General features: G+C 68.2%; 98 protein-coding genes and 3 pseudogenes (1 of these 101 running past the window's edge). 28 read left to right on the top strand and 73 right to left on the bottom strand.

Annotation, left to right across the window (positions count from 1 at the left end):
* Both ABZU76_RS07385 and ABZU76_RS07390 read right to left on the bottom strand, forming a co-directional pair.
* A pseudogene (locus tag ABZU76_RS07385) lies at window positions 1-575 on the bottom strand (type VII secretion protein EccC); the annotation flags it as partial.
* A gap of 363 nt (window positions 576-938) precedes the next feature.
* Entirely contained in the window at window positions 939-1,319 is a 381-nt protein-coding gene (locus tag ABZU76_RS07390; protein ID WP_354866030.1) for a helix-turn-helix domain-containing protein, read from the bottom strand.
* Between the two features lie 75 nt (window positions 1,320-1,394).
* On the opposite strand from ABZU76_RS07390, the gene ABZU76_RS07395 reads away from it, so the two are divergent.
* Window positions 1,395-2,321: an NADP-dependent oxidoreductase gene (locus ABZU76_RS07395; RefSeq protein ID WP_354866032.1), complete on the top strand. Its 927-nt coding sequence runs from the start codon at window positions 1,395-1,397 to the stop codon at window positions 2,319-2,321.
* A gap of 310 nt (window positions 2,322-2,631) precedes the next feature.
* Window positions 2,632-3,240, top strand: a complete 609-nt coding sequence (locus ABZU76_RS07400) for a Tn3 family transposase (protein WP_354866034.1) — start codon at window positions 2,632-2,634, stop codon at window positions 3,238-3,240.
* A 230-nt stretch (window positions 3,241-3,470) separates the two neighbouring features.
* Here ABZU76_RS07400 and ABZU76_RS07405 read toward each other — a convergent pair whose 3' ends face one another.
* Window positions 3,471-4,079 (bottom strand): XRE family transcriptional regulator, encoded by a 609-nt coding sequence (locus ABZU76_RS07405; protein ID WP_354866036.1) that lies wholly within the window; start codon window positions 4,077-4,079, stop codon window positions 3,471-3,473.
* Window positions 4,080-4,283: 204 nt separating this feature from the next.
* On the opposite strand from ABZU76_RS07405, the gene ABZU76_RS07410 reads away from it, so the two are divergent.
* From ABZU76_RS07410 to ABZU76_RS07425, 4 genes are read left to right on the top strand one after another with little or no spacing between them, the layout of a single operon-like run.
* Window positions 4,284-5,648: an MFS transporter gene (locus ABZU76_RS07410; protein ID WP_354866038.1), complete on the top strand. Its 1,365-nt coding sequence runs from the start codon at window positions 4,284-4,286 to the stop codon at window positions 5,646-5,648.
* A 29-nt stretch (window positions 5,649-5,677) separates the two neighbouring features.
* Window positions 5,678-6,103 carry a methyltransferase domain-containing protein gene (locus ABZU76_RS07415; protein WP_354866040.1) on the top strand — a complete coding sequence of 142 codons (426 nt, stop codon included), beginning with the start codon at window positions 5,678-5,680 and terminating at the stop codon, window positions 6,101-6,103.
* Window positions 6,100-6,315, top strand: coding sequence for a hypothetical protein (locus tag ABZU76_RS07420; RefSeq protein WP_354866042.1), 216 nt, complete (start codon window positions 6,100-6,102; stop codon window positions 6,313-6,315). The genes ABZU76_RS07415 and ABZU76_RS07420 overlap by 4 nt, the downstream gene beginning before the upstream one ends.
* A 32-nt stretch (window positions 6,316-6,347) precedes the next feature.
* Window positions 6,348-7,085, top strand: coding sequence for an SDR family oxidoreductase (locus ABZU76_RS07425; protein WP_354866044.1), 738 nt, complete (start codon window positions 6,348-6,350; stop codon window positions 7,083-7,085).
* A gap of 380 nt (window positions 7,086-7,465) precedes the next feature.
* On the opposite strand, the gene ABZU76_RS07430 is transcribed toward ABZU76_RS07425, so the two are convergent.
* A complete protein-coding gene (locus ABZU76_RS07430) occupies window positions 7,466-7,873 on the bottom strand; it encodes a MarR family transcriptional regulator (protein WP_354866046.1) in 408 nt (135 codons plus the stop codon).
* Window positions 7,874-7,981: 108 nt separating this feature from the next.
* Here ABZU76_RS07430 and ABZU76_RS07435 point away from each other — a divergent pair, with 108 nt between their 5' ends.
* Window positions 7,982-8,896 (top strand): alpha/beta hydrolase, encoded by a 915-nt coding sequence (locus ABZU76_RS07435; RefSeq protein WP_354866049.1) that lies wholly within the window; start codon window positions 7,982-7,984, stop codon window positions 8,894-8,896.
* Between the two features lie 717 nt (window positions 8,897-9,613).
* On the opposite strand, the gene ABZU76_RS07440 is transcribed toward ABZU76_RS07435, so the two are convergent.
* The 3 genes from ABZU76_RS07440 to ABZU76_RS07450 all read right to left on the bottom strand — a co-directional run bounded on the left by ABZU76_RS07440 (window position 9,614) and on the right by ABZU76_RS07450 (window position 11,468).
* On the bottom strand, window positions 9,614-10,228 hold the full coding sequence (locus ABZU76_RS07440; protein WP_354866051.1) for a TetR/AcrR family transcriptional regulator: 615 nt from the start codon (window positions 10,226-10,228) through the stop codon (window positions 9,614-9,616).
* Complete coding sequence (locus ABZU76_RS07445) at window positions 10,228-11,076, bottom strand: oxidoreductase (RefSeq protein WP_354866053.1); 849 nt, start codon at window positions 11,074-11,076, stop codon at window positions 10,228-10,230. The genes ABZU76_RS07440 and ABZU76_RS07445 overlap by 1 nt, the downstream gene beginning before the upstream one ends.
* 263 nt (window positions 11,077-11,339) lie before the next feature.
* A complete protein-coding gene (locus ABZU76_RS07450; RefSeq protein ID WP_354866055.1) occupies window positions 11,340-11,468 on the bottom strand; it encodes a hypothetical protein in 129 nt (42 codons plus the stop codon).
* 826 nt (window positions 11,469-12,294) lie between these two features.
* Here ABZU76_RS07450 and ABZU76_RS07455 point away from each other — a divergent pair.
* Window positions 12,295-12,876, top strand: coding sequence for a helix-turn-helix domain-containing protein (locus ABZU76_RS07455; protein ID WP_354866057.1), 582 nt, complete (start codon window positions 12,295-12,297; stop codon window positions 12,874-12,876).
* Between the two features lie 376 nt (window positions 12,877-13,252).
* On the opposite strand, the gene ABZU76_RS07460 is transcribed toward ABZU76_RS07455, so the two are convergent.
* Window positions 13,253-13,504, bottom strand: coding sequence for a hypothetical protein (locus ABZU76_RS07460; RefSeq protein ID WP_354866059.1), 252 nt, complete (start codon window positions 13,502-13,504; stop codon window positions 13,253-13,255).
* On the opposite strand from ABZU76_RS07460, the gene ABZU76_RS07465 reads away from it, so the two are divergent.
* Window positions 13,489-14,016 (top strand): tryptophan synthase subunit alpha, encoded by a 528-nt coding sequence (locus ABZU76_RS07465; protein WP_354866061.1) that lies wholly within the window; start codon window positions 13,489-13,491, stop codon window positions 14,014-14,016. The genes ABZU76_RS07460 and ABZU76_RS07465 overlap by 16 nt on opposite strands.
* Before the next feature lie 186 nt (window positions 14,017-14,202).
* On the opposite strand, the gene ABZU76_RS07470 is transcribed toward ABZU76_RS07465, so the two are convergent.
* A complete protein-coding gene (locus ABZU76_RS07470; RefSeq protein ID WP_354866063.1) occupies window positions 14,203-14,916 on the bottom strand; it encodes an SDR family oxidoreductase in 714 nt (237 codons plus the stop codon).
* Window positions 14,917-15,048: 132 nt separating this feature from the next.
* On the opposite strand from ABZU76_RS07470, the gene ABZU76_RS07475 reads away from it, so the two are divergent.
* Window positions 15,049-15,420 (top strand): MerR family transcriptional regulator, encoded by a 372-nt coding sequence (locus ABZU76_RS07475; RefSeq protein ID WP_354866065.1) that lies wholly within the window; start codon window positions 15,049-15,051, stop codon window positions 15,418-15,420.
* A 322-nt stretch (window positions 15,421-15,742) separates the two neighbouring features.
* Here ABZU76_RS07475 and ABZU76_RS07480 read toward each other — a convergent pair whose 3' ends face one another.
* The 4 genes from ABZU76_RS07480 to ABZU76_RS07495 all read right to left on the bottom strand — a co-directional run bounded on the left by ABZU76_RS07480 (window position 15,743) and on the right by ABZU76_RS07495 (window position 23,132).
* A complete protein-coding gene (locus ABZU76_RS07480) occupies window positions 15,743-15,922 on the bottom strand; it encodes a transposase (RefSeq protein ID WP_354866068.1) in 180 nt (59 codons plus the stop codon).
* 119 nt (window positions 15,923-16,041) lie between these two features.
* Complete coding sequence (locus ABZU76_RS07485; RefSeq protein ID WP_354866070.1) at window positions 16,042-17,040, bottom strand: NAD-dependent epimerase/dehydratase family protein; 999 nt, start codon at window positions 17,038-17,040, stop codon at window positions 16,042-16,044.
* 94 nt (window positions 17,041-17,134) lie between these two features.
* Window positions 17,135-21,877 (bottom strand): DUF6531 domain-containing protein, encoded by a 4,743-nt coding sequence (locus ABZU76_RS07490; RefSeq protein WP_354866072.1) that lies wholly within the window; start codon window positions 21,875-21,877, stop codon window positions 17,135-17,137.
* Window positions 21,878-21,983: 106 nt separating this feature from the next.
* Window positions 21,984-23,132, bottom strand: a complete 1,149-nt coding sequence (locus tag ABZU76_RS07495) for an acyl-CoA dehydrogenase family protein (protein ID WP_354866074.1) — start codon at window positions 23,130-23,132, stop codon at window positions 21,984-21,986.
* A gap of 530 nt (window positions 23,133-23,662) precedes the next feature.
* Between ABZU76_RS07495 and ABZU76_RS07500 the strand changes: the two genes are divergently transcribed.
* Entirely contained in the window at window positions 23,663-24,304 is a 642-nt protein-coding gene (locus ABZU76_RS07500) for a chorismate mutase (RefSeq protein WP_354866076.1), read from the top strand.
* A gap of 611 nt (window positions 24,305-24,915) precedes the next feature.
* Here ABZU76_RS07500 and ABZU76_RS07505 read toward each other — a convergent pair.
* The 3 genes from ABZU76_RS07505 to ABZU76_RS07515 all read right to left on the bottom strand — a co-directional run bounded on the left by ABZU76_RS07505 (window position 24,916) and on the right by ABZU76_RS07515 (window position 27,341).
* Entirely contained in the window at window positions 24,916-25,737 is an 822-nt protein-coding gene (locus tag ABZU76_RS07505) for an alpha/beta hydrolase (protein WP_354866078.1), read from the bottom strand.
* A 237-nt stretch (window positions 25,738-25,974) separates the two neighbouring features.
* Entirely contained in the window at window positions 25,975-26,286 is a 312-nt protein-coding gene (locus ABZU76_RS07510; protein WP_354866080.1) for a hypothetical protein, read from the bottom strand.
* 107 nt (window positions 26,287-26,393) lie between these two features.
* Window positions 26,394-27,341 carry an alpha/beta fold hydrolase gene (locus tag ABZU76_RS07515; protein ID WP_354866082.1) on the bottom strand — a complete coding sequence of 316 codons (948 nt, stop codon included), beginning with the start codon at window positions 27,339-27,341 and terminating at the stop codon, window positions 26,394-26,396.
* A 91-nt stretch (window positions 27,342-27,432) separates the two neighbouring features.
* Between ABZU76_RS07515 and ABZU76_RS07520 the strand changes: the two genes are divergently transcribed.
* Window positions 27,433-28,005, top strand: a complete 573-nt coding sequence (locus tag ABZU76_RS07520; protein WP_354866084.1) for a helix-turn-helix domain-containing protein — start codon at window positions 27,433-27,435, stop codon at window positions 28,003-28,005.
* Between the two features lie 622 nt (window positions 28,006-28,627).
* Here the strand turns inward: ABZU76_RS07520 and ABZU76_RS07525 are convergent.
* From ABZU76_RS07525 to ABZU76_RS07595, 15 genes are all read right to left on the bottom strand, one after another.
* Entirely contained in the window at window positions 28,628-30,952 is a 2,325-nt protein-coding gene (locus ABZU76_RS07525; protein WP_354866086.1) for a hydantoinase B/oxoprolinase family protein, read from the bottom strand.
* Between the two features lie 11 nt (window positions 30,953-30,963).
* Window positions 30,964-33,066, bottom strand: coding sequence for a hydantoinase/oxoprolinase family protein (locus ABZU76_RS07530; protein WP_354866088.1), 2,103 nt, complete (start codon window positions 33,064-33,066; stop codon window positions 30,964-30,966).
* A 21-nt stretch (window positions 33,067-33,087) separates the two neighbouring features.
* Complete coding sequence (locus ABZU76_RS07535; RefSeq protein ID WP_354866090.1) at window positions 33,088-34,719, bottom strand: FAD-dependent monooxygenase; 1,632 nt, start codon at window positions 34,717-34,719, stop codon at window positions 33,088-33,090.
* Window positions 34,716-35,510: an alpha/beta hydrolase gene (locus tag ABZU76_RS07540; protein WP_354866092.1), complete on the bottom strand. Its 795-nt coding sequence runs from the start codon at window positions 35,508-35,510 to the stop codon at window positions 34,716-34,718. The genes ABZU76_RS07535 and ABZU76_RS07540 overlap by 4 nt, the downstream gene beginning before the upstream one ends.
* An 83-nt stretch (window positions 35,511-35,593) precedes the next feature.
* Window positions 35,594-36,220, bottom strand: coding sequence for a cysteine hydrolase (locus ABZU76_RS07545; RefSeq protein WP_354866094.1), 627 nt, complete (start codon window positions 36,218-36,220; stop codon window positions 35,594-35,596).
* A 46-nt stretch (window positions 36,221-36,266) separates the two neighbouring features.
* Window positions 36,267-37,556 (bottom strand): MFS transporter, encoded by a 1,290-nt coding sequence (locus tag ABZU76_RS07550; protein WP_354866096.1) that lies wholly within the window; start codon window positions 37,554-37,556, stop codon window positions 36,267-36,269.
* A 1,501-nt stretch (window positions 37,557-39,057) separates the two neighbouring features.
* Window positions 39,058-39,822 carry a 3-hydroxybutyrate dehydrogenase gene (locus ABZU76_RS07555; protein WP_354866098.1) on the bottom strand — a complete coding sequence of 255 codons (765 nt, stop codon included), beginning with the start codon at window positions 39,820-39,822 and terminating at the stop codon, window positions 39,058-39,060.
* A complete protein-coding gene (locus tag ABZU76_RS07560) occupies window positions 39,819-40,688 on the bottom strand; it encodes a VOC family protein (RefSeq protein ID WP_354866100.1) in 870 nt (289 codons plus the stop codon). The genes ABZU76_RS07555 and ABZU76_RS07560 overlap by 4 nt, the downstream gene beginning before the upstream one ends.
* 5 nt (window positions 40,689-40,693) lie before the next feature.
* Window positions 40,694-41,509 (bottom strand): alpha/beta hydrolase, encoded by an 816-nt coding sequence (locus ABZU76_RS07565; protein ID WP_354866103.1) that lies wholly within the window; start codon window positions 41,507-41,509, stop codon window positions 40,694-40,696.
* Window positions 41,510-41,895: 386 nt separating this feature from the next.
* A complete protein-coding gene (locus tag ABZU76_RS07570; protein ID WP_354866105.1) occupies window positions 41,896-42,222 on the bottom strand; it encodes a hypothetical protein in 327 nt (108 codons plus the stop codon).
* Window positions 42,219-42,581 (bottom strand): hypothetical protein, encoded by a 363-nt coding sequence (locus ABZU76_RS07575; RefSeq protein WP_354866107.1) that lies wholly within the window; start codon window positions 42,579-42,581, stop codon window positions 42,219-42,221. Before ABZU76_RS07575 ends, ABZU76_RS07570 begins: the two co-directional genes overlap by 4 nt.
* A 352-nt stretch (window positions 42,582-42,933) precedes the next feature.
* Window positions 42,934-43,413: a MarR family transcriptional regulator gene (locus tag ABZU76_RS07580; RefSeq protein WP_354866109.1), complete on the bottom strand. Its 480-nt coding sequence runs from the start codon at window positions 43,411-43,413 to the stop codon at window positions 42,934-42,936.
* On the bottom strand, window positions 43,410-43,646 hold the full coding sequence (locus ABZU76_RS07585; RefSeq protein WP_354866111.1) for a hypothetical protein: 237 nt from the start codon (window positions 43,644-43,646) through the stop codon (window positions 43,410-43,412). The genes ABZU76_RS07580 and ABZU76_RS07585 overlap by 4 nt, the downstream gene beginning before the upstream one ends.
* An 86-nt stretch (window positions 43,647-43,732) precedes the next feature.
* The gene (locus tag ABZU76_RS07590) at window positions 43,733-45,172 is read right to left on the bottom strand and encodes an NAD(P)/FAD-dependent oxidoreductase (protein ID WP_354866113.1); all 1,440 of its coding nucleotides are present in this window, start codon (window positions 45,170-45,172) and stop codon (window positions 43,733-43,735) included.
* A gap of 1 nt (window position 45,173) precedes the next feature.
* A complete protein-coding gene (locus ABZU76_RS07595; RefSeq protein WP_354866115.1) occupies window positions 45,174-45,731 on the bottom strand; it encodes a hypothetical protein in 558 nt (185 codons plus the stop codon).
* A 1,025-nt stretch (window positions 45,732-46,756) separates the two neighbouring features.
* Here ABZU76_RS07595 and ABZU76_RS07600 point away from each other — a divergent pair.
* A complete protein-coding gene (locus ABZU76_RS07600) occupies window positions 46,757-48,145 on the top strand; it encodes an FAD-binding oxidoreductase (RefSeq protein WP_354866117.1) in 1,389 nt (462 codons plus the stop codon).
* Between the two features lie 333 nt (window positions 48,146-48,478).
* Here the strand turns inward: ABZU76_RS07600 and ABZU76_RS07605 are convergent, their stop codons facing one another.
* Together ABZU76_RS07605 and ABZU76_RS07610 are read right to left on the bottom strand one after the other, a co-directional pair.
* Window positions 48,479-49,123, bottom strand: coding sequence for a TetR/AcrR family transcriptional regulator (locus ABZU76_RS07605; RefSeq protein ID WP_354866119.1), 645 nt, complete (start codon window positions 49,121-49,123; stop codon window positions 48,479-48,481).
* Between the two features lie 653 nt (window positions 49,124-49,776).
* Window positions 49,777-50,205, bottom strand: a complete 429-nt coding sequence (locus ABZU76_RS07610) for an organic hydroperoxide resistance protein (protein ID WP_354866121.1) — start codon at window positions 50,203-50,205, stop codon at window positions 49,777-49,779.
* Between the two features lie 610 nt (window positions 50,206-50,815).
* On the opposite strand from ABZU76_RS07610, the gene ABZU76_RS07615 reads away from it, so the two are divergent.
* The gene (locus ABZU76_RS07615; RefSeq protein ID WP_354866123.1) at window positions 50,816-51,211 is read left to right on the top strand and encodes a hypothetical protein; all 396 of its coding nucleotides are present in this window, start codon (window positions 50,816-50,818) and stop codon (window positions 51,209-51,211) included.
* Here the strand turns inward: ABZU76_RS07615 and ABZU76_RS07620 are convergent.
* The gene (locus ABZU76_RS07620) at window positions 51,198-51,956 is read right to left on the bottom strand and encodes an IclR family transcriptional regulator (RefSeq protein ID WP_354866125.1); all 759 of its coding nucleotides are present in this window, start codon (window positions 51,954-51,956) and stop codon (window positions 51,198-51,200) included. The genes ABZU76_RS07615 and ABZU76_RS07620 overlap by 14 nt on opposite strands.
* Window positions 51,957-52,031: 75 nt before the next feature.
* On the opposite strand from ABZU76_RS07620, the gene ABZU76_RS07625 reads away from it, so the two are divergent.
* Genes ABZU76_RS07625 through dmpG form a run of 3 tightly spaced genes read left to right on the top strand, consistent with a single transcriptional unit; the run spans window position 52,032 to window position 54,777 of the window.
* Window positions 52,032-52,826 carry a fumarylacetoacetate hydrolase family protein gene (locus tag ABZU76_RS07625; protein WP_354866127.1) on the top strand — a complete coding sequence of 265 codons (795 nt, stop codon included), beginning with the start codon at window positions 52,032-52,034 and terminating at the stop codon, window positions 52,824-52,826.
* On the top strand, window positions 52,823-53,767 hold the full coding sequence (locus ABZU76_RS07630; RefSeq protein ID WP_354866129.1) for an acetaldehyde dehydrogenase (acetylating): 945 nt from the start codon (window positions 52,823-52,825) through the stop codon (window positions 53,765-53,767). The genes ABZU76_RS07625 and ABZU76_RS07630 overlap by 4 nt, the downstream gene beginning before the upstream one ends.
* Window positions 53,764-54,777 carry a 4-hydroxy-2-oxovalerate aldolase gene (gene dmpG / locus ABZU76_RS07635; protein WP_354866131.1) on the top strand — a complete coding sequence of 338 codons (1,014 nt, stop codon included), beginning with the start codon at window positions 53,764-53,766 and terminating at the stop codon, window positions 54,775-54,777. Before ABZU76_RS07630 ends, dmpG begins: the two co-directional genes overlap by 4 nt.
* Window positions 54,778-54,797: 20 nt before the next feature.
* Here the strand turns inward: dmpG and ABZU76_RS07640 are convergent, their stop codons facing one another.
* Window positions 54,798-54,947, bottom strand: a complete 150-nt coding sequence (locus ABZU76_RS07640; RefSeq protein WP_354866785.1) for a VOC family protein — start codon at window positions 54,945-54,947, stop codon at window positions 54,798-54,800.
* A gap of 17 nt (window positions 54,948-54,964) precedes the next feature.
* On the opposite strand from ABZU76_RS07640, the gene ABZU76_RS07645 reads away from it, so the two are divergent.
* Window positions 54,965-55,675 (top strand): alpha/beta hydrolase, encoded by a 711-nt coding sequence (locus ABZU76_RS07645; RefSeq protein WP_354866133.1) that lies wholly within the window; start codon window positions 54,965-54,967, stop codon window positions 55,673-55,675.
* A gap of 201 nt (window positions 55,676-55,876) precedes the next feature.
* On the opposite strand, the gene ABZU76_RS07650 is transcribed toward ABZU76_RS07645, so the two are convergent.
* Together ABZU76_RS07650 and ABZU76_RS07655 are read right to left on the bottom strand one after the other, a co-directional pair.
* A complete protein-coding gene (locus ABZU76_RS07650; protein ID WP_354866135.1) occupies window positions 55,877-56,368 on the bottom strand; it encodes a VOC family protein in 492 nt (163 codons plus the stop codon).
* Window positions 56,369-56,413: 45 nt separating this feature from the next.
* Window positions 56,414-57,472, bottom strand: coding sequence for an aldo/keto reductase (locus ABZU76_RS07655; RefSeq protein WP_354866137.1), 1,059 nt, complete (start codon window positions 57,470-57,472; stop codon window positions 56,414-56,416).
* 72 nt (window positions 57,473-57,544) lie between these two features.
* Here ABZU76_RS07655 and ABZU76_RS07660 point away from each other — a divergent pair, with 72 nt between their 5' ends.
* Both ABZU76_RS07660 and ABZU76_RS07665 read left to right on the top strand, forming a co-directional pair.
* Complete coding sequence (locus tag ABZU76_RS07660) at window positions 57,545-58,081, top strand: TetR family transcriptional regulator (protein ID WP_354866139.1); 537 nt, start codon at window positions 57,545-57,547, stop codon at window positions 58,079-58,081.
* 577 nt (window positions 58,082-58,658) lie between these two features.
* Entirely contained in the window at window positions 58,659-59,003 is a 345-nt protein-coding gene (locus tag ABZU76_RS07665; RefSeq protein WP_354866141.1) for a maleylpyruvate isomerase N-terminal domain-containing protein, read from the top strand.
* A gap of 537 nt (window positions 59,004-59,540) precedes the next feature.
* Here ABZU76_RS07665 and ABZU76_RS07670 read toward each other — a convergent pair.
* From ABZU76_RS07670 to ABZU76_RS07680, 3 genes are all read right to left on the bottom strand, one after another.
* Window positions 59,541-60,431: an SAM-dependent methyltransferase gene (locus ABZU76_RS07670; RefSeq protein ID WP_354866143.1), complete on the bottom strand. Its 891-nt coding sequence runs from the start codon at window positions 60,429-60,431 to the stop codon at window positions 59,541-59,543.
* Window positions 60,432-61,273: 842 nt separating this feature from the next.
* Window positions 61,274-61,675, bottom strand: coding sequence for a hypothetical protein (locus ABZU76_RS07675; protein ID WP_354866145.1), 402 nt, complete (start codon window positions 61,673-61,675; stop codon window positions 61,274-61,276).
* A gap of 30 nt (window positions 61,676-61,705) precedes the next feature.
* A complete protein-coding gene (locus ABZU76_RS07680) occupies window positions 61,706-62,125 on the bottom strand; it encodes a MarR family transcriptional regulator (protein WP_354866147.1) in 420 nt (139 codons plus the stop codon).
* A gap of 112 nt (window positions 62,126-62,237) precedes the next feature.
* Between ABZU76_RS07680 and ABZU76_RS07685 the strand changes: the two genes are divergently transcribed.
* Entirely contained in the window at window positions 62,238-63,047 is an 810-nt protein-coding gene (locus tag ABZU76_RS07685) for an alpha/beta hydrolase (RefSeq protein WP_354866149.1), read from the top strand.
* A 47-nt stretch (window positions 63,048-63,094) separates the two neighbouring features.
* On the opposite strand, the gene ABZU76_RS07690 is transcribed toward ABZU76_RS07685, so the two are convergent.
* From ABZU76_RS07690 to ABZU76_RS07715, 6 genes are all read right to left on the bottom strand, one after another.
* Window positions 63,095-63,301, bottom strand: coding sequence for a hypothetical protein (locus ABZU76_RS07690; RefSeq protein WP_354866151.1), 207 nt, complete (start codon window positions 63,299-63,301; stop codon window positions 63,095-63,097).
* A gap of 154 nt (window positions 63,302-63,455) precedes the next feature.
* The gene (locus ABZU76_RS07695; protein WP_354866153.1) at window positions 63,456-64,094 is read right to left on the bottom strand and encodes a DUF3558 domain-containing protein; all 639 of its coding nucleotides are present in this window, start codon (window positions 64,092-64,094) and stop codon (window positions 63,456-63,458) included.
* Entirely contained in the window at window positions 64,061-64,609 is a 549-nt protein-coding gene (locus ABZU76_RS07700; protein ID WP_354866155.1) for a hypothetical protein, read from the bottom strand. The genes ABZU76_RS07695 and ABZU76_RS07700 overlap by 34 nt, the downstream gene beginning before the upstream one ends.
* Window positions 64,610-64,790: 181 nt before the next feature.
* On the bottom strand, window positions 64,791-65,156 hold the full coding sequence (locus ABZU76_RS07705; RefSeq protein WP_354866157.1) for a hypothetical protein: 366 nt from the start codon (window positions 65,154-65,156) through the stop codon (window positions 64,791-64,793).
* Window positions 65,153-65,458 carry a hypothetical protein gene (locus tag ABZU76_RS07710; RefSeq protein WP_354866159.1) on the bottom strand — a complete coding sequence of 102 codons (306 nt, stop codon included), beginning with the start codon at window positions 65,456-65,458 and terminating at the stop codon, window positions 65,153-65,155. Before ABZU76_RS07710 ends, ABZU76_RS07705 begins: the two co-directional genes overlap by 4 nt.
* Entirely contained in the window at window positions 65,455-65,889 is a 435-nt protein-coding gene (locus ABZU76_RS07715; RefSeq protein WP_354866161.1) for a YbaB/EbfC family nucleoid-associated protein, read from the bottom strand. Before ABZU76_RS07715 ends, ABZU76_RS07710 begins: the two co-directional genes overlap by 4 nt.
* A 460-nt stretch (window positions 65,890-66,349) precedes the next feature.
* Here ABZU76_RS07715 and ABZU76_RS07720 point away from each other — a divergent pair, with 460 nt between their 5' ends.
* From ABZU76_RS07720 to ABZU76_RS07730, 3 genes are all read left to right on the top strand, one after another.
* Entirely contained in the window at window positions 66,350-66,574 is a 225-nt protein-coding gene (locus tag ABZU76_RS07720) for a hypothetical protein (protein WP_354866163.1), read from the top strand.
* 713 nt (window positions 66,575-67,287) lie between these two features.
* Window positions 67,288-68,304: an alpha/beta fold hydrolase gene (locus ABZU76_RS07725; protein ID WP_354866165.1), complete on the top strand. Its 1,017-nt coding sequence runs from the start codon at window positions 67,288-67,290 to the stop codon at window positions 68,302-68,304.
* Window positions 68,305-68,374: 70 nt separating this feature from the next.
* On the top strand, window positions 68,375-69,079 hold the full coding sequence (locus ABZU76_RS07730) for an acetate uptake transporter (protein ID WP_354866167.1): 705 nt from the start codon (window positions 68,375-68,377) through the stop codon (window positions 69,077-69,079).
* On the opposite strand, the gene ABZU76_RS07735 is transcribed toward ABZU76_RS07730, so the two are convergent.
* Window positions 69,021-69,527 (bottom strand): LysR substrate-binding domain-containing protein, encoded by a 507-nt coding sequence (locus ABZU76_RS07735; protein WP_354866787.1) that lies wholly within the window; start codon window positions 69,525-69,527, stop codon window positions 69,021-69,023. The genes ABZU76_RS07730 and ABZU76_RS07735 overlap by 59 nt on opposite strands.
* On the opposite strand from ABZU76_RS07735, the gene ABZU76_RS07740 reads away from it, so the two are divergent.
* Window positions 69,526-70,086, top strand: a complete 561-nt coding sequence (locus ABZU76_RS07740) for a dihydrofolate reductase family protein (protein ID WP_354866169.1) — start codon at window positions 69,526-69,528, stop codon at window positions 70,084-70,086. The two genes, ABZU76_RS07735 and ABZU76_RS07740, sit on opposite strands and share 2 nt — an antisense overlap.
* A gap of 5 nt (window positions 70,087-70,091) precedes the next feature.
* Entirely contained in the window at window positions 70,092-71,093 is a 1,002-nt protein-coding gene (locus ABZU76_RS07745) for an RNA polymerase subunit sigma-70 (protein ID WP_354866171.1), read from the top strand.
* Here ABZU76_RS07745 and ABZU76_RS07750 read toward each other — a convergent pair.
* Window positions 71,069-71,995: an AraC family transcriptional regulator gene (locus ABZU76_RS07750; RefSeq protein ID WP_354866173.1), complete on the bottom strand. Its 927-nt coding sequence runs from the start codon at window positions 71,993-71,995 to the stop codon at window positions 71,069-71,071. The genes ABZU76_RS07745 and ABZU76_RS07750 overlap by 25 nt on opposite strands.
* On the opposite strand from ABZU76_RS07750, the gene ABZU76_RS07755 reads away from it, so the two are divergent.
* Window positions 71,924-72,988, top strand: a complete 1,065-nt coding sequence (locus tag ABZU76_RS07755) for an NAD(P)H-binding protein (RefSeq protein WP_354866175.1) — start codon at window positions 71,924-71,926, stop codon at window positions 72,986-72,988. The genes ABZU76_RS07750 and ABZU76_RS07755 overlap by 72 nt on opposite strands.
* A 363-nt stretch (window positions 72,989-73,351) precedes the next feature.
* On the opposite strand, the pseudogene ABZU76_RS07760 reads toward ABZU76_RS07755, so the two are convergent.
* The 24 genes and pseudogenes from ABZU76_RS07760 to ABZU76_RS07875 form a co-directional block, all read right to left on the bottom strand.
* Window positions 73,352-73,579: pseudogene (locus ABZU76_RS07760) on the bottom strand (suppressor of fused domain protein); the annotation flags it as partial.
* A 428-nt stretch (window positions 73,580-74,007) separates the two neighbouring features.
* Window positions 74,008-74,793 (bottom strand): recombinase family protein, encoded by a 786-nt coding sequence (locus tag ABZU76_RS07765; RefSeq protein WP_354866789.1) that lies wholly within the window; start codon window positions 74,791-74,793, stop codon window positions 74,008-74,010.
* A gap of 76 nt (window positions 74,794-74,869) precedes the next feature.
* Window positions 74,870-75,841 carry a TauD/TfdA family dioxygenase gene (locus tag ABZU76_RS07770; RefSeq protein WP_354866177.1) on the bottom strand — a complete coding sequence of 324 codons (972 nt, stop codon included), beginning with the start codon at window positions 75,839-75,841 and terminating at the stop codon, window positions 74,870-74,872.
* Window positions 75,842-75,908: 67 nt separating this feature from the next.
* Window positions 75,909-78,365 (bottom strand): AAA family ATPase, encoded by a 2,457-nt coding sequence (locus tag ABZU76_RS07775; RefSeq protein ID WP_354866179.1) that lies wholly within the window; start codon window positions 78,363-78,365, stop codon window positions 75,909-75,911.
* 392 nt (window positions 78,366-78,757) lie between these two features.
* On the bottom strand, window positions 78,758-78,949 hold the full coding sequence (locus tag ABZU76_RS07780) for an MbtH family NRPS accessory protein (protein ID WP_354866181.1): 192 nt from the start codon (window positions 78,947-78,949) through the stop codon (window positions 78,758-78,760).
* A gap of 9 nt (window positions 78,950-78,958) precedes the next feature.
* Complete coding sequence (locus ABZU76_RS07785) at window positions 78,959-79,723, bottom strand: thioesterase domain-containing protein (RefSeq protein ID WP_354866183.1); 765 nt, start codon at window positions 79,721-79,723, stop codon at window positions 78,959-78,961.
* A gap of 19 nt (window positions 79,724-79,742) precedes the next feature.
* Complete coding sequence (locus ABZU76_RS07790; RefSeq protein WP_354866185.1) at window positions 79,743-81,011, bottom strand: cytochrome P450; 1,269 nt, start codon at window positions 81,009-81,011, stop codon at window positions 79,743-79,745.
* Between the two features lie 21 nt (window positions 81,012-81,032).
* Window positions 81,033-83,324 carry a non-ribosomal peptide synthetase gene (locus ABZU76_RS07795; RefSeq protein WP_354866187.1) on the bottom strand — a complete coding sequence of 764 codons (2,292 nt, stop codon included), beginning with the start codon at window positions 83,322-83,324 and terminating at the stop codon, window positions 81,033-81,035.
* Window positions 83,321-84,736: a condensation domain-containing protein gene (locus ABZU76_RS07800; protein WP_354866189.1), complete on the bottom strand. Its 1,416-nt coding sequence runs from the start codon at window positions 84,734-84,736 to the stop codon at window positions 83,321-83,323. Before ABZU76_RS07800 ends, ABZU76_RS07795 begins: the two co-directional genes overlap by 4 nt.
* A gap of 11 nt (window positions 84,737-84,747) precedes the next feature.
* The gene (locus ABZU76_RS07805) at window positions 84,748-87,588 is read right to left on the bottom strand and encodes a condensation domain-containing protein (protein ID WP_354866192.1); all 2,841 of its coding nucleotides are present in this window, start codon (window positions 87,586-87,588) and stop codon (window positions 84,748-84,750) included.
* 1 nt (window position 87,589) lies between these two features.
* On the bottom strand, window positions 87,590-92,089 hold the full coding sequence (locus ABZU76_RS07810) for a condensation domain-containing protein (protein ID WP_354866194.1): 4,500 nt from the start codon (window positions 92,087-92,089) through the stop codon (window positions 87,590-87,592).
* Between the two features lie 49 nt (window positions 92,090-92,138).
* Window positions 92,139-92,930 carry an alpha/beta fold hydrolase gene (locus ABZU76_RS07815; RefSeq protein ID WP_354866196.1) on the bottom strand — a complete coding sequence of 264 codons (792 nt, stop codon included), beginning with the start codon at window positions 92,928-92,930 and terminating at the stop codon, window positions 92,139-92,141.
* A 160-nt stretch (window positions 92,931-93,090) separates the two neighbouring features.
* A complete protein-coding gene (locus ABZU76_RS07820; protein WP_354866198.1) occupies window positions 93,091-95,655 on the bottom strand; it encodes a penicillin acylase family protein in 2,565 nt (854 codons plus the stop codon).
* Window positions 95,655-96,926, bottom strand: coding sequence for an MFS transporter (locus ABZU76_RS07825; RefSeq protein WP_354866200.1), 1,272 nt, complete (start codon window positions 96,924-96,926; stop codon window positions 95,655-95,657). The genes ABZU76_RS07820 and ABZU76_RS07825 overlap by 1 nt, the downstream gene beginning before the upstream one ends.
* Before the next feature lie 157 nt (window positions 96,927-97,083).
* Window positions 97,084-97,764: a hypothetical protein gene (locus tag ABZU76_RS07830; protein WP_354866202.1), complete on the bottom strand. Its 681-nt coding sequence runs from the start codon at window positions 97,762-97,764 to the stop codon at window positions 97,084-97,086.
* 67 nt (window positions 97,765-97,831) lie between these two features.
* Complete coding sequence (locus tag ABZU76_RS07835) at window positions 97,832-99,037, bottom strand: amino acid adenylation domain-containing protein (protein ID WP_354866205.1); 1,206 nt, start codon at window positions 99,035-99,037, stop codon at window positions 97,832-97,834.
* Window positions 99,034-101,910: a type I polyketide synthase gene (locus ABZU76_RS07840; protein ID WP_354866207.1), complete on the bottom strand. Its 2,877-nt coding sequence runs from the start codon at window positions 101,908-101,910 to the stop codon at window positions 99,034-99,036. The genes ABZU76_RS07835 and ABZU76_RS07840 overlap by 4 nt, the downstream gene beginning before the upstream one ends.
* 11 nt (window positions 101,911-101,921) lie before the next feature.
* The gene (locus tag ABZU76_RS07845) at window positions 101,922-102,146 is read right to left on the bottom strand and encodes a hypothetical protein (protein WP_354866209.1); all 225 of its coding nucleotides are present in this window, start codon (window positions 102,144-102,146) and stop codon (window positions 101,922-101,924) included.
* A gap of 42 nt (window positions 102,147-102,188) precedes the next feature.
* A complete protein-coding gene (locus ABZU76_RS07850; protein WP_354866211.1) occupies window positions 102,189-103,946 on the bottom strand; it encodes a non-ribosomal peptide synthetase in 1,758 nt (585 codons plus the stop codon).
* Window positions 103,943-104,740, bottom strand: a complete 798-nt coding sequence (locus ABZU76_RS07855; RefSeq protein WP_354866213.1) for a hypothetical protein — start codon at window positions 104,738-104,740, stop codon at window positions 103,943-103,945. The genes ABZU76_RS07850 and ABZU76_RS07855 overlap by 4 nt, the downstream gene beginning before the upstream one ends.
* Complete coding sequence (locus ABZU76_RS07860; protein ID WP_354866215.1) at window positions 104,737-104,937, bottom strand: ferredoxin; 201 nt, start codon at window positions 104,935-104,937, stop codon at window positions 104,737-104,739. The genes ABZU76_RS07855 and ABZU76_RS07860 overlap by 4 nt, the downstream gene beginning before the upstream one ends.
* A 36-nt stretch (window positions 104,938-104,973) precedes the next feature.
* On the bottom strand, window positions 104,974-105,501 hold the full coding sequence (locus tag ABZU76_RS07865) for a DinB family protein (RefSeq protein WP_354866217.1): 528 nt from the start codon (window positions 105,499-105,501) through the stop codon (window positions 104,974-104,976).
* Window positions 105,498-108,791, bottom strand: a complete 3,294-nt coding sequence (locus ABZU76_RS07870) for an amino acid adenylation domain-containing protein (RefSeq protein ID WP_354866219.1) — start codon at window positions 108,789-108,791, stop codon at window positions 105,498-105,500. The genes ABZU76_RS07865 and ABZU76_RS07870 overlap by 4 nt, the downstream gene beginning before the upstream one ends.
* 50 nt (window positions 108,792-108,841) lie before the next feature.
* Window positions 108,842-114,043, bottom strand: a complete 5,202-nt coding sequence (locus ABZU76_RS07875) for an amino acid adenylation domain-containing protein (protein WP_354866221.1) — start codon at window positions 114,041-114,043, stop codon at window positions 108,842-108,844.
* A 229-nt stretch (window positions 114,044-114,272) separates the two neighbouring features.
* Between ABZU76_RS07875 and ABZU76_RS07880 the strand changes: the two genes are divergently transcribed.
* Entirely contained in the window at window positions 114,273-114,995 is a 723-nt protein-coding gene (locus ABZU76_RS07880) for a hypothetical protein (protein WP_354866803.1), read from the top strand.
* A 42-nt stretch (window positions 114,996-115,037) separates the two neighbouring features.
* Here the strand turns inward: ABZU76_RS07880 and ABZU76_RS07885 are convergent.
* A pseudogene (locus tag ABZU76_RS07885) lies at window positions 115,038-115,343 on the bottom strand (transposase family protein) (its annotated part continues 479 nt past the right edge of the window); the annotation flags it as partial.

Genomic DNA, 115,343 nt, shown 5'->3' on the forward strand with positions numbered 1-115,343 from the left:
CGCAGCGCCAGGGTCGCGATCGGCTCCAACTCGTCGACCGGGCCGGTCTGCGGCGGCACCAGCCGCGTGGCGAGGCGATGCGAGCTACGCCCGACACGCAAATGCAGGAAATCCTGATCGTTCTGCCGACGCTCCCACATACGGCGACTCGCCGCCAGCGACCACAACGACTGCGGATCCGGATGCACCCACTCCAGCGCGGCACGCTGATCGACCATCGCCTCACGGGCCCGGTCACGCATCTGACCCAGGTACCGCAGATAGTCCTTGCGGTCCTCATCCATCTCGGCCTTCTTCTGGCCACCGCCCCGGCCACCACCGCCGGCGACCATTCCCACAGTGCCGAGGAGGGTCGTGGCACCCACAGTGATCGTCAACGGGTTCCCGCCACCGGCCGTGAACGAGAAGACCAGCAAACCCAGCGATGCGAAGACCATGACGACCGGTAGCACCTTCAAGACGATGTTCCCTGGAATTACCCGGGGTACTTCGGATGGGGGCTCGAGGTGCACCTCGCCACCCGGCGGGCGCGGCACCGGCAGCCGCGGCGGCCTCTTGAACTGAATCGTGCTCACCGAACGGAATCCTTCAACTCAAATTTCTCGGGGTGGCGGGAGCGGACGACCGGGCTCACCGCGTCACTGGGGGATGAAGCGAGGACCCTTCGGTGACACGCCCGATCACCGAGTGCCCAGACCACATGCAGAGGCCCGGTCGCTCTCGTCGACCACGTACGAAGCCGACACGCCGAGCGGGGCGAGCGCTGCTAATCCGAAAGCCCGCGAGGCGACACGGAAACGGACACAGGGAACACGGACTCTCCCATGTATAGAGCGTTCAGTACACGGATACGCTAGCGGGACGACCGGCAGGCGTCAATACTGAACGTTCTATCTATCTTGCGAACCGGACGTCGCCGGGGCCTTAGCGGCGAGGAGTCAGCCGTGATGGGCGATCGGCTCGGAACCGGCGTCGAGCGCGTCGAGGACCGCGTCGCCGTTCGCCCTCGCCCACTCGGTCAGTACGTGGATCGGATCGATCAGCGTCGCCCCGAGAGGAGTGAGCTCGTACTCGACGCGGGGCGGCATCTCGGCGTAGGCGTGGCGGCGGACGAGTCCGTGCGACTCGAGCCGGCGGAGCGTCTGAGTCAGCATCTTGCGGGAGATGCCACCGATCAGCTCGATCAGCTCACCATGGCGCACCGGGCCCTTGCTGAGGCCGGCGAGCACGACCACCGTCCACTTGTCGGCGATCAGCTCGACCGCCAGACGCGCCGGGCAGTCCGCCAGAAAGAGCTCACCGCCACCGAAACCGCTCATGGAGCCAACGGTACCTGCCGGTACCCAACGGAAACATAGCCTGGATTCACTTCCCCTCCACAAGCCAGGAGAGTCATGCGAATCATCACCCAGCAGGAGCTCGGCGGCCCCGAGGTGCTCACTATTGTGGACGCGCCCGAGCCCCGGTCCCTTCCGACCGAGGTCCTCGTCCGGGTCAAGGCGATCGGGCTGAACCCGCTCGAACCGCGGCTGCGCGCCGGCGAATTCCCACTGCTCGGCCGCCCGCCGTTCATTCTCGGCTGGGACATCAGTGGTGTGGTCGAACAGGCGCAGACATGGCGATTCAGGCCCGGCGACGAGGTGTTCGGGATGCCGTTGTTCCCGCGGGCGGCCAACGCGTACGCCGAGATCGTGTCGGCGCCGGCATTGCACCTGGTGCGCAAGCCGGCGTCGCTCTCACACGTCGAGGCGTCGGCGTTGCCAGTCGTCGGGCTGACGGCGTGGCAGGGCCTCGTCGACCTCGGCGGCGTGACCGCGGACGACCGCGTCCTGGTCCACGGCGGTGGCGGTGGGGTCGGCCACGTCGCGATCCAGATCGCGAAATCGCTCGGTGCGCACGTGGTCGCAACCGCCAGCGAGACCAAGCGGGAGTTCGTCGAGGGGCTTGGCGCCGACGAGGTGATCGACTACACGGCGGTCGACTTCACCGAGGCGGTCCGCGACATCGACGTCGTCTTCGACACGCTCGGCGGCGACATTCCCAAGCGCTCGCTCGAAGTGCTCCGCCCAGGCGGTCACCTGGTGACTGCGGTCGCCGAGGACGATACGGAGCTCGCCGCCAGGTTCGAGGCGGCTGGCATGCACTTCAGCGGTATCGCGGTCGACCCCGATCCGGTCGCCCTGCGAGGTCTCGTCGGACTGGTAGAACAGGGCAAGCTCCGGGTCCATGTGCAGGAGACCTTTCCGTTCGAACGCATCGCCGACGCACACCGGCTACTCGAGAGCGGTCACCTCCAGGGCAAACTCGTCCTCACCGTCTGATCCCGTCGTGGGGCCTCGGGTGGACGAGGCCCCACCACCAGCCAACCCGCCGTGCTTGGATCAACGGTGAGCTGTGCGTGCCGTTACGCGATAGCGCCCAGGTGTCTCGCCGACGAGATCGGTGAAGGCCTCGATCAAGCTGCGTGGGTCCGCCCTGCGGCACAGTTCGGCCAGTGTCGCAGGATTTGCTGGATCTGCGCGCAGCAGACGAACATCGATCTTGCCGTAGGAGCAACTACCGTGCACCTGGAAAGGTGGCACCCCGGTAATCCGGTTCGCAGGCGCCATCCAAGCGCCTGCCTCGATTGAAGTGACCAGCACCTCCGAAGTGGCATACCCGAGCTATCCGAAGTCATGGAAATGCGCGGCGACGTCCTCACCGTGGACCATGCGCGCACATGCCCGCGAATCGTCAGTCGAGAACACTGGCTCCGGTATCAGTTTGGTCATCGACATTCTCTGTAGCCGGTCAGGACGGTCCCGCGAAATCCCCTGCGATTACGTGCTACGTGGCGCGCAGCAGGGTGTCCACAATAAATTGAGGTTCGGCCGCGAGGCGATCGGGCGCAACGACCCGGACTACCAGAAAAAGATCATCAAGTTCAACGAGCTGGTCGCGAACTGCGTAATCTACTCCAACACCTGCGACATCACCGCCGCGGCGAACGCCCTCGCCGGTGACGGGCACCCGATCAACACCGATGATCTGGCCACAGTCTCCCCGTACATCAGCCACACCATCCGCCGGTTTGGGGACTGGGTGGTCGACCTGTCCCCGCCGAAGGCGGTGCCGGTCATCACGCCGGATCTGGTGTCTGGAGCGCTGTTCCCCGGCGACATCACCCTGGGCGCGGCCGTGCCCACGACCACTGCGCCGCGCCGGGCACGGCTGCATGCCACCTCGAAGAAGGGTTTCTGATGACCTCGCTGGGTTCGCTATGCCGTGCCGGCCGAAGCGCCGGTGACCCGACTCGATCTGCATCCGCGGGTGCTGTTCGCTCCGCGTGCCTGACCGCGAGATCGTTGTATTGCCGGCAACAAGGCCGGCGGCCCCTCCCAGGGCTGCGCCTTCCGTGTCCCTGCCGCCGCCGGAGACGACGACTAACACGCTCGGATGAGGCCACGTCCGGTAGGGGCAGCGGGTGTGTCTCACTCGGTAGCTGTTGCGGTGCCCTTGGGCCGTACCGTCCGGGCCCGAAGGTGTGCGCGCTCTCCCTGGCGGCCCAGGAGGCTGAGGATTTCGACGGGATTCTCGTCGGCGTTACCGAACCAGTGGGGGGCGCGGGTATCGAATTCGGCAGCTTCGCCGGGACCCATGACTAGGTCGTTGTCGCCGAGGACCAGGCGCAGGCGCCCGTCGAGGACGTAGATCCACTCGTAGCCCTCGTGGCTGGACTGCTCAGGCTCGGGTGAGCGCATCCTGGGCGAGATGATCAATTTGTAGGCTTGCAGGCTTCCTGCCCGCCGGGTCAGGGGCAGCATGGTCATGCCGTGGCGGGTGACGGGTTTGAGGTGCAGGCGGGGGTCGCCGGTCTGCGGCGCCCCGATGAGTTCGCTGATGTCCACGCGCAGCTCGCGGGCCAGGGGGAGAAGGAGTTCCAGGGTCGGGCGGCGCTGACCTGTTTCCAGGCGCGACAGCGTACTCAGGGAAATTCCGGTGGCCTGCGCCAGGGAGGTAAGCGACAGGTTGCGCTGCGAGCGCAGTCCCTTCAGGCGGGGGCCAACGGCCGCCATCGTCGACTCGGTCTCATCATCCATGCCCCAATCTTGCCACTGCAGCAAGGATCTTTGCGTTTCGGATTGGGTGGGCTGACTGTTTCAGCAGACGCCCCGAATGGGGCGATGACGCGGGACAGGAGATGTGCAATGACCCGAGGCAGCTCGCCCACCGCCTTGGCGGGTGGGTCCGACACCGCGCCGACGCCGGCGGTGGGTGCGATGGTGAACATTCGGCGCGGTCCGGTGGCGCTGGCCGTGGTGATCCTGGTGCTGACGCAGCTGATGTTCGTCGTGGACACCTCGATCGTGAACGTGGCCCTGCCCGACATGGGACGCGAACTGGGCTTCTCCAGTGGCAGCCTGTCCTGGGTCGTCACGGCCTACTCGCTGACCTTCGGTGGGCTGATTCTGCTCAGCGGCAAGGTCGGCTCCATGATCGGCCCCCGTCACGCCCTCATCCTCGGAGTGGCGGTCTTCGTGCTTTCCTCGATCGCCGGAGGTTTTGCCACGTCGGCGGGATTCCTGGTGGCCGCGCGCGCCCTTCAAGGCGTGGGGGCTGCTGTGGCTGCGCCCAGCGTGATGGTGCTGCTCGTCGGCATCACCGCCCCCGGCCCGCAGCGCTCGCGCGCGATGGCGACGTTCGTTTTCGCCGTCGGCGCCGGCGCGGCAGTGGGTCTGCTCGCGGGTGGGGTGCTGACGCAGACGCTGGGATGGGAGTGGGTGATGTTCGTCAACGCCCCGATCGGTGTCCTGGTCCTGTTCGGCGCTGTGCGCAACTTGCCCGAGATGGAGCGCCGGCGCACCTCGCTGGACGTCGGCGGTGCCGCTGCCTCGATTCTGGCGATGGTGGCTTTGGTCTTCGCTTTCACCTCGGCCGCCGACCGGGGCTGGGCCAGCTTCTCGGTGCTGGGCGCGTTCACCGTCGCCGTGGTGTCCCTGGTGGTGCTGATCGTGTGTGAGCGTAGGCATCCGCACCCGGTGATGCCGCTGGCGTTCTTCTCCACCCTGCGCAGCGCGGGCCCGCTGTTGTCCATGTTGGTCATCCCGGCCGGTCAGGTCGGTTTCCTGTTCTTCACCACGCTGCTGACCCGGCAGGTTCTCGAGTTCACCCCGATCCAGACCGGCCTCGCGCTGGTGCCCTTCACCCTCGGGCTGCTCGCCACCAACCAGCTCACTCCGCGGCTGCTGCCGCGCTTGGGCGAACGCGTCATCGGCATCGCTGGTCTGTCCGGCCTGGTGCTGGGCATCGCGTGGATGGCCCTGATGGCCGCCGATGCCGGCCCGGACACCTCGATCGTCACCGTGCTTCTGCCGTCGGTTCTGCTCGGCGCGGGCGCGGGCGCGACCTTCGCACCGGTCACCGCCGTCACCATGCACCAGGCCCCCGCCGAGCACATCGGCGCTGCCGCCAGCCTCAATCAGGGATTGCAGCAGCTCGGCGGTGGAATGGGCCTGGCCATTCTCACCAGCGTTTTGGCCGCCACCGGCGGCCTGGACCACGGCCTGGGCGCGACCCTGCTGGCGACCGCGGCCTTCCCGCTTGCCGGCCTGATCCTCTTCGGCCTGTGGGCGCGCCGTATCCCCGCCGCCGCCACGGCTTCCGCATGATCACCCCTACCGCCCGAAGGAGCTTCCTGATGACCAAGCACGACCCGCGTTTCAGTGCCGCCTTCTGGGATCAGTGCTACAGCGGCACCGGCCAGGTGTGGATCGGTGAGCCGAACCCCGCGCTCGTCAAGGAGGTCTCGTCCCTTCCGCCCGGGACGGTGCTGGATGCGGGATGCGGTGAGGGCGCGGACACCATCGGGCCGGCCGGGCAGGGCTGGCAGGTCACCGCCGTCGACTTCTCCACCCAGGCCCTGCACCGGGCGGCCGAGCACACCTCCCGCCCACCTGGCCGGACGCGTGACCTGGCAGCACGCAGACATCCGCGGCTGGCAGCCCGACGAACGCCCCCTCCACGATCTGGTCACCGCGTCCTTCAGCCACTTCTCCCAACCGGTACGGGGTTCGGTCTTCGCAGCCCTCACTGCCCGAGTCGCCCGCCGACGGACATCTGGTGATCGTCGGCCACCACCCCAGCGACCTCGACACCGCGGTGCCCCGCCCGCCCGAGCCCGGCCTGTTCTACACCGCCGCCGACCTCGCCGCCGAGCTCCCCGTACGCGAGTGGACGGTTCTGACCCGAGCCGCGCACCCGCGCGCCACCACCACGCCCGACGGCACACCGGTGACCATCCACGACACCGTCCTCACCGGCCAGCGCACCCGCTGAACACCCCGCACCACCAACAAGGAAGCACGATCATGAGCAAGGACCTCGCCCAGCAGACCGCCCTGATCACCGGTGCCACCGCAGGCATCGGCCGCGCCACCGCCCTGGCATTAGCCGCACGCGGCACCGATATCATCGTCCACGGTCGTAACAAGGAACGCGCCGCCGACACTCTCCGGCAAATCGAGGCCCTGGGCGCCACCGCCCGCTTCGAACCCGCCGACCTGTCCGACCCCGCGGAGGTGAACGCACTCGCCGAACGCACCGGCGACGTCGACATCCTGATCAACAACGCGGGCATCTTCCACTTCGCCCGCACCGCCGACACCGACCCGGCCACCTTCGACGCCCACATCGCCATCAACCTTCGCGCCCCCTACCTCCTCGTCCAGGCCCTCGCCCCCGGCATGACACAACGCGGATACGGCGCCATCATCAATATCAGCAGCGGCGCCGCTGCCACCCCCGGCCACGGCAGCGGCATCTACGGCGCCACCAAAGCCGGCCTCGAATCCCTCACCCGTGTCTGGGCCGCCGAATACGGCCCCGACGGCGTCCGCGTCAACGCCGTCGCCGTAGGCCCCACCCGCACCGAAGGCACCGCTGGCTACGGTGACGCCTTCGAATCCGCCGGACAGAACGTCGCCCTCAAGCGTCTCGCCAACCCCGACGAGATCGCCGGCGCCGTCGCCTTCATGGCATCCCCGGACGCCAGCTACGTCAACGGCGCCACCCTCAGCGCCATGGGCGGCCATCCCGCCCTCGGCTAGGTACAGAACTCTCACCAATGACCAGTTGTGAGAATTCTGTACCCAGCCGACCCGGACCGAGGATCCCAGGCCGCGATTCGCACAACACCTCGCAGAACTACCCTCGGTTTTGACAGAGTTCTGCGCGAATGTCGGCGTGCAATTCGGACCCGACGACGCCGCCACCGTCGAACGCCACCCCTGCCCGCAATGCGACGTCCCCGCCGGCAGCGCCTGCCACACCCGCGCCGGGAAAACCGCCGCGAAGTACCACACCGCGCGCTTCATCCTCGTGCCCGCGTTGCGCGACAACCGCACCGTGCCCGTTCCGGCCGACCGCGGACCGGGCAAGAAGGGGACGCAGATCCCCCAGGTCGCCCCGGCCGCATCGGTGGGCCGCACTACTCGAGCATCTCGAGGAGGATGCGTTGCAGCTCGGTGCGGTCACGGGGCGCGATCTTCGCCAGCCTGCGATCGAACTCCGTCGCAAGCGCGGCGAGCGCGCGGTCGCGCGCCGCCTCGCCCTCGGCGGTCAGGACGAGCCGGTGGCGGCGCAGGTCGGCGTCGTCGATCTCACGCCGCATGAACCCCTTCGCGACGAGGTTGCGCACATAGACCGTCACGCTCGCCTTCGGGATCACCAGAGCCGCGGCCAGCTCGGCCGGGTACGGCGACTCCGGCACCTCGGCGAGGACGAAGAACTCCTTTGTCTCCAGCCCGAGCGAGGCCAGCTCAGCGCTGCAGGCGTCCAGCACCACGGTCAGCAGACGGTGGTTCAGCGTCCAGAGCTGGGCGGCGTCAACCGACATCCGAGCCCTCCTCCATCTGATACAGTTTGGAACTAGTTCAGAAGTGTACTAACTATCACTGTGAACTTACTCTGTTTCACACAAACCATAGGCGAAAGGTTTCACCAGGTGCTCCACCACATCCCGATCCCCCGCGGGCCGATCGAGCTCGCGGCAGACCTCTACCTGCCCGACGACAACAACGGGGTCGCGCCACTGCGCGCCGTGGTGGTCTCCACCCCCGGCAGCAGCGTGAAGGAACAGATCGGCGCGAACTACGCCTCCCGCCTCGCCGCCCGGGGCATCGCAGCACTTGTCTTCGACCCCGCCCACCAGGGGCAGAGCGGCGGTGAGCCCCGCGACCTCGAAGACCCCTACCGCCGCGGCGAAGACATCTCGTACGCGATCGACGCACTCAACGTGGTCCCCGGCATCGACCCCGAACGCATCGGCGTCCTCGGCATCTGCGCCGGCGGCGGCTACGCCGTGCACACCGCCCGCACGGACCACCGCATCAAGGCGGTCGGCACCGTCGTCCCGGGCAACATGGGCACGTCGTTCCGCAGCTTCCAGCCGGACAGCCCGGCGGCCGCGCTCGACACCATGGCCGCCGCGCGCACCGAGGAGAATCGCACCGGTGAGCTGGCCCGCTCGAACTGGCTGCCCGACACCTTGGAAGACGCCGCAGCCGCCGGACTGACCGATATCGACACCACGCAGGCAATCACGTTCTACCGCACCGAGCGGGGTGGCAACGAGCACTCGACGAACCGGCGCCTGGCGCGCAGCGACTCGCTGCTGCTGGGCTACGACGCGTTCCACTTGGTCGATGAGCTGATGACCCAGCCTCTGCAAGTCATCCTCGCCGGACGCATCGGCAACACCGGCTCCTACGAGAGCGGGATGAAGCTCTGGGAACTGGCCCCCAACCCAGTCGATCTCATGGTGATCGACGACGCCGGCCACTACGAGATGTACGACGTAGTCGAGTACGTCGACGCCGCCGTCGACCGGCTCGCTGCCTTCTACTCGGACAACCTGTAAGCGCGACATCATCGAAGAAGATCGGGACGCCGTTGGCCCAGTCCGGCGTATCCGGCGCGGAGCCCGTGGCCGGCCAGTACCTCGGCGAGCTGGAACGGGTTCGCCGGCGCCACGATCCGAGTTGTCAATCCGACCACAATTTGGCGGACCCCGGGCGATACGCAACCGTTGCCACGCAAGCCGGATAGCCGCGGCTGTGGTCGGATCAGTACGTACGGCACAGGATGACCCGCGGGTAACGGCGGGCGCGTCGCGCCCTGTCCATCGACGCGTAACCACTCGGGTCGTTGCGCAACACCCGCGACACGAGGCTCGGACGAACGCCTGACCAAGGGCGACGCCACCACCCAGCGCGCTCGACCCGACCGCGGGTGCCAGTCCGCCAACCCCTTCGACATCACGTGTGGCGGCCACGGGCTCCGCGTCCGGTGCCCGCAACCCGACACTGACGAAGGCCGCACGCGTCGCGAACTCTGTTCGTCAGGGACGTCATTCCTCGCCGGGTTGTCCGTCATCGCCGAGCAGACAGCTGAAGTGGCCCAGTCGGGTCGGGAGTGGGCCTGCTCGTCAAACACTGCGGTGATCATCGCCCATCCTCAGGCGAGGCGGCCGAAGGATGTTCGTACCGCGCGGAATTGCCGTTCGTGAAAGGCGCATGGGCGGTGAGGCTCGGACCCTGGGATCAAGTCTCGCGCCCCACCGTCCACACGGGATGCGTCAGGCTGTCAGACCGGCACTGATCAGCCAGATGTACTCGCAGGTCGAAGATGCGTTGTGCAACGTCTCGCGGGAGCCTTGTGAGGCGTGGTAGAAGGTCCGCTCGATCATCCAGCAGAGGGCGCGGGCCATCGCTGAGGCTTGGTCCGGTTCAGTGCCGGCCCGAACGCCGGCTCGTTCCAGGACGGCAGTGATGGCGTTGATGAACAAGTCGGCTGTATGGGTCCACAGCCGACCGATCTCCGGCACGGTCAGCGACAGGTCGATGGCCGTCCGCATGACCAGGCCGTGCTCGTTCCACAGGTCGACTGTGCGCTGCATGGCTACCGCGATCGCTTGTCGCGGCTCTTCGCTCTCCGCGGTCACCCGCGATCGTTCCCACAGATGCTCAACGGTCCGGGCGACGAGTGCCGTGACGACTTCTTGCTTGGAGCCGAAGTAGAAGTACAGCGCACCGCGGGTGATGCCGGCGCCCTGGGCGATGTCCCCCACGGATATGGCGTCGTAGCCCTTGTGCGCCAGCAAAGCTTCACAGGTGTCCAGGATGGCCCTCTCACGTGCGTCGCCCTTTCGTTCGGTGGCGCGCCGGCTCCGTACGGGGTGATGGCCGGGCATCAGAGCTGAGCTCCCTCCGCGAAGTCGGTCGTGCGGGACAAGGTCTCCCACACGCGGATGTCCTCGTCCACAGCTGTGCGCGCGGCGGTGACCAGCCGCAGCGCGTCCGAGCCCAGGAGGAGGTGGGCCGGCGGCTGGACGACCGACGTGATGTGAACGACCGCTTCCCCGGCCTTGGCTGGATTGCCCAGCTGGGTCCCGCTCGCCTTCTGCCGCGCTGCGCGGATGGGGGTGAACAACTCGTCGTAGTCGTCGATCGACTGCGAGGTGCGGGTCATGGATCGGCCGGCCCAGTCGGTGCGGAAGGAGCCGGGCGCGATCGCCGTCACGTGGATCCCGAACTGTGCAACCTCCTTGTGCAGCGCCTCGAGGACGCCTTCGAGGGCGAACTTGCTGCCGCAGTACGCAGACATGCCGGGCACGGCCATGAGTCCGCCCATGGAAGTGACGGCCATCAGGTGCCCACGGCGGCGCCGGCGCATGTGCGGCAGTGCCGCCTGCAGGGTGGCCATGGTCCCGAACACGTTCACCTCGAACTGCCGCCGCACCTCTGCCAACGGGGTTTCTTCGAAAGTGCCCTCCAGGCCGTAGCCGGCGTTGGCGATGACCACGTCCAACGGTCCGACGTTCTGCTCCACCTCAGCGACCACGCTCGAGACGGCGTCGCCGTCGGTCACATCCAGGATGCGGCCGTGAGCGCGCCCCGGTTCGAGCTCCACGAAGGCCCGCAGGTCCCGCTCAGCGCGCACCGTGCCGACGACGGTGTGCCCGGCCGCTAGGGCGGCTTCGGCAAAGGCACGTCCGAGACCCGTGCTGACGCCGCTAACAAGCCAGTTCCGCTTCTCCACTGGTCCTCCAGGAAGGTCTCGCTAGGAGCTGACTGCCCCTCGCCAAAAAGTCTACACCCTGTCGATTTTTATCGTCACCGTGTTTATTCTGCCGCGTTTGGCGGCCTGCCCTGGACTGCCTGATCGCCGACTCCAAACGGCGGCCTTCCGACGAATTGACCATCATCTAGCGCTCAGCGGTCGCCCCGAATGCCGTGATCACATTGACGGACAACGAATCAGGTGGCCTATGCCTACGAGAACTCGGCGGCACACGCGGCCGCCTACGGGGCTTCGCCTTCGGTGAGCCGCTCAGCCAGCGCGGCGCGGATGCCGTCGACCGCGGAGCGGCCGAGGACGACGCGGCGCGGAGCGGGGGGCCGCTCGACGCTGTCGATCATTGCCGCAGCCATGCGCGCGGAGGTCACCCGGTGACTGAAGGCCGGCTTTCCGGAGGCCACGCACCTTCGCCGCGGCAGTCCCGTCGCAGACCCCCCAGCGAAGCGCCGAACTGCAGTCCACTCTGGAAGCCGGTGGGCGCGCCGCCCGGTTCGACGCGCGTGACACCGATCCCGAAGCCAGCCACTTCCTTCACTAGCACTTCGGTGGACCCCACTTGCTCGCTTCTACAGCGACGCGCCGGGTGCCGACCGATTCCGTTATCCAGCCCCTCATCCGGAGTTACCCCACGAGTGCCGCGGACATGGCCCGCAGTCGCCCTGCCGATCGGAACCCGAGAAGATCGACGACCAACGCGAACGCAAGTTCATCCCGCGCTCAAGCTCACGGAGCGCACGGACTGGCCCCCGCCCCGCGCGAGCACCCTCCAGATGCGCACCGAACGCCGCTCTCGGACTGCGTGCCGGGCACCAGGAAGCGGCGAACCCGCACACGGCCCGCAGCCACCATGGCAATCTCCGACCGACGCCGGGACATTGCGCCGAGAACCAGGAGATCGAGGTGTGCACGCCGAAGAACGCCAGCGGAACGGATCTTTCGGGCGCGATGATCGACTCGGCGGCCTTCACCGGCGCCGAACAGATCCCTGACACACCGGGATCAGCCTGCGTGGCGCCGGTGATCACGACGCCGCGGGTGAGCGCGCGGGATGCCTTGGCGTTCGCCTGCCGTAGAGAACGTTCTGTCTTGGGTCGCTCATCTTGACGCTCGGAGTCGAGTCTTGTCAAGACCGAACGTTCTACCTGTAGTATAACCTTCAACGAGAAAGCAGGTGATCAGGTGTCCGAGGCGCGCTCTCGACTGCTCGGCACAGCGAGCAGGCTGTTCTACATGGAAGGGCTGCACGCGGTCGGCATTGACCGGATCGTGGCTGAAGCGAACGTGACGCGGGCCACGTTGTATCGGCACTTCCCGAGCAAAGACGATCTCGTCGTCGCGTACCTGACCGGGTCGGATGAACAGATCCGCGCGCAGGTCGAGGGAGCGCGCTCTGCCGGACGCTCGCCGGCCGACGTCGTCCGGGCTGTCGGCGAAACGATCACCGACGGCATCCGGTCCGACGGGTTTCGCGGATGCGCGTTCCTCAATGCCGCGGCAGAGTACCCCTCCAGCGCGCACGCGGTGCACCAAGCTGTGCTCAACCACCGGCAGTGGTTCCTGGACACCGTCACAGAACTGCTGGCCGCTACTGGCGAGTCCGCACCCGAACCTGCTGCCAGGCATTTCGTCATGTTGAGGGACGGCGCAATGGTTGCGGGGTGTCTCTCCGATCCAGAGCCGATCTGCGAGACGTTCCGGCTCGGCGTCGACGGGCTTCTGAAGTACCGTGATGCCTCCGTCCTGAAGCCGGCCAAGCTGTAAGCCGGCTGAACCTCCGACATCGCTGGTAGGTGTCTTTGACTCGGGCCGTGGTGCCCGCTTCTTGCCCGAGCTCGCGCCCTTGCCTTCTCCCGACGCAACGACCCTTTCCGGCCGTTGTTGCCCGCGCGCACCGGGAACGCGACGGGTAGCCACCACACCTGGGGTCGATCCCGTGATCGGTGTTTTCGGCGGTTCGGTCAGCCGGTTTTCGGCTCGGTAGGGAAATGTCCGCGCGCAGATCGCCCGACGGTAGCGGGCGTTCAGTAATTCAACCGCGTTCGTCGATCAGATCATGCGCCGGATTTCGACATCTTAGTCCAGGAACGGTACAAAATCTTCCCACGCGTTGCGCCACAGTCGAATCATCGAGGTCTTCTCAATGGGGAAGATAGCTGTGTTCGAAATGGGTGAGCACGAGTGCGGGCTGGATGATGTGGCCGATCTTGCTGGGGCTGATGGTGACGTGCTCCAGGCCTCGCCAGCGGCCGGTGAACAGCGCCAATCCGCGTTCTCCGACAGCGCGCAGAGCGAGCAACAGGGCTTCGAAGGCGCGGTTGTCGGTCGAGACGCGTGCGCCCGCCAGCGGGTTGTTTGATCGGGGTGTGCACGCCGATGCCGGCGCCCTCATATGTCGTACTGGAATCCGGTGGCCCGCTACAGCATCGAGCGGTTCGCCGGCGAGCGGCCGCGGCCGACGGCGCGGGGTGCGTGCTGCCGGATCTGCCGGTGGCCGAGTCCGCCTCGTGGCGCCGGCACGCCGCGGAGCACGAGCTGGCCACCGTGTTCGTGGTCGCGCCGAGTAGCACAGACGCGCAACTGGCTGAAACCGCCGCGGCCGGAACCGGAATCATCTACGCCTCCGCGCTGATGGTCGTCACGGGGGTGCGCGATCGGGTGGACGAGGCCGCCGCCGTCCTGACACGCCGACTCCGCACGGTCACCGGGCCGCCGGTCTGCGTCCGCATGGGTGTAGCGGACGCGAGCCAAGCCGCCGAGGTTGTCTGCTTCGCCGACGGTGTGATCGTCGGATCGACTCTGGTCGGAATGCTTCTCGCCGCGCGCGACCGGGGCGAGGGCGCGGCGGCGATCGAGCAGCTCACCGCACAGCTCGCGGCCGCGGTGCGAGCCCGCACCCCTTGAGTGGGTGCCGGGCTCGCACCACTGTCGCGCGGGCCCGGCAACCCGGGTTGCGTTGACGGAGAAGTGAGAACTGTGCTGCGTTGCGTTCGCATCGCGGGGTGAGGCGACGGCAGTCAGTGCACCGGACACGGCGAGGTCGATCACGCGAGGCAACATAGTGCCTTCTCGTCGGTTGGCGGGGTTCGGTCAACCTGCATCCGCCGAGGTGGGCAGCGTTCCGAGCAGAGCGGAGAGCGTCGCCTTGACGATGCGGCTCGGCTCGTCGACCAGCACCTCGGCGCTGCCAGCCCGGACGCCGTCGAGGCTGGCGCGGGCCACCTCCGCCGGGTCGATCTTCGGCACGTCGCGTCCGGCCATGATGTCGGTGTCCGCGGCGCCGAGGTGCACCCCCTGGACCAGGGTTCCCTGGCCTGCCAGCTCCGCGCGCACGCCATTGGTCATGTTCCACTCCGCAGCCTTGGCCGCGGAGTAGGACCCGGTTCCCTCGTTGGCGAACCAGGAAAGCACCGACATGACGTTGATGATCGCGCCGCCGTCGTTGGCGGCGAGCACAGGCGCGAACGCGCGGATCACTCTCAGGGTGCCGAAGAAGTGCGTCTCCATGTCCAGCCGGATCTCGTCGAGTTCCCCGGTGACAAGGTCGGCGCCGGTTGTGATGCCGGCGTTGTTGACGACCAACGCGACATCCGTTGCCACGGCCGCTGCCTCGGCGATCGACTTCTCGTCGAGCAGATCCAGGTGCAGCGGCGTCACCCGCGGGTCCGAGGTGTCAATCAAACCGGGACGCCGGGCCGTCGCGTAGACCTTCGCCACTCCCCGAGTCAGCAGTTCGTTGACGTACTGTAGCCCGATCCCGCGGTTGGCTCCCGTGACCAGGGCCGTGGTGCCGGTGATGTCCATGACTGTACCCTTTCGCTGGCTGGTGCGCCGACCTCCGCCAGGGTAAAAGTTGACGTTGACGTTAAGTACAAGGTTCCCGACTGGTGACCTGAGTCATAATTCCGGTCGAGAAACGGAACGACAGGAGTTGCCGTGCGCATCGGAGAGCTCGCCGCGCGAGCTGACGTCAGTACACGCGCCGTGCGCTACTACGAGGAGCAGGGCTTGCTGCAGTCTGAGCGCACGGCGGGCGGCCAGCGCGTATTTCCCGACTCCGCGGAAGACCGTCTCAGGCTCATCCAAGAGCTCTACACTGCAGGGCTGAGCAGCCGGGTCATCGCGTCCTTCCTGCCCTGTATCGACACCGGTGTCGTCCCGCCCGAAACGCTGGAACAGCTGACCGGCGAACGCGGGCGCATCACACAGCGAATCACGCAGCTACGTGAGACGGGCCGCAGACTGGATACGCTGATCGGAATCTGCAGAAACTCGGACCCGCAAAACTGCCGGTCGTCGCTGGACTGAGAGTCCGGTCGCGGGGCGGCAGACTTAAGTACTGAAACGACACTTCGCTATATCTTGGCTGGGCGTGTCGGTTAGGGGATTTCTCGTAACCGGTGTTGTGGTTGGTGGGCCTGGTGTTGTCGATCAGTCGATCGGCCTGGCCACCGGTGAGCAGTACTCGCATCGGCCCGTCGACGGCGAGATGCATCTTGGTGCTCAGTCCGCCGCAGGAGCGTCCGAGCGCTTCTCCTCCGACGGTGACGGCATCGATCGTGGTGGTGCAGCCCCTGTTTCCAGGCGCCAGCAGCGTACTGGTGCGCCCGGACCACCGAGGAAGCCACGTTCAGGACCCATTCCACCGTTCGGGCAGGTTGCGCCACGGCGCACCAGTGCGCAGCTTCCGCAGGTTCGCATTGATCACCTGCCGGTGATCCCGCCACCGCCGCCCCCGCCCCGACACTGGAGGCAGCAGCGGCTCAATCCGTGCCAACGCCCAATCCGTTACCTCACCCCGACCCACCACGGCCCAAGATCAGACCAGACCCTCAGCTAAATCAATTACAGCGGTCCGGCCCAGGAGCCCCCTCCCCCAGTGGTCAAGCCGAATCGCCACGTCGGAAGTCACCGACTAACTGCACGAGCTCAACCGAGGTGTGTTGAAGTCATTTCCCTGAGTCCCTGCGCCAGGTCCACACAAGGGGTGTAGCCGAGGTCGCGTCGCGCGGCTGTGATGTCATAGGTGCGGTCATGGCCCAAGAACGCGACCAGCCAGTTGGTCAACGTCGGCGGTTTGGGCCGGCGCAGCAACCGGGCGCCACTGTCGAGCATGGCCGCGAGGGGTGCGGCGACCGCGAGTGGGACACTGCGCGCTCGGCTTACGTCGACCCCCTGAGTAGCCAAGAGCGAGGTCATGAAGTCTCGTATCGACATCGGAGTGGCGTCGGTGACGTAGTAGATGCCACCAGACCGACCTCGAGTCAGCGCGAGATCGGCGGCCGCAGCCAGGTTGCCGACGTGGATGAAGTCCATAACGTGGCGACCTCGATCAATCCACTTCCATCCGCCGACTCGCGCGAGGTCGGCCATCTCCGTCGCCGTCGTCATCCCGGGGCCCCAGATGAACGGCGGGCGCAGCACCACGGTGTCCATCGTGGGCGTATCCGCGGACAACAGGGCCTGCTCGGTGGCGAGCTTGACGCGGCTGTAGGCGATGTTAGGGCGGCCGTTATCGGTGTCTTCGTCCACCACCGCTGCGCGCTGGCTGCCGGTCGAGACACTGGCCGCGCTGACCAACACGAATCTCCCGACGTCGGCCGCGGCGGCCGCCTCGTGCAGCGCCACCGCGGGCGCGAAATTGTCGCGTTGAAAACCCGCGTCGGGGCCCCAGAACTCCATCCGGGCCGCCGCGTGAATGACAGCATCGCATCCAGCCAGGACAGATATCCACTCGGGCGGTGCAGTGCCGGATGCCAAGTCGGCCAGATCGCCCGTCACCACATCGCCGCCGGCGGCCATAATCAGCTCAGCAGCACGGTCGGAACGCGCCAATCCCAGCACCGCATACCCCTCGCCGGTGAGACGGCGCACCAAGTGCTGACCGACGAACCCACTGCCGCCCGTCACGAAGATCTTGATGTCCAACCCCTATCGCATCGAACAACTTGAAGCCAGAAATATCAGGTCTGGCGGCCAGCAGTCCCGGACCGGTTTGCCCGGAGGTGGCGGCAGTGCGCGATCAGCGGATTTCCTTGTTCCAGATGACGACTGGCAGAGCATCCGGGTAGTCGACGTCATGGGCCCAGACCTTGGTGACATTCGGGTTGTGTCGGAGAATGGGGAACTCGTCCATGTCGAGGACGTTTTCCGTCCTGCGTCCGGAAATCAGGTCGCCATGGCCGGGCCAGCCGGTGGTCTTGCCGGGTGTGTTCGGCAAGGCGACGTGGACCTCGCCTTCGGCCCCGCGCGCGAGTGCCTTGGAAGCGTCGGTCCACACCTTCCCGGCGTTCGGGTTGTTGTCGGTGAACCCCGGCATCTCGATCTTGTTGTCGGCCAGGATGCCTTCGAGCGTGTTTCCGCCGTGTTTCTTGGCCATCGCCCCGGCCGGGTTCTCGATCGATCCGAGGTATTTCTGCGGGTTGATCGCGTCGGCGTCTTTGACGTGGCCGCCCGACCAGAACCAGCTCTTGTCCTTGCCGGGCGCCATCAGCTCGTCCCATTTCTTGGCGAACTTCGCGTACTGCTCATCGGTCATGTCCGCCGGGCGGACCTTGCCGTCCTTGCCGCGGAAGTCGGCCAGAGTGTCCGGTTTCTTCCCTGGCGGGTCGAGTTTCCCGGCATCATCGCCACCGGCGGGACGCTCCGGTGGCTGAGGTGCGCCGGTCTTACCACAAGGGCTCACCAGTCCGAGTGGGTCGCCTTGGAGGACCGGCTGGGCGACGTAGCCGACGGGATCGGGTGCGGCGGTGAGTCCGAGTGGATCCTGGCTCAGATAGCGTCCGGTTCGCGGGTCGTAGTAGCGGTAGACGTTGTAATGCAGGCCGGTCTCGTCGTCGCGGTACTGGCCGGGGAAGGCCAGCGGCATCGGCGCGGTGCCCGTCGTGGTCGGCAGCAGCTCACCCCAGAAGCCCATGCGCGCCTGCCAGTCGACGGTCCCGCCTTCGCCGATGAGCTCCGTCGGCGTGCCGGCCGGCGAGGTGACAGCGGTGTGGAACCGCAAACCGTACCGAGGGCCACTCTGTTCGATTTGGGCGACGGGCTTGCTGTCCCCGGGATGGCGCTCCCAGGTGAGTACGCGCGATGTTCCGTCGTCGTTCAGCTCGATCTGCTCGACGAGGTCGGTACCGTTCCAAACGAACCAGGTCTCGGCGGTCCGCTTGGGTTCGCCGTGGTCGTCGAGTACCCATCGCCGCTTGGCGAACCGCCGGCCGAGCGGGTCGTAAAGGTAGGTCCAGAAGCTGTCGTCGGGGGCGACAACAGCGATCATCCTGTCCAGTTCGTCCCAGACGAACCGCCATTCCTCCGGACCGGTGGGGGTGCTTTGTACCCGGCTGGTCACCCGGCCCTGCGGATCATGCAGGTACTGCGTCCCGGCGGCCACCAGGAGGGTGTTGTCACGGTAGACGCGCAGCCCTGCTGATGACGCTGTTACGGCAGAGGCGAGCGTACCTGTCGCGTCGTAGGCGAACCATTCGACGCCCTCGGGGGCGTGCACCTCGCTGACGCGGCCGGCCTGGTCGAACCCGAACCGGATTGGCAGCGCGTCGTCGATCGCGGCGAGCCGGCCATCGGGGGTATAGGTGTAGGTGCGTCGGCCCAGACCTGTGATCACCTGTTCGGCGAGCCGGTCTTCGGCGTCGAAGGCCTGCCGAAGAACTACCGTGCCGTCGACGGCGCGGCCGGTCTCACGGCCGGCTTCGTCGTGTTCGAACGAGATCTCGTGGCCCGCGGCGCGCAAGGACACGGGAACGCCACGGACGTCGTAGTGCCACTCAGTGTCCACACCGGACACAGTGGTGCGGTGGAGGCTGGTAACGTCGTAGTGCCAGTGCACCCCGACCCCGTTGACGGTTTCCTCGAGCACGCGCCCGCGTTCGTCGCGCACGATGTTCAGGACTGAGTCCGCGTTGACCGCGTACGTGAGCCGTCCCAGCTCGTCATAGGCATAGCCCGTGACTCCGGTGGCCGTGCGGCGCTCGATGACGTTGCCGAGCAGGTCGTAGTGGTATTCGGTGACTTCGCCCAGGCCGTTGGTCATTCGTCGCAGCTGTCCGGCCTCGTCGTAAGCGTAGGTCATCCGGCGGCCGTCGTAGTCGACTTCCTCGATGATCCTGCCGGCGGGATCGTAGGTGTAGCGCCAGGTCAGACCCTGCGGGCTGGTCACCGCGACCAGCCGGAGTTCGTGATCGTAGCTGTAGCCGGTGCGTGCACCGGAGGGATCGAACTCTTCGGTGAGCAGACCGAACGGGCCGTACTTCCGCCGGGTCGTCCGGCCGGCCGCATCGCGGTGCTCGACGACGTGTCCTTCCGCGTCGTACTGCCACCCTTCCCGGTCACCGTGGGGACCGATCCGCCAGGCCCGGCGTCCCTCGGCTGTCCAGCCCAGCCGGATCTCCCCGCCGGACGCGGTGTGTACGAGGCGCGGGCGGCCGAACGGATCGCGGTCTCCGGGGCGCGCCGACGCAGTGATCACCGGCTCGTCGCTGAGTGTGTCGGCCGGACCTTCGACGCGCAGCCGGGTGGAGACGCCAGGCAGATCAGCATACGGATCGGACGCCGAGATCACGGCGCGTGCCTTTGCTTCATCGACACCGGACTCCAGCACCACTTCGCCACTCGCGGTGGACGTGAGCCGCACGACGGACCCGTCCGGGCGAGTCACCGTCGTCAGTGCGCCGTCCTCGTAACCGTAGGACGTCAACCGCCCCAGTTCGTCGACCTGAGCCAGCAGCTCGTCGTAGCGGCTCCACGAGTACCGGCGCGTGTGCCCGAGCGGGTCGGTCCGCTCAACCAGCTGGCCGGTTTCGTTCAACCGGTACGTCCAACTGTGGCCCAGCGCATCGGTGTGCCGTGTGGTCCGGGCGGTGGTGTCGTAGGTGAACGTGCCGTTGAGGTACCGGTCGGCGCCGACGCTGCGAACGCAGCGGCCGTCGGCGTCGTAGACGTAGCGATACCAGGTGCCGGTGCGGTCCTGCCAGCCGACGATCCGCTCGTCCACGTTGTAGTCGAGGGTCGTCTGGTGGCCGGCGAAGTCCGCGATCTGGGTCAGCTGGCCCAGCCTGTTGTAGCCGAAGCGGACGACCGGCGCGGCACCGGGCACACCGAGAGCGACGATGCGGTCGATGCCGGCTGCGATGTGGATCTCGGTGCCGTCGTCCCGGCGCAGCAGCCACGGTGCGCCCGTCGGGGAGTGTTCGATCGTGGTCCGGGATCCGTCCTGCTCGATCATCGTCAGCGGCAACACCCGCCGCCCGCCGCCAGGGACCTCCGCGAAGACCAAATCGCGTGATCCCGCCGACAGCCGGTAGCCCTGGGGGGTCCACCGCAGGGGATGGCGCGGTCCCTCCAACGGCAGCACCGCGGCGCCGTCGCCGGGCAGCGGATACACGAGAACCATGCCGTCCTCGGCGTAGTACTGGATCTGCTCGGGTCGCAGTTCCAGGCGCTGGTCCAGGGTCGACGCCCAAGACCGGCCGAACCAGCGGCCCGCGCGGTACGACGACAGGTGTGTGCGGGACAGCACCAGGTCGCCGGCCTCGCCCGGCAGCGTGAGGTCCACCTGGGTCATCACCACTTCGCCGGTGGCGATGTCCACAGGGTCGGAGACGCAGACCTTCTTGTCCGAGGGGACCACGCGGTCGCGGGGGTTGTCCTTCGGAGGAGAAGAAGTGGATTTGGTGGTTGCGTCGGGCGTGGGCGGAATATCGGCCCTGGGCGGTGCCGACTCGGTCATCGGTGGTGGTGTGCCGGTCTTCGCCGGGGCCGGCTCGTCGGCCTTCGGAGGAGTGGTGTGATCCGCATTCGGCGTGTTGGCCGAAGAGGTCGTCGTCGAGTCGTCATTCGGGGCGTTGGCCGAAGAGGCCGTCGTCGAGTCGTCGCCCTTAGCCGCCTGTGGAGCCTGGTCTGCAGACAGGCTGGTGGCGTCGTCCCCGCGCGGAGGGATCTTCGTTGGCGGTACTTTCGGGGACACGTCTATGGGTTGGGATTTGGCCGGCGGCGAGATCTTGCCGCCCTTGAGACCCTTCAACGCCTTGGCCGAGTCTTCGAAGAGCGTTCCCGCCTTCTTCAGCAAGGGCATCAGCGCATGGAGCGCTTTCACCAGCCGGGTCGTGAAGTCCGCGATCTTCGAGGCCGTCTTCGCCACCGCCTCGACGACCTGCGGAACCACCCAAGCCAGCCCGATGCCGAGGGTGAACAACACCTGCAGGGCCCAGCTGATCAGGTGGCCGATCAGCTCCGAGATGATGTCGTGCACCAGCGTCCGGACCGCGGCGACGACCTCGCCGGCGGTCTGGACCCCGGCTGACGCGCCTTCACAGGCTTTCTGGGTGCTCTCCAACAGCGCCGCGATGTCTTGAGCCCGTTGCCGGTAGGAGTCGCTCGCGGGTCCGGTCCACGAGCCGAGGTCCACCTTCACCGCGTCCTGCAGGTCCTGGCCGACGTTGCCCAGTTCGGTCGCGACGTTTCGCCACGTCTCCGACTGAGCCTGGATTTGGTCAGCATTGCCGGTCAGACCGTCGAGTGCCTCCCTGAGTGGGCCCACGTGCTCCAGCAGCCACCCGACCCCCGCGGCGAGGATCGCGCCGAACGGATCCATCGCCGCCGACAGCGCGTCGAGTGCCGTCCCGACCGCACCCAGGGCGACGGACGCCCAATCACCGCTTTCGATGGCTGATTTCAGGTCGTTCGCCGATTCCAGCAGCGAGATTCCCGAGTACGCCGTGGTCGAGTCCTGGGTCGGCGCGATCAAAGGATTGTTCATCAGGTGAGAGTGTCCCCTCTGCACAGTACCTGGATGTGCTTCAGTCCGGCTCGAGTGAAACCCCCAACGCGGCGATCTTGCCTCTTTTCGCCGCACATCCTTCCGCTCAGACGGGCAGAATCGGCTTTCCCGCCCCGGTCGCCAGGAGTCCGTGGTTCTCGATCATGAGGTAGGGCGTGAACTGGACGTGCCGGGCGCCGACGTTGAGGTCTCGCCAAAACCGCTGCAACGGGCTTTCGAGGGAAAAACCGCTGGATCCTTGCAAATCCATAAGCAGGTCGACGGCTCGCAGGAACTGCCGCAGAATGGAGACCAACTCCATCCGCAACGCCGACCGCTGGATGTCGGGACTCTTTTCGGCCGACAGCTTCTCCTGGATTCGCTCCGCCAGGTGGATCAGCCGGTCGTGACCGCTGTTCACCATGTGCTCAGCCTCGGCGAAAAAGTGCCGAGCCGACGGTGACGCGGCGAGGTCCTTGTACTGCGTCATCGGCGGTTTACGCTTTCCGAGAACCGCTTGCACCGCATCCAGCGCGCCGAGCGCCGCGCCGGCCAGAGATGCCGCGATCACAGCCCCCGCTGCGACGAGACTGAGCGGCTCGCCGAGGGTAAGATCGGGTGCGCCATCGGGGCCGAGCGGCAGCTCGAGCACTCGTGCCGCAGGAATAAAAACACCATCGGCGACGAGCGTGTGGCTGCCCGTGCCCCGCATTCCGGCCACTCGCCACGTCCGTTCCACGTTCAGCTCGGACACCGGCACAAGCACGCCCGCCACACGGGGAAAGCCATCTACCGCGTCGAGCGCTACTCCCAGAATCGCCCAATCGGCATCCTCGGCTCCCGAGGCATAGGACCAGCGTCCGGCGATCTTGACCCCACCGGGAACCTCGGCGGCCTCGCCTGGCACCCCGACAATGCACAATCGCACATCGGGATCTGCGTATAGCTCAGCAAGGACCTCTTCGGACATCAGCGTCGAGAAATGGTTCTTCGCTTCCGCTGAGACCGCCGCGACCCACGCCGACGACGGGCAGCCTCGCCCCAACTCGGAGAGCACGCGCACCGTGGTGACCAGATTCGCACCCAGTCCGCCGAACTCGCGTGGAGTGGTCAGCGCGAAAGCACCGGCCTCCCGCAACGCCTCGATACTTTCCGGGGAAATACGACACTGCTCCTCGGCAGCAGCCGCATGCATGGCCAGCACCGGCACCGCCGCACGCGCTTTCGCCACCAGGGCTTCGGCCGTTTCCGGCACGCTTCGACTTGACTCCACCGTGCGATCTCCTTCTCCAGGACTGCGTTGCTGCGCCAAGCGACTTCATGTTCAAGTGAGCCGCGAGGTCGCACCGACCGATCGCGCACCGCACCGAGCCTGAAACGCTAGGCAGCACATCCGCGAGCAGCCAACCGGCCGACCGCAAGAGACGCCAGACTCGATATGGAACGATCGATACACGGTCAACCTAGCGACGACCCACCCGAGCGTCAAGACAGAACGTTCTATGCCGGATAGCCGCCCGCTGCCTATCCGCGGTCCACCCCACGCCGCCCGGCGAGACCGTCTACAGCTTCTGGTCGTCCAGCCTGAGGCACCGCCGCGAAGTACTTGGCCCACAAGATCCATGGCCGGGAGGGCGTTGATAGAGTGAGCGCTACATATAGCAGCTCGCACCCAACGCTCACCTAGCGGACGACACAGGTCACCCCCGCAACGAGACGTTGCGCACGTGGCCTGGCGACCTCAAACGGCGCAGTGCGAGCAACGTCGGAAGGTGAGGCGAACCGTTGATTTCGAAAAGTACCGTCGCACGCTGCGTCGCGGTCACCACGTTGATCGTGGGTGCAACGGCAGCGACCGTACCTCAGGCTCTGGCCGCCGACGAACCGATGAATGCTGAAGTCTCGAACACCGCGGTCGAGGCGGGCAAGTCACTGGGCAGGCTCGGGCCGTTAGCTGATCTGGTCATCACGCGGCTCAAAGTCAGCGACGACGTGGCGGCGTCCAAGTTCGGGACCGACTCGCCGATCGACGACCCTGCACGGGAACAGCAGGTACTCGAGCAGGTGCGAAAGCAGGCCAGCGCACTCGGGCTCGATCCGATCTCCACAACGGCGTTCTTCCAGGACCAGATCACCGCGAGCAAGGTCGTGCAGAAGGGATTGTTCGCGCGCTGGGCCGCGCACCCCGACGAAGCACCGACAACCCGTCCAGACCTCGGGCAGATCCGGACCAAGCTGGACCAGCTGACCACGGACTTGCTGTCCGAGCTCAAAACCACGGTGCCGTTGCGCAACAAGCGCATCACGTGCACCATCGAACTGGTTGTCGCTGCAGGCTCGGGCGCGGTATTCGACAACCTGGACACCCTCCATCGACAGGCACTCAACGTCGCAGTGCACTCTGCGTGCACGAACCTGGTCGGCTGACCGGTCGAGGCTCTGCGCTCGATTCCACTCCTGCACGCCTGGTGGGCAACGAAGTCCAGGCAGGCGTGCAGGGCGCGCCGGTCGGCGCCGTCACACAAGTCCACCTCGCCGGCCTCGTCCGGACGTCGAGCACGGTGGCGACCAAGCTCAGCTCGTAAAGTCGTCGAGCTGCCCGCCATTCCTGTCAGCGCCGAAGACTCCCGTGGGATCCTGCATTGCGGGCCTTGGACGTCGAACTGGTAAGGGCGCTGCGTATCGGGGAGGCGATGCGGAATTCGGTCTGCTCAAACGGTACGGCCAGACGTAATGTCGGGAAACGACGCAGCAGAGCGGACAATGGCTCATCGGGGATCCGATCGCCTTCGACGGAAGCGGCGAATCGGCCTGTCGTCAAAGATGCTGTCATGAGCTGCCATTCCGGCTGAACGGTCTGGTCAGGTCGGTTCCGGGCTACTGCTCGAAGACGGGTTCGACGATGGTGGCTGAGCTAGCGGCACACCCCGTCCTTGGTCGTGAGGCGCACTGCTGGAAGACCTCAGAGCCGATGTCGTCATCGCGGCCAAGGCGGGTGTATCGGGCCGTGGCCGCTTTCGGTATCAGGCTCGAAGCTTCTACGCGCAGCGCGCGAGGTGGGCGCGGACGTGTTGCAGCCAATCGCCGGGCCGCTCGACGTGGAGGCTGTGGCTTGAGCCGGGGCCTTCGACGAGGACGAACTCTGCGCTCGGGATCGCGTCGGCAACCGTACGGGACTGCCGGGGCGGGGTGAGGATGTCCTGCGCACCGACCAAGACGGTCGTCGGTCGGTCGATCCTGGGCAACCGGTCGAGAGTGTCGTGGGCCAGGTCCGCGTCCCATTGTTGGACAACCGCTCGGATCTGCTCCTCGGTCTGGGGAAACAGGGGCTGCACGCGCACAATGAGCTGGTCGAACTCCGGGCTGTCGAGGAGCTCCGGTGAGAACGCCACGCCGAGTGCGGCGATCCCTCCCGCCAGATCGCCGTGCTGCCAAGGGGATCGCAGTGCCGTGATGAGACAGCGCTGGAACCCTTCGCCACGAGCCCAGGTTCCGTAGAGAACTAGCGATGCCACCAGGTCGGGGCGGGCGAGCGCCAGCTCCTGGGCCACGGCGCTGCCCAGCGACCACCCGACCACGTGCACCGGGCCGGTGCCGAGTCCATCGAGCAGCGCGATGGCGTCTGCGGCAAGGGATGCCATCGACACCGGCTCCGTGTACGGGGAGGACCCGCCCATGCCGCGGTGGTCGTACGCGATGACGCGGCGATCGACCGCGAGACCGTCGATGATCGCCGGCGTCCAGTGGCCGACCGATGCGCTCGTACCAGTCACAAGCAGGACCGGCTCGCCCGGCAGGTGGGCGTCGCCATGAATGTCGTAGTTCAGGTCTACGTCGTCGCCGAGGCTGTGGATGGGCATTCGGTACACCTTTCATCAGGAATGTTCATCTGGTTGTCCGGCTCGCAAAGGCCACCAGGCCCTAGCTATTTTGTGGGTGCGGCGGGCTGGGCGATGATGATCCGCCATTTCGAACGTTCGCCTCGGTTCGATTCCCGATACGCGCGCTCGCACCGTCGCTGTCCGGTGGCAACCGTGACGGCGACGGTGCTCCGATCGCGGGGACTGGCCGTCGGGCTGGCTCATGTGCGAGCGGAATCACCAGGTCCGCAACGGCCGCTTGCCACGGATCCCCTGCAGGGCAGTCGCCGGCTTATGCCCAGAACCGTCCCGAGGCACGGTCTGGATGGAGACCTCTCGCGGAGAGCCGGTGTCAAGGAGGTCGAAGGCGTCGTGGGTGAGATCAACGGCGCGACGGGCGAGTGCCACCCGGGCGCCGAGGCGCTGCAGGCCATGGAGGACATGCAGGTGGCGGGCGTGGTCCAACAGAGCGGGCTGCGCGACCGGCCAGATCTCTCCCTTGATCGAGCACTTGAGCGAAAGCAGCACATCGCCTTCGTTCGGTGCCACCCCTGTGCAATCAGGCGATGCCGTACCAGCGGGCGTCACCTATGGTGGCGAGCCACATCTACGGCTCCCGAAATTGGCGCCGACGCGTTGCCACGACCGGCTACCGGCTACTTGGAGGTGACCGTCGCCAGTGCCGCGCAGTGCTCGGACAGAGCGCGCGTGGCGGCCTGCCAGGCCGTAGCATCGCCGCCCAGTGCGGAGTACAGGTACGCCCACGTCATTCGCTGGGTGATCGCGAGTCGCTCCGGGTCTTCGTCGTCGGTCTCCTTGAGGTCGTAACCCATGATCCCGCCGAGGAAGTGCTTGCCGCCGGTGAGAGTCAGGAGCGCGTCAGCTCCCGCTCCGCGCGTGTACGGATCGGCGTGCCAGGCGGGTCCGCGGGAAGTCAGGTCAGGGCTGCTGTCCTGATCTCCGCAGACCACCAGCGTCCTCGTTGTCAGAGAAGAAAAGTCGAGGTCCAGCTCGGGGTAGCGCTCCAGCACAGCAGGGAGCAGGCCGTCGCCGTTGCCGACGGGTGCCAGCAGTACACCCGCCTTGATCCGCGGGGCGAGCATGCTCGGCTCTCCGCGCAAGCTTGCTCCCATCAGCAGGCCGGCCGTTTGCCCTCCGGCAGAATGCCCCATCACCGCGATCCGGTCGCTGTCGAGCCGTCCGGCGATGCGCGCCTGCTCCTCGATGTCCCCGAGGCGATCGAGAATGAGCGTCATGTCGTCGATGCGCGAGCGCCAGAACATCGAGTGGCCCGGCGCCGAGGGATCCAGGCCGAGGCCGCCGATCTTGGAGCTCAGGTGAGTGGGCTGGATCACCGCAAACCCGTGTGCTGCATAGAAGTCGGCCAGCGGACTGTAGCCGTCCTTCGAAGCCAGGTACCGCGACTCTCCCCCGCCGTGCGAGAGCAGGATGACCGGCAGCCGCTCATCGCCGGCCGCGACCGTCAGGCGCAGCTCGAGGGGCAGCGGACGGTCGGCGGTCCGCAGCGTTACGGGGTTGTACGAGACGGCCGGCGTCTCCGGGCCGACGGGGATGCGCGTGGCGAGATCGATGAACTTGTTCATGGGGGCGGCTTCCTTGGACTATAGTAAGTGGAGTCCGATTCCACTTACTATAGGGAATCAGATTCCACTTAGCAAGCAGGGAGCGAGACCGATGAGTACAAGATCGCCGCGCGCTGACGCGCAGCGCAACATCGATGCGCTGCTGACAGCTGCTCGGACCATGTTCGCCCGCGACGGCGTCGACGCGCATGTCAAAGCCATCGCCGAGGAAGCCAGAGTAGGCGTCGCGACGCTGTACCGCCACTTCCCCAAACGCTCGGACCTCGTGCTGGCAGTATTGAGCCACGAGGTCAGCGAGTGCATCGCGACCGCGACGGCGCTCTCGAACACGTATCCGCCACGAACAGCGATGACGAAGTGGGTGGACCGGTACACGGAGTTCGTCGCCACCAAGCGCGGGCTGGCGGCAGCACTCCATTCGGGCGACCCCACATTCGAAGGCTTGGGTACTCGCCTGCTCCGTCAACTGGAACCGGCACTTGCCGGACTCCTCGACGCGGCAAGGGAGACCGGCGAAATCCGCTCCGACGTCTCGGCCGACGATCTGCTCCGCGCAGTGGCCCGCCTTTGCGTCCCGGGCCCGGGACGCAAAGGTGAGGCGTTCAGCCGGCGGATGGTCGGTCTGCTGCTCGACGGCCTCAGCCACCAGCACGAGGAAGCCTGACGGAGACGTGCCCCATCAGGCCTGGCCGCCGCGGTCACCACCAGGGCCACGCGGCCGCGGGAACTACGGCCCCACCGACAGGACATCACCGTGGAGAGTGTGTCCCCAATGACGGGTAGCGCCTTCCCCACTCGCTGACGGAGTTCGGTCAACGTGCATCCGCCGGGTCGATCTTCGGCACGTCGCATCCGGCCGTGATGCAGGTCTCCGCGTCGCCGAAATGCCCCCTGCACCAAGGGTTCCCTGCCCACCTAACACTTGGCCGCGAAAAAGCGCACCGGCGCGCACACGCGGCATCCCCCCGAACAGCTCCAGGGTGCACGTCCGAAATGTCGATCAGACCAGGACGGCGGGCAGTTGGTTTTGTCTGCCTGATGTGGGTACTGGCCCACTTTTCGTGACGAAGCCGATCCTTGGGCCTATAGGCCGATGTTGTTCTGTTGTGCGGCCGTGAGGAGTGCTTCTCGCTACTGTCGGGAACACGACCAAGGACTTCCTCGGTGCTCGAACCGATCACCGTGATCCGTTCGCCGGAGGCGGGTGGCACCCAGCCGCCACCGATGAACAGCGAATCATGGTGTGAGGACACGCCTTCTCCTTCGGTCGGATCAACGGCCGGCTGTCAAGCCCAGGATCGGTAGTCGTCTTCGGGCAGCGGGTGGTCGACGGGGACGACCCGGGAGTGGGCAGCCGTCAGGCAGCCCGGGCAGTACAGCTGCCGGAAAACCACCTCGGCGTCGACGTACTCCGAGGGGTCGTGCCAGATGTGCGGACCTGCTTCGGCTGGGAACGAGTCGCGACGAGCCAGCCCGGCGACGAATCCGTTACCCGCCAGCGGACCGATCCGCGTGCTGCAGTGAACGCACACGACGGTCCCCCCGTCCGGTGAATCCACGACGCCGAGGTTGTCGTCGAGTCGACGGACCTCCGCCAAGTTCGGCGCGCCGATCGGCGTCAGCTGCGTGCCGGAAACACCGGCACCGGACGCCCTTCGACGCCGAAGCTTGTCGCGAGTCTCATCGGTCGCGGTCACGTCCACCTCGCCGTCGTACCGGAGCACGACGCCGTAGACGGCGCGGGCGGCGTCCGCCGAGACCCGGGCCTGCCGCACGTCGTCACGCACGTTCTCGGCAAGCCGGAGCAGCGGGTCGCCGTAGCCACCGCCCGACTGCCAGTGGAGGTAGAGCGCGTCACCAGGGCCGAGGTCCGACTCACCTTCGCAGGGCAGTACCTCGATGTCCCCGCCCAGCTCGCCCAGGTGGGCGGGGATGGTGACCGCCTGGGCGAGCTGGGGTTCGTTGACTCCGCGCACGACCAGGTCGAGCTGGGAATTGCCCGGGTAACCTCCGGCCAGTCCGACGTTCTGGTTCACGACCTTGCCGGTTCCGGAGACGACCAACGACATCGTCCCCTTCTGGTCCGGGTGCTGGACGTAGCACACGGAGCCGCTCATCCCACCGCGCTGCCGGCCCGGCCCACCCGAGTCGATCTGCTCGCGGCGCCACACTGCCACGAGTGGGTAGAGGTACTCGGTCATCTCGACGTCCGGTGCCCGCGCGGCGGGGATGATGAGCCGACCACCGGTGTCGACGCCGTCGTGGTACACCTGGGCGCCGTAGCCACCGGCCATGACGTCGAAAACGGGTGAGACGAAGCCCTTGCTCCCGCCACCACGGACGTCCACTCCGGACACCACACACAGGTCGGTGGTGCCGTTGCAGATCGATTGCACGTCGCTGCGGTGGTCGGGTTCGGCGTCCAGCATCTTGGCGAGAACCTCGGCGACGAGGTTGCCCGATCCCCACGCCGGCCCGAACGGTCCCTTCCCGACCGCAGCCGGAAAAGACGCGTTGGTGATGGTGTCCTCATCGGTGATGATCTCGAAGCAGCGCATGAGGCCCCCTGCGGCCCACGGGATGTCACCCGCCAGCAAAGGCAACATCGTGAAGACGATCCCCGCGCGCAGCCCCGGATAGGGACAGTTGATGACGCCGGTCTGCTCAGCGGTGCCGCGGAAGTCGAAGACGAGCCGGTCGGCCTCCTTGGTCATCGCTACCTTGATCTGGTGCAGACCGCGGTCACCGGTCTGCGACTGCTCCTGGTACCCCACCGCGGTCCAGGTTCCGTCGGGCAAGGTCTCGAGCTTGGCCCGCAGCCGGCGCTCGGCATCGTCCATCATCCGGCGCATGACGATCTTGACGGTGTCGGCGCCGTACTTGGTGATGAGCCGCAGGATCTGCTCGGCCGCATTCTTGTTGGCGGCGATCTTGGCCCGCAGATCGAGACCCACCAGATGCGGGAGCCGCGACCGGCGGACCCAGGCGTCGGCGACATCGCGCTGCAGCACTCCACCGCGGACCACTTTCAAGGGTGGCGTCGGAACTGCCTCGCCGAACACGTCCCGCGCTGACGGGCTGAACGAACCCGGCTGCGGTCCGCCCAGATCGACTTGGTGGGCGATGGCGGTCGTCCAGCCGAACAGCTTGCCGTCGTGGAAGATCGGCGCCAGGATCGCCGCGTCGTTCTGGTGCAGCCCGCCGCCGATCCACGGGTCGTTGCACAGGAACATATCGCCCTCGGCGATGCCGGGGTTGTCGCTGCGGTTGCGCAGGGTCCACACGATGGCGAGATCCATGGAGCCGATCAGGCCGATGTTGTAGCTGCCGACCTGGACCTGCTCACCGAGCTCGTCGCAGATGGAGAAGTTGAAGTCGTTGGACTCGGTGACCACGTGCGATCCCGACATCCGCCGCAGCGTCTCACCCATCTCCTGGGTGATCGCCCAGAGCCGATGCCGCACGACCTCGTAGGTCAAGGCGTCGACGTGACCGGCCTGCTCGTCGTCCACCTGGTGCAGCGGGAGCTCGGGTGAGATCTGCCGCAGCAACTCCTCACGGGGAACGGGCCGGCTGGTGAACTCGTCCGCCCCGGGGATCCTGGATTTCATCGAAGCTGTCCTCACTGGTAGCTCAACACGAGATTGCCGAGGCGGTCGACGCGACCGGTGACGCCGGCGGGCACGACGACCACTGTGGTCGGCACGTCGACGATCGCGGGCCCGACGATCTCGTGCCCGGCGCGCAGTCGCGCGTAGTCGTAGACGGGAGTCGGCACAAAGCCGATCTGCGAGTCGAGGCAGACGGGGCGTTCCCCGAGGAGTGCCTCGGCGGGCCCGGGGCCCTCGGCTCGCAGTACCTCCGGCAAGTGCACCGGGAAGCCGAGGCTCGCCTGAGCCCGGGCGCGGTAGGTGATCGCTTGGACTCCGGCCTCGCGGTAGCCGGCGCCGCTGCCGTTGATGCGCTCGTACTGCTCCTCGAATCTTTCGAGGATCTCGTCGCCGGTACGCTCGGTGAACCCGGCTTCCGGAACAGCGGTCGCGAGCTCGGTGACCTGCATCGAATACCGCAGGTCGACCTCCCGCTGCAGGGTCACGTCGTGGAACTTCACCTTCTGCCGATCGAGTGCACGCTGCAGGTCAGCCTCGAGCCGGGAGTAGTGGGTTTCGAGCACCGTGTGGTCGACCGGGAACGAAGACGGATCGGAGAGCTCCGCGCTGAGCACGACGTCCGAGGCCGCGAGCCCGTACGCCGAAAATGCCGAGGCGACAGGACCGAGCGGCACGACGACCTCGCTCACACCCAGGTCCTGGCAGTAGCCGGCGCAGTGGGCGGGGCCGGCACCGCCGAAGGCGTATGCGACGAAATCGCGCGGATCGTAACCGGCCTGCACCACGGCCCGGCGCAGAAGATCTCCGGCCTGTGCGTTCTGCACCTCGTGGATGGCGATGGCCGCTTCCTCGACCGTGAGGCCGAGAGGTTTGGCCACGTGCTCGTGGATCGCTTCACGCGCCAGGTCCAACCGCAACGGTTTCCGGCCACCGAGCAACCCGCGCTCGCTCAGGATTCCGAGAACCAGGTTGGCGTCGGTGTTCGTGGGCCGTGTACCGCCATTGCCGTAGCAAGCAGGACCGGGCACAGCCTCGGCACTCTGCGGGCCGAGCCGCAAGTTGCCGCCGGCGTCCACCGACGCCAGAGCTCCACCACCCGAGCCGATGGTGTGCACCCGGACGGTCGCCGCGTTGATCGGGAACTGGTTCACGATGGACCCCGGCGCCATGACCGGCTCGCCATCGACGATCAGCCCGGCAAGGAACGTCGTGCCGCCGACGTCGGTGGTGATGACGTTGCGGTGCCCGAGTTGCTCGGCCAGGCGCTTGCCGCCGATGACGCCGCCCGACAGGACCGAACCGACCGTGGTGATGGCGTGCTCAGGCGCCCGGTCGGCGGTGATCGTGCCGCCCTCGCTCTGCATCACGAGCAGCGGTCCTTTGAGCCCACCCTCTTCCAGCTGCTTCTGCAGCGGAACCAGGTAGGTGCGCAACCGTGGCCCGACCTGGGCGTTCATGATCGTCGTGGAGGTTCGTGCGAACTCGCGGATGCGTGGACTGACCTCCGACGAGAGCGTGACGTACATGTCCGGGGCGATCTCGCGGATCAGTTCGCGGATGCGCCGCTCGTGGGCCCCGTTCTTGAACGACCACAGCAGGCAGACGGCGATCGCCTCGACCCCTTGGCTCACCAGGGATCGCGCGACCCGGCGGACTTCGTCCTCGTCCAGCGGAACCAAGACTTTGCCGGCGTAGTCCATCCGCTCCGTCACTTCGAGCGCACGGTACTTCGGGATCAGCGGCTCGGGCTTGCGCTGGCGCAGGGTGTCCTGAATTTCGTGGGCCGACCGGCCGAGAGTGCGACCCTCCGCGTTCATGATGTAGATCGCGTCCCGATGGCCCTTGGTGGCGATGAGCCCCACATCGGCCACCGAGCCCTGGACGAGGGCGTTGATCGACGCGGTCGTGCCGTGGGCGATGTAGTCCGTCTGCGCGAGCAGGTCGCCGATACCGATGCCGAGCTCACCAGCGAGGTCTTCGATCGCGCGCATGACGCCGACTTCGCGGTTCGGCGGAGTCGTCGGTGTCTTGGCCGACACGATCCGGCCGGCCCCGTCAGAGGCGACAGCGTCGGTGAACGTGCCGCCCACATCGATGCCCAGTGCGTATGGCATGTTGCGTTCTCCTGGTGATCTTTACCGCTGGCGGGCGGCGACGCGCCCGGTGACTGTCTGCAGGAGCTCCTCGGGACGAGCGTCCGCACCGCCCATCCAGGCGACGTGCTGGTCCGGTCGGACGAGCAGGAGCGAGGCCGGATAGCGGTCAGGCCACCGGTCGGGCAGATCGGCCACGGTCAGGGGAATCCTGAGCGATCGGGCCGCGTCGGCCCAGGGCGCCGCGTCGACGCCGGGGTCTGTCCGCACCAGCGTGAAGTCGGGCCCGAGCACGTCGAGCACCGACCGGCCGTCGTCGAGCCAGACGTGGGGCAGCCGGAACCCGGGCTGCGCTCGTTCCCGGAAGCCGCCCATGGTGATGGCAGCCTGGTCTTCGCCGCCGATGACGAGGGGCGACCCCGCGTAGTGGTAGCCGAAGCTGAAGCCGTCGGGCGAGTATCGGCGCGGCTCCGTGGCAGCGAGCCGTTCGGCGAACTCGGTGCGTGCGCGCTCACCGTCCGGGCCCGTCAGGTGGATGTCGGGCGGGACGTCCGCGAATGATGTGCGTGCCTGTGCTCCCACCGCGCCGGCGAACTGCTCCCCCACGGGCTTGCGCTCGAGCTCGTAGGCGGTCAGCAGGTCCGGCGGCGCCCACCCGTGGTGGACCGCCGCGAGCATCCAGCCCAGCGTCGCCGCGTCCTGGATGCCGGCGTTCATGCCGAACCCGCCGACCGGGATCCAGATGTGCGCGGCGTCTCCGGCGAGGAACACCCGGCCGTGGCCGTACCGCTTGGCGACCAGCCGGCGGCCCGTCCAGCGCACCACGCCGAGCACCTCGTGCTCGACGGGGCCGCCCACGGCTTCCCGCAAGAGTTGCTCAGGATCCTCTTTCTCCGTGTCGTGGTCGGGTGGGAACGCGACGTGGTTGAGCCACAGCGAATCCCCGTCGATGGCGATCAGCGAAGCGATCCGATCGCCGTACGTCCAGTACGTCCACGCGCGGTCCCGTGAGGCCAGCCGGCCCAGCTCCGGCGAGCGGACGAAGGTCGACACGAACTGCTGGATCGCGTCGACACCCTCGTACCGGATACCGAGCTGGCGGCGGACGGCGCTGTGGGCGCCGTCGCAGCCGACCACAAAGGCGCAGCGCAACGTGCGACGAGTCCCCCCGGTCTCCACGACCGCCTCGACGTGGTCGTCGTGCTGCAACAGCTCGACCAGCCTGGCGCCGCGTTCGAGGGTCAGCCCGGGAAGACCGTTCGCGTGCCGCTCCAGGATCGGTTCCAGGTAGAGCTGCGAGATCCGGTGCTGAGGTTCCGGCGTCGGCCAGCCTTGCCGGCCCGCACCGGCGAGCACTTCGTGGGAGGACGGCAGGTCGATGCGGAAGATCTCCTCACCACGCATGGTCGTCCGGTACTGGATCGACGTGGGGTAGTCCTCGGGTAGCCCAGCTCGCCGAACGTCGTCAGCGAGCCCGAGCCGCCGGAAGATCTCCATCGACCGGGCGGACGTGGTGTTGCAGCGCGGGTTGACGCCTCGCTCTTCGGTTGCCTCGACGACCCGACACGGCACACCGCGCCGCGCGAGGTCGATCGCCAGGGTCAGGCCGGCGGGCCCGGCGCCGACGATCAGGACGTCGACTCGGTCTTCGCAACTGCTGTGTTGCTCGGTCATGCGCTCAGGAACTCCCCGATCAGGCTGCAGAACTCATCCGGCCGGTCGACGTGGATCCAGTGCCCGGCCCCCGCCACCACGTTGAGTCGGCCCTGCGGCAAACGCGCGACCAGCCGCTGAGAGACCTCGACCGGAGAGACCCGGTCGCACTCCCCGTGCAGGGCGAGAACCGGGTTGGGGATCTTCGCCGGGTCGGCGGGCGCGGGCCCGTCGGCGACGTCGGCGAACATCGACCGGAAAGCTGCCTCGGCGCCCGGACGCAGGGCCTGCTCCAGCCTGTGGCCGGCGAGGTCGTCGAGGAGCTCAGGATGCGCGTGCTCGTCCGCGACCAGCCGAGCCAAGGCGGCCCGCATGGACTCCTTCGTCGGCTGGTCGTAGAACGGAACCGTGCGCGGCAGCGGCCCGGTTCCCGCGCCGCCCATGAGAACCGCTCGCCCGATTCGCTCGGGCGCCTCGGCCAAGAGAGCCAGTGCCGCGGCTCCGCCCGCGGCCGAGTTTCCCACGAGGTCGACGCGGTCCAGGCCGTGGCGATCGATCAGATCGAGGACCTGCCCAGCGCGGGCCCTCGCCCAAGCGGCCGGGCCGCGGAGCGCGCCGGATCCCGCGCCGCCGGCCGAGAGCTGGGTGCCGAAGCCGAGCAGGTCGGGGGCAAGGCACCGGAACTCAGACGAAAACCGGGAATACACCGCTGCCCAGTTGCTCCCGGCGTCGACACCGGGACCACCGCCGTGGAGCAGCACAAGAGCAGCGCTCCCGCCTGAGTGCGCAACATCCTCCGATGTGGCCGACACCTACCGCCTCCTTCTGGGTCGTGCATGGCGATCGCCGCTCCCCGCGGCGAGTGAAAGTTCAGCTGAACACGTTCATCGCCGCTTCACGGCAGTCGAGACAGGAACTCGTCGGTCTCGATCAGCTGGGACGAAGTCAGCGACATCACGCGCAGCGCGGCGAGGTGCATTTCCGCCGCGGGCATCACGCCGGCCCCCAGGTCCGGATAGTCGCACGACGCACAGGCGTCCGCAATCACCAGCGAACGGAATCCGCGTTCCAACGCGCCGCGGGCCGTACCCAGAACACAGCATTCGGTCGTCATCCCAGTGAGGACAACGGTCTCCACGCCGAGTCCACGAAGGATCATCTCCAAGTCTGTGGCATAGAACGAGTTGTAACGGTGCTTCTTGATCACCGGCTCTCCGGCCTGTGGCGAGAGCTCGGGGTAGATGTCCGCCCCGGGGCCGCCGTCGATCAGCGCTTCCCCTGCCGCCACCGGCGGGTACAGATCGCGGTGAACGCCCATGTCGGCGCCACCGGGCCGGTGAACGTGCGCGGCGTAGATGACTGCCATCCCCCGACTGCGTGCCGCCTCGAGGACTTTTTGGATGGCGGGAATCACGCGCCGGCCTTCCGGGAATTCCAGCGGCGCGCCTTCCTCCACGAAATCGTTCTGCATGTCGATGACAAGCACCGCAGTGCGGTCGACGTCGATCAGGGAACTGGTCACTTGAGCCTCCCGAAACTCGGGCTGCCGGATTTGCGGACTCGACAGCTCATGCTTCAGCCGCCGCACTCTTCACAACACCAGGTTCGGCGGCTGAACTCCCCGCGTCGCGTGACACGCGCCCGAACCGGGCGAGGAGAATCGTGGCGAGGGCACCGATCACGCCTGGTATCGCGAAGATCCGGAACATCGACCCCGGTGCCCAGCCGGCTTCCAGCAGCACACCGGCGAGCAACGGCGCGAGGACGGCACCGAGTCGGCTCACGGCGACTGCCAAGCCGAGAGCCGTCGCCCGGGCTTCGGCTGGATAGGTGGTCGGGACGATGACGGTGATACCCGAGACCGTGCCGTTGAGGAAGAGCCCGACGAGAACTGCCACGACCAGCGCACTGGCCAGGGTTCCGAGCGACACGGAAAAGAGGATGAGGGCCAGTGCCCCCATGGCGAAATAGGCTGCGGTAAGCCGGCTGGCCCGAACTCGAGACACCAGCAGCGCCAACAACACCGCGCCCGTCACACCACCGAGACTGAACAGCAGGCCACCACTGATGCCCTGCTGGTTGGACATGCCCGCTTGCAGCAACAGGCTGGGCGTCCACGAACTCGCGAAGTAGAACATCAACTGCGCCGCGGTGAAGGCGACCCAGACCAGCACCGTCCGAACGGCATTGCTCCCCCGGAACAACGATTCGAGGGCAACTTTGCGCGACGCCGACGCCGACGCCGCGGCAGGCAGCTCCTCGACCGCGGGACGGCCCATCGACACGAGTATCCGGTTGAACCTGGCCAACGCCTCACGGGGCCGGCGCGCGACGAGGTAGTCCATCGACTCGGGCAGGAAGCGCAGCCCGACCACGAACAGGATCGCCGTGGCAACGCATCCGAGCACGAAGACCGATCGCCAGCCGAACGAACCCAGCAGAATGCTGGAAGCAACGCCAGCTATGACGGAACCCAGGCCGTACCCCGTCGTGATCAACGCGACAACCAGCCCCCTGCGGCGAGTGTTCGCGTACTCGGAGGTGAGCACCGGCAAGCTGGCCGCCATCGCCCCCACTGCCGCACCGGTCACCAGCCGGCACACGAGCAGCTGACTGAAGTCCTGAGAAACAGACGCGGCGAGCATGCCCAGCGAAGCCAGCGCGAGACACCCGACAGTGAGGCGACGCCTCCCGAAGCGGTCGGCGAGCGGGGCCAGGAAAAGCGCTCCGAAAGCCATCCCGGCCAGGCCGCCGCTGAGCAGCACTCCCACCGCCGACGGGGACAGGTGCCACTCCCGGGTGATCGTCGGTCCGACGAAGGAGGTCACCAGGAGGTCGAACCCGTCGATGAGGTTCATCACGAGGCAAAGCACGACGGCCCTGACTTGAACGCGGCTCATCGGTGAGTTCTTGACCTGTTCGAGAACGTTCACGGGAAACCTCGCTCCATTGCGACGGTCGACTGAGCACCAGGACTGCTCTCGACTGCGCGGAGAGCAGTCGGTGCACGGCGGCAGGCGTCTGTATGTAGCGTTCACTCTACAACGCGCTCGGCGCCTTGGCTACCGGGTTCGGCGCGCTACCGATCGGTCACCGAGAACGAGTCATGCCGAGGGCGAGACCCCGCCGACCGCGGGGAGTGGGTGGCTGTCAAGAGCTTCAGGCATCACGATGGGCCTTCTTCGCAGCGTGACCAAGGCGAAGCGTGGAACCCGGAAAGGTGTCTCGCGCAGGGCGCACCGGGCAATGTCAGCGAGCGTGACGCCTACCCGGCCGGCTCGCCGAATGAACGACGTCCAGGAAAAGGTCGAACCACTCCACTGAGGACAGCTGCGACCGCCACGCCGGGCCCCGCGAAAGCGAAACGAACGAAGTGCAAGCGTCGCAACAACGACGCCGTCGGCGCCTACCGCGGTGTTCACAGCCTCTCCCCCGAGTTCGGCCTGGACGAGCCGGCTCACCGCCTCACCGCGACTCCTCGACCGCGCAGGCGACGGCACCTGACGGGCCCGCCACGACCGCGCGCGAAGCGCCAGCCGTCACGCCGAAGTACTGCGGCGCGGGGTGCTCGCCAGCAGACGCAGCGCACCGGTCGCGCTTGTCGACCAAGGACGACGCCAACACACCGAGTGGGGCGAGCGCCAATATCCCGTATGCGAGCACAGTGGCACGGAGACGGGCGCGAGCGGGCACGAGATCTCCTGGCAGGTAGGGCGTTCGGTCCACCGTCACGCTAGCCACTGGCCACCGCCGCGTCAATACCGAACGTTCTATCTTGAGGAAGTGAGGTGGGCCCATCAGCGTCATGAGGGCTTCCGCGATCCGTCAACCTCCACACCCACGGCAACTGCAGGAGTGCAGCCGCTGCGCGCACGGCCGACCAGTACACGCAGAGCAGCCTGCAGGCCCGTCTGACCACCCTGGCCGTCACGAGGGAACCAGGACCGCCGGGCGGACCTCGTGGGCAAGGATGAGTGCCCCGTCGAATTCCAGGCGGATCTTGACCCGGTACTGAACCTCTCGAAGAACCCCTGTGCGCAGTGCGCGTCGCCCACTGCGACGAGCTGCGAACGGAGTTTCTGGGTGGCCAGTTCTTGCGGCTGAAGTGCAGCCTGGGTTACGAGGACGCGGCTAGGATCCACAACGCCGCATGTCGCCGGCTCGACGCAAGATGACGAGGTGGACAAGTCGTGGCAGTCCTCGTCGTCCTCCGGGCAACTCGCGCTGCCGCGCGCCGTCACGGATTGCCACGTGGTCACACCGCCCTGTTCGGCGAGAATCCCGAGAGCGGCGTTCGAGATCGGTGTCGCCCAACGGAATCCGGGAAGGTCGGGTGTTGCCTCCGTTGGTCAAACGTTCTCACGACGCGCTCCAACCCCCATCGAGGGTCAGCTCGGTACCGGTGACGGACCCCGCCTCCGTCGAGCACAAGTACGCCACCGCGCCGGCGACCTCATCGGGCTCGATCAGGCGCTTCACCGCCGATCGTGCCAACAGTACTTCGGAGAGCACTTCGTCCTTGCTCAACCCGTGCACCTCGGCTTGGTCCGCCAGCTGGTTCTCGACCAACGGAGTGCGTACATACGCCGGGCACACGCAGTTGCTCGTGACCCCGTTGCCCGCTCCCTCCACAGCGATGACCTTCGAGAGTCCCAGAAGACCGTGCTTGGCGCTGACGTAGGCGGACTTGTACGCGCTGGCTCGCAGGCCGTGGATGCTGGAGATGTGCACGATTCGTCCCCAGCCGCGTTCGTACATGTGCGGAATGACCGCGCGGCTGAGCAGGAACGGCGCCTCCAGCATCAGCCGCAGCATGAAGGCGAACCGCTCAGGCGCGAACTGTTCGATGGGCGCAACGTGCTGGATACCGGCGTTGTTCACCAAGATGTCCGCTTCGAACCGTCGTCCGGCCAGCTCTGCGGTGTCGCTCAAGTCGATCGCCAGGGGCTCGCCACCGATCCGCTCGGCGGTCCGTGCCGCGCCGTCGGCGTCGATGTCGCACACCACGACGTGGGCACCAAGTCCGGCCAGGCGAGTCGCGACCGCCGCACCGATCCCGCTCGCCGCGCCGGTGACGATGGCGCGGCGAGCGGAGAGATCCGGCCCGCGAAGGAAGCTCGTCATGACTTTCGCTGGGCGAACGGATTGGCGTTGAGGTGATGATGTCCCCAGACGTTCGGAATCCCGAAATCGTGGGGGACCCAATCCTCCCCCACCTCAATGCCGTCGCACCCGATCTCGAGGTGGAACCCGCTGGGGTTCTGGACGTAGAACGAGATGGCTTTGTCGTTCATGTGCCGGCCGAGACTGATCGAGATCGGGACGTCGTTGGCTTTCGCCCGGTCGTAGGCTCGCCCGACGTCGTCGATCGAGGCGTGTTCGAACTCGAGGTGGTGGAGGGAGGGTTCCTCCGCACTCGCAAGGGCGATGCTGTGGTGAGTCGAGTTGCAGCGGAAGAAGAACAAGCCAGGGGCGCGGTAGTCGGTCAGCTTGAACTCCAGTACCGACTCGTAGAGCTCGCGGAGCTCGGCGATTTTAGGGCTGGCCTGTACGAAGTGGCCCAGGCCCGTGGTGCCAGGAAAAGCATCGACTGGGCGTGCGACGCCGGTGCGGGCCTTGGCTTCACCGATGGCCAGCTCCACGCGGAAACCGACGGGGTCGGTGAACCAGCGCAGGTGCGTGGCTCCGCGTAGCTCCTTCTCGTCCTCGGTTCCCTCTGCGACGGTGAAGCCGGCATCCGTCAGTCGCTGGGTGAGCCGGTCGAGCTCGCTCGGCGAATCGACGATCCACCCCACCTCACGTGGCGTGTCCACTGTGGACCGATACAGCGCCACGCGGTACTTGAACTCGTCGAGCTCCGCCAAGACGACCTCATGTGTGCCGGACTTGGCGTGGGTGACGCCGATTCCCAGTGTGCGCCCAAGCAGATCGATCCACGCGTCTACGTCGGTGACGTTCAGACCGACGTACCCCAACTTCCTGATACCCACCTTGGTCATCCCTTCGCAGCGCCGGCCGCGCCGCCTTGCAAAAACTCGCGAACGATGTGGTTGAACTCGGGCGCGCGCTCGTACTGGACCCAGTGCCGGCAGTTCGGCAGCACGCGCAGCTCCGCATTGGGGATCCCCGTGAGAATCCTGGGCGCCCAGGTCAACGGAACGGTCTGATCCTCACGCCCCCACACGAGGAGTGTCGGCGCGCCGATGAGAGCCAGGTCCGGGGTCAGGTCGCCGAAGTTCGGGGGGATCGGCAGCTCAGGGTGCACCCTGAGACTCGATTCGTACCGCTCGTCGATGAGAGCTTCGGTCGCCAGGTTGCCGTCGAAAACCATGAGCCGCACGAACTCGGCCATGGCTTCTCGCGAGGGCTTCTCGGCCGCCATGTAGCCGAAGAGCCGCTCAAGCCCCACCGGCCATGGCGGCGCGTCAGTGGGCAGGACTCCACCCGGCGCCATGAGAACGAACCGGTCCACACGATCCGGGTACTGCATCGCGATCCGCATCGCCACGCCGCCACCGTACGAGTTGCCGACCAGGTGGGCTCGCTCGATCCCGAGAGCCGTCATCGCACGGCAGACCCGTTCGGCCGCGTGGAAGATCAGCGGTTCATCCATTTCGGGACGAGGAGACTCGCCCCAACCAGGCAGGTCGACGACGATGTTCCGGTAGTCCTGGAAACTGGCGAGGTTCCCACCGAAGTTGCTCATCCCCGTTGCCCCCGGTCCGGAGCCGTGCAGCCACACGACCGGGCTGCCCGTGCCAACATCGGTGAAGGCCAATTGTGCGTCCCCGACATCCAACGTGCTCGTCACTGTGACTTCCCATCCTGTGTATGTAGCGCTCACTATACATCGTGAGGTTCGGCAAACAAGGTCGAATTCACTGCCTCTCGCCGAGTAGCGGGGAGTTGCCGTCCGCGATCACCGGCGCTGCTACGAACAGGCGCGGACCGACCGATGCAGCTGCTGTGGCGTCGTTAAGCCGTGGCCGTCCAGACCCGCCGCCGACGGCGGAGGCCTGTACGGCAGCTGCAGCAAGTGCACTCTCCGTGCCGATCTCGACGGGCGGGGCCGGCGCGAACTCCTGCCCGGTTGGCGCTGCCGCGAGTGGTGTCCATGGCACGGCGATTCGCGACGCCTTGACCTGTCCCCGGTGGTTCCGGCCATTGACGAGGCGTGGCGCTCCGCGTTGGCCGCACCTAACACCGGCTCGCCGAACGGCGATTATCCCGTCCGTCTCGCTCGCTCGGACCGGCCAACGCCGTACCGAGATTCTCTACAGCGAGGTACGGGTGGAGGTGCGGGTGCCGGCTGCCGACGGCGACGTCTCGCCAGAAGCGCTGAAGCACGTTCGACCGGACGAACCCGCTCGCACCATGCAGGTCGAGCATCCGGTCGACGGCGGCTCGGCAATCCTGGCCGGCGTCCGCGAGAGCCCTGCGCAGACGAGGACCGTCCGCAGGGGACAACTCGGCCGAACTCGCTTCGCGGGCGACCTCGAGCATCGTGTTCTCGGCGCGGTTCACGAGGTAGGTGGCCTCCGCCAGCCAGTGGCGCGCCCCGGGAGATTCCCCATGCGCGAGTACGCGGTCATGAACGGTTTGCGGTCCGAGGCGAACATCGCGGTTATGGCATCGAGTGCACCCTGGGCGGCGCCCACCACGGGACCGAGCACAGTGATCGCGAACAGCGACACGTCGCTCAACGTGAAGGGGGCCGCTGCCGCGATCCGCTCGTCCGGCACCAGAACGTCGCGGGCGACCAAGGTGTGGCTGCCGGTGCCGCACATGCCCGCCATGTTCCACGTCCGTTCGACGACGAGGTCGGCCGTCGGCACCAGTGCAAGGAAGAACGCACCGTCCACCATCATCGTGAGGCCGGCCACGCCGCGTCCTCAAAGCCCGAGACGTTCGGCCAGCGGCCGCTGACGCGCACCCCTTCCGGTACCCGCTCACCACGAGCACCAGGCGCCCCCGAACCGCAGAAAAGTGCGACCGGGTCGGCAAAGTACTCCGGCTTCTCGGAACCTGCGAAGGAGCGGGCGGCGAGATTTTTCGTTGTGACGCACGTCCCGGCGACCCATGCGGTGGACGGGCAGACACGGCCCAGACCGGTCAGCTGTCGCGGCTTCGCTGGAATTCATCGCCGCACAGGTGGCTCCCCGACCAGAATGGAAGAGGGATTTCAAACTGACGTGTATCGATATCCCGCATTTGATGTTCGTCCACGATCTCCACTCACCCTCGGACGTCACCAGCTCTACTACAGTGCCAGGAAGGTCTGGCAGCACTTCCGTTGAACCTCGCCAGCAGTTCGGCGAGGGTGCGGACGTCGCGGTCCGGCCACGACTCGAGGAGTTTGCCCAGCCGCTCGGTGCGGACGGCCCGAACCTCGTCGACGCGACGACGCCCCTCACCGGTCAGCGCCACCAGATATGCCCGGCCGTCGTCCGCAGCCTGAAGGCGTTCGATGAGACCCAACTCTTCCAGGTGCTGGAGCTGACGCGAGATGGTCGGAGGGGTCACTCCGAGGTGACAGGCGAGCTCGGTCGACCGGCGCGGACCGCGATCGGCCAAGTGGGCCAGCAGGCGGGACGCAGCGACCTTGAGGTCCGGGTGCACGTCCCGGCCGAGCTGTCCCGACGCGGCGCGGTCTTGGCGTACGAAGACGGCGAACTCACGCTCGAGGTCCACGATCGTTTCCTCGTCAAGCGTCATCGCGCACCGTCCTGAAGACCGGCAATCGCGACGTTGGAGGCGCGCAGGGGCACTTCGCCGAGCAGCCGTTCGATGACGGGAGCCCGGTTCGAGGAGTCCGCCCGTGCTCCGTGGACGAGCACAATGGTCCGCTTCGGGTTGCTGTTCGGGCTGCCAGCAGCGGACGCGGCACCGGCGAACAAGGCGAGCGTTGCGGCGCCGGCAACACTGAGGCGGGAGATGCGAAACCGCATGACGGATGAACCCCTTTCGAGGAAGGAGACGTGCCGCCGTCTCGTCCCGTCGGAATCGAGACGGAACGAGACGCCGGCCAGGTGGATCAGCGGCCGTAGGCTTCCAGCAGCCGCAGCCACACCTCGCTGACCGTGGGAAAGGCCGGGACGGCGTGCCAGAGCCGGTCCAGCGGAACCTCCCCGACCACCGCGATCGTTGCCGCGTGCAGCATTTCCGCGACGTCCGGGCCGACGAGCGTGAACCCGAGGATCACCTTGCGGTCCTCGTCGACGACCATCCGGGCGTGGCCCTGGTAGCCCTCGGCCTGCAGAGCGGATCCGGCGGTGGCGGCCAGGTCGTAGTCGACGACGCGAATCCGTAGACCGGCGGCCTCGGCGTCGGCAGCGGTCAGGCCCACCGACGAAATCTCGGGTTCGGTGAAGACCACCTGCGGCACCGCGCGCTCGTCGGCGGTAGCCGCGTGCCGGCCCCACGGGCTGTCGTCGACCGCTTGGCCCTTCGCCCGCGCCACGATGGCGTCGCCGGCGGCACGAGCCTGGTACTTGCCTTGGTGAGTGAGCAGAATCCGCCGGTTTACGTCCCCGGCGGCGTAGAGCCACCCGTCACCAATCGGCGCGCCGTCGTCTCCGACGACCCGCATCGTGCCGTCTACCGTGAGCCAGGCACCCGGCTTGAGGCCCACGGTCTCCAGACCGATGTCCTGGGTGTTCGGGGTCCGGCCGGTCGCGACGAGCAATTCATCGGCCTCGAGCTGCTCGCCGGTGGTCAGCGTGATGGACACAGTCCCGTCGTCGTTGCGGTTCACGGACCCGGCCTCGGCGCCGATGCGCACCGACACACCCTTGTCCTGCAACGACTCCGCAACTCGCTCGCCGACGAACGGCTCCGCGAGGTGCAGCACACCGTCCCGTGCCAGCATGGTCACCGACGACCCCAGTTCGGTGAACGCGGTCGCCAGTTCCGAGGCCACGACTCCACCACCGATCATGGCGAGCCGGCCAGGAACCTCCTTTGCCGCGACCGTTTCCCGGCTGGTCCACGGGGCGGCCTCGCGGAGGCCGTCGATGTCCGGAATCAGTGCGCCGCTGCCGGTGGCGACGACGACCGCGTGCCGTGCGGTCAGCGTCGTGGTGGCGCCCTCGGCGCCGGTCACTTCGACGACCTTCTCGGAGGCGATCCAGCCGTGTCCGCGGTACAGCCGAATGCCCGCCTGCTCGAGCCAGGCCACCTGTCCGTCGTCCTGCCAGTCCGAGGCGAAGGCATCGCGACGGCGGAGCACAGCCGCCACGTCCAACTCGCCCGTCACCGCTTCCCGCGCCCCAGGCACCTGCCGGGCCGCGCGGAGCGCCGCCCCGCTGCGGAGCAATGCCTTGGTCGGCATGCACGCCCAGTAGGAGCACTCGCCTCCAACCAGTTCCCGCTCGACGATGGCAGCGGTGAGACCGCCCTGCACCACCCGGTCGGCGAGGTTCTCCCCGACCGGGCCGGCGCCGATGACAATGACGTCGTACTCCGTGGTGCCCATGTCAGTTCCCCTTGCCCGCACGGCCGAGGCGAATCGCGGAGACCAGGAAGAAAATGCCGCCGAGGACGGCGTATCCGGCCACGTTCGTCAGCGCCGGATTCGGCGCGGCGGCCCCGAAGATGAACGACCCGCCGGCCAGCACGGAGATGCCGCCGCTGAGGATCATCGGCCACTGGCCGCCCATCTTGCGGCGGCTTACCGCCACGATCAGCTGGACCAGCCCGGCGACGATCGCCCAGGCGCCCCACACGCGCAGGACCCCAGGCACACCGGAGGCGCTGGTGATCGCCAGGCCGATGGCGGCCAGCAGGCTGATGGCGATATTCACGTATAGGCCGCGAGCCGATCCGGTGGCACGGGACGAACGAGAGTCCACAATGGCCGCTGCGACGTCGAACAGCGGGTAGATGATCACCAGGGTAATGCCGAGGGGCCCGAGCTGCGCCTTGGTGAGGAACAGCAGGGCTGCCCAGATGATGGCGAAGGCGAACCGCACGAAGTACAGCCGGCGCAACACCGACGCGATTCCTCCGGCAGCGGGTGAGTCAACGGTGGTCACGATGATCCTTTCGAAGTTCAAGAACGAGAGTGCGCGGCACGACAGTAAAACCGAACGTTCTATCTCGACTCAGCATGGCGGCGCCACCGAACGCTGTCAAGACAGACCGTTCTATCTGGCAGGTTGCCCACCACGGAACGCAGTGAGTCCGAGGGGCGCCCGTCCGAAGCACGGTCGCGTCTGCCCACCACAGCAGCCAGGACCTTGTGCGCAGAAGGGATTCACGCTCTCGGCATCGACCGCAGCATCGCCGAAGCAGCCGGCAAACCGGCTTCCCGGCACTTCGTGATACTGCGCGAAGGAGCTGTGACCGCGGGTCACCTCGGCGATCCGGCACTGGTCTGCAACACCTTCCCCCGCGGGGCGGAGGGCCTCCCGCAGGCACACGTCGCGCCGGCCGAGGTGGACTGACGAAACCCGCGGCCGCCGCACAGCGGCTTGCGGCGGCCGCGGGTTTCGTTGAGCAGCCACTGAGGGTGCGGCAAGCGGTCGTGCGGCGCTCACCGAGCCTCCTTCAGATCGATGCGATCCGACGGGCTCACTGAGATGACCCCCGAGCGCCGTTCGTGTATGGAGCAATCCGTACACAACTCACAGTAGCGAGTCGTCGTCGACCCGTCAATACCGAACGTTCTATCTTAGTTGGATCGCGACTCACGCCTGCGCTTCACGATCGAGGCACCACGAAGCGACTTGCCGGGGTGCCGACGAGTGGTAGCTCTTACTTCGCTGCGGAATCGATGCGGAACTGCAGGATCCCGTCGACTCCCCGGAGGAACGTGCAACAGACCTCAGCCGGGTCAGACAAGCAGCCCGACGCCATCACCCCGTCTCGCGGCATCACGAAGTGCCGGCCTGCGAGCTCCGGTGACGTCTCGCCGACCTGCGCCAGCAAGTCGCGTGATGACACCGACCTTTCCAGCGGGCTCTCACTTGATCGCCGAACTTGCTAGAGTGAGCACTACATACAAGTGGATAGAACGTTCTGTTCCGGACATCCGACTCGCTCCTGCCGAAGGAAGTTCATGCCCCACAGTCTCGAAGACGCCCAGTCAATCGTCGCGGCCCACCGCGCGCTGCGCCTCCACCTGCCCGCCCAGCAGGTACACGTTTCCGGCCCGAGCTACGCCGACGGTGTCACCTTGTGGAACGGCGCCGTGAAGCACCGCCCCGCCCTCTTGCTGAGCTGTACCTCCACCGATGACGTGGTGCTCGGTGTACGCACCGCACGCGAGTTCGGTCTTCCGCTCTCGGTCCGCGGCCGGGGCCACGACTACGCCGGCCGCGCACTGGCCGACGGAGGTCTGACCCTGGATCTGAGGCCGATGCACGGTGTTCTGGTCGTCCCCGCAGCCCGGGCCGCTGAGGTCGGTGGTGGCGCGTCCGCCAACGACCTCTTGGCCGCGGCCGCCGAGCACGGCATGGTGGCCGCGACCGGCACGATCGGAACGGTCGGGGTGGCCGGACTCACCCTCGGCGGCGGCTACGGGCCCCTCTCCGGTCGGGTTGGCCTCGCCGCGGACAACCTTCTGGCCGCCGAGGTGGTCACAGCCGACGGGACGGTAGTACGCACGGACGGCCACCACGATCCGGACCTGCTGTGGGCGCTGCGCGGCGGTGGCGGCAATTTCGGGGTCGTCACGTCGATGACAGTGCGGCTGCACGCCGTGCCGACGGTGGTGACCGGCATGGTGCTCTACCCATGGGAGCAGGCCAGGCAGGTACTCGCCCGAGTTCACGAGGCACAGCAGGACTCCCCCGACGACTTGACGATCCAAGTCGGTGCGATCGCCGCACCGCACGGCTCACCCGCTTTGCTGGTGCTTCCGACTTGGTCCGGCGATGTCGCGACCGGCAGGAACCCGTCAGGACCCGTGATGACGCTGGCTCGGCTGGGCGATCCCCTGATCGCCCAGCTGGATGCCGCGCCGTACGCGGCCACGATCGCCGGGCGGGATGCGATGTTCCCCGATGGCAGGCACGTCACCATCCGGACCCGCTCGGTGCCCGAACTCAGCGAGGACGTCATCGACGTCATCGACCGGTTCGGCGGTCAGCTGCCGACGCCGATGTCCGGGATCACCCTGCACCACTTCCACGGCTCCGCGGCCAGGATCGCGCCCGGCGACACCGCGTTCGTGCTGCGCAGGCCGCACCTCATGACCGAGATCATCGGCATCTGGCCGGCGGAGGAGACCGGCGAGCACGTCCACAGCTGGGCTGATGCGGCATCCGTGGCGCTGGCCGGTCAAGCCTTCCCGGGCGGATACGCCAACCTCCTCGGACCGGAAGCGACCGACCAGATCCCCGACATCTACGGAGACAACCTGCCCCGCCTGCAGCGAATCAAGGCGGCAGTGGATCCGGAGGGCGTCTTCTCGGCAACGCCTTTACCCATGGCTGAACCCGCCTGATCGCACGACGCCGCGGACTGCCCTGGCCTGCGGCGGCACACGGCCACGACGATCGCGTCACAGCGCACCGGCCTGACGAGGCGCCGGCCGGCCACGAGATCCCGCCAGGAGGCGCTCCGGCCTCCGTCGAGGGCCAGTCCGGCGCCGGCCTCGGGAGAGCACAGGTACGCCGCCGCGCCGGCGACCTCGTCGGGTTCGATCAGTCTCCGGCATCCAAGGTGCCCGTCACTGTGCCGCACCCATTCGCGTATACGTAACGCTCACTATACAATGGGATACGGGTTTTCACCGTCGGCTCGCGGCAGAACAATGATCAGAGCAGGGGGGCCGCCGTCAACGCTTCCGCTTCGCCGCGCCGCGCCGTTGCTCCGCCAAACCGCGGATCAAGGAGACGAACGGGGCGACCTGCGAGCTGTAGCTCATACCGTCGAAGCTGTTGGCCACCGAAAGCCCGTCCGTCAAGGCACGGCCCAGCACTGCGAGCTGCTGAACGAGAGCTTCGTTGTTCTTGCCGCCGTTCGGCGCGAAGATCGGAGTGAGCGCTTCCACCCAGGACGCGTGGGCGTAGTCGCGGATGCGACGCACGGTCGTCTGGACCGACTCGGCGTCCTTCTGCGCACCGACACTGATCGCGACCAGGAGCTGAAGGTAGTCCGGCCGCCGGTCGAGGGAGCTGCAGGCCGCCGAGAGCCACGCTTCGAGCCGCTCGAGCGGCGCCAGGTCGTCGAACGAGGACGGGTTCGGGAACAAGGCGTGCAGCTCTTCGAAAGTGCGCGCGAGAAGCGCCGCCAGGACGCCGAGCTTGTTGCCGAAGTGGTAGTAGATCGAGCTGGGCGGCAGGCCGGATTGCGCACTGAGATCCGAGATGGCCATGCCGTCGTAACCTTTTTCACCGACGAGGGCGCGAGCCGCGTTCAAGATGACCTCTCGGCTGCTCGAGCCGGCAGCAGCCGACGCGGAGCCCGAATCCCTCACCATGTCGCCATAATAGGTCCGCCTCGATGCCACTCCCCCACCGGGCGCACGGGCGCGTCCTCCGTCAACGCGTCCACGAGCAGGTCGACAGGCCGGCCCGCCGGGGGACTGCCGCGCCGGACGAAGTTGGCGGTGCCACCCCTGAGCCGCAGGACGTCGTCAGGGGTGAGGTCGGCACGCAGAGTGCCGTCACGAGCGCCGGCTTTCCAAGAGGACCCCAACGGCGCCGGCAAGTCGAGTGAGACCGCCGGCGAAGGGATCGGATCCGTGACGATGGCGGCAGCGAGTGCCGCGGACATGCCGCTCGCGGCTGCGGCGCAGTCGAGGAAACGGCCGTCCAACTGCGGGTGGCGTCAGCGGCCGGGCACCGGGCGACCCGGTCGGCGTACCGAAGCCTCAGCCGGGCTGGGCCGCCACATCGCCGAGCTGGCGTTGCGGCACGGCAACCGCATCACCGCCACCGTCCGCACCCGCGGCACTGGACGACCTGACCGAAGGCCACGGAATCGGCTGCGTCCCGAAACGTGGATCTCACTCAAGCGGCACTCGACGAGGGCCGTGCCGCCCCGGAGCGCCGGAAAGGACATCACGGCATCGGTCGCCTTCATCGTGAAGTCCGGCCGGACTGACGGTCCACATCAGTCCGGCCGGAGATTTCAGGCGACGGTCGCGTCGACGGTCACCGGGATGTTGCCGCGCGTCGCGTTGGAGTAAGGGCAGATCGCGTGGGCGGCTTCGACGAGCTTGTCCGCTGCCGCCTGGTCCACACCGGACAACTCGACGTGCAGCGCGGCACTCAGGCCGAACCCGCCTGCCGGCGTCGGGTCCACCTGCACCACGGCGACGACCGCAGAGTCGGTGACCTGAGTCTTTTGCTGGGCCGCAACGGCTTTGAGCGCTGAGTGGAAGCACGAGGCCCAGCCCGCCGCGAACAGCTGCTCCGGATTGGTCGCGCCGCCGGGACCACCCATCTCCTTGGGAATCGCCAAGGTGACGTCCAGCAAGCCGTCGTCAGACCTCGCCTGCCCTCCCGCCCTGCCATCGCCGGTGGAGGTGGCAATGCCGAGGTACATAGGTTTGGTCATGAGGAAAGTCCTTTCACGATCACGGGAGAGTCGCGACACCGAACGTTCTATCGCTCCTCATCGTGCAACCTCCGCTCACGAGAGTCAAGACCGAACGTTCTATCTCAGCGAGGTGGAGTGGAGCATCGAACGCCCATGGTTCAGGGTGAATGACCAGGCGGGCAATCGTGACGGGCGGCGCTTCGGGCATCGGCCCGGCAGTGGCCGGAGCCTTTGTCGACGAGGCCACCCAGGTGGCGATCGCCGATCGCGATGAGCACAAAGGGCGTTCGCCGGTGCGGTTCGTGTGCCCGTCACTCGGGGATCCGTGCAGATTTCGCGGAGCGAGCGAGGCCATGGGCGGCTTGGACCGCGTCTACCGAACGCGCAAGTCTGCAGCTCGGAGCCGAAGGTTGAACACTTCGTGATGGGCAGTACCGGCACCTCATGGAGGTCAACGTCGACCAAGTTGCCTTCGGTACCCGCGAAACACCGAGGCTCCTTCGCAGTTTTGGCGACGTCCTGGTCACGGCTGGCCTGGTGGACTTGGCGCCGTGCACCATGCAGGCATACACAAATGCGTGTAGAGTGAGCGCTACATATATAGTTCGAGACGAACGTCGCAGCAGCTTTGCCGCAGCTCGCCGACGAACAGGCTCGCCCGGCCCACGGGGCGCTTGGACTGGACCCGACAGCCGCGACGGCGTTCTTCCGGGACCAGATCGCCGCGAGCAAGGTGGCGCAGAAGGGATTGTTCGCTCGGTGGACGGCTCACCCGGAAGAAGCTCCCATCACACGCCCGGACCTCGGACAGATCCGCGCGCAGCTGGACCAGCTGACCGCCGCGTTGCTCCAGCAGCCCACGGCCACAGTGGACGTGCACACAGAGCCGACCTCGTGCGCCGTCCGGCTCACTCTGGCTGCCGGTTCGGCGGTGATCGTGCAGATGCTCGACGCCCTGCACCGCCGGGCGCTCGCCACCACACTGCGCTCCTTGTCCACCAGCCAGACCGTCACCCCGTCGTAGTCGACGGCCGCAGCGCCCGCGACAACCCCAACGCCGCTGTTCGCACTGCCGGGGCCAGATGGGCCGGTCGGAACTGCTCGCGCGGGACCGCCACCGACAGGGCCGCGACGGCGACCGCGCCCGAGAAGACCGGGGCTGCGATGCAGCTGACGCCGAGCGCCGCTTCCTGTTCCTCGTACGCCAAACCGGACACCTGGGTCTTCTCCAGCGCCGTGCGCAGGCGAACAGGGTCGGTGATCGAGAAGGGAGTCAGCCGCGGCAGCGGTTCGGCAAGGATTGCGTCCGCCAGCTCGGCCCTGGAGAACGCCAGCAGCGCCTTGCCGATCGCCGTGCAGGTCAGGGGCAGCCGGCCGCCGATCCGGGATGGCAGCGGGACCGCGTCGTGGCCGTGGATGCGTTCGACGTACACGATGTCGCGCTCGTCTCGGACTCCTAAGTGGATGGTTTGGCGGGTGCTCTCGAACAAGTCTTGCAAGAAGGGCAGCGCGGTCTCGCGAAGGTCGTACCGGCGCGGCACGAGCGATCCCAGCTCGAACAGCGTGCCACCCAGCCGATACCGCTCCCCCTCGCGTTCCAGCAGGCCGAGGCGGACGAGATCGCCGACCAGGCGGAACGTGGTGGTCTTGCTCATGCCCGCTCTGACCGCCAGTTCTGTCAGACGGAACGATCCACCTTCCGGACGGTAGACGTCCAGAATAGCCACCGCCTTGTCCACCATGTTCCCGGCCGGTTTGTTCCGTGTCACGGAACAAACTTTGGCACAGTCCGGCCCTCCTGCCTATATCTGGGCCATCACCATCCCACCGTCGGAGGTACCCCCATGAGCGCCGACGTCCACAAGGCCGCGGAGCTGCTGGCGACCGCGGCTGGCACCGGCACACCGTGCCCACCGGTCCGCGACCTCTTCGCCGATGGCGACCTCGACGCCGCATACGCCGTCCAGCGCCTCAACACCGAGCGCCTGCTCGCGACCGGACACCGTCTGGCCGGGCGGAAGATCGGCCTGACCTCGCCGGCAGTGCAACGTCAGCTTGGCGTCGACCAGCCCGACTTCGGAGCGCTGCTTTCCGACATGGCTCTCGACAACGATGGGACGGTTCCGGCCGGCAGGCTGCTGCAGCCCAAGGTCGAAGCGGAGATCGCGCTGATCCTCGGCGCCGACCTGCCCGGTCCCGACTGCTCGATCGCCGACGTGCGCGCAGCCACGGCATTCTTCTGCCCTGCACTGGAGATCGTCGACAGCCGGATCGCGGGCTGGGACATCACCATCGTCGACACGGTCGCCGACAACGCCTCCTCCGGCCTGTTCGTCCTCGGCGATGCCCGCGAGGCTCTCGACGTCGAGCCGGCCGAAGTCGAGATGCAGCTCCACCGCGGTGCCGAACTCGTCTCGCAGGGCACCGGCCGCGACTGCCTGGGTGACCCGCTCAACGCCGCGGCCTGGCTCGCCACCACGCTGGCGCAGCGCGGCGACCCCCTGCGCGCCGGCGACGTCGTCCTGACCGGCGCACTGGGCCCGATGGTGCCCGCCGCGCCCGGCGACGTCTTCACCGCCCGGATCTCCGACCTCGGCTCGGTCCGGATCAGCTTCGCCACGGAAGGGAACGCCTCATGAGCAGCCGCACGAAAGTGGCGATCATCGGTTCGGGCAACATCGGCACCGACCTGATGATCAAGGTCCTGCGCGTGTCCGACCACCTCGACATCGCCGCCATGGCGGGCATCGACCCCGACTCCGACGGACTCGCCCGAGCCCGTCGCCTCAAGGTCGCCACCACGCACGAAGGCGTCGACGGACTCGTCCGGCTCGACGAGTTCGCCGACGTCCAGTACGTCTTCGACGCCACCTCGGCCGGCGCGCACCGGCACCACGACGAAGTCCTGCGCGCCCTCGGCCGCACCGTCATCGACCTCACCCCCGCTGCACTCGGGCCCTACGTCGTCCCGCCTGTCAACCTCGGCGAACACCTCGACGCCCCCAACGTCAACATGGTCACCTGCGGCGGACAGGCCACCATCCCCGTCGTCGCGGCGGTCGGCGCGGTGGCGCCGGTCCACTACGGCGAGATCATCGCGTCCATCTCCTCGCGCTCGGCGGGCCCGGGCACCCGGGCCAACATCGACGAGTTCACCGAAACCACCGCATCCGCGATCGAGCAGGTCGGCGGCGCCGCACGCGGCAAGGCGATCATCGTCCTCAACCCCGCCGAGCCCCCGCTGATCATGCGCGACACCGTCCACTGCCTCGTGTCCGATGTGGACACCGAGGCCATCACGGCGTCGATCGAGGCGATGGTCGGACGGGTGCAGGCCTACGTCCCCGGGTACCGCCTCAAGCAGAAAGTCCAGTTCACCACCGTCACCGCCGACGACCCGCTGCACCGTCTGGTCCCGGTGGACGCGCCCGGCGACGCGATCAAGGTCTCGGTGTTCCTCGAAGTCGAAGGCGCCGCGCACTACCTGCCCGCCTACGCCGGAAACCTCGACATCATGACCTCGACCGCGTTGCGGACCGCCGAACGCATCGCCGCCCACCACCAGGAGACAGTCCGATGACCGATCTCTACATCCAGGACGTCACCCTGCGGGACGGCATGCACGCCATCCGGCACCGCTACACAGTCGAGCAAGCGCGGGCGATCGCCGGCGCACTGGACGAAGCGGGAGTGGCTGCCATCGAGATCGCTCACGGCGACGGGCTGTCCGGCTCCAGCATCAACTACGGCGTCGGCGCACACACCGACTGGGAGTGGATCGAAGCGGTTTGCGAGGTCACCCGCTGCGCGATCCCCACGACCTTGCTGCTGCCCGGCATCGGCACCGTGGGAGACCTGCGGGAGGCACACCGGCTCGGCATCCGCTCCGTCCGCGTCGCCACCCACTGCACCGAAGCCGACATCTCCGCCCAGCACATCGCCGCCGCCCGAGAGCTGGGCATGGACGTCGCCGGATTCCTGATGATGTCCCACATGGCCGACGCGGACGAGCTCGCCAAGCAAGCCAAGCTCATGGAGTCCTACGGAGCCCACTGCGTCTACGTCACCGACTCCGGCGGGCGCCTGACCATGGACGGCGTCCGTGACCGGATCCGCGCCTACCGGGACGTCCTCGAGCCGGAGACGCAGATCGGGATCCACGCCCACCACAACCTCGCACTCGGCGTCGCCAACAGCGTCGCCGCGGTCGAGAACGGTGCCCTTCGGGTCGATGCGTCACTCGCCGGCCAAGGCGCCGGAGCCGGCAACTGTCCCCTGGAAGCGTTCATCGCCGTGGCCGACCTGATGGGCTGGGACCACGGCTGCGAGCTGTTCCCGCTCATGGATGCCGCCGACGACCTGGTGCGCCCCCTTCAGGACCGTGCGGTCCGGGTCGACCGCGAAACCCTGAGCCTGGGCTACGCAGGCGTCTACTCGAGCTTCCTCCGCCACGCCGAAGCCGCCGCGGCGCGCTACGGCTTGGACACCCGGGCGATTCTCGTCGAAGCAGGCCGGCGTGGCATGGTCGGCGGTCAGGAAGACATGATCACCGACATCGCGCTCGACCTCGCCGCCACCAGGGTCTCCTGAACCCTCCCCTTCTGCCTGCGTCAAGCCCGCAGGCAGAAGGGGTGGCCGGCCGGGTCGCGAAGTACGCGAAAGCGTTCTGGGCCGGGTTGGTGTGTTTCCTTGGTCGCGCCGAGCCGGATCGCTTCGCGTTCGGCGTTATCGAGGTCTTCAACAGCGAGGATTGATCTCAGTACCGAAAGGCAATCTCATGACACGCAGTTCGTCAACGTTCGTCTTGGTTCCCGGTGCGTGGCAGGCCGGCTGGGCCTGGCAGCCGGTAGCCCGCCGCCTGCGTGCTGCGGGGCATCAGGCGATCACCCTGACCCTGCCAGGCCTTGCCGACGGCGATTCGACGACGGGATTGCACCTGTCCGACACCGTGGACCACGTGGTGAGCGAGATCGACAAGCGCGGCTTGGAGCAGGTCACCTTGGTGGCGCACAGCTGGGGCGGGTACGCCGTCACCGCCGCCGCGCACCAGTTGATCGGCCGTGTCGCCAAGGTGATCTACTACAACGCGGTCGTTCCGAAGCGCGGTGTACCGTTGACCGGCGAGAACGAGGACTACTCGGACATGATCGAGGCGGCGGTCGCGGCGTCGCCCGACGATACCGTGTCCGTGGTGATCGAGCAGGTGCCGACGTTGCTGCCCGACCAGTCCGCACAGGCTCAGCAACTGTTCTTCGAGCTGCTGGTGCCGCAGCCCGGCGCGTACTTCACCGAAGCGATCGACGTTCCCGACATCACCGCACTCGATATCCCGGCGGCCTACGTGCTCAGCGAGGACGACCGCGCACTGGCCCGGCCCGGCGCAGAGTTCGCCGCTCGACTGGGCCTGGCGCCGGTCATGGTGCCCGGCGGCCATCAGTCGATGCTGACCCATCCGGACGAGGTCGCCCAGGCGCTCCTCGCGGCGTGACCGGGCTCACGAGGCCGGCGGTGCCGACTCAGCCACCGCACGATCGAACACCCGGCGACGCACGGTCTTCGCCAGTCGACCTGGTGTCGGCATAGTCAGGAACGCGCTCGAATCAGTCATCACACGACGGAGTATCGCGAGGATGATCGGCCGGAGCCTTGTCGGGGCAATTCGTGCCCGAACGACGGGGCTCGAACGAACTCAGACCGTGGAGGTCGTCAGCACCGCACGGGCCGCCACAGGCAGCTGCCCAGGCGAACCGGCCTTTCCATCCACAACGGACTGAACCTGGCGTTGCCGGGCTAAGCCGGGCCGGGCCGCGCGGTCACCCGCGCGGCCCTGCCCGCGCCAGCCGCCGTAGGGGTGGGGAGGGAACCACCACGACGGCCTGCCGGTCGGGCGGCCCTGCTCCCGGAACGTCGCGAACCGGCGCTTGATCCGGCGGGCCGAGATCAACGGATCCTCCCCACCGAGGTCGAGGTGAAGCTGCTGCGAGCGCTCGTTCGATGGCCAGGTCGTCGGACGGTGATCGTCGACCCGGATCGCACCGAGGAGGATCGGGCCGGCCTTGACCGCGCAGAAGCCCGGTGTCTCGACCGCTGTCTCGCCGTCGAGCATGCCGGCCCAGAAGCGGGCCAGGGTGAGGGGTTCGGTGCATTCGAGGTGGATCGCAGCGAGGTGGGCCACAGGCATGGGGTGCTCCAGGAATCGGGAGAGAAGGGCCGGTCGGATCGGAGGTCACTGCACGGGAACGAGGGGGGCGTCGAGAAGCCTCCGGTCTCCGTCGGTGCCGTGGGTCAACGCGGCCGCCACATCCTCATGAGGCGTGCCCAATCGGACGGCGCTGACCTCGTCCAGCAGCCGGAAATGCTCTTGACCGAGCTCGACATCCAGGGCGTCGAGGTATCCCTTCAAGTGAGCGGGGGTGCGGGGTCCCACGATGGGGATCAGCGAGGTCTGGACCTGTGCGGCGCGATGACGCAGCCAGGCCAGTGCGACCTGGATGGGACCCGTCCCAGCCTCCTCTGCAACAACGAGGACCGCGTCGAGCACAGCGGTGCGTTGCCCGGTGTCCTCGCCGGCAGTCCCCGTGGCCGCGGCCCTTGCGCTGAGCCGCCCCTGCCCGCCACTGCGGTATTTCCCGGTGAGCAGACCCCCTGCCAGCGGGGAGTACAGGACGACGCCCAGCCCGTGGGCCTGTGCCATCGGGATGAGTTCCCGCTCCGCGGAGCGTTCGGCCAGGCTGTACTCGGTCTGGATGCCGGCCAACGGCGCACGCCCGCTCAACTCCGACCGGACAGCGGCGCCCGCGACCCGCCAGGCCGGGAAGTTCGACAGTCCGCCATAGCGGATCTTGCCCGCTCGGATCAGGTCCTCGAAGCCGGCCAAGATCTCCGGCACCGGCGTCACACCGTCCGGGAAGTGCGGCATCAAGACGTCCACGTACTCGGTCTTCAACCGCCGCAAGCTCTCCTCCAGGGAACGGATCATGGTCTTGCGGCTGTTGCCCGTGGTCCCCGGCCGGATCCGGGTATGCCTGCTCCCGGTGTACTTGGTGATCACCACGAACTCGTCACGTTCACGACCGAGGAGATCACCCACGATGTTCTCGGCCTCGCCGTTCTGGTAGATGTTCGAGACATCGAACGTGGTGCCACCGGCTGCAACGAACGCCTCGAAGATCGCCTTGGAACCCGCCAGGCCCGCGGCGGCCGGCGCCGATCCGAAGTTGGCCGTGCCCAGCACGTACTCCGAGACCCGCAACCCGCTCTGTCGTCCGAAGGTCTGGTAGCGCACGAGATTCTCCTAAGGGCACGAGTTGTGAGGTAGGGTTCGAACCTTACCATCGAAAACGAATGGTCGTTCTTTATGCCGAGAGTCACCCAAGCTCACCTCGACGCACGCCGTCAGCAGATCATCGAGGCAGCCCGTGCCCGCTTCGCCACACACGGTTTCGCCCGGACGTCCATGACCGACCTCGTCGAAGCCTCCGGCCTGTCCGTCGGAGCGATCTACCGGTACTTCAAGGGCAAGGACCAGATCGTCGCGGCCATATGCGAGCAGGCGAGCCAGGCGCTCCCCACCGAGCTGACGGCCGAGTCCGCGCACGACTTCCTCCACCACATCCGCACCATGGCGCGCACGGAGGACCACGCCCGGCTGGTCGCGCAGATCTACGCCGAGGCCGCCGTCTCCCCTCCGCTCGCCACCCTCGTCCGGCGGCAACTCGACGACCTGCGCGCAGCGGTCGCCGCGCTCCTGCCCGACCGGAAGCCGGCGGAAGCGAACCGGATCGCCGAGGCGTTCGTGGCCCTGTGCGACGGCTACAGCCAGCAACTCGCCGTGCGCGGCGACCTCGACCCGGCCCCCTTCACCGCGGCCCTCGTGGCGATCATCGAGTCATGACCAAGCACCGTCGCGGCACCTGAGAAAGCCCGAGCAAGGTGGTCCGCGCGTCGGCGAGGTGCGCGCGCATGTGGCCCCAGCAGCGTCGGGGTTGCGGTCGGCGACCGAGCGTCGACAAGGAGCTCATGTGCGGGCTCGTATCCCGCTCACCGCTGCGGACTGGCCGAGCGCAGCTTCACGTTGCCGCCACTGCCCGCGAGGTCACGGATGACGTCAACGCCCATCAGCTGCTTCGTGCGATCCGACATCTGCGCGGGCACGGAGCGAATCGATCCGGACTACAACGCGCGGCTGACCGTCCGGCTGCTGTTCGACGGTTGCCGACGGCAGGAGCAAGGGCACCCGAAGATGCGGGCGACAGCGGCGCTTGCGGCTGCAGGCGTGTGCGCGACCGGCGCCACCGGTACATGACCAAGTGTCGGGACCGGAACATTGTCCTGACCTCTCCCGGAAACCGAAAGGTTCGTCCAGAAAGGACACCTCCGGATCCTGACCTCCGGTGAGAGGGCACAACACCTTTGGCCGGAGTCATGAACCTGGCAGAAGTCCACGAAGGGGACGCCGGGCGTTCGACGAGATGGTGCACCCGTTCCGTGAGGACCAGGGGGACGAGCCCGCGCCATGCGCTGAGTGGAGCGCGCGGGACCTGGTCAACCACCTGGTGTGCGAGCAGATGTGGGCGCCGCACGTGCTCGCCGGCCAGGCCTTGGGCGAGGTCGGCGGCCGCTACGACGGCGACGTGCTTCCGCATACCTGGCAGAACCGCGTGGACGGTGGCCGCCACGCCGAACAAAGTTTGGTGTCGATCTGCCCACCCACTTCGACCATCCAGGACTCCTGCCGTCGGTTGAACGCGGTCTGCCGGCCTGCGACGACAGTTCGGCAAAGGGAGTCCGACGACCGACCGCGTTCTACGGCGTGAACGTCTTGTCCGGGATCCATTCCACCGCCACGCGGGCAGCGCTCCTGATCGCTTCGATCCCTGTGTTTGCACCACGATTCGTCGACATTGGACAGTCTTCATCCGGCTCAGGCCATGCGTCGGTGCACACGCCGGGGTCGTGATCTCGAATCACGCAGGACCGCTCCTCACGTCGCCTCCGTGCGGACCACCGTGGGTGGTGACCGTACCCTCGACAACGCAAGATGCAGAATATGCAACCAATCAGAGATAGGCCCAAGTCATGAACGATGACGGGCACATCCGCGCCCTCCGGATCCTCGAAACGCTGGCAGGCTTGCAGGAGCCGGCCCCCCTGAAGACGATCTCCGAGCGAGCGAGGAGGCCGGTCTCGTCTCCGCCCAGGTGCTCTACGTTGCCGGAGGTCCGACAGTATGAAGATCTTCCGCGATATCGAAGAACTCCGGCAGGCTGTCGACGCTCACCTTGGGTACGCCGACTGGCACACCGTCACCCAGCAGCAGATCAACGCCTTCGCCGACGCCACCGGCGACCAACTCACAAGCGAAGGCAGGACACGCGGCTCTTCTTGTGCCCGAACCCCCAGCGGGCCTGCCGGATCGGGTCATCGACCGACGGGTCTGGACCACGCCCGTAGCGCACGGTGTAGTCGGCGACCGGTCGTTCGGTGATCTCCCACCCCGCCGCCCGCAGGGCGCCCGCAGAGTCAGGGCGGGCACCGCCGTCGAGCAGGCTCGGCAGGTGCGAACCGATGGCCTCGACGGTGCCCGCGTACAAGTCATGATTGCGAAACTCGGGGGACTCCTGCCCGAGCACGATCTCGTAGCCAATGTGGCTGCCGGGCGCGGACAGTCGGTCGACCAGCCCGAGCACACGCTCCTCGACCGGACGCGGGAGGTATGGCAGCACCCCCTCGGCGATCCAGGTCGTGGGCAGGTCTACCGAGAAGCCGGCGGCCAGAAGCGCGACGTCCCAGTCCTCGGCGAGGTCGACGCTCAGCCGGTCGCAGCGCACCCGCGCCGTCGCACCGACTGCGTCAAGGATCGTGGATTTGAAGGTCAGCACGTCCGCACGGTCGATCTCGAAAACCCGCACCGCCGCAGGCAAATCGAGCCGCAGCGCACGGGTGTCGAGACCGGCCCCGAGCAGCACGATCTGCGGTGTCGCGGCCGCTCGCACCGCGTCGTCGAAGACCCGGGTGCGCAGGCCGCAGTAGGCACCCAGGCGGCCCCACACAGGGTCCTCGTCGCCGGCGTCGACGTCCTCGATGCGGGTGGGCATCTCGACACCGGAGCGCGCTTTCCGGACGAAATGCTCGGCGTACTCGTCCCGGACGAGTCCGTCGGGGCGGCGGGTTTCGATCGCCCGGATGGCGGCAATCATGAGGGCGGTGGTGCTCACGCCCTCGGCCAGTTCGGCATCGGTCACGTAGATCAACGGTACCGACCGATATTACCTTCACCTGGAGGGATAGTGGTGATCATCACACAAATATCGAATTACTTGCAGGGCCACGAATAAATGCGACTGTTGGCATGTTTTACAAGGGTTCTGGTCGTTTCCTGATCTGACTGAGCGGGTTTGGCGCGAGAAGGATCAGAAACAGCCGACCTGTGCTGCACGAGGACCGAAGCGTCACGAAAACCGTCAGTCCCACAAGGGGTCCATACCCTAGCGTCAGCTTCGACGACCGTTGCCGGAGGCCGGACAAGAGGGCCTAAACGTGCGCACTATGCGACCCCTGGTGTGCGCGCGGCACCCCAGACAGTCGAGTGGAACGATGCCCCGACGCCGACGCTACGCGACGACTCCGATGAACTGGCTCGTCCTGGCGCAGCTGCGTTCTGCGACCTGAACCACCGCTTCGCCCGGGCTAAGACTCCATTACCAGGCCCTTTCGTGATCAGACCCTAGTCCTACGCATCTCGGCCGAGTCCTGACGCCGGAGCAACGCGTCCGCCGTCGCACGGGTGACAAACGTGTCACTGGCGTCTAGCACCAGTCCCAGCAGCGGCCCCTGGTCTCGAACCTCTCTGCAAAGTTGTCTTGCTGCTGAATCAGTCAACATGGCGTACGGTCCTTTTCGCCGAGCTCGGCCTGCTGCTGTTGCGCCAAGACCGGAACCTGGCCGACCGCTTCCCCGAGATCATGCAGGCGTCCGGCTGGGCGACGTCGTGCTCGACGGGGAGATCGTCGCACTGCGCGCGGGCTGGCTGGACTTGTGTGCTCGCCGCGCGCCCGCGACTCGAGCGTAAGACCGAAGTCTTTGGTCAGCGTGCGCTGGGCTCTCTGGATCGACCTTCGACAACGTCGGCGTGAAAGCAGTTTCGTGCCAGATCGATGCTGCGTGAAAGAGAGTCGAACGGGAGCGGTTGCGTGGCGAGAGCGCCCTCGTGCAGCACGAGGAGCTGCACGGCGAGGATGGCGGGGTTCGCGCATCGCGCGGCGGTGGCGAGTTCTTCGAACAGGCTCAGCAGCCAGAGCTTTTGGTCCGCTGCCGTCCCGCAGAAGGACCTCGTCGAGAAGGAGCTCGCCGACGGCACGCTCGTGCCCCCTTCGACTTCGGCCTCGATCGCGGGCGTTTCACTTGTTACTTCGTGTGGCGAGCGGACCGGCCGCAGTCGACGGCGGTGGTCGCCTTCCTCGCCTGGCTGGCTTCCGTCGTCGATCACCGATCCGACCGCACCGGTGCAGGCAAGCGGTCAGCGTGATCCGGCGTGGGCGGCCTTGATCAGGAGTTCGTGCAGGACGACCCGCTCGGCTTCGGTCAGCGTTCCGACGGACTCGGCCAGGACCGCCCCGAGGACGATCGATCCGGCCTCGTGGGCGCGCTTGCCCTCGTCGGTCAGTTCGTGCCGGGTGGCCCGCCCGGGACCGTCCACCCGCTTCAGGAGGCCGCGGTCGATCATCCGCTTGGCGAGCGCGCCCATGGACTGGTCGGTCTGGAAGGTCAGTTCCGCCAGCGTGTGCAGTGAGGCGTCCGGCTGCTCGTGCAGGTGCCGCAGGACGTCCCACTGCACCAGCGAGAGCCCGTGCGCGGACAGCCGGCGGTTGGCTTCACGGTGGTGCCGCCATTGCAGCCGCTTCACCGCGAGCCCGATCTCCTGAAGCGACGGTGCCACCCACGCAGAGTAACCCACCACCGGCGACTCTCCTCACGATTGGCAAACTAAGTATCTTTATATAAGCTTACTTACACGGCCGCGTGAAGACATCGACCGAGGAGCCAATCCCATGAGCACATCCGCCCCCGCCGGCAGCCTCCGGCCCACCCGCGTCGTCAGCGCACCACTCGCCGGTGGCACGGTCAACGTCGAAGACCGTGACCACACCCGCCCCTTCCTTCTCCTGCACGGCGGCGGTGGCCCGGCGACGGTGACCGGGTTCGCCGAACTGCTTGCGCAGCGCACGCACTCCCGCGTGCTGACCCCGACCCACCCCGGCTTCGCGGGCACCCCACGGGTGCCGGGCGTGGACTCCACCCGCGCCCTCGCGGCGGCCTACGTCGGCATGCTCGACGAGCTCGAGCTCAGCGAGGTCACCGTGATCGGCAACTCATTCGGTGGCTGGCTGGCCGCCGAGATCGCACTGCTGGGCAGCCCTCGGGTCAGCAGCGCAGTGATCGTCGACGGCATCGGTATCGAAGTCGAGGGACACCCCGTGACGAGCGTCGCCGGTCTCGCACCCGCCGACCTGCAGAAGCTGTCCTTCCACGACCCCCGCAAGGCACCCGCGCCTACCGCGGCCAGCGGAACCGGCCCCAGCCCGGACATCCAGGCCTTGATCTCGTACACCGGCCCGGCGATGTCCGACCCCACCCTGCTGGAACGGCTCCGCACCCTCGGCGACTTCCCCGTCCACATCGTGTGGGGCGAAAGCGACGGGATCGTCAGCCCGGAATACGGCAAGGCGTACGCGGCCGCGATCCCGATGTCGATGTTCACCCCGCTTCCCCGCTCCGGCCACCTGCCCCAGGTCGAGACGCCTGAGGAACTCCTCGGCGCCATCTTCGGCCTCGGCGATGGCGCCGCCGGCCGCGCCTGATCCGTCTGTGCCGGCAGACCCCACTCTGCCAAGGTTTTGCGCCACGATCACACCATGCCCCGGATCGTCTCCTCGGCGACCTCGCGCTGCCATCCCAGCGACGTGCCGCGGACTTGGAACTCGGTCGTCGACATCCGACCGTAGAACGCGAAGCGCAGCCCACTCGCGACGGCGCTTCGCGTTCGGCGTCTGGAGCCCGCGCGACGCGGAGCAATCGCAGCGATGTTCGTAATCGAGTTGGCAACACCAGCCATGCCGCTCCTCGCTGTTGATCGTCGCAAGGCAAGGCTGTAATGCGAACGTCCTGCCCTTCAGGACGCGGGAGCAGCAGTCTGCTCTCGAACGGCCGAACGCGTGGCGAAGAGCGAGGCCCTTCTCAACGGGGCCGAAGGCTTGTCGTTGAGCGTCTCAGCTTTGCCGAAGGTTGCCGATCACGTATTCGGCCATTTTCGCGAGTCCGCCGCAGCGGTCGTTGTTCCAGTAGCTGCCGGGTAGGTCTGTGCCTTGGATGTCGAAGGTGAGCATCTGGTCTTCGGTGACTTGGACGGAGACGGAGCATTCGTCCATGTGCCGGAACACGTGGTAGACGACTGCGGGGAGGCCTGCGATCGACGTTTCGGTCCATGGATCGAGTTCGCCGTCCTTCTTCAGGCTGTCCACCGACAGTTCGGTGAGAGTCATGGGACCGTCGATCGGCTTCATGGCCGAGATCAGCGCACCGAGGTGGTTGTTCCAGGAGCAGCCGAAGTCAGAAGGGCCGTTTCGTACGTTCGCGCGGATGTCGTTGGGCGGGTCGGCCACGACGGCGGCGGCCTGGTCTTTGGTGAGCAGGCTGCACGGGTCTGCGTCGAACTTGGCCAGGTCGACGGGCCGGTCAACCTGGGTGAGCGGCAGCGGCGCGCCGGTTTGTGCCGGAGCAGGTGGCTGCGGGAGAAGGCGTTTCGGTGTCGACGGCCCGCACCCGCTGAGCAGGTTGGCTGCGAGGACCACGATCCCGGCGACCACCAATGCCCTCATGCCGGGGCTGCCGAGGGCTCGATGCGCCACTGCTTCTCATTATCCATTCCGGAGTTGCTGGGCAGGTCGGGGATATCCGGGAATTCAGTGTCGCTCCGCACCAGCGCGATCGCTTGCGTGGTGAACCCGCTCAACGTGGTTTGGGCCTCAGAGAACAAGCCGACGATGGAGCTGACAAGGGTGGCGAACGCGTCCACCACTGCGTCGATCAGGTCCTTCGACGTGAAGATGTCCGCGATGGGAATAATCGAGGTCACGATTGCGATGATCGACTTATAGCCCAGTTTGCCCAGCTCGACAGCGCACGTTCCGATGAACTCGATGGCCTTGCTGTAGGTCTCGATCACACAGTTGGCGATCTCGGTGAGAATGCCGGACATACCGGCGACGACGTTCTGCTGACCTTCGAGAGCTTTTCCGACCCTGCCTGCGTAGGTGGTGAACTGGTCTGCGGCGCGTCCGCTCCACGTACCGCTCACGGACTGCACGGCTTCGTCGATGTTGTCGCCGGCATCCGCGAGGGTGTGGTTCTTCGCGAACTCCATGGCCAAGTTCTGGACCTGGACTGCGTTGCCCAACAGGTTGTTGCGGACGTCTTCCAGCAGTTGCAGGATGTCGCCCCGACCGAGAAGCTCGGCGATCTTGCGAATCTTCCCGTCGGCTTCTTCCGGATACGGTTTCGGTCGTGCTGGCGGGCCTGGAGGGACGGCTGCCGATGTAGCATGATCAGTTCATCCCCTCTTCCTTCGCGCGCAGTTGCTTGAGGTCCTCTTCGTCCTGGGTCTCGTAGTAGTCAGCCGCCTTGTCCAGCGCTTCCGCGAACCGTTCCAGCTGCACCGCACCCTTGCCGGTCTTGTCACGGATCCCTTCGATGGCGTCGTTGAAGGTTGTGACGACGCCAGCCTTAGCACCCAGCATCCCGACGTCGTCGTCGCGCAGGATCATCTGCGACAAGTCCTCGATGCCGAACTTGACGACCTTGTCGCGCGCGGCGTAGATGTCGTCTGTCGCTGCCCGCAAGGCCTCGGGGTAGACCTCGAAACGCGAGCCGGCCGCCGCGTTGCCCAACGGGTTGAAGTTGCCGTTGCTCATCGGACCTCCCGTGCCGCGTCCTCGACCATGGTCTTGCGCCGGGTCGACGCCGCCGACTCGGCGTTGTTGATCGCACGCAGGACGTGCCCGGACAGGCTTGTTCCGGTGTGGGCGGCAACCGCGTCACGGTTGAGGTCCACTGAGACCAGTCCGCCCGAGCCGTCCACCGTCACCGTGCCGAGACCCGCGCCGATGTCGAGCACCAGCGGCAGGCTCTCCCCGGCCTTCGCGGCCTGCTCGACTGCGGCCACGCGCGCGTCGATTTCCTTCGCGAGGTTGTAGAGCTGGTCTTCGCTGATCACCAGCGTCCACCTCCCGGCTCCGGCTCGTCGGTCAGGAAGTCGAGCTCCTCGAAGCTCTGGTCGTCGTCCGGTTCGGGCTGGTAGTGGGCAGGTTCCGGCGCGGTCGCGTGCCGCTGCGGTGCGGGGCCCGTGGCCGGCGGAGGCGGCGGTTGTTTGCCGAACAGCGCGTTCAGCTGCGGCAACGACGACGCCAGCGCTTCGTTGCGCGCGTTGCGGATGGCGTCGACGATGTCGAGCCCTAGCTTCTGCCCGTGCGCACCGTGGAGCGCCCGGTCATCGATCCGCAGGTCGACCAGCTTTCCCTGGCCCGTCACCATCGCGCTGACCAGCTGATCGGCCGACCTCGCGGTGTGCCTGACGGCCGAGAGCTGGGCGTCCAACTCACCGGCCTGCCGCTGCATCAGCCGCAGATCAGGGCGCGGCGCGGTCATGACCGCAGCACGGTGTCGAGCATCCAACTCCCCTTACTCCAGGTTCCATCAAGTGACGGAACGTGCCCAGTGGATCTTACGGTGACTCGCGGACACAGCAGAACCGGACGAAGAACAGCCGGGGCTGAGTGCTGGATGCCGACCAACCGCCGCCGGGCCGGACATGGTGTCGAACGGCGGAAGCGAGAGCTGATCATCGCCGTTGGCGACTTCGACCAACTATCAGTGGCCCCCGCGTGTCGGCGTCGTCATGCCACCGACTTCCCTTAGAAACGTTCGGTCCGCGACCCGAGCGACAGGCGTGTGGTTAGTGTGCAACTCGCCCCTCGGACACAGATTCATGGGAGCTCTCCCACACCGCAGAGTGAGGACCCGCGGCGGCGGTCTTACGTCGACGATCACGGCAGCTCACCGTTCGGCTCGACACGGTCATCCCTACTATGTCGATGCCGACGGAATCGTGTACTGGAATGCGCCCTGCGAAGGCGGGCTGACCTTCGGGCTGTTTAACCTCGATCCCACAGGCCTGCCCAGCGGTGTTCTGCACCAGCGGCCCGACGGTTCCGAAGTGCTGCGAACGATCGACGGCTACCGCCTGGAGGTCGACACCGGAAACGGAGTGGCGGTCTTCGCATCGAACGGGCAGCGTCGATCGGCGGCCGACGTCTTCCTCGTCAAGCCCTAGCTGTAGCGCCCGCCTCGCCCGCCGGTAACGGCATCGGCGGCGAGGGCGACCGGATCGTGTGGGCACCGAGGACTCGACCGACGAGAGGCTAACGCGGCTGCTGGCGCCGCGACGTCAAGACCGAACTCTTCGCGCCGTCGCTGGACATCGGGACGAGGCACTACCGCTGGTTGCGCCCGCACCGGACGTCGAGGCTGACCACTCACCCTTCGGGCTGGTAACCAGCACTTTTCCCAGGTGGGTTGCTCCGCCCGGGTTACGTTCGCGGGCATGTGTCGCCGGGTGGGAACGGTCCCGCTGGCGGGTGAGCCAGGAGGTTGCGATGGCTGCGTCGGTGCGGCCGTCGGTGCAGTTCGAGCCACTGGCGCGGTTCAACCCAGAACGCACGGCTCCAAAAGGCCTGTGAGCTGTAGTTTTCTGGTGTTGCCGACATCGAGCGGCACCGGCGTGGAGGCACCCGGTGCCCTCGAACAAGACCCAGAGCGACAGGTCGTCACTCTGGGTCCAGGGGACGGTCGAAGTCCATCGCGGACGGACCGCGAACTGCTCGACGTGCACAACTTGAACATCGTGAATCCCACCGGTACCAGCGCTGGTCGACCGGGGCGGGAACTGGCGCGATACAGTTCAGCCGGCCCGCACCGCCTACCCGGTGGCGGCGTATCGTGGACCACGAGGAGCGCGCAGCCGGAGAAACCGGCAAGGAGGCTCTCGTGGATTACGAAATTTTCGACCTTGGTACCGTCCGGTTACAAGAAGGCGCCACGCTCAGCGATGCCAAACTCGCGTACAAGACATACGGCGAGCTCAACGGTGACAAGAGCAATGCGATCGTTTACCCAACGTGGTACTCCGGGCAGCATTACGACAATGAATGGCTGATCGGCGAGGGGATGGCGCTCGATCCGGCGAGATACTTCATCATCATTCCGAATATGCTGGGCAACGGGTTGTCCTCGTCGCCGAGCAACACGCCCGCGCCGCATGACCGCGCGTCGTTTCCCCGGGTGACCATGTACGACAACGTCCAGTTCCAGCACCGGCTGGTGACCGAGCGCTTCGGCATCGGGACACTGGAGTTGGTCACCGGCTGGTCGATGGGCGCCGGGCAGACCTACCAGTGGGCGGTCAGCTTCCCCGACATGGTCAAGCGGATCCTGCCGTTCTGCGGATCGGCGAAGACCAGCCTGCACAACTTCGTGTTCCTGGAAGGGGTCAGGGCGGCGCTTACCGCGGACGCGGCCTACAACGGCGGCCGGTACGACAAGCAACCCGACATCGGGCTCCGCGCCATGGCGCGGGTCTACGCCGGCTGGGGCTTCTGCCAGCAGTTCTACCGGGAGACGATCTACGAGCGCGAGCCACTGGGCTACGCGTCCCTGGAAGACTTCCTCGTGGCCTTCTGGGAGGGCCTGTTCCTCAAGCGCGACGCGAACAACCTCCTGACCATGCTGTGGACCTGGCAGCACGCCGACATCGGCAACACGCCGGGAATGCGCAGCGTCGAGGACGCGCTCGGCGCGATCCGGGCGCCCGCGATCGTGATGCCTGCGCAGCAGGACCTGTACTTCCCGCCCGAGGACAACGAGTGGGAAGTCAAGCACATGCACCGGGCGGAACTGCGCGTCATCCCGGGAGCGTGGGGACATTTCGCCGGTGGCGGCCTCAACCCGGAGGACACCCGGTTCATCGACAACGGCCTCAAGGAACTGCTCGCCACGGAAGTTTGATCCGCCTGGCCTCGACGCGGCTCCACCCGGTCCGTGTCGGAGCATTCCTGCGCAGCCTGGAGGGAGCATCATGACCAGCAGCGCAGAATATGCACAACGAACCGCTCCTTCGGGAGCCGCCCCGCAAGTGCCGTCGCCGCGTGCGGGTGAGCCCGCCACGACCGCCTTCGCCCCCACAGCCAGCGGGGTGCCCCTGGCGCTGGCGGGGTTCGGATTCTCGCTGACGATTCTGTCGTTGGCCAACACAGGTGTCGTGGACCAGCGGACGGCCACGCTGTTCGTTCCCGTCGCGATGGGCACTGGTGCGCTCGCCATGCTCGTCGGCGGGATCTGGGAGTTCCGCGGCAACAACCTGTTCGGTGCGACGTTCTGTTCGGCGTATGCCTGCTTCCTGTTCACCACGGCGCTGATCGTGCAGTTCTACGCCCCGATGATCACCGAAACGGCGGGAGCAGCGAATTTCGCCCGCATGTTCGGCGCTTACCTGATCGTGTGGGCGTTGTTTACCGCGATGCTCGCCGTCGGGGCGCGGGTGGTCAACGCACCCGCGTTCACCGCGTTCGTGTTGCTGGTCGTGGTTTACGTGCTGCTGGGCCTCGCCAACCTCATCGGATCGGGAGCCACCGCGATCGCGCTGACCAAGGCCGGCGGCTGGGTCGGCCTCCTCGACTCCCTCGTCGCGTTCTACCTGTGCTCAGCCATCGTCCTCAACGACGTCAGCGGACGGGGCCTGCTGCCGATCTGGCCGCCCAGGCGGACGGCGCACTCGGCCTGAGTGGACCGCGCGCGGCAACTGGAGCCCTCCGGTGGGCCGGTGGCGAGCGCCGCCGAGACTTTCCCCGGCGGCCGGGCGCCGCCGGACCGTCGGCGGGCGTTCTCGAGGAAGGCACGACAGCCGGGTTCGTCTCGTCTGCGCGTTGGACGACGGAGAATTCGGCCTTCGCCCCCAGTCCGGAGAGTGGACGGTAGACGACGCTGGGTACCGCGATCCGGTCGACCCGATCCGGGACCAGCGCGACACCGACCCTCGCGGCGACGAGCTCGAGCACGCTGAGCGTGCTGCCGGCGCGGTGGCGCATCGGTTCGGCGTCGAGGCCGAGACATGCCCTCAGAGCGTCGGGGATCGGATCTTCGCGTGTTCTTGTCGAGTAACCCACTCGATCCGAGAAGGAACCGGGGCCGGACCGATTCCTTTTCAGGCCCGGCCGGGTCCAACCATCCATGACGACGCTCTCTTCGCGACGCCTGGTGCTCAGCACCCTGGTGTCGCTCAATGGCGTGATCAGCAAACCGATGGCGTGGGCCGGGCCCTACTTCGGCCCGGGCAGCGCGACGGCGTCGCTGGCGGCGTTGCGCGGCTGCTCGGCGATGCTGATGGGCCGGCGGACCTACGAAGTCTTCTCCCGGCAGTGGCCGGACACCCCCGGCGAATACGCCGCCTACCTCAACGCCATGCCGAAGTACGTGTTCTCCTCGACCCTGCGAGATCCGCACTGGACCAATACCACCGTGCTCGACACCGAGATCACCGAAACCGTCGCCGCGATGAAGCGGGAGCCGGGCGGGGACTTGATCGTCTACGGGCACGGCCGGTTCGGGCGGACGCTCACCACGGCCGGGCTGGTCGACGAGCTGGCCGTGACCGTCGTGCCCGTGATCGTCCCCGACGGCGCCTCTTTTTCCGACCCCGGCGACGCGCCGAGCACCTGGGAGATGCTCAGCGCGGGCCCGGGCGCCGATCCAGGGCTGGTGTCCTTGCGCTACCGGCCACGACGAGGATGACGGATATGCCGCAGACATGGGACGGTCTCGAGGAGTACCGGCCGGAGCTGGTCGCCTTGTGCTACCGGATGACGGGTTCGGCGCACGAGGCCGAGGACCTCGTGCAGGAGACCTACCTGCGAGCGTGGCGCAGCCGCGCCTCCTTCGAAGAACGCGCGTCGGTACGTACCTGGCTGTACCGGATCGCCACGAACGTATGCCTCACGGCGCTGCAAGGGCGGGGCCGCCGAGTGCTGCCGGCCGGGCTCGGCGCCCCGGGTGAGGACCCGGACGTACCGTTGGCCGCGGCCGAGGTCCTCTGGGTCACGCCGCGGCTCGGTGACCCGGCCCAGGTGGCCGAACAACGCAGGATGCTGCGGCTCGCCCTGGTCGCCAGCGTGCAGTACCTGCCGCCGCGGCAACGCGCGGCGTTCCTGCTGCGCGAAGTGCTGGCCATGCCGGCCACCGAGATCGCCCAGGTGCTCGACACGAGCGTGCCCGCGGTCAAAAGCGCCCTCCAGCGCGCACGCGCCCGGCTCGACGAACTGACGCCGGCGCCGGAGAACTTCGCCGAGCCGGACTCGCCCGCGGCGCGCGACGTCCTGAACTCCTACATCTGTGCCTTCGAAACCGCCGACGTCGCGGCCCTGACCCGCCTGCTGCGCGACGACGCCACCCTCGAGGTGATTCCATCCGGGTTGTCCCTGTCCGGGAAACGCTCGTGCGTTCCGTTCCTGGCCGAGCACGTGCTCACCGCGCCCGGGCTGTACCGGATGTACCCCACGGTCGCGAACGACCAGCCGGCCGCCGTGGCCTACTACCGGGAGCGGACCGACGCGCCCTTCCGGCCGTTCGGGTTGGCCGTGCTGACCGCGGACACCACGCACCTGGCGTCGATCACGACCTTCCTCGACCCGGAACTGGTCGGCGCGGCGGGCTTTCCCGACGACCCTGACCGGGTGCGGTTCCCGCATGATGGCAGTCGCGCCGCGCGGGAAAGCAGTCATCCGGCGGCGTCGGCCCGGTAACTGCCGGGGGTGGTCGCGTACTCCCGCCGGAACGCTTTGGCGAAGGCGAACGGAGAGCTGTACCCGATGGCGGACGCGACCTGCGCCAGCGTCTTGTCGGTGGTGCGCAACAGCTGAGCAGCGGTGGTCATCCGCCAGCGCGTGAGGTACGTCAACGGCGGTTCGCCCACCACGGAGGCGAATCGGCGGGCGAAGGCCGCGCGCGAAAGCCCGGCGACCGCGGCGAGCTGCTCCACCGTCCACGCTCGGCTGGGCTCGGCGTGCATGGCCGCCAGCACCCGGGACATCACGGCGTCGGTCAACGCGGCCGACCAGCTCGTTGCAGTGTTTTCGGAGCCGGCCATCCACGCGCGGAGCAGATACACCAGCAGAGCGTCCACAAGCGACGGTGCCACGGCGGCGGCCCCGGGCGGCGCCTCGTACAGCTCGGCGCCGAGCAGGTCCACCATTGCCCGCAGACCCGGATCACGTCCGGGAGCGGCAGGCAGGTGGACAACCTCCGGCAGATCCCGCAGCAGCGGATGAGGACGGCGGCGGACCAGCTTGTACGCGCCGCACACGATCGTCGACCGAGCCCCGGGCCCGGGCAGCGCGAACCGCCCGAATGATCCGCCCGGCGTGTCACGAACGGGAGCGAACGGAGTGAGGTCCGCACCCGGTGCGGAGACGATCGCGTGCGGAGTACCCCGGCCGAGCAGCACCACATCCCCAGGCCCCAGCTGAACCTCCGCGAACGCGGCCCCGTCCAGGGGAGCCAGCCGACAACTGCCTTGCAGTACAACGTGGAACGCGGCACCCAGGACCTGATCGAAGCGCAGACCCCACGGTGCGTGGACCTCGGTGAGAGCGGCGACCGGCCGACCCGCTCGCATCGCCGTCAGGATGTCGGCCAGCACGTCCATGCCGGAAGTCTACAACTGCGAGACGATGAGACAAAGAAACACGACCATCAATCATTTTCTGTCTCTTGGGATCGTCATAATCTGGCGTCAGTGTTCATTGATCGCGAACTGGAGATGACGATGAAGACGGTATGGGTCGAAGGCGCAACGGGTAAGGCGGGCAAGCGCGTTGCGGCTGCGCTCGCCGCAGCGGACGTTTCGGTGCGGGCGGCGTCCCGGCATCCGGGCGCACCCACGGCGAACGTCACCCCGGTCCTGTTCGACTGGGCCGACGAGTCCACGTGGGCGGATTCCGTTGCCGGCGCCGACGCCCTGTTCCTGAAGGGTCTCGACGTCCTCGACAACGCGGCCTCGTTGTTCGCGCGTCTCATCGCCGCCGCCCCGCAGGCGGATCACGTGGTCCTCATGTCCGCCTTCGGTGTCGACAAGGCACCGGAGGCTGCTCCCCGTGCGCAAGTCGAGCAGGTGGTGCGGGAGTCGGGCCGGAACTGGACGATCCTGCGTCCCAACTGGCTGATGCAGAACTTCGACGAGGATGACGCGGTGTACGCCAGGGCGATCCGCGACGACGCCGAGCTCTACGCGGGAAGCGGAGGCCATCGTGCGGGTTTCGTCGACACCCGCGACGTCGCCGACTCGGCCGTCGCGGTGCTGACGACCGACGGCCATCACGGCCACGGCTACGACCTCACCGGCCCTCAGTCCCTGACGTTCGCGGAAGTGGCCGACACGCTGTCCAGCGCGTCAGGGCGGGCCATCCGTCACGTCGACGCCGACCTCGAGGCGCACCGGGCGCATTTCGCCCGCTCGGGTCGTCCGAACGCGTGGGTCGACCACATGATGGATCTGTTCGTCTTCGTGCGCGCCGACGTCTTCGACGGCGTCACCGACGATGTGCGGCGGCTGACCGGCCACGCTCCGCGCACTCTGGATGCCTACGCGCGGGAGGTTTTCGCCGCGACGTCTCCTGCGCCCTCAACGTCGATCGCCTGACCAGTGCAGGTTTGGTAGCGAAGACAGTGCGCACGTGCCAGGCGGGCGCGGGGCCGATTCGGGCTCGCCCGGCTACTTCCCGCGCGTCGCTGCGGGAAGTAGCCGGGACACTGTCAGCCAACGATTGTCCGGTCGAGGCGGTCGAGGCGGGAGGAACCCGCCCCGTCGTGAGGAGAAGGTCACCGTGGTGCGTTACCTGTTGTCGATGCGCTGCCGCGAAAGTGAGGTCCGCGAGCCGGCGAACGAAGAGGCGATGTTCACCCGCGTCGGCGAAGCATGATCGTGACGCCGTTGGCCGATAGCGGGGTTCACTGCCGAGCGGCACGACCGGTGCCCCCGTCACAACGGCCAATCCTGAAGCACTCAGGCGAGAAACAGCTCGGGACGACCCGGGTCCATGAGATCAGGATCGTGCTTGATGAGCTCCTGTTCGAACGCTTGCCACCCGCGCGACCGTACGTACGCCGCCTCCGCCGCCGACACAGGCACCAGCCACACGATGGCCGCTCGGTTACCCCCCGGCAAGTCGACACCGAAGAAGCCGTCGTCGTAATAGACCGGGTTGGCGGCGTACAACGCTTCCATGCGGCTTCCGTGGACAGCGGGCCAGCACCGCTTCTCCGGAGGCGATCATCGCTTTCGCCACCCCAGCCACCAATGCCGGATACGCGCCGGTGTCGCCGCCGGCAGGACCGGCGAGGAAAATCTCCAAACTCAACCGCCGCCCGCTGGTTCGCGCGATCAGCTCGCGGTCGCTCAGACCCACCGTTGCGAACGACTCGGCACCAGGCTCGGCCGATCACCGCGGGGTTGCTGGCTTCCGGGCTAGGCCCGACAGCGGCCACGATCGTGTTTGCCTGCGTGATGGCAGTGTTCGCGATCGCCACGCGCTTCTCCGCCGCCCTGCGAGCGCTCACCAGGCCCGTCGCGGCGCCGGCCCGCTAGTTGCAGAGGCCGTGCAGCCACAGTGCCGTGTCGGCGACGATCCCGTGGTCAACTTGGCAGTTGCAGGCGTGTGGTTAACGTGCAAGATCGTCCTGGACGTGTTGGCGCTCCGATTCGCTCATGCCGCCGAGCACGCACATCAGCATCTTGTGCGACGGGTTCCGCGGGTCGTACTTCCCGCCCAACTCCGGCACCCACAGATCGACCCCATAGGCAGCGAACTTCGGCGCGATCAGTGAGAACTGGTTGCCGAACCAACACCGCGTGCCCTCGCCGACCACGATCGCATCCCATCCGCGGCGCGGATTCTTCAGCTCGGCGAGCAGGCGCGCACCTTCGACCCGCCGCTCCCACGGAACGGACCGCGACTGCCCGATGTCGAAGAACTCGGCCACAACCTGACCGCCGAGCGGTTCGACGAACTTCCGCACATTCCCGATCTGCCAACCACGCGAAGTCTCCGGGTCCTGGTTGTCCTCGGTCGAACACCGGCCGTACACCGCCAGCCTGGCCCACCCGCACCGCCGCGCACAGGGCGATCTTCGAGTACATCGAAGGCTGGTACTTGCCGCCGTCGCGAAGGCCGGGACAACGGTCCGTGTACTGACCGTTCTCGTTGCCGCGACAGTCCTCTTCGTGTGCGGCGTAGCGCGCCGGAACCGAACAACATGACCAGCCGCCACGTCCTCCTGGTCCAACAAGGTCTCGTGTTTCGCCCACCGGCCAGAGAAGGCGTAGCCGGTGTACCGAGGGTTCTCCAGAATCGACCGGACCGTGCTGCCCTGCCATCCGTCCACGAGCCGATGCCGATTCTGATCCGGACGCTTCGCCGACGGACACGGAACGCCCTCCAGATTCAGCTATGTTGCGGGCATCACCAACCGCATCGCGGAGGCCGTCGGCTCCATCGGCCGGGTGTCAGTGCGACCGGCCCGTTCACCTGATCGGCAGGTGAGCGAGGACGTGACCGGTCCGGGTGCGCAGGGCGCGTGAGCGCCTGTGGTCGAGGTGGACGAACGTGCGGTGCAGCCATCGGTCGTTGCCGTCGTAGCGTGGCGTGAACAACGTTCGCCCATGCAAGGTCACGCGGTTGTCGACCAGAGCGAGGTCACCCGGTTCCAGCGGCAGGGTTTCCGCGGCCGCCGCTACCGCGCCGTGCAGCACCTCGAGGGCGTTCTTCGCCTCTTCGTCATTGCCAGCGGTGGCGTGAAAGTCGACCTGGATATCGGGGTCGGCCGGCTCGCCCGTGAGCACCGCATGCTGCTGCGCACTGTCGCCGTCGCGGTTGAACGAGGGAGGGGCCTGCGTGGTGAACCGGGGTTCGGCGAGCACAGCGCTTATCTCGTCGGGCAGCGCGTCGACGGCCTTGCGGATGCAGGACAGCTGTAGCCCGGCCACTCGATCATGGTCCGCGCGGACGCACAGCAGCCCCACGTAGTCGGGGCGGCGTGGGTGGAAAGCGTTTTCCACATGCATCGCGAGGTGAGTGCTGCCGGCGTTGCTCTGCTGCTCTTCCATGCCCGGCACCGGAACGACGTTCTGCACCAGTGCGCCCGACTTTTCGCTGCGGTACGCGATCAGCTCGCCGAGCTGCATGGACAGCAAGCCGATCACTGCGGCGCCAACGGTCGCGACGCGCTCGACCGAGCCCGGCTCGGCAGGCGTCGGCCGCTCGGCGACACCGGGCAGGTTCCGGATCAGTAGCGCGCCCGAATCGCCGGGGTCGTACCGGAACTCTCGCAGGCGCTGGCGCACCCGGACCGGCAGCCGGTCCGAGCCCGCGCGGCAGACGCCGATCCAGTGCGGCTCGTCGATCATGCGCGGCGGTGTGCCGACCAGTTCACTTGCCACGGCTTCGACACGGGCTCGTTCTCCATCGGTCAACCTGAACTCGAGATCGTTGATCATGTTTTTCCCTTCGGCGGCCGACGGGTGGGCGCGGGCCTGTGCGGCGTAATCGCGTTGATGTCGTGCATCATGTTCGCGGCGCACCGTGACCGGTTACGCGGGCAGCTCCTTCGCTGCTTGCGGCGGCGCCCATCAGGTACGCAATCTGGGTCCGTGCGGAGACACCAAGCTTCTTGAAGATCCGGCCGAGGTAGGTTTCCACCGTTTTGTGGCTGAGCCCGATCTCGCGAGCGATCTGCTGATTGGTGCAGCCACGGCTCACCAGTTGTGCGACCTGTTCCTCCCGCACGCTGAGCAGCTTCAGCGTCCGCGACGCGATCAGCAGAGCCGAGGTTTCCTCGATGGTACCGAGATCATCCGGTATCAGGGGGAGGGATCGCCGTGGCTCCGGCACGCCCGGCAGTCCGCCTGATTCGCCTCCCAGCGGAATCATCTCGTTGCCGACTGCTTGGCCGGCATGGTCGGGCAGCTCACGGTAGAACGCCGTGGCCTCCATCAACATCGCAGGGTTCCGGGCGCCCAGGGCGGATTGCACGGCCTCTTCGGCGTACTGCTCGGCCAGGAGGAAGTCGCCGCGACCGAGGCTGGAACGGCCGAGGGCGATCGGAAATCTGGCGTGCAGATAGCCGTGGGCATGCTCGGTGGCCAGCCGATGCCCGCGGTCGAAATGCCGGGTGGCATCGTCGGACTGACCGAGCCGCCACTCGGCGACGCCGAGCCACCACAGGGTTTCCAGGCTTCGCAGCACTTCCTCGTCGGCGAGCCGGTCGACGAGTTCCGCGGATCCACGCGCCCACTCGACGGCGTCTTCCTGCCGGCCACGGGCAAGGCTGGCCCCTGCCAGTAGACTGAATGCGGTGGCGGTGTGGGTGTCGCTGGTCTCCGACCAGTTTGTCAGCACCAATTCGGTCACCCTCGACCAGCCTTGCCTGCCACCCGAGCCGATCGCCGTCGCCAAGCACTCGATCAGCAGGCCGAACCGCTCGCCCGGGCCGCTGGCCAGGACCAAGCCGCTCTCGATGTTCTCCCGGGCCTTGCCATAGCGGCCGAGCAGCCGATTAACCCTGGCCAGCCCTTCCGCGGCGTCCAGGCGGGTCGGCTGCCCCAGAAGTTCCCATTCGCGCCAGACGTCTTCGTAGATCGCGAGACTTTCGGTGAGGCACCCGGCCAGTGCCATGCTCCGAGCCAGCAGCACCCTCCCCCGGCTGTCGAACGCGCCCCGAAATACCCTGGCGGCCACATTCAGCCAGCGCTGGGCCCGGGCCGGCAGGGCGTACATTGTCTCCGCCGCGGCCGAGACCAGCACTCGTCCGCTCGCGATATCGCCGGGAACCGCGACATGCTCAAGATGACAGGCCTGTCGCTCCACGGACGCGTTGGACGAGCGCAGGATCAGCGCGGCTCTGGAGTGCGCATCATGCCGCCAGCCCGCCGACGCGCTGTGATAAGCCATCGCACGAACGACAGGATCGCGGAACCGGAACCAGCCGTGGCCAGCCAATTCGAGGACGGCCGCGGTAACGAGCTCCTCGAGCGCCGTCGCGGCGATCGAGGTCGTCGTCTCGGCGACGAAGGCGACGGTAGAGACGTCGAATGGATTCCCGCAGACCGCGGCGGCGTGCGCGATCAGCCGGACGCCGCCGCGCAACTGCTGCAAGTCGTCACCCTGGGCGTGCACCAGCGGCGGCGTGCCAGTGCTCAGCTCTTCCCCACTGGGCGGCACGCCATGCGGCGTGGTAGGTGAGGTCGCGCGCGCCAATTCGAGCGCGACTGCCGGATTGCCGGAGCTGTCACGATGAAGCGACCGGCGGCGGGCGCGGTCGAGTTCGGCGGGCAGCAGCCGATCAACCTCCGCCGCGGCGAGAGGGCCGAGGGCGACCTCATGGAGGACTCCCCAGCGACGGGCCCCAGCGATCACCTCGAGCAGGGCGTCACTCGACTGGGCAGGCCGGTAGCTGAGCACCAGGACGATCCGCGCGGGTGGGGGGTCGAGCAACAGAAACCGCAAGAGGTCTATCGAGGGCTGATCGGCCCATTGCATGTCGTCGAGGAACACAACCAGCCCGCACCCAGCCGCGAGCCGGAGCAGTACCGCCCGTGCGAGGCCGAACGCGTGTGCCTCCTCGGCCGGATCACTCGGCTGATTCGGCACCCAACGCGAACGCAGGATGGGGAACAACCTGGCAAGAATCGGTAGGTCGGTCTCATCGATTCCGTCGAAGACCGCTTCCTGCGCATGACGCAAGCACTTGTCGAGGGCACTGGCGAACACTCCGGACGGGGTCATCGACGTCGGGCGGTCCGCCACGCCTGTGGCCACCGTATGGCCCAACATGCGGGCATGCGCCATGAGCCTTGCCGCAAGCCGGGTCTTCCCGATTCCCGGCGGGCCGCTCAACGTGATCAAACCCATCTGCAGCGGCCATTCGCCGAGTGCTCCGGTGAGCGCTTCCCACTCGTCCTTTCTGCCGGTGAACTCGTCCTCTCGTGCTTCGGCGTGCACCGCCCGCTCGAAGTCCCCCACTATTCCGTCTCCAATCAAGCTGGCAGGCCCGCTTCCCTACGACGCACGGCATGTCCCCAACGCTGGACATCGGCATGGCAGCAAAAATCGACTGACCACCGCCGAATCAAACGGGACGCCGGGCACCCAGATCAAATGGGCGAACAAATTCATTCGCCCATTCAAGATCAATTGCGCAACCTTACACCAGGCGGCACCACTACGGAAGCACTACCACAAAAATATTGCGACACATACGATCTCTGTCGCATGATCCGGACCATCATGTCGCCATTCGGCGTAATCCGCCACACGATCGGATCATTGAAACGGCAAAACTGGGGTTGCCAGAATTCCAAAGCTTGGTCCAGGCAACCCGAACCTTGCTACCCCCTCGGGCAACTGGTCTAAAATCAGTCTTTGCGCAGGCTCAGCGGCCGCATGTCGGTCCAGTGCTCGTCAATATAGGCGAGACAGTCTTCCTCGGTTCCCCGTTTTCCGGCGACACCCCACCCGGCCGGTACTTCGCGACCGACCCGCCAGATCGAATATTGCCCTTCGACATTGATGACCACGTCAAACTCGTCGACCAGGTTTTCCGGCATTTCCGCTCCTCATCGTGAATGATTTCGGCCCTCAGGAATGCTTGACAGGTCTTCGACAAGCACTTTCATCAGTTCGTCCGGTGCCTCCATGAATCGGTAGTGTGGGCCTTCTAGCAGGCGAAACGTGGTCGATCCGCAGTCCGACCAGCCGTCCATCAGCCGGTAGTCCACCTCGGTGTCCTGCGCCCAGCCGAGCGCGGTGATGGGCAACGGCAGCGCGGTCGGCTTGAGCGGCCGATAGCGCTTGTTCGCGTCGACGTCCGCGCGCAGGATGCGGACGCTGAGCTCGACCATGTCCCCTACCGGCTTCCCACCGAGCTCCTTGATCAGCTCGGTGACCTCCACAGCCAGCTCTTCGTCCGCCATGTGGAGGAACCGGCCAGCCGGCCCCTGGTGCGGAGCCACCTGCGAGGACACAAACAACCGTGCGGGCAGTGGATAGTCCCGCTCGAGCAGGCGCACCGACGTCTCGTATCCCGGCAACGCGGATCCGCAATGACCGAAGAACGCGAACGGCCGGTCGAGGTAGGGCAGCAGCGCCTCGGCGAAATCGTCGGCCAGCTCCTCGTAGGTGCCGTAGGGCTGCTCCCGCAGCCGGTTCTCCCGGCCGGGCAGCTGCACCGCGCACACCTCGATGTCGCCGAGGTAGCGCGGCCACTTCCGGTACATGCTCGCGCCGCAGCCCGAGTACGGGATGCAGAACAGCCGCACGGCGCTGTTGTCCGATGGCTCCCGCAGCAGCCACCGCTGCCGCCGGGTGGTGAGTTCACCCACGGTCGGTTCCTTCCCGTTCTCAGCGGTCGACGCCGGTCAGCGCGCCGGCGCCGCTGCGCACCTTCGCGACGATCGGCATGTGCTTGATGCCTGCGACGAAGTTGGAGCACAGGTGCTCCACCTGTCCAGCGAGCTCGAAGTCGGAGAAGGTTGCGAACATCTCCTCGAACAGCACCCGCAGGCTCATCCGTGCCACCGAATGTCCGACGCAGTAGTGGGGCCCGCTGCCGAAGGCGACGTGCTTGTTGGGCTTACGGCGGAAGTCGAAGGCGAACGGGTCGGTGAAGTACTCGTCGTCCCGGTTGGCCGCGCCCAGCCACACCACCACGGCGTCCCCGGCCGAGATCCGGCGGCCCCGCAGCTCGACGTCGGCGATCGCGTAACGCATGAAATGGTTCGCGGGCGAGGCCCATCGCACTGCCTCGTCGATCCCGGTGGTCAACGCGTCCGGGTCGTTCATCCACTCCTGCAGCCCCGCGGTTCCGATCAGCTCTTCCACCGCGGCGATCGGCACGAACGGCGTGGTGATGTTCGCCCCGAGCAGCAGGCTGTAGCAGTTGGCCAGCACGGCCCCGACCTCGATCTTCTCCCCCTCGACATCCATTTCGAGGAGCAGGCTGATCAGGTCGTCGCCCGGATTGCGGCGGCGCTCGCGCACGATGTCGTGGAAGTAGGCGAACAGCTCACGGTGCGCCAGTTTCAGGGTGGCGTCCGCGCCACCCTCCTCGGCGAACTCCGGGTCGTCCGGCGCGATCGACATCGCGGTCAGCGCGGTCAGCCGCGGCCAGTCCGTCCGCGGCAGATCCATGATCCGGCCGGCGGTGGCCATCGGCATAGCCATCATGTGCTCGGCGAAGTCGTAAACCTCACCGCCCAGCGCGGGCGCCAGGACGCGGCGGACCTCCTCCCGGACGGCTTCGCGGTACTTCTCGATGTTCTTCGGTGCGAGCGCCCGCTGCAGGGGGACCCGCATGCGGTTGTGCCGCGGCGGGTCGGTGGCCGCCATCTGCCTGCCCCGCGCGGGATCGTCCTTGCCGAGCAGGAACAGCATCGTGCCGCGCTGAGAGGTGAACCTGGTGTGGTCGCGCAGGACCAGGTCGGCGTCCTCCATCTTGGTGATCGACCAGAACCCGAGGTCGTCGCCGACCGGGTGCCAGCGGACCGGGTCGCGGTCACGCATGGCGTGCCAGACGGAGTGCGGGTCGCCGTGTCCGTAGAGGCGGGAATCGACGAGGTCGACCGAATCCAGGTCGACGGTGGCGGGATCCAGCGGTCGGTTGAGTCGCATGCCTGCGGTGCCCTTCGGTTGTCAGGGGATGGAATCCTGCTCGAGTGCTTCTGCCAGCTCAGCGATCGTCGGGCGCAGGTAGAGGGTCTGCGCGGAGAGCTCGACGGACAGCTCTTCCTGCAGACGCGTGATGAGCTCGCCCGCCATCAGGGAATGGCCGCCGAGCTCGAAGAAGTCGTCCTCGACACCGACCGGCTCGATGCGGAGCATCTCGCCCCACACCTGTGCGAGATAGCTCTCCGGCGGACTGCGCGGTGGCACGTAGGCGCCCGGCAGATCACGCGAGATCCGCCGCGCCGCGGGCAGCGCGGACCGGTCGACCTTCCCGTTGCGATTGAGCGGCAGCCGCGGCAGCGTGAGAAGCGCCCACGGCACCATGTACGCGGGGAAACGCTCGCGCAGGTCTTTCTGCAGCGAGGACACCAGCGCAGACGGATCACAGGCTTCCCGCGGCACGACGTAGGCCAGCAGCCGCTTGCCGCCAGAGCCGTCGGGCTGGGCGAGTACGACCGTCTCGCGCACCCGGTGGTCTTCGGCGATCGCGGTCTCGATCGCGCCCGGTTCGACGCGGAAACCGTTGATCTTCACCTGGTGGTCGACCCGGCCGAGGAAGTCCAGCGTCCCGTCCGGCAGCCAGCGGACCAGGTCGCCGGTCCGATAGAGCCGGCCGCCGGTGCGCCCACCAGGATCGGGCACGAACGCTTGCGCGGTCGCGGCGGGCCGGTCGTGGTAGCCGCGGGCCAGGCCTTCCCCTGCCGCATGCAGCTCACCGGGCACGCCAGGCGGCACGGGTCGTCCGGCGCGGTCCAGTACCAACACCCTGGTGCCGGCGATCGGCCTGCCGATGGGGATCGAAGGTCCGTCCGGGGCCTGATCCGAGGTCCAGCATGCGGTGAACGTCGTGTTCTCCGTCGGCCCGTAGCCGTTGGTGAAGCTCAGCCGTGGGTGCTTGGCGAGCAGCCGCCGCACGCGGTCCGGCTGGATGACGTCGCCGCCCGCCAGCACGTGCCGCAGCCCCGCGAACGCGGGCAACTGGGCGGCGGCCATCTGGTGGAAGAGCCCCGCGGTCAGCCAAGCCACGGTGACGCGCTCGTCGCGCAGGAAGCCGGCCAGCCGATCGGTGGCCACCGGGCCCGCCGGGAACACCGCGAGCCGCCCACCGCCGGCCAGGCAGGCCCAGATCTCAAAGGTGGACGCGTCGAAAGCCACCGGGGCCAGCTGGAGGACCACGTCTTCGGGGCCGACCTCGGCCCAATCGTTGCGCCCGACCAGCCGCGCGATGGCGCGGTGCGGGACCGCCACGCCCTTGGGCTCGCCGGTCGAGCCGGAGGTGTAGCTGATGTAGGCGATGTCGTCGGGCGCGACCGGGACTGGCTGCCAGGCAGGCACCGGCCCGTCCGGCAGCTTCATCGGCAGCAGCGTGTGCCCGGCGAGCAGCCAGTCCCGGGACCTTTCCTGCACCAGCACGACGTCGATGCCCGCGTCCGCCAACAGGACGGCGAGCCGCGCGTCGGGCAGTTCGGTGTCGAGGGCAAGGTAGGCCGCGCCGGTCTTCAGCACACCCAGCAGCGCGACGATTAGTTCGGCGCCCCGTTCGCCATAGAGGCCGACGACGTGGCCGGGCTGGACCCCGGCGGCCGCCAACATGGCCGCGACGGCCGTCGCGGCCATGTCCAGCTCGCGATAGGACAGCGAAACCGGCCCTGCGCTGACGGCGACCGCGTCCGGCGTGCGCGCGCGCTGTGCCTCGACGAGCTCGGGTACGCTCAGTACGGGCGCCGCCGCGGCGCCGTCTCCGCCCCATTCGGCGACCAGCGACCGGTCTTCGGCCGAAGCAAGGTCCACAAGGGACAGTCGTTCGCCGGGATCCGCCGCGAGCGCGGTACGGACGAGCGCGGGCAGCCGGTCCGCGGTGACCACACCGACCTGGCCGGGCACCAGCCACGCGTCGCCGCCGGGCAGGACCGTCAAGGTGAGCCCGGCGCCCGGCTCAGCCGACTCGGCCAGCCGGTAGGCGAAGTCAGTTTCGGTGATCTCGAGCTCGAGCAGGACGTCGTCGTCCGGCTCGGGCAGATCCGCCACCGCGGTCTCCAGCCGGGCAGTCAGTTCGGCGAGCGAGGGGTCGTCCGCTACGTCCACCACGAGTACCCCGACCGCAGGCGGTACCGCGCCGGTCGCCCGGTAGCCGACCCGCACGACGTCGCGGAAGGCGGTCCGATGCACCACGAGGACCAGCGCGGCGAGCGCCGCGACCGGCTCGGCGCGGCCGAGCAGTACTTCGTCCGACGGGGCTGAGTACACGGTCGTGGTCATGACCGCCTCTTCGGGGTAATCAGGTCGGCAACCAGCACATCCGGGTCGGCGGCGGCCCCGGCGAGCAGGTCGAGGTACTCGACGCCGAGTGCGGTCATCCGCTCCCGGGTGAAGACGTCGCACCGGAAGTTCAGGTAGAGATACCAACCGGCCGCCGCGCTGGTTACCCGCGCGGTGAGGTCGTTCATCGAGTGGTCCCACGGCGCCGGCCAGGGCGTGCCGCTCAGGTCACCCTCGGGAAACTCGATATCGCCGCCGCCGCCACTCTGGAAGAGCACCCGGTAGAGCTCGATCGGCGGCAACCCCGCCAGCGCCGCGATGTCCTGGTACGGCAGGTCGTCGTGGGCTAGGTCGGCCGTGGTCCGGTCGCGGGAAGCGTTAAGGTAAGCGCCGAACGTGAGACCGTCGTCGACGTGCGTGTGCAGCGGGACGTAGTTCAGATTCGCGCCGACCAGCTTGTCGACCTCCGGGCGATCGCGGCTGGTCACCGGAGTCGACACCACGACATTCGGTCCCGAGTACCGGGCCAGCAGCAGCGCGAAGACGGCGTGTGACAGCGTGAAGATCGTGCAGCCGTGGTCGGCGGCCAGCCGGTTCAGGGTCGCGACGAGCTCGTCGGCCATCGGCAGCCGGCAGGTGTCCCCGGTGGTGCTGGGCGGGGACACGCGTACGGCGTCCGCGGGCAGGGTGAGCGGCTCGACACCTGCCATCCGCGTACGCCAGTACGTTTCGAGCTCGGCCTTCCGCGCGGTGCTCACCGCGCCGCGCTGCCATTCGGTCACGTCTGCGAGCTGCGCGGTCAGCGGTGCGAGCAGGCCCGCGGTCTCTGCCGCCGCGCCGGTCAGCCCGGAGCGGTAGAGCACATACAGCTCCTGGAAGAAAACCTCCACCGAGCGCAGGTCGCCGACGATGTGGTGCAGGGCGAACAGGACGATGTGATCCAGCTCGGCCAAGCGCAGCACGGACATCCGCAACGGCCCCTCGCGGCCGAGGTCGGGCGGAGTGTCCGAAAAGGTTTTCGCCACGCCCAGTGCGTCCTGCTCGGTGACGTCCCGCACTGGCACCGGAAGCCGTGCTTCGGGCAGGACGATCTGGAAGAGCCGGCCGTCGTGGGTCTCGAACACCGTGCGCAGGGCCTCGTGCCGGGCGACGACTTCGGCGACGGCCCGGTCCAGCGCGATGACGTCCAATGGCCCGGTCAGCCGCAGGCCGCCGGACATGGTGAACCCGGCCTGACCTGGATGGCGCTGCTGCAGGGCGTGGAAATGCCGCTGGGTCGGTGACGCCGGTGCCCGCAGGCCGCCGTTCTCCCTGCGCAGGACCGGTATGCGGTCGATACGCCTGCCGAGCACGGCAAGCAGTTCACGTTCCCTCTCAGCCCTGGCGGCCAGATCGGTCTGATCGCCGCTCATGGTCACCTCCTTCATTCGTCGATTCCGGAAAGCTGTCCGAACAACCACTCGGCGAGTGCCTCGACAGTCGGCTCGATGGCCAGGAAGCTCCGCAGTGAGAGCTGGACCCCGTAGACGTCGCGGACCTCCGCCGCCATGCGCACCGCGGCGAGCGAATTGCCACCGAGGCTGAAGAAGTCGTCCCGCACCCCAACGCGCTCGACCCCGAGGAGCCCGGCCCAGCTCCCGGCCAGTTCCTCCTCGATCGGCGTGCGCGGGGCCAGGTATGGCGCCGCGTCTTCGGCGCCCGAACTGGCCCCCGCTGCCTGCTCGACCAGGTGTACCCGGCCGTCGGGCAGGAATCGCGCCCGCCGCCCGACGCGATGTAGACGCAGGCCGGGCCGCTCGCCGCACGGATCGGGGACGAACTGTGCCGCGGTCTCACCGGGTTTGCCCGGATAGCCGGACGCGAGCCCGTTGCCGCCGACGTAGAGCTCGCCGGGCACGCCGATCGGCACCGGTTCGAGCCATTCGTCCAGGACATAGAGCCGGACTCCGCGCGGCGGCCGCCCGATCGGGACCGGGATGGCAGGGTTGCCGTCCGGGCGGCCGAAGACGACCTCGTGCGTGCTCACCACGCCCGCCTCCGCGACGACGTGGACGTGCAGCAGCTGCCCCGGCCAGTCCTGCCAGGGCGCCAAATCCTCGGCCGAGGGAACGGGTTCGCCGCTGAAAACCAAGGTGCGCAGGCACTTCGGGATGTTGCCGCGGTCGTGGGCGGACCAGGACCGCAGCAGCCCGGAGGGAACGCTGAGCGCGGTGGTTCCGCTTGCTTCGACCAGCCGCCACAGCTCCGGCGCGGCCTCCGGAACCGGGCCGTCCGGCAGCACCGCCGTCGCTCCGCTCGCCAGGCTGGCGAAGAGGTCCTGTAGCAGGCGGGATCCCGGCGGTGCCAGGGAAAGCGCCCGCTCCCCTCGGCCGAGCCCAGCCGCTTCGGCCAGCGCGGCGGCCGAGGTGGCCACGCTGAGATGACTGCTGAGCATGAGTCGTGAAGTCCCGGACGGTCCGAAGTCGTATCCGAGGACGGCGGACCTCCCCGGCTTGGCTGCGGCCAGGAGCGGCTCGTCCGGGAGGGCGTCGCCGACGAGTACCTGAACCGGCCCGCTCTCGGGCAGGGAAACGGATTCGGCGGTCACCAGCAGCGCCGGCCCGGCCTCGACGAGCAGGCCGGCCCGGCGCTGCGCCGGATGGGCCGGGTCCAGTACCAGCGCCACGTTGCCCGCCTGGTGCACGGCGAGGACCGCGACGACCAGGTCGACCGACCGTTCGAGCAGTACCGCGACGACCGCACCGGGGACCGCACCGTGGTCACGCAAGCGCCGGGCGAGCCGGGCCGCCCGCAGGTTCAGTTCGGCATAGGTGAGCTCCTCTTCGTCCTGGGCCACCGCGACCGCGTCCGGGACTTCCCGGGCGAGCCGGGCGATCGCGGCGGGCACGGGCTCTGCCGACGGCATCTCCGGCTCGTTCCACTCGCGCAGTTGGAGGTCACGCTCGTGCTCCGGCAGTAGCGGCAGCCGGGAAACCCGCAGGCCGGGATTGGTCGCGACGGCGGTGAGCAGGGTGGTGAAGTGCAGGGTCAGTCGCCGGACGGTCTCCGGGGCGAACAGTTCGGTGCTGTACTCCATCCGTCCGACGAAGGCATCCGGCCCGTCGGGGGCGATGTCCAGCAGCAGGTCGAACTTCGCGGTGCTGGTCGCGACGTGCATCGCCTCGAAGCCCAGCCCGCCGGCCTGCCACTCGCCCTGCGGGATGTTCTGGAACGACAGCATCACTTGCGCCAGTGGCCCGCCGAGACCGCCGTGGCGCGCCGGCTGCAGCAGTTCCACCAGCTTGTCGTAGGGCAGGTCCTGGTGGGCGAAGGCATCCAGGCTGGTCTGCTTGACCCGCTCCAGCAATGTCGTGAACGCCGGGTCGTCGGAGGAGTCGGTCCGCAGCACCACGGTGTTGACGAAGAACCCGATCAGCCCGGCCACCTCGGGCCGGTTCCGGCCCGCGACCGGCGTCGCGACCGAGATGTCCCCGACTCCGGCGTAGCGGGACAGCAGCACGTGGAAAGCCGCCAGCAACACCATGAACGGGCTCGCCCCGTGCTCCCGTGCCAGCCGGTCCAGCCGCGCCATCAGCGTGGCCGGGATCCAGAACAGGTGGGTCGCCCCCGCCGATGATGCCACCCCGGCCCGGGGACGGTCGGTCGGCAGGAGTAGCGGCGTACTGCCCGCCAGCTTTGTCGCCCAGTACCGGACCAGCCGGCAGAGGTCTTCGCCCTGCAGCGTTTCCCGTTGCCAGACCGCGTAGTCGGCGTACTGGACCGGCAGGTCCGGCAGCTCGGGCTCACGGCCGGAGAGGAAGGCCTCGTAACCCGCGGACAGCTCCTGAAACAGGATCGCCGAAGACCAGCCGTCGGTCACGATGTGATGCATCACCAGCACGCAGACGTGTTCGGCCGCCGAAAGCCGCAGGAGCGTCATCCGCAGCAGCGGGCCGGACGCGAGGTCGAAGGGCTGCTCGATCTCGGCCTGGATCACCGCGGACAGCGCCTCCCGTTCGACGTCGCGGACCGGGATCGACACCTTCACCTCGGGCAGGATTCGTTGCACGGGCTCGATTCCATCGAAGCCGAACACCGTGCGGAGTGCTTCGTGCCGCTGGACGACGACGTTGAGAGCGCGTTCCAGCGCCGCCGGGTCGAGCCCGCCTCGCATTCGGACCGCGGCCAGCACGTTGTAGGTCGGCCGCCCGGGGTCGGCCTGGTCGAGCAGCCACAGGCTCTGCTGTGACAGCGAAGTCTCCATGGTCACCAGGTCGGTAGTCATGTCACGCCCCGGCCGGCCGGTGGCCGCGACCGGCCGCGGCCAGTTCCCGCTTGCGCCGGTAGCTGTCGCGGTCCACCCGCAGGATCGGCACCGCGGCGGCCGAAGACTTCCCGCTGCCGGCCAACCGTTCGTCGATGTACTCAGCCACCGAGGCGACCGTCGGCGATTCAAAGAGCGTGCCCAACGGGAGTTCGACGTCGTAGACCGTGCGGACTCGTTCGACGACTTCGGCGCCCATCAACGAATGCCCGCCGAGCGCGAAGAAGTCCTCCGACACCCCGATCCGGTCCAGCCCCAGCGCGTCCGCCCAGATCTCCGCGATCACCCGCTCGGTCTCGGTGCCGGGTTCACGTGACACCTTCGCCGCCTCCCGCGCACTGCGGTCGGGCGGCGGCAGCCGGGTGAGGTCGACGGTGCCATCTGCCCCCAACGGCCATTCACGTAGCACGACCAGCTCGGCGGGCACCGCGTGCCCGGGATGGCGGCCCTGTACGGCGGCCCGGACCTCCGGCACGACGGCTTTGATCCGCATGGCGCGTAAGGGATCGTTGGTCCGGGTCTCCTCCGGGACCGCCGGCCATTGTGCCGCCAGCACCGCGGAAACCTGCTGCGGTGTAAGAGATTCCGCTTCGCCCTCGCGGCGGAGTACGACGTCGAGATTGCCCGGGACCCCATCGGCCGAGCAGCCGATCAGCGCCCGGTAGCCCAGTTCCGCGGCCAGCGCGAGGATCTCGGCGTGGTCGACCGGGGCGCCGGGTTCACCGAGCATCGGCCGCGCGGCCTCGGCGAGGTCCCCGGCGGTGTCGACCAGGCCGCTGTCCAGCAGCTGCGCGGCGGCGACCTCGGTGGCCGTCCGCGCGTCCGGCACACCCTGTAGCACGAGCGCAGGCACCGGCCCCGCGGTGAGCTCGGCACGCAGATCGGCCAGCGTGCCGCCGTCGGTGACCCAGTCTCGGGCCGGGACCTGCGGCGGCGCCTGCCCGGGCTCACCGACGTGGATCAGCACGTCGTATCGGAACGCGGTCAGCTCGTTGCGGTGCCTGCCCAGCCGCGGCAGCAGGTCCACCCCGGCCACCCCGGCGATCTTCGCGGTGATCGCCCGGAACGAAGCCGGCTCGAGGACCAGGTCCTCCTCCCGTTCAACGCGCTGGGCGACCAGCTGCCTCAGCAGCGCAACCGGCGTGCCGGGCGGCAACCGTCGCATGTGGACGAACAGGTGCAACGCTTCCAGGAGGGCCAGGCTGCGCACGTCACCGACGTAGACGGTGCCGCCCGGCCGGACCACGCGGACCGCATCGGTGAGCACCCGCGCCAGGTAGTCCGGCTCGGCGAAGTACTGCGCCAGAGAGTTGATCACGACCGTGTCGAACTCGCCGTCGGCGAACCCGCCGAAGTCGTCCGTAGGACGCTCCAGCAGCCGCACCGTCTCCGCTTTGGTCGCCAGCCACTGCTCGTGTTCCTTGATGTGGGCCAGCGCGCGCGAGGACAGGTCCGTCGCAACGTAGGAGTCGCACCGCATCGCCAGTCGGAACAGCAACTGGCCGTTGCGGCACCCGACCTCCAGCACCCGGGAGGGGCGCGTCGCGGTAATCCGGCGCATGGTGAGGTCGGCCCATTCCCGCATTTCCTCCGGCGCCAGGTATTCGCCAGTGGAGCGGCTCTTCCAGCCCGCCGTGTTGACCGTCGGGTCGTCCTCGGCGCCGCGGCCGAAGTAGGTCTCTTCGAAGACCTTCCGCCAGCGGGCCCGCTTCACCACCTCGGGCGCGTCGTCGCGCACCACACCGCCGCGGTCTCGCAGCGTCAGATAGCCCAGGAGCTCGGTACCACCGGGAGCTTCATCGTCCGCGACGACCACCGCCCGGTCGACGTCCTCGTGCAGCATCAACGAGGCCTCGACCTCGGCCGACTCGACACCCTTGCGCCGCATCCGCAGTACTCGCCCGAGCGGGGCGATCATGCCGTCCGGCAGCCGCCGGCCACGCTCGCCGGTGCGGCGCGGGCCGCTTTCCCCGGTGAGGTCGAAGACGTAGAGCTCACCCGGCACGCCGAGCGGGACCGCCTGGGCGTTGCCGTCCAGGACCACGACCGCGGGATCGGTGCACACTGGCTCGCCCCCGCCCGGCCGCTCGACGACGACACGGTCCGCCGCGGTGAACGCCGAGCCGCGCAGCTCGACCAGCTTGGTTTCCGGGGCGATTCGCCGGATCTCGGCGACCAGCGCGGGCCACGGTTCCTCCGCCACCACGACGATTTCGCGCGGCGCGGGCCCCGTGGCGAACGCGGGTGCGGCGGCCAGGCCGGCGAGCGCGGCCGGCACCAGGTGCACCACGTCCACCCGTTCGCGAACTAACAGCTCCGCGGTGGCCTGTCCCGTTTCCTGCGCCGGGTCGAGCACCAGGCGGGCGCCGGTCAGCAGCGCCGGGAGCCAGCGCCACGGCGCCGTGTCGAGGGTGACCGGACCGCACAGGCCGAAGGTGCCGCCCGCGACCAGGTCCCGGCCCCAGCGCGCCCGGTCCAGCACGGCGGTGTGGCTGTTCGGGGTAGCGGTCCCGTCTTCGGCGCAGAGCACCAGGGCGATGTTCCGATCGGATCCGCCCGGCCCCGGCGGGCTCGCGGGCTGTGTGGCGAGATCGTCGGCGATCCGGTCCAGGAACAGCACTTGGACGTCGCTGCTCGCGCCGAGCAGGCCGGGATGCCAGCTGCCGGATGCGGTCAGCACGACCGACGCCGCCAAGTCGCGCAGGGCGGCCCGCACGAGCGGACGGGCGTGCCCGGGATCGAGTGGCACGGCTTCGGCGCCCGCCTTCAGCGCGGCGAGCACGGCCGCGGCCAGCTCGGGTGAGGGCGGCAGGAGCACCGCGACCCGGCTGCCGGGCCCGGCGCCGAGACCGCGCAAGTGCGCGGCGAGCCGGCCGGCCCGCTCGTCGAGTTCACGATAGGTCCAGCGGGTTTCGCCGCAGACAAGGGCTTCGGCGTCCGGCCGGGCGGTCGCCACCCGCTCGAACACCTCCGGCACGGACCCGGCCGGGGTGGCCTGGCTGGCGCCGGTGTGACCGGCCGGCGCCTCTTCGGCCAGCGGCAGCACTGCGATCCGGGTGTCCGGCCCGGCCACCGCCGCGTTCAGCACCAGGGTGAAGCTGGCCAGCACGCGCTCGACGACTTCGCGGGTGAACAGGTCCGTGGAGAAGTAGACCGGCCCGCTGATCCCGCCGTCGGGGTCGACCGCGAGGTCGATCTCCATGTCGAAGCGGACCGTGCCGGTGCTGAGCGTCTCGATCTCGAAGACGACCCCGTCGAGGTCGACGCTCCAGTGCGGCTCGTTGTGCAAGCCAAGCTGGTGGCGGATGAGCGGGACGTGCGAACTCGCGTCGCGCTCGGGGTTGACCGCCTCCACCATCAGCTCGAACGGCACCTCCTGATGCTCGTAGCCGCCGTGACAGACCTCGCGGGCGGTCCGCAGCAACTCACGGAAGGAGGGATCGCCCGAGGTGTCCACGCGCAGCGGCAAGGTGTTGACGAAGCAGCCCATCACGCGTTCGAGGTCGCTGTGCGCACGGTTGGCGATCGGGCAGCCGACAATCGCTTCGTCGCCGCCGCTCCAGCGAGTGAGCACGACCGACAACGCGGCCAGCAGCACCATGTAGGGCGTCGCGCGTTCGGAGTCCGCGAGCGCCCGGATACGGGTGCACAGCTCGGGTGTCAGCCGGAAGGACAGCGCGTCGCCGTCCCACGACAGGGCCGCGGGCCGCGCCCGGCCGATCCACGGCAGGTCGAGCAGGCCCGCGCCGGCCAGGTTTTCCTTCCAGTAGGCCACCTTCCCGGTCAGCACGTCGCCGCTGAGCCGATCTCGCTGCCAAGCGGCGAAGTCGCCGTACTGCACTTCGAGCTCTGGCAGCGGCGTGGCCGCGCCGCGGCTGAACGCGCGGTAGAGCTCGCCGACCTCCTTGAGCAGCAGGTTGACCGACCAGCCGTCGGTGGCGATGTGGTGCTGGATCAGGACGAGCAGGTGGTCCTCGTCGCCGGTGCGCAGCAGGCGCGGCCGCAGCATCAGGTCGTTTTCGAGGTCGAAGGGGCGGCTCACCTCGGTACGGCAGTACTCCTCGGCGGCGGTCGCGCGCTCCTGCGGCGGGAGGTGCCGGAGATCCTCCAGCGGCAGCTCGAACTCGCCCGGCGGGTTCACCTGCTGCACCGCACGGCCCGCGGACTGGCGGAAGGTGGTCCGCAGCACCTCATGCCGCCGGACAACCTCGCCGAGCGCCGCGTGCAACGCCGCGACGTCCACCTGGCCGCGCATGCGCACCGCGCCCGCGACGTTGTAGATCGTCGACATCGGCTGCAGCCGGTCGAAGAACCAGATGCGTTGCTGCATCAGTGAAAGCGGCATCGCGGTGCGGTCGCCGGGGAACCGCTCGATCCGCGGCCGGGCCGGCTCGACGCCCTGCTCGGTGAGCAGGAGGTCGAGCAGCCGCCGCCGCTCCGGCGACATCTTCGTCGGTGGCACGTCGTCTCCGTCCGGGTGGGTGGGTAGTGGCGTCCGTGCGGGTCGCGGGTCAGCCCGCGACTGGGTTCCGCGACCCGGCCTGCCGGGTGCCGCGCGCCCGGTGCCGGACGTCGCCGATGTCACGCTGAAGCCTGCTGAGCACCATTTCCGCGTTGTCATGGAGGAAGAAGTGCCCGCCGGGGAAAGTGCACTGCTCGAAGTCGCCGTCGCTTTCGGCCACCCAGCCGGCCGCGCGATCGGCGGAAACCCGCGGATCTTCGCCGCCGACATAGGACCGGACCGGACAACCGAGCCTCGGCCGTGCGCCGAGGTCGCGGTGCGCGATCGCGTCGAGATCCGCCCGGACGACCGGCCGGATCATCGCCAGGTACTCCTCGTTGCCGAGGATGCCCGAAGGCGTACCACCGGCGTCGCGCAGGAAGTCGAGGATGCCCTGGTCGGTCATCCGCATGTCATAGTCCGGAACCGATGGGAGGTCCGGCGCCGCGCATCCCGCCGCGACGAACAGCAGCGGCCGCCAGCCGTCCTCGGCCAGCAGCGCCCGGCACAACGCGGCGGCCACGATGGCCCCCATGCTGTGCCCCAGCACCACCACCGGCCGGTCGAGTAGCGTGCGGACCTCCCCCAGCAGGCCGCCGCCGAGCAGGCCGGGCAGAGTGGACACCAGCGGTTCGCCGAGCCGCGAGCCGTGGCCCGGCAATTCGACCGCGACGACCCCGAAGTGGGCGGGCAGCCGGCGGGCCCAATTCCGGTAGCCGTACGCCCCGCCGCCGGCCGGCGGGAAACACAGCAGCGTCGTCACCGGTTCGTGCGCACCGGACAAATCACGAAGCCATTCCATGCGATTCTCCCCAGTGCTGAAAGCGGTTCTTGCCTGGCCGGCCAGGAATTCTTTGTCCCACCGCGTCTTCGAGCCTCCTCCATCCCCGGCGGGGGCGACAAGTCAGTGGACTCCTCTACACGCCAATACCACCGAGCCGGAACCGACACCCCATCCGCCGTCACGCCGGGCGCAGGAGCAAGGTGTGCTTCGCCGCCGATCGCACGGCGGCTCTGCGGAACGCCCACTCCTCCGTTTCCCCGCGCAGATAAAGCTCGGTCTGGTCCTGGTAGTTGGCGTCGAAGGCGTGCCCGGACTCGCCGGTCAGGTTGACCCAGCGTGATTTGTCGAGATCGGCGAGGTCAACGACCATCCGCATGGACGGCCCGGTAGTGACCTCGTAGCCGCGGCTCGCATCCCAACTGGTCGCGTCGACGGCGTCCGAGCCGCCGGGCACCGGGAACGGCCCGGCGTTGAGCAGCCACTTGACCGGGGCGGGCCCACCCGTGCCGAGGGTCTGGTTCCTCAGCGTCAGTGTGTGCAGCTCACCCCACCGCCAGCCGGCGGGGTCGCCGCCGAGGCTCGTGCGCAGTTCGGCCTCCGCGTCCTGCAACGCCGCCCGCAGCACGTCGTCGCGCGTGCGCAGGTTGCGCGGATCGGTGGCGTTGCGCCACCACGGATCGTCCGGCCGGTCCAGGATCCGGTGCACCAGGTCGAACCAGCGACCGCTGCCGCTGGGCTTTGCAGTGGCTGAGGTCGCGGCCAGGTCGTCGCCGAAGGTCAACCGGACCAGGTTGCGCCACACCGCATTGAAGTACGCGGCGGCCGCCGAATCCACTGGCTGCTGGAAGTCCCAGCCCCGCAACAGGTTCTGTGCCGCGTGGACCCCCTCGCCGGGATCGACGGCGAGCAGCCGCGGCACGAGCTCGGCCGCGCCGGGGTTGTAGCTGTCCAACTGCATCCGGGCCATCGCGGCCGCGTCGAGTTTGCCGGGCGCGTGCTCGATCAGGTCGCTGATCCGCGCGGCCCGGTAGCCGGGCACCCAGTAGCCGGTGACGAGCGGGCCGGTGGCCGGGGGCGCGGCGGCGTTGTTGGCCGTGACGATGTAACCCTCCGGCGGGTTGAATACCGTGGGCAGCCGGTCGAACCCGACCGTCCCGGTCCAGTCCTGGTCGCCGGTCCACCCGGCCGCGGGGTAGCTTCCGTCGCCCTGCCCGCGTACGGGCAGAGCACCCGACATCTGGTAGCCGATGTTGCCCGCGCGGTCAGCGTAGATCATGTTCTGGGCCGGAGCGCTGAACAGCGACACAGCTTGACGGAAGGCGGTCCAGTCCTTGGCCACATCGAGGGCGAGGACGGCGTCCATCGTCCGAGAGGGTTCGAGCGCGGTCCACTGCAACGCGACGGAGTACCCCGCAGCGGCCGAGACACCGGGGCTGCGCCCCTGCGCGGCCATCGTGGCGGTCTTGGGCAGTACGTCGGACAGCAGCGGGCCGTGCCTGGTGGAGCGGACGATGATGGTCCGCGAAGGCTCACCTGCGACCGCGATCGTCTCCTGCCGGACGGTCAGTGGCACCTGCTCGCCCCGGTACTCGTAGCTGTTCCCGGTCACCTTCTCCAGGAACAGGTCCGAGTCGTCGGCGCCGACGTTGGTCAGCCCCCAGGCGATTTCGCCGGTGTGGCCGACGATGACGCCGGGCATCCCGGAGAAGCCGAACCCGGTGACGTCGAACGGGCAAGTGGCGTTCACGGTGGTGCAGTGCAGACCGATCTGGTTCCAGATGCCCGGCATCGACGGCGCCAGATGCGGGTCGTTGGCGAGCATCGGCGCCCCGGTCGTGGTCCGGCTGCCGGCCACCACCCACGAGTTCGACCCAATGCCCGGCCCGGTCTGGCCCAGCACGCCGGTCAGCGTCTCGCGCAGTGAGGACACGCCGCCCAGCGCACTACCGCCGCCGGTCACCGAGACGATCCCGGTGGAAGACTTGGCACCCGGAACGGTGCTCCGCACGATCGACGGGAAGCGGGAGTAGTCATATGGCGGGTAGAGCGCCTCGACCCGCTCGGGCGGGAGCGTGGCCGCCAGCAGCGAACGCTGGATCTCGGTGTCGATCCCCGAATTGAGGTCCCAGGCCACCGCCTTGAGCCAGGCCACCGAGTCCGCCGGGGTCCATTGTTGCGGCCGGTAGCCGGACGTGCTGAGCCCGAGCACGGCGTATTCGGCGCTCAGCGCGGCGCCCTCGTGGTCGCTCAGGTAGGCGTTGACGCCCTGGCTGTAGGCGTCCAGATAGTCCCTTGTGGACGGAGAGAGCAGCGAGAGCTCCCGGGTGGCGACGTCGTACCAGCCCATGGTCCGCACGACCGAGTCGGTGGCCAGCTGGCTGGGACCGAACAGTTCGGCGAGGCGCCCCGCCGTGATGTGCCGCCGGACGTCCATCTCCCAGAACCGGTCCTGGGCGTGGAGATAGCCTTGCGCGAGGAACAGGTCGCGGGCGTCATCGGCGTAGACCTGCGGCACGCCGAGGTCGTCACGCAGCACCTCGACCGGGCCGTGCAGCCCGGCCACAGTCAGCTCGCCGTCGGTCTCCGGGAACGACTTCCGGACCACCACGACCGCGGCCACGCTAGCGGCGAGGACCAGCACCAGCACGACGGCCCCCAGTCCCAGGAGGACCTTTCGGGCCCGGCGCCGGCGCGGCTTCTCCAGCGCCGCGACGTGTGCTTCGGGCTCGGTTTTTTCCTCCATCAGGCTTCCTCCCCTTGCACGGAGTTTTCGGCGGGCAGATAGTGGTCCACCACCGCGGTCCGCAGCCCCCGCACGGACAGCAGCCAGGCCCCGGCGAGCACCACCGCGCCCAGCAGGAACGGTGCCGAGAGCCCCCAGGCTTCGGCGGCCACCGCGCTCAGCGCGGCGCCGAGCGGGGCCATGCCGAACGCGAAGAACCGGTACGCGGCGTTGACCCGGCCCAGCAAGCCCGCGGGCACCAGCAGCTGGCGCAGTGAAATGCTCACCACGTTGGTGACGCCGATCGCCGCGCCGACCATCGCCAGTGAGAGCGTCGCCACCAGGTAGTCGGTGGTCAGCCCGGCCACCGTGAACGCGACCGGCGCGGCGGCGAAGACGGTCCGCAGCACGCGGCCGCGGCTGAACCGGGTGGTCAAGGCGGGGGCGGCGAGCGTGCCGACCAGCCCGCCGAGCGCGATCACTGCGAGCAGGACGCCGTAGGCGAGCCGGCCGATGTGCAGGACTTCGTAGGCGTAGAGCACGGCGATCGCCAGCGCACCCGTCACCGCGATGTTCACCATGCCGACCATCAGACAGACCGACCTCAGCAGGCGGTGCCGCCACAGCCACCGCAGCCCTTCCCGGATCTCGCCGAAGATCCCGGCCCGGGCCACGGCGGCGGATACAGGCGAGGCGACCGCGACCGTCGTACTGGTGATGCTGAGCACGAGCACGGCGGACACGACGAACGAAGCGGCGTCGAGCAGGAACGGCACGCCCGTGGGCAGGATGAACAGCGCCGCACCCAGCGGCGGGCCGGCCAGTTGCACGGTAAGGAGCTGGGCGGCCTGCATTCTGCTGTTGGCCGTCTCCAGGCGGTTCCTGGCGACCAGCCGTGGCACGATCGCAACGGCCGCGTTGTCCCGCAGGGTCTGCACCGCGCAGAGGGCGAAGTTGACCGCAGCGAGCAGCGGGATCGCCCCGGCCCCGGCGACGGCCAGCAGCCCGGCCGCCCCGATCACGATCGCACTCGTGACGTCGGTGGCCCAGAGCACCCGCCGGTGATCGGTCCAGCGATCGGTCAGCGCCCCGGTGAACGGCCCGACGAGCAGCCATGGCAGGCCACCGGCGAAGGTCACGATGGCGACCGCAGCGGGTTGGCGGGTCAGCGCCGCGGCGAAGAGCGGGAGCGCGACGAGCCGGATCCCGTCGCCGGTGCCCGACACCACGGCCGACCACCAGAACCGCCGGAACGGCACAGCCGTCCGCGTGCGCACATTGGCTGCGTTCACCCGGTACCTTCCCCAGTCTGGATTTCCGGCTCTCGTTTCCGGCCGCACCGGCAGCCATTTACCGACGTTCGCACGGAACCACCGTCCCCGGGCACCCGCCGCGAGGGTCTCCTGTCAGGGAAACCCCTGTCTCGCCGGACAGGTGCCGTCGGGCGGGTCACCGATGGAGCTGACGGTGTAGGTCGCCGAGCACGGGCTCGAGGCTGGGCGGCGTCATCACCGAAAGGTGGTCACCCGGGATCTCGACTAGCTCAGTCTTCGGGGCAAGGTCCCGCCGACGTTCGAAGTGCCCCCGCTCGTCCGCGCCACTGCCGGGCGCCCTGAACACGGTCAGCGGGAAGTCCGTCCGGCCGGGGTCGTCGGAGGATTTGGCCCGCTGGAACGAAAGCAGGCGGTGCAGGGCCTCGGCGAGGCCGTCCCGGCCGAGCCTGACCAGTTCCGGGCTGAGCCCGGCTTCGCGCAGCCGGGCGGCCACGGCGACGTCGGCAGGTGGTCGGGCGAGGCGAACGCGGCCAGCAGCGCCATGAAGAACGTGGCACGCCGTCGAGGTGGCCGATGGCACGCGCAGTCCGGCCAGCAGTTCTTCGGTCACCGTGCCCGCCGCCTCGCCGCTGCCAGCCGGGGCGACAGCGGGTGTACCAGCCCGGTCGATCTTGCCGTTCGGAGTCAGTGGCAGCCGGTCGAGCACCGCGATCACCGGTGGCACCAGGAACACGGGCAGCCGGGCGGCGAGATACTTCCGCAGTTCGGTGCCGGAGGTCACCGACCCGGTGACGTACCCGGTCAGCCGGCTCTTCCCTGTCCCGTCGACGGCGGCCACTACGACCGTCTCACGCACTCCGGGAATGTTCGGCCAATGCGGCTTCGATCTCGCCGGGCTCGATTCGGTATCCGCGCTACTTGATCTACCGGTCCTGCCGGCCGAGGAACTCGAGGACGCCCCTGGCGTATCGAGCCCGGTCACCGGTGCGGTACATCCGCGCACCGGGACGGGCGTCGAACGGGTCAGGCAGGAATCGCGCGGCGGTCAGCGAAGCACGCCGCCGGTACCCGCGGGCGACGCCGGCGCCGCCCGCGTACAGCTCACCGGGTTCCCCGTGTGGCAACGGGTTCAGGTGCGCGTCGAGGACGTAGGCGGTCACGCGGTCGATCGGCTTCCCGATCGGCACCGGCCCGGGCGGCGCGGCCGCGATCCGGTGACAGCTGGTGAAAGCGGTCGCCTCGGTCGGGCCGTAGCCGTTGACGATCCGGCAGCCGGGCAGCGCGGCCACCGCGCGGCGCACGAGCGGCACGGACAGCACATCGCCACCCGCCAAGAGCTGACGCAGGGGCCGCAGGTCGTCGAGCCGGTCGGAGACCATCCGGTGGAACAGGCCGGCAGTCAGCCACAAGGTGGTGACACCTTCGCCCCGGATGGCCTCGCCGAGTTCGGCGGGTTCCGGATACCGGCCAGGGAACAGCGCCAGCCGCGCGCCGTTCGCCAGCGCGCCCCAGATCTCGAAGGTGGACGCGTCGAAGGAGAGCGGCGCGGCCTGCAGGAACACCTCGTCCGCCGCGAACCGCACGTACGTCCCGGCCCGGACCAGGTTCACAATCGCCCGGTGCGGGACCTCGACACCGTTCGGCGTTCCGGTCGACCCTGAGGTGTACATGACGTAGGCCAGGCTCTCGGCGCTCGCCTCGATCGGCGGCGGGTCCGCGTGCCCGTCCTCACGCAGAAGGTCATCGAGCGCCACGACGGGGGTGCCCGGATCGGACAGAGCCAGACCGGACAAGGCCGACGCGGCGTCCGCGACGATCAGCGCCGGGCCCGCATCGGCGACCATGAACCGCGTCCGGGCGGGCGGGTACGCCGGATCCAGCGGCAGGTACGCGGCGCCGGTCTTCAGCACCGCCAGCAATACGACGGGGAGCTCGATCGTACGGTCGAGGCAGACCCCGACCAGCCGATCCGGCCCGGCCCCGCGCGCCAGCAGGGAACGGGCGAGCCGGTCGGCCGACGCATCCAACTCGCCGTAAGTCAGGCTCTGTCCAGCACAGCTGAGGGCCACGGCGTCCGGTGCCGCGGCCGCTTGTGCCGCTACCAGTGCGTGGACCGTGCCCCCGATCATCGGACAGGCCCTTCGGTGGGCACGGCGGTCCGGACAAGCTCGGCGATCCCGGCCACTGTCGGGCTGTCGAACAGGAGCCGCAGCGAGAGCCGGACACCGAAGGCGGTCCGCAGCCGGGTCAGCAGCTGGACCGCGGTCAGCGAATTGCCGCCAAGGTCCAGGAAGCTCGCGTCCGGGTCGAACCGCTCGTGCCCCAGCAGCTCGACCCAGATCCGTTCGACCTCCGCGACGATCCCCGTCCCCGCGTCCTCGGCGGCTGCCACCTCGGATGGCGATCCGGACGGTGGTCCGGCCGCGGTTTCGAACCAGTGCCTGCGCCTGTCGTAGGGGTAGGTCGGCAACGGAACCCGCCGCCGCGGACCGGACGACAGCACGGTCCACTGTGGACTTCCCCCCGCACTCCAGAATCCGGCTACCGCGGTCAGCACGTCATGCTCGTCCGGGACGCCGTCGCGCCCGGCGAGGGAGAACGCGGGCACCTTTCGTCCGGCAGCGTTCTCGCGCACCGCGGTGGTGAGCGCGTGGCCGCCGCCCAACTCGAGGAAGATCGCGTCCGGCAGGCCGAGCACACTGGTGGCGGCCTCGCGCAGACGAACGGGTTCCCGGGCGTGCGTGACCCAATGTTCCGGCGAAAGCACCGTTCCGGTCGGAAGCAGCGTCCCGGTGTGGTTCGCGGCGAGCGGCACTGTCAGCGGCTGCCAGTCCACCTCCGCCGCCGCCGCTCGGAGGCTGGCCAGTGCGGGCTCGACCAGCGGGGTGTGGAAGGCCCGGTCGACCTCGACCCAGACGTGCCCGATGCCTTCCCTGGTGAGCACGCCGACCAGCTCCCGGACCGCCGCCGGCGCACCTGCCACGGTAACCGAGGAGGGCGCGTTCACCCCGCAGATCCAGATCTCGCCGCGCAGGTACGACCGGACTTCGGCTTCGTCGGCGTCGACCACGAGCATCGCGCCCGGCGGCGTCCGAGTCATCGCCTGGCCGCGCCGGACGACCAGGCGCAGCGCGTCCTCGACGGGCAAGGCCCCGGCCACGCAGGCGGCGACGTACTCACCGAGGCTGTGCCCGAGGACCACGTCCGGCCGGATCCCCCAGCCGCCAAGCAACTCGGCAAGGGCGTACCCGAGAGTGAACAACGCGGGCTGTGCCGCCGCACCGGCCCGGGCGCCGGCGCACAGCACATCCCGGACATCGTCGTCGAGCAACGGCCGCGCGACGTCGGCGCAGCGGTCGACGGCGGCGCGCACGGCCGGGTGCCGGTCATAGAGCTCGCGGAGCATGCCGGGGCGCAGCGCGCCCTGACCAGGGAACAGGAAGATGACGTGCCGCGCGGCGCCGGCGACGCGAGCCGCGGCGGTGAAGCGCTTGTTCAGGTCGGCCGCCGCGTCGCCAGGTGCCGCGACGACGGCCGCCCGGTGCGCGAAACCGGTCCGGCCGGTCTGCAGGGTGTACGCCGCGGCGGCCAGGTCATCGGCCGTGGCCAGCGCTTCGCTGGTCCGCTCGATCAGCGTGGCGAGCGCCACCGGCGTCCGCGCGGACAGCGGGATCACGACCGCCCGGCCCGGGCCGGCCACACGGGCGGCCGTCGGCGCTTCTTCCAGCACGAGATGGGCGTTGGTCCCGCCGATGCCGAACGAACTGACCCCGCATCGGCGCGGTACCCCGGCGACCCGTGGCCAGTCCCGCGGCTCCGTGGTCACGAAGAACGGCGACTCCTCGAACGGGATCAACGGATTCGGCCGAGCGAAGCCGGCGGTCGGCGGGATTCGCTCGTGGTACAGCGCCAGCACGCACTTGAGCAGGCCCGCCACCCCCGCCGCGGCGTCGAGGTGCCCAATGTTCGGCTTGACCGAGCCGAGTGCGCAAAAGCCGATCCGGTCGGTTCCCCGCCGGAAAGCCTCGGTGAGCGCCGCGACCTCGATCGGGTCCCCGAGCTCGGTCCCGGTCCCGTGTGCCTCGAGGTAGGAGATCTCGTCCGGGGACACCCCAGCGACGTGCTGGGCCATCGCGACGACCTCGGCCTGTCCTTCGACGCCGGGCGCGGTGAAGCCGACCTTGGCCGCGCCGTCGTTGTTCACCGCCGAGCCGCGGATCACCGCGTAGATCGTGTCGCCGTCGGCCAGTGCGGCTTCGGCCCGCTTGAGCACAACCACGGCCGCGCCGTTGCCGGCCACCGTGCCCCGCGCGTCCGCGTCGAAACTCCGGCAGTGCCCGTCCGGCGAGATGATCCCGTTGGGGGTGTGGCGCTGCCCCGAGGTCTGCGGCACGGTGATCGAAACACCGCTCGCCAGCGCGAGGTCGGCCTCACCACAGAGCAGGCTCTGGCAGGCGAGGTGCACCGCGACGAGCGAGGTCGAGCACGCGGTTTGCACGGTGATGGCGGGCCCGCGCAGATCCAGCTTGTACGCGAGGCGGGTGGCGAGGAAAGTGCTGTCGTTGCCGATCGCGACTGCCGTGTCCCCGAGCTGCGCGGCCGGTACGGTAGCCGCGGCGCGCAGGTAGGTCGGAGGGCTTGCGCCCGCGAAGACGCCGACGCGGACGTCGGCGCTCCCAGGCGCGTATCCCGCCGTTTCCAGTGCCGTGCGGGCGCATTCGAGCAGGACGCGCTGCTGTGGATCAGTGAGCTCCGCTTCCCGGGGGGTCATCCCGAACAACTCCGCGTCGAAGTCCTCGATGCCCTCGACAATGCCGCGGACCGGGACGTAGTCGAGATCGGTGTACACCTCCGGCCCTACCCCGGCCGCGGCGAGTTCCGCCGGACTGAACCGGGACACGCTGTTCCGCCCCGCGCAAAGGTTGTCCCAGAAGGTTCCGACGTCCGCTGCGCCGGGAAACCGCCCGGCGAAACCGATCACCGCCACCGCGTTTTCGTGCATCTCCTGCTCCTTCAAGTCACCTCAACGCGGACGGGCACGGCCGTCCGGCTTCCCACCAGGGCCGGCAGTCGCCACCGCAACGGGCTGATCGCGCCGAGCCCGATCGCCAGTGCGCCCCCGAACTGAACGGCCACGGTGAACCGACCTCGCATGTGTTCCAGCATCGGGACCACCAGCAGGGCGATCATGCCCATCGGCGCCCGGCCGAACAGGCTGAGCAGGTAGAGCCGCAGCACGTCTGGGGCGGCGAAAATCGCAGTAGGCCGACCGCTCGCCGCTCATGAGCCGCCATCAGCGAGCAGCCGCCGGACGGTGCGGCGGCGCAGGACCTCTCGCAGCACCAGGTCGAACCCCTTCCGCCGGGCGAGACTGACCAGGCGAGCCGCGATGACACTGTCCCCACCGAGAGCCACGAAATCGTCGTCGATGCCGACCCGTGGGGCGCCGGTGAGTTCCGCGAACAGTCCGCACAGCGACGATTCGGCCGGAGTCCGTGGCGGGGCGTAGCCGACGGCCTCCGGATCGGGTGCTGGCAAGGCGCGAACGTCCAGTTTTCCGTTGGTGGTCAACGGGAGCGCGGACATCAGCACGAACGCAGTGGGGATCAGGTATTCCGGCAGTGTGCGGGCCAGCCGGGCGCGCAGGTCCGCCATGTCCGGCGCGACGGCGGCCACCGGGACCACGTAGGCGACCAGCTGCTTGATTCCCGCGCCTGTCCCGCGCGCGATCACGGCCGCGGAAAGCACGGCTTCGTCTTGAGAAACGGCCGCCTCGACCTCGCCGAGCTCGATCCGGAACCCGCGGATCTTGACCTGGTCGTCGGTGCGCCCACAGTACTCGAACAGCCCGTCCGCCCGGCGCCGGGCAAGATCACCAGTCCGGTACATCCGGCCGCCGGGCTCGCCGGAAGGATCCGGCACGAACCGCGAAGCGGTCAGCCCCGGGCGGCCGAGATAGCCGCGGGCCAACTGTGCACCGGCGATGTAGAGCTCGCCGACGCCATCGCCTGCCACAGGCCGCTGCGCCGCGTCCAAGACGAACATCCGCGTGCCCGGCATGGCGGTGCCGATCGGGACCGGTCCGGGGTCGATCCGGTCTTCCGGCCTGATGACTCGCACGGAGCAGCCGACAGTGGCCTCGGTGGGACCATACTCGTTGATCACCGTGACGCCGGGGTACCGGGCGCGCCAGGCGTCGGTGGCCGCGCCGGTCAGCAGTTCACCACCGACGACGAGCTGCCCGGTCGGCGCGCAGGAGGCCGGCAGGGTGTGCAGCAGCCCCAGGTGTGATGGCGTGACCTTGAGGAAACCCGGCCGGGCAGCCGAGGGGAGCACGTCCTTGAGGTCGGTCAATGCGACGGTGCCGCCGGCCAGCAACGGGGCGTACAGCGTCGTCACGGCCATATCGAACGACACTGACGAATGCAGCAGGCTCACCGCGCCCGTACCGGGGTAGTTGTCACGGGCGTAGCGCAGATAAGCTGCCATCGCGCGGTGTTCGACGACCACGCCCTTGGGCCGTCCAGTCGAACCCGAGGTGTAGATGACGTAAGCAGCGTCCAGCTCGGCGATGGCCGCGCCGCGGTCGAGATCGGTCACCGGATCCGCCGGATACTCCTCCAGGTCGAGCTCGTCCAGCGCGAGGACCTGAGTCCCGCCGACCCCGTCCAGGCGGTTCGCGAGCGCGGCCACGGTGAGCACGAGTGCCGCCGCCGAATCGCCGACGATGTAGTTCATCCGATCCGTCGGGTCCAACGTGTCGATCGGCGCGTAGGCCGCACCCGCCTTCAGAACCGCCAGCAGCGCCGCGACCAGGTCCGGCGACCGTGGCAGAACGACCGCGACAACGGTGCCGCGGCCGGCACCTGCGGCCATCAGCAGGCGGGCGAGCCGGTTGGCCCGCGCGTCGAGTGCGCGGTAAGTCAGCCCGGTGTCCTCATGCCGGACGGCGACGGCGTCCGGCGTCCGCGCGACCTGGGTGTCGAACCCCGCCGGCAATGCCGCCGTTTCGGTGCCAGGCGGGGATTCCACAGTCATCGGGCGACTCTCCGGGCGCCGAGGATCTCGCGGACGGCACCGGCCACGCCCGGGTACCGCAGGAGGTCGTCGTGCGGGACCGGGAATGACAGCTCCCTGGCCGCGTGCCGCGCCCCGCTTCTCGACCCGGTAGAAGTCACCGCGACCGCGTTCGCCCAGGCGATGTCGGAGGTCAGCTCGTACCCCGCGACCAGGTAGGAGACGTAAGAGCGGAACATGCCGAGCAGTTCCCCGGCGAGATCCTTGTCGATTCCGCTCCTGGCGAAGGCTGTCGAGCCCGCCTGTTCGTATAGCTCGACCAGCTCTGCGCTCGCCGCGGTGAAGTCGTCCCACCGTTCCTCGCGTACGCGCTGAGCGCCGGCCCGTAGCTCGTCGGCCTCCTCCGCGGTGAGGAGCGAGGCCATTGCCACGGCCCGGTCGAAGTCCCGGTGGAGGTTCGGCAGTCCTGGCCGCTCCGGATCGAACAGCACGACCGCCGGGCACCTGCCCTGCACACGCTCGATCCGTGCCGCCAGCTCCGGGGCGAACACGCTGCCAGCGCAAAACCCGAACACACTGGCGATCGGCGCCGAGTTCATGGGCCAATCCGCCCACCAGGTGAAGTAGTCCTCCGCGGATAGTGCGCGGCCCGGTTGCCCGGGAGGGGAAACGGTGAGCCACAGCTCGACGTCCGGAAGCAACTTGGCCAAGTCGCCGAACCCGGCCTCTGGCCGTCCGCTGCTCTCGAAATCGACCGCGAGCGCAACGTGTTCCCCCGTGCCGGTACCGATCCGCAGCCAGCCGTCGCCGCTCACCGTTGACCGCCGTGCAACTCGATGGCCAGTGAGGGGCACAGGTACGCCGCCTCGCGGACGGCCGCATGCCGGTCCGGAGCTGGCGCTTCGTCGAGCAGGGTGACAATCCCGTCGTCGTTATGCCCGAACACCTCGGGCGCGGTCACCACGCACCGACCCGAAGTGACACAGCGCTCGCGCTGGATGGATACTCGCATCTGCCTCTCCTGCTCTCTGCCGCATCAGCCCGGTCGTCACCAGCCGGTCCGGCCGTCGATCAGTTCCCGGATCACATCCGCGTGCCCGTTGTGGCGCGCGGTCTCCTCGATCATGTGCAGCAGGATCCAGCGCAGGTCGACCGCACCGCGCCGCACATTCGGAACAGTTATATCCAAAGAGGACTCAGTCGCGACAATTTCCCTGGCACGACTGCACATTCTCAGGTACTGCCCGACTATCTCCCCGGCGCTTTCGGAGACCCGGAACTCCGCGCCGGGCTCACCGCCGCTATAGATCGGAGGCTCGTCGCCGCCGGCGAAGTCGAGCACGAACCAGCCCTGTTCGACGTCGGTCAGGTGCTTGACGAGGCCGAGCAAGGACAGTCCGGTCGGAAGCACGGCCCGGCGCAACTGTTCCTCACTGAGGCCGTCGAGCTTCCGCAGCAGGGTTGCCCGGTGCCAGTCGAGCCACCTGGCCAGCGCGGTTCTCTCGTCGCCGGTGCCAGGCACTTCGGGCCGGTCCATCGGTGCGTGGAACAAATCAGGATTCTCGTTCCCGTTCATGAGCCGCGGGTGCTCAGCATTTTCAGAACGTCCTCTTCGGACAGTTCGGCGACCGCCAGCGCGGTCCCGGCAGCAGCCGACACATCGACCGCGGCGGCCCGTCCGGCCTCTTCCACGACCACCGCCTGGTCTGCGATGGTCGGGCCGTCGAAGACCGCCCGCAGCGGTACCTCGACGCGGAAGTTCTCACGCAGCAGGGAAACGACCTGAGTGGCATGCAGGGATTGCCCGCCCAGTTCGAAGAAGTGGTCGTGCACGCCGACCTGCTCGACCGGCAGCACCTCAAGCCAGATGTCGCGGACAACACGCTCGACGTCGGTCCGGGGTTCGGTGTAGACGCTGGCCATTTCCGGACGTTCGGTGCCGACGCCCGGCAGGGCCTTGCGGTTGACCTTCCCGTTGGGCGAGACCGGCAGCGCGTCGAGCCGCACGAAGGCCGACGGCACCATGTAGTACGGCAGGGTGCGCTTGAGGTCCTCACGCAGGTCCGCAATGCTCGGATCGTGGCTCGCGGCCGGCACGTAGTAGGCGACAAGCCGCTTCTCACCGCCATCGTCTGCAGCCACCACAATGGACTCCGAGACTGCCGGGATGCGGTCCAGGGTCGAAATAATCTCGCCGAGCTCGATCCGGAACCCGCGAATCTTCACCTGATTGTCCATCCGGCCCAGCAGTTCCACGACGCCGTCGGCGCCGTACCGGGCGAGATCGCCCGACGCGTAAAGCCGCGCGCCGGGCGACACGTCGGTGAACACCCCGGCGAACGGGTTGGGCACGTACCGCTGCGCGGTCAGGCCCGGCCGGTTCAGGTAGCCGCGAGTGACCCCGGCCCCGCCGTGGTAAAGCTGCCCCGGTACACCCACTGGGACCGGCCGCATCCATTCGTCGAGGATCAGGACCTGCATGTTCCCGGTCGGCACGCCGTAGGGCACGCTGCTCCAGCCTGGATCGACTGCGACCACCTCGTATTCGGTGGCGAAGATGGACACCTCGGTCGGGCCGCCCATGTTGTGATGGCGGATGTTCGGAAACACCGCCCGCGCCCGCCCGGGCAGGCCGAGCGGCAGCACATCGCCGACATTGAGCGCCAGGCGGATGGCCTCCCGGCGCTCGCCACGCTTTTCCAGTTCGGTCACGAGGCTGTCCAGCAACGGCGGCACCGAAACCCAGATGGTCACACCGAACTCGTCGATCATCCTCAGACGGTAGGCGGCATCCTTCATTTCGTCCTCGTCGGGCAGGACGAGCGTCCCACCGACGGACAGCGTGCCGAAGATCTCGAAGACAGAGACGTCGAAGCTGACCGAGGACATGTTAAGGACCCGGTCGGTGCCGGTCATCCCGTACGCGCGGCTGACGGTGACGACGGTGTTGACCAGGCCGCGGTGCGGCACCGCCACGCCCTTAGGCCGGCCGGTCGACCCCGACGTGTAGATGATGTTCGCCAGGTCGCCCACGCGCGCCGACGACGGGACAGGCTCGGCGGTGTTTTCAAAGTCCTCCAAGCAAAGGAGGGTCGTGGCGAATCCGTCACCCCCGAACACCTCGCCCGTCGCCGGGTCGATCGGCAGCCGGGTGAGCAGGTCCCGCTGCGCCAGCACCACGGCCGGGCTGGAGTCGGTGAGCATGAACGCCAGCCGCTCGTCCGGATAGCCGGAGTCCAGCGCCACATAGGTGCCGCCGGCCTTGAGCACACCGAGGATGCCGGTAACGAGCTCCGCCGACCGGCGCGCGCAGATGCCGACCACCGTGTCCCGGCCGACGCCGAGCGTCCGCATCCGCTGTGCCACAGCGTTCGACCGGCCGTCGAGCTCTTGATAAGTCAGGCCGCCACCCTCCCAGCGCAGCGCGAACTCCGCCGGGGTGCGCCGGGCTTGCCGGGTGAACAGCTCGTGCAGGCAGACGTCGTCGACCTGGCGTGCGGTGGCGTTCCAGGCCAGCACCTGGCGCCGGATTTCGTCCCCGGTGAGCATCGGCAGCTCCGAGAGCCGCGAAGACGGCCGTCGAAGAGCCGCCTCCAGCAGCACTTCCAAATGCCCCCACAGCCTCCGCATGGTCGCGGCGTCGAACAGATCGGTGTTGTACTCGATGAATCCTTCGAAGGCGTCGTTCCCGCTCCAAAGGTGCAGTTCGAGGTCGAGCTGCGCCGCGCCGCGCCCGACGTGCACCGGCACGACCTCGAGCCCGGCGAACTCCGGCGCGGCCACCGGCGCGTTCTGCAGTACGAACATGGCCTGCACCAACGGGTTGTAGCTGAGATCACGCGGCACGCGCAGCTCCTCGACCAGCCGTCCGAACGGCAGGTCACGGTGCTGGATGCCCTCGGCGGTCACTGTGCGCACCCGGTCGACCAGCTCGGCGAACGTCGGATCACCGGCCAGGGAGGTCCGCAGCGGGACGGCGTTGATGAAGCAGCCGATCAGCGATTCGGCCTCCACCTCGCGGGTGGACGCGGGCATGCCCACGACGACGTCGTCGCTGCCGGTATAGCGGCTGAGTACCGCCTTGAATCCCGCCAGCAGCACCATGAACGGCGTCGCGCCGCTGCTCTTGGCGAAGTCCGAGGCCAGCTGGGAAAGCCCGGGCGAGAACGAGACCGGCTCCAGGTCGCCCCGGAAACTCTGGTTCGCCGGGCGAGCCCGGTCCGTCGGCAGATCGAGCAGTTTCGGGGCTCCTTCGAGCTGCCCGCGCCAGTAGCCCAGCCGGTCTTCGACGAACTCCTCGGTGACTCGTTCCGCCTCCCACACGGCGAGGTCGCCGTACTGCAGCGGGAGTGCCGGCAGCCCGGCCGGGACGCCGGCGAGCTCGGCGGCGTAGACGGCCGATAGCTCGGTGACCAGGATGCCGAGCGACCACATGTCCGACACGAGGTGGCTCACCGTGAGCAGCAGTGTCTGATCGTCGTCGGCGACCCGGACCAGCGACACCCGCAGCAGAGGACCCACCGCCAGGTCGAACGGGCGGGCCGCGTCCCGGGAAAGAAGCGCCGTGACCTCGGCGGCGGAGACCTCACGGCCGCGGAGGTCCTTGGTTTCGATCGTGACGGCGACCTCGTCCGTGATGACCTGCACCGTCTGGCCGTCGATCTGGTCGAAGGTGGTCCGCAGTGTGTCGTGCCGGCCCACCACCGTTTCCAGCGACCGGGTGAGCGCGTCCATGTCGAGCCGGCCGCGCAACCGCAGCGCGAGCGGCACGTTGTAGGCCGCGGTGCCCGGGACCAACTGGCCGAGGATCCAAAGGGACTGCTGAGCGTAACTGGTCGGGAAGACTGCGGTCGTTCCGGCGGTCATGGCTCTCCGTTCAGGTTCTGGCGGCGCGTGCCGGCCTGGGGCGGGGCGCTTCAACGCTTCTTCATGGCGTCCGGCAGGCGCAGCCGCCCATCGGCGGATCGCGCCACCTCGTACCGCGTGCGGTCCACCCGCCTGAGCCGGGGCGCGGCGGCGACCGGGGCCGAGGTGGCGCCATCGATCAGCTCGGCGATCCGGGCGACCGTGATGTCGTCGGTGAACAGCTCCCGTAGCGGGATTTCGACGCCGAAGCCGTCCCTCACCCGCAAGGCCACCCGCGCCACCAGCAGCGAGTGCCCGCCCAAGGCGAGCACGTCGTCGTGCCGGCCCAGCCGCGGCAGTTCCAGCAGCCCGGCTATCAGCGTGGCAAGCCAGCGCTCGGTGTCGGTCACCGGCGCCAAGTACTCGGCGTCCGGCTCGGCGTCGGGATCGGGCAGCGCGGCCCGGTCCACCTTGCCGTTGGGAGTCAACGGCAGCTCGGGCAGTGTGAGGAACAGCGGCGGCACCATGTAGTCGGGCAGCCGCTCGCGCAGGTGCGCCCGCATGGTCACCGCGTCCACGGCGGCCGGTTCGCCGACGACGTAGGCGACCAGGACGTGCTGGCCGGTCCGGTCCGGGCGGGCCAGCACGACGGCCTTGCGCACCGCTGGATGGTCCTCGAGCACTGCTTCGATCTCGCCGGTCTCGATCCGGTAGCCGCGAATCTTGACCTGGTGGTCGCTGCGCCCGATGTACTCCAGTTCGCCGTCCGAGGTGTAGCGCGCGAGGTCGCCCGAGCGGTACAGCCGCTCGCCAGACCGTTCCGGGTGCGGGACGAACCGCCGCGCGGTGAGCGAGGGCCGGTTGAGGTAGCCGCGGGCCACACTCGGGCCGCCGACGCAGATCTCGCCGGGACTGCCCACCGGTACCGGGAGCCCGTCGAAGTCCAGGAGCCGGATCTCGGTGCCAGGCAACGGATCGCCCAGCGGCTGACGCCCGGAGGGATCGGTGATCTCACGGTAGGTGGTCAGCACCGACGTCTCGGTGATGCCGTAGAGGTTCGCGATCCGTGTCCGGGGGTCACCCGCGGCCGCCCAGTCGGTCAGGTGCGCGGGCTCGAGACGTTCCCCGGACAGCAGGATGTGGCGCAGCCCGATGTCGGCGAGCCGCCCGGCGCCGCCCGCGGCCATGTAGGAGAACACCGCGGGGGTCTGGTTGAGCACTGTGATCCGGTGGCGCCGCACCAGGTCCCAGAGCGCCTCGGGGTGGTGCGCGGTCTCCACGGCGACGACGACCGCTGTGCCGCCGGAGGTCAGTGGCCCCCACATCTCCCAAACCGAGTAGTCGAACGCGACGGAATGGAACAGCGCCCAGGCGTCCCGCTCATCGAAGTCGAACAGCGTCATCGCAGCCAGCAGGTTCGCCAGCCCGCGGTGGTCCAACAGCGTCCCCTTGGGACGGCCGGTCGAGCCTGAGGTGTAGATAACGTAGGCGAGGCGGTCGAGATCGGGTGCCGGCAACGTCACCGGGAGTGCCTCGGGGGCGGGCTCGGCGAGGTCGACCACCAGTGCGCCGTGCGACGGCAGCCGGTCACGCAGTTCGCCACGCGTGACGATCACCCGGGCGGCGCTGTCGGAGAGGATGTAGCCGAGTCGGTCGGCCGGATACGCCGGGTCGAGCGGGACGTAGGCACCGCCCGCCTTGAACACCGCGAGCACCGAGACGACCCACTCCGGGGAGCGGTCCAGGCAGAGGCCGACGAGGTGTTCGGCGCCGACGCCGGCCGCGACCAGCCGTGCCGCGAGCGCGGTGGCGCGGGTGTCGAGCTCGCGGTAGCTGAGACTTCCGCCTTCCCAGGCCAGCGCGATCGACTCGGGCGCGGCCGCGACGCGGTCGGCGAACTGGGCGTGTGCGGTCCGCGGCGTGACCGTCACGGCCGCGCCGGTGAGCACCGAATCCCGGTGCAGGACCGGCAGTTCCGCGAGGGTCGCGCCCGGCCGGTTGGCGGCCGCCGCGAGCAGGTCTGTGAGGTGCCCGGCGAGCCGGGCGATTGTGGTGGCGTCGAACAGGTCGGCGTTGTAGTCCAGCGTGCCGCCGAGCCCGCCACCGATCTCGGCCATGGTCAGGGCGAGATCGAATTGCGGGGTGACGTCGGTCCGCTCCACCACGCGCAGCCGCAGGTCGGCGAAGGCCACCTCGCCGCCGGCCTCACCGAGTGCGAACGGTGCGAGCCGCCCGCCCTCGTCCCGTCCGAACTGCTGCCAGGCGAAGACCGCCTGGACGAGCCGCGGCACCCCAGCCTCGCGGGCCGGGCGCAGCTGCTCGACCAGGGTCGCGAACGGGAGCGCGGCGTGCCGGAGTGCCTCCGTGGTCGTGTCCCGGGTCCGGCGCAGCACGTCGGTGAACGTCTGTGTGGCGCGGAAAGTCCCGCGCATCGGCAGCATGTTGACGAAGTAGCCGATGGTATCGGCGTCGCTCACCGCTTCACGGCCGTGCGCCGGGGTGCCGACGAGCACGTCCGGTGAGCCGCTGGCCTGGCTCAGCAGCAACTGGTAAGCACTGAGCAGGACGTCGTGCAGGGTCACCTGCTTGCTTTTCGCGAGCCGTTTCAGGCTCGCGGTGAGGTCTTCGCCGATTGCCAAGCGCTGCCGCGCACCGCGTGGACGCCGGAGGGCCACTCTTGGTCGGTCGGTCGGCAGCGCGAGCGTGGCCGGGACGCCTTCGAGGCGATCGCGCCAGTAGTCGAACAGCCGGGCACCGGCCGGGCCAGCAAGGATCGCCTCCTGTGCGCCCGCCCGCCGGGCGCAGCCGCGGGTGACCCGCGGCACATCTTCCAGCACTCCCTGTTTCGCCGCCAGGTAGAGTTTTTCCAGATCACGGAGCAGGATCTGCATGGACCACAGATCCGAGACGATGTGATGGATCGCGAGTACGATCCAGTGCTCGTCCGCCGATCGGCTCAGCACGGTGATCCGGAACAACGGGCCTTCAAGCAGATCGAACGGCTCTTCCGCGGCTGCACGCAGGCGCTCGCCGACAGTGTCCACCTCGGACACGTCGAAACGCTCGAATCGCGGTTCCAACCGTTCGTGCACCCGTTGCACGGCCTCGCCGTCGACCACCGGGAACGTGGTGCGCAGGGATGCCTGGCGTGCGGCGAGCGCACTCGCCGCGGCCGCGAGCGCCGACACGTCCGGTTCGCCGACCACCCGCGCGGTGACGGCGATGATCTGGGCCGCGCTGTGCGGGTCGAATCGATCGACGAACCACAGCGCCCGTTGCCCCGCCGACAGCGGATGGTCTCCGGGCTCGGCACCGGATTCCCGGCGAGGCGGTGCGGGACGGCCGGTGCGCGACGCGGCCAGTTCGGGCATAGTCATCGCCAGCACCTCGTCGGCCGCGAGATCGGCTCCCAGCACCTCGCCGAGGCGGTGCGTCAGCCGGACCGCGGTGATCGAATCGACGCCGAGTTCGATCAGCGGCGCCCCAGTGTCCAAAGAGGAGGGATCGACGGCCAGCAACGCTGCGATCTCGTTGCGCAACGAGGTGACACCCGCGGTTTCCGCATAATCCTGAATGGGCGCTTCCAGGCCGGTCTCGGCTTTGGCCACGCCGTCGTCGCTGCGGTGCAGGATCTTGAGTTTATTCGCGGTGAACGCGTCCCGGCAGGCGCCACGCCGGATCTTTCCGCTGGAGGTGCGCGGCAGGGTTCCTGCCTTGATCAAGACCACCGAGGCGACGCGGAGTTCGTGATCGCGGGCGATCGCCAGGCGGACCCGGGCGGCGACATCGGCAAGGTCCGCGTTCCGGTGGTCACGGTGCACTTCGTTCACCACCACCAGTTCTTCGCCGGCCTCGGACTCGACGGCGAACGCCACCCCGCCGCGTGCCGACAGCGCCGGGTGTGCGGATCCGGCGCTGTGCTCGATGTCCTGCGGATAGTGGTTGCGGCCGCGGATGATCACGAGGTCCTTGATCCGCCCGGTGACGAACAGCTCGTCGCCGCTGCGGTAGCCGAGGTCGCCGGTGCGCAGGAAGTGCGGTTCGGTCGTGCCCTCGAGGGTCGCGCGGAACGTCGCCACGGTCAACTCGGGCCGCCGCCAGTAGCCTCCGGTGACGCTCTCACCGCTCAGCCAGATCTCCCCGATGCTCCCTTGCGGACAGGTGAGCCGGGTCGCCGGGTCGACGATCTCCAGTCGTTGTCCCGGAACCGAGACGCCGGAACTGACCAGTCCGGTGGCATCTACGACATGCCCGGTCCCACCCGGCTTGGCGGAGACCATAAGCGTGGCTTCGGCCAGCCCGTAGCACGGGGTGAGTGCCTCCGCGGCGAACCCGGACCCGGCGAAAGTCTCTGCAAACCGGCGCAAAGTGCCGTCTCGCACGGGTTCGGCGCCGTTGAAGGCCACCTTCCAGCCGCTGAGGTCGAGGCCGGCCCGCTGCTCCGGCGTGATTCGCTCGACGCACAGGTCGTAGCCGAAATTCGGACCGCCGCTGGCGTAGGCCCCGGTCCGGCTGATGATGTCGAGCCAGCGGAACGGATCGCGCGCGAATGACTGGGGTGACATCGTCACGCAATGCCCTCCGCTGTGGACCGTGCCCAGCACACTGCCGATCAAGCCCATGTCGTGGTACATCGGCAGCCACGAAACGATCGTGCTGTCCCGTGAGGTGGCGAACCGCTCGGTGATCAGCTCGCAATTGGCAAGCAGGTTCTCCTGAGTCAGAATCACGCCGCGTGGCGTGGCGGTACTGCCGGAGGTGTACTGCAGGAAGGCGACCGCGCCGGGATCGGCGGGCCGCGCCGCCTGCCAGCTCTCAGCGAGCGTGGGATCGACAGCGTCGGTGGCGATCATCCTCAAACTCCCGATGACCGCACTGCGATCCCGCAGCCGGCTCGCGAGGCTCGCCGTGGTCATGGCCACGATTGCCCCGGAGTCGGCGATGATGGTCTCGACGCGCTCGATCGAACGCGGCTCCCGGGTCGGCGGGTAGGCGGGTACCGCGATGACACCCGCGTAAAGACATCCGAAAAAGGCGGCGACGTAGTCCAGGCCCGACGGGTAGAGGAGCAGGACCGGCCGGCCCGTGAGGCCATGCGACGTCAGGTGCACCGCGATCGCCCGCGCCCGCCGGTCGAGCGCGGCGTAGGTGAGCACCTCCGGATCGCCATCGTTGTCGGCCAGCTGGGTGAAAGCCGGGGCGTCCGGGCCTTCCGCGGCGAGGCCCGACAACACCGCGCTCCAGTCGGCCGGTCGTTGCAGCGGTGACGCCACGGCAAATCCTCCCTACCTCACACGGCACAGAAGTCGCACCAGGCGGTGCCACACCGGCCCACGAGAGCGGGCTTCACGAGCCGCCTCCGCAAAGCATGCGGCGCTTTCCCGGCCGGCAGCAGTCAGGACTATCCCTGACAACTTGCATCCTCTCCCGGTCCGTAAAGTCGCAGGTGGCCGGCGTTCAGACGAGAGTTCGCTCTTCGCCGATGCGAGAAAGAAGCCGACATTGCCTTCTTCAGACACCGTCCTCACCGTTTCCGCGCGTTTCAACGGGCCACCCAAGGCGGCCAACGGCGGCTATGCCTGCGGTCTTCTTGCCGCGCACACCGAGGATCTGGGAGAGGGGCGACGCGCCGTGACGCTACATGCCCCTGTGCCGGTGGAAACACCGCTCCTCCTACGGAAAGCGGGGCGCCGGACACACCTCTGGGCGGGTGAAGAGTTGATCGCCTCGGCTTCCTCTGAAAAGGGACAGATCGGCCGGGTCGACCCCGTCGACATCGCAGTGGCCCGGACCAGCCGGGAGCGTTTCGGGGGTCAAGTCGGCCATCCGTTCCCGACCTGCTTCGTCTGCGGGATGGACCGTGCGGACGGCGACGGGCTGCTGCTGACTCCCGCGCCGGTTCCGGGCCTCATCCGGACGACGGCCTGCGTCTGGCGGCCATCCCCCGCCGTGACCGACACCCGGGGACACGTCCCGGACGAAATCGTCTGGAGCGTGCTCGATTGCCCTGGCGGCTGGACGGCCGACCCCGTGGCCGAGCCGATGGTGCTAGCCAGGATGTCGGCCGAGTTGTACACGCGCCCGGTGGTCGGCGCGGAATACCTTGTGGTTGCCAGGCAGAACTCCCGCAGCGGCCGCACCAGCTCCAACACCTCGACTCTCTACGACCACGTGGGAACGGTGCTCGGCACGGCCACCGCCGTCTGGGTTGCGGTGAACCCTTAAGGGATGTCTCGTATCCCGGCGTGGGTCTGCTCGTGATACGAGTTGGTGGTGGGTGAGGACGAGGGCTGCTTGGGCGATGGTGCCGACTCGTTTTGGGCAGAGGGTGACTCGGTGTAGGGCTGCCCAGCGGGTTGTGAGGATGGCGGCGGTGCGTTCGCCGAGGCGGCGCAGTCGGCTGTGGGTCAGGCTGAACGTCTGCTGGTCGGCGGCGAGGGGTGGTTGGCCTGCGGGTTTCTTGAACGGTGTCCAGATCCCGATCCCGGCTGCGTGATAGGCCCGGTCGGCCAGTGTCGGCAGGCCCTGGCCCGCGGCGGCGGTCAACGCGCCGACGATGCCGAGGTCGCGGGC

Source organism: Amycolatopsis sp. NPDC005232 (genome assembly GCF_040607795.1).
In the GTDB taxonomy this organism is placed as follows: Bacteria; Actinomycetota; Actinomycetes; order Mycobacteriales; family Pseudonocardiaceae; genus Amycolatopsis.

Bases quoted from the DNA above. Each gene is read 5' to 3' on its own strand.
- ABZU76_RS07840 (WP_354866207.1), bottom strand. From the start codon at position 101,910: ATGCACGAAAACGCGGTGGCGGTGATCGGTTTCGCCGGGCGGTTTCCC.
- ABZU76_RS07730 (WP_354866167.1), top strand. From the start codon at position 68,375: ATGACCAGCAGCGCAGAATATGCACAACGAACCGCTCCTTCGGGAGCC.
- ABZU76_RS07800 (WP_354866189.1), bottom strand. From the start codon at position 84,736: ATGAGCGGCGATCAGACCGATCTGGCCGCCAGGGCTGAGAGGGAACGT.
- ABZU76_RS07390 (WP_354866030.1), bottom strand. From the start codon at position 1,319: ATGAGCGGTTTCGGTGGCGGTGAGCTCTTTCTGGCGGACTGCCCGGCG.
- ABZU76_RS07745 (WP_354866171.1), top strand. From the start codon at position 70,092: ATGCCGCAGACATGGGACGGTCTCGAGGAGTACCGGCCGGAGCTGGTC.
- ABZU76_RS07690 (WP_354866151.1), bottom strand. From the start codon at position 63,301: ATGGCTGGTGTTGCCAACTCGATTACGAACATCGCTGCGATTGCTCCG.
- ABZU76_RS07625 (WP_354866127.1), top strand. From the start codon at position 52,032: ATGAGCGCCGACGTCCACAAGGCCGCGGAGCTGCTGGCGACCGCGGCT.
- ABZU76_RS07645 (WP_354866133.1), top strand. From the start codon at position 54,965: ATGACACGCAGTTCGTCAACGTTCGTCTTGGTTCCCGGTGCGTGGCAG.
- ABZU76_RS07795 (WP_354866187.1), bottom strand. From the start codon at position 83,324: ATGACCACGACCGTGTACTCAGCCCCGTCGGACGAAGTACTGCTCGGC.
- ABZU76_RS07550 (WP_354866096.1), bottom strand. From the start codon at position 37,556: ATGAACCTCATCGACGGGTTCGACCTCCTGGTGACCTCCTTCGTCGGA.
- ABZU76_RS07405 (WP_354866036.1), bottom strand. From the start codon at position 4,079: ATGGATGATGAGACCGAGTCGACGATGGCGGCCGTTGGCCCCCGCCTG.
- ABZU76_RS07685 (WP_354866149.1), top strand. From the start codon at position 62,238: ATGAGCACATCCGCCCCCGCCGGCAGCCTCCGGCCCACCCGCGTCGTC.
- ABZU76_RS07650 (WP_354866135.1), bottom strand. From the start codon at position 56,368: ATGCCTGTGGCCCACCTCGCTGCGATCCACCTCGAATGCACCGAACCC.
- ABZU76_RS07700 (WP_354866155.1), bottom strand. From the start codon at position 64,609: ATGGAGTTCGCGAAGAACCACACCCTCGCGGATGCCGGCGACAACATC.
- ABZU76_RS07610 (WP_354866121.1), bottom strand. From the start codon at position 50,205: ATGACCAAACCTATGTACCTCGGCATTGCCACCTCCACCGGCGATGGC.
- ABZU76_RS07395 (WP_354866032.1), top strand. From the start codon at position 1,395: ATGCGAATCATCACCCAGCAGGAGCTCGGCGGCCCCGAGGTGCTCACT.
- ABZU76_RS07705 (WP_354866157.1), bottom strand. From the start codon at position 65,156: ATGAGCAACGGCAACTTCAACCCGTTGGGCAACGCGGCGGCCGGCTCG.
- ABZU76_RS07715 (WP_354866161.1), bottom strand. From the start codon at position 65,889: ATGACCGCGCCGCGCCCTGATCTGCGGCTGATGCAGCGGCAGGCCGGT.
- ABZU76_RS07450 (WP_354866055.1), bottom strand. From the start codon at position 11,468: ATGGCTGCGGCAATGATCGACAGCGTCGAGCGGCCCCCCGCTCCGCGC.
- ABZU76_RS07860 (WP_354866215.1), bottom strand. From the start codon at position 104,937: ATGCGAGTATCCATCCAGCGCGAGCGCTGTGTCACTTCGGGTCGGTGC.
- ABZU76_RS07470 (WP_354866063.1), bottom strand. From the start codon at position 14,916: ATGGACATCACCGGCACCACGGCCCTGGTCACGGGAGCCAACCGCGGG.
- ABZU76_RS07520 (WP_354866084.1), top strand. From the start codon at position 27,433: ATGAGTACAAGATCGCCGCGCGCTGACGCGCAGCGCAACATCGATGCG.
- ABZU76_RS07530 (WP_354866088.1), bottom strand. From the start codon at position 33,066: ATGCCATACGCACTGGGCATCGATGTGGGCGGCACGTTCACCGACGCT.
- ABZU76_RS07865 (WP_354866217.1), bottom strand. From the start codon at position 105,501: ATGAACGGGAACGAGAATCCTGATTTGTTCCACGCACCGATGGACCGG.
- ABZU76_RS07605 (WP_354866119.1), bottom strand. From the start codon at position 49,123: ATGGTGAGGGATTCGGGCTCCGCGTCGGCTGCTGCCGGCTCGAGCAGC.
- ABZU76_RS07440 (WP_354866051.1), bottom strand. From the start codon at position 10,228: ATGCCCGGCCATCACCCCGTACGGAGCCGGCGCGCCACCGAACGAAAG.
- ABZU76_RS07660 (WP_354866139.1), top strand. From the start codon at position 57,545: ATGCCGAGAGTCACCCAAGCTCACCTCGACGCACGCCGTCAGCAGATC.
- ABZU76_RS07735 (WP_354866787.1), bottom strand. From the start codon at position 69,527: ATGGATGGTTGGACCCGGCCGGGCCTGAAAAGGAATCGGTCCGGCCCC.
- ABZU76_RS07460 (WP_354866059.1), bottom strand. From the start codon at position 13,504: ATGAGGGCGCCGGCATCGGCGTGCACACCCCGATCAAACAACCCGCTG.
- ABZU76_RS07665 (WP_354866141.1), top strand. From the start codon at position 58,659: ATGGTGCACCCGTTCCGTGAGGACCAGGGGGACGAGCCCGCGCCATGC.
- ABZU76_RS07465 (WP_354866061.1), top strand. From the start codon at position 13,489: ATGCCGGCGCCCTCATATGTCGTACTGGAATCCGGTGGCCCGCTACAG.
- ABZU76_RS07740 (WP_354866169.1), top strand. From the start codon at position 69,526: ATGACGACGCTCTCTTCGCGACGCCTGGTGCTCAGCACCCTGGTGTCG.
- ABZU76_RS07820 (WP_354866198.1), bottom strand. From the start codon at position 95,655: ATGGAGGAAAAAACCGAGCCCGAAGCACACGTCGCGGCGCTGGAGAAG.
- ABZU76_RS07555 (WP_354866098.1), bottom strand. From the start codon at position 39,822: ATGACGAGCTTCCTTCGCGGGCCGGATCTCTCCGCTCGCCGCGCCATC.
- ABZU76_RS07525 (WP_354866086.1), bottom strand. From the start codon at position 30,952: ATGAAATCCAGGATCCCCGGGGCGGACGAGTTCACCAGCCGGCCCGTT.
- ABZU76_RS07790 (WP_354866185.1), bottom strand. From the start codon at position 81,011: ATGCGACTCAACCGACCGCTGGATCCCGCCACCGTCGACCTGGATTCG.
- ABZU76_RS07850 (WP_354866211.1), bottom strand. From the start codon at position 103,946: ATGACTGTGGAATCCCCGCCTGGCACCGAAACGGCGGCATTGCCGGCG.
- ABZU76_RS07590 (WP_354866113.1), bottom strand. From the start codon at position 45,172: ATGGGCACCACGGAGTACGACGTCATTGTCATCGGCGCCGGCCCGGTC.
- ABZU76_RS07490 (WP_354866072.1), bottom strand. From the start codon at position 21,877: ATGAACAATCCTTTGATCGCGCCGACCCAGGACTCGACCACGGCGTAC.
- ABZU76_RS07780 (WP_354866181.1), bottom strand. From the start codon at position 78,949: ATGCCGGAAAACCTGGTCGACGAGTTTGACGTGGTCATCAATGTCGAA.
- ABZU76_RS07430 (WP_354866046.1), bottom strand. From the start codon at position 7,873: ATGTCGGTTGACGCCGCCCAGCTCTGGACGCTGAACCACCGTCTGCTG.
- ABZU76_RS07815 (WP_354866196.1), bottom strand. From the start codon at position 92,930: ATGGAATGGCTTCGTGATTTGTCCGGTGCGCACGAACCGGTGACGACG.
- ABZU76_RS07870 (WP_354866219.1), bottom strand. From the start codon at position 108,791: ATGACCGCCGGAACGACCGCAGTCTTCCCGACCAGTTACGCTCAGCAG.
- ABZU76_RS07505 (WP_354866078.1), bottom strand. From the start codon at position 25,737: ATGCCCATCCACAGCCTCGGCGACGACGTAGACCTGAACTACGACATT.
- ABZU76_RS07425 (WP_354866044.1), top strand. From the start codon at position 6,348: ATGAGCAAGGACCTCGCCCAGCAGACCGCCCTGATCACCGGTGCCACC.
- ABZU76_RS07600 (WP_354866117.1), top strand. From the start codon at position 46,757: ATGCCCCACAGTCTCGAAGACGCCCAGTCAATCGTCGCGGCCCACCGC.
- ABZU76_RS07750 (WP_354866173.1), bottom strand. From the start codon at position 71,995: ATGGACGTGCTGGCCGACATCCTGACGGCGATGCGAGCGGGTCGGCCG.
- ABZU76_RS07415 (WP_354866040.1), top strand. From the start codon at position 5,678: ATGACCAAGCACGACCCGCGTTTCAGTGCCGCCTTCTGGGATCAGTGC.
- ABZU76_RS07580 (WP_354866109.1), bottom strand. From the start codon at position 43,413: ATGACGCTTGACGAGGAAACGATCGTGGACCTCGAGCGTGAGTTCGCC.
- ABZU76_RS07535 (WP_354866090.1), bottom strand. From the start codon at position 34,719: ATGACCGAGCAACACAGCAGTTGCGAAGACCGAGTCGACGTCCTGATC.
- ABZU76_RS07835 (WP_354866205.1), bottom strand. From the start codon at position 99,037: ATGATCGGGGGCACGGTCCACGCACTGGTAGCGGCACAAGCGGCCGCG.
- ABZU76_RS07770 (WP_354866177.1), bottom strand. From the start codon at position 75,841: ATGATCAACGATCTCGAGTTCAGGTTGACCGATGGAGAACGAGCCCGT.
- ABZU76_RS07630 (WP_354866129.1), top strand. From the start codon at position 52,823: ATGAGCAGCCGCACGAAAGTGGCGATCATCGGTTCGGGCAACATCGGC.
- dmpG (WP_354866131.1), top strand. From the start codon at position 53,764: ATGACCGATCTCTACATCCAGGACGTCACCCTGCGGGACGGCATGCAC.
- ABZU76_RS07805 (WP_354866192.1), bottom strand. From the start codon at position 87,588: ATGACTACCGACCTGGTGACCATGGAGACTTCGCTGTCACAGCAGAGC.
- ABZU76_RS07585 (WP_354866111.1), bottom strand. From the start codon at position 43,646: ATGCGGTTTCGCATCTCCCGCCTCAGTGTTGCCGGCGCCGCAACGCTC.
- ABZU76_RS07515 (WP_354866082.1), bottom strand. From the start codon at position 27,341: ATGAACAAGTTCATCGATCTCGCCACGCGCATCCCCGTCGGCCCGGAG.